The sequence below is a fragment of the Erysipelothrix aquatica genome (assembly GCF_009828825.1).
GTDB lineage: Bacteria > Bacillota_I > Bacilli_A > Erysipelotrichales > Erysipelotrichaceae > Erysipelothrix > Erysipelothrix aquatica_A.
In genome coordinates this window covers 230,686-346,028 of record NZ_WTTA01000003.1, presented here as the reverse complement: position 1 = coordinate 346,028, position 115,343 = coordinate 230,686, and the positions used below count along the sequence as shown (strand labels likewise).

Sequence of the window (115,343 nt, the reverse complement as noted above, 5' to 3'; positions counted from 1 at the left end):
ATCCACAATATCGTGGTCTTCACGTCCTAGTTCAATGGCTCGAACTGAACGGGCAACTTCTCCAGCTTCCTCAAACAAAAAAGTAACGCGAATAAAAATATCTAAATCCGACCACCCACGTTTCTTATAGTAAGTATCGACCCATTGTTGAAATAATTCGACGTTCATATATATCCTCCCATTCTTTTTGGAAATTATAAATTAATTTTCGTATGAATAAAATAGTTAGGAGGTATTTTCACAAGAAACGGATGTCTTCGGTGTTGTTACGGGTCTAAGTTTGATACAATATAAACATAACTTAGCAAAAGTCTAAGCATATAGGAGGTATTATGGATTTAAGAAAAAAAATTGACGACATCTTTGCAGACTATCAAAGAGATTTAGGGCGTCTGGTTTCAATCCCGAGTGTCCTAGAAGAGGGCGGCGATGCACCGTTTGGCGCAAATATCCAACGTGCATTAGAAGAAGTATTAAAAATTGCTGAAGAACTCGGATTTAGAACATTCATAGATCCCAATGGATACTATGGCTATGCTGAAATTGGTGACGGTCCGGAAATGTTTGGTGTTCTTGGACACATGGATGTTGTGCCAGCTGGTGATGTCAAAGCTTGGGATTCGAATCCATTTGAGTTAGTTGAAAAAGATGGCTTCTTAGTTGGACGTGGTTCGTCTGATGATAAAGGACCAACACTTGCAGCGATGTATGCGCTTAAGACTTTATTAAATGAAGGAAAAGAACTCAACCAACGTGTTCGTTTTATTTTTGGAACGGATGAAGAATCACTATGGCGTTGTATGAACGCATATGTTGAGAAAGAGGAACTCCCAACTAAAGGATTCACACCAGATTCGGGATTCCCACTTATCTATGCAGAAAAAGGCTTAATTGAATTTATGTTGTATTCGCATCAAATGTCTGATGTTCGACTCGAAGGTGGTGGAGCCCTTAATGCTGTACCGTCACAAGCAACAACCGACTACGATGCCGATGTTGCGGCCGCATTGGATGAATTAGGATATACCTATACAGTTGATGGCAATGATTTAACGGTTGAAGGTATGGCAATTCACGCTAAGGATGCAGACAAAGGTAAAAATGCAATTGTCTATTTAGCTGAAGGACTGCACAAAGCAGGTAAAACAAATGACATGATTCGCTTCATTGTAGAAAAAATGTCCAATCCCAATGGAACCCTCGTCTTTGGGGAAGTCGAAGATGAAGTTTCTGGAAAACTCATGTTAAATGTTGGGAAAGTAAGTTTCCGCGAAAACGTTCAACAAATTGGAATTGACATTCGTTTCCCAGTAACTTATCCAGTGGAAAATGTTAAAGAACTCTTAACGAAAGATGCACACAAGTATGAAATTGTCGTTGAATTGTACGACTACTTGAAATCAATCTATGTTGAGAAAGAATCAGATTACATTCAATCACTGATGAAAGCATACCAAGATGTGACCGGTGATACGGTATCACAACCAATTACAAGTGGTGGTGCAACGTATGCCCGCGCGATGGATAATGTCGTTGCGTATGGTGCGTTACTACCAACAGGGTTAAAAACAGAACACCAAGTCAATGAACGTATTAGTATTGAGGATATGAAAATAGCAATGCATGTCTATGCACAAGCATTCCTAAACATCGTTATCAAATAACACTGAACGGGAGAAATATTGATGGAGAAGAAAAAGAAATTTTCAATGCCGAGTTCCTATACAATTGTTTTTATTGCATTGGTAATCACGGCAGCATTAAGTTATTTTATTCCACAATCAGTATTCGATAAGCAATCAGGAGACATTATCTTTGATGCCATTCGAGGACCACAAGGTGAAATTCTTCAAGGACAAGGAATGCAACCTTTTGGACTGTGGGATGTCTTAATGGCACCAATTAAAGGATTCCAATCCGCAAGTGATGTCGCGATTGGAATTCTATCAGCAGGAGGGTTCTTAGCTGTCTTGAATCATGTCGGCGCACTTGAAGCTGGAATTGGTAGCTTATTATCAAAATTTAAGGGAAATGTATTGATTGCAATCATGATGTTTGTGTTTGCGGTTCTGGGTACATCTTTTGGATTTTGGGAAGAAATTACTGCCTTCGCAGTCGTCATTATTCCAATGTTCGTCCTGGCAGGCTATGACGTTATGACAGGATTGGCAGTTCTCTTTATTGGGGCATCCATTGGGAATATGGCAAGTTTGGTTAACCCATTTTCCACCGGTGCTGCGGTAGCGGCAATCGGAAACCCAGATCTGTCAATTGGATCGGGAATTGTCTTACGATCAATTATCTTTGCAGCATTGTATGTTGTGGGAACAATCATGGTAATTGGATATGCATCTAAAGTAAAAAATGATCCAAGTAAGTCAATAACAGCGGACTTGGAAAACGTCAATACACTTGTTGATGCGAAAGAAACATTACCTGAATTTACGACACGTCGAAAGTGGTCGGCATTCGTCTTGATCATGGTTGTAATTATTGTTATTTTGGGATATTTCCCTTGGGCCGATCTTTTAGGGCAAGGTGTCTCGGATACGATTAACGCACCATTTACGATGCTTGCGAAAGTACCAGTTCTAGGCAATATTTTAGGAGCTGGAAACATTACACCCTTAGGAACCTGGGGATTTGATGAATTCGCCTTCCTCTTCTTAATGGGGGCATTCTTACTCAAATTAATCAATGGTTTGGGTGAAATGGAATTTATCAACAAATTTATTGAAGGAATGAAAGATCTCTTTGGAGTTGTTGTGGTTCTTGCGATTGCCCGAGGCATTGCAATCATCATGGGTAGCTCAACAGAGGGGATGTCGATTACCTTTATCTACTGGATATCCAACGCACTTTCAAGTGTCCCATTATGGGTATTTGGAATCTTTGCAATTGCTGCATACGTCTTAATTGGAATCTTCTTGCAATCCACAAGTGGTGTTGCGGGAATCTCAATGCCCATCTTGGGAGCTGTTGCAGCTGCACTCTTTACATCAAATGTCATCGGTGCTGAAGGTGGTCAAATTATTCTGATTTCTGCCTTTGTTGCAGGGGTTAACTTTATGTCCGGTGTCTATCCTGGAGCAACCTTGATGGGAACCCTGGAACTTGTTAATATCCCATATGATAAATATTTGAAGTTTACATTGAAAATACTAGGAACATTATTATTCGTCGCTGCCATAATTATTGCAGTCGCACCATATATAGGAATCGTACGATAACATGAACATTACATATAAAAAATTTACACAAGAAGATATACCGTTTTATTATACATGGCGCAATGATCCAGAGGTCGCGCAATATGACCAAAGTGGATTCTTACGTCCAATGTCATTTGAAGAAGTCGAAGAGTGGAGTCAAATCCTTGTTAATGGTATGACTTACACTGTTCTGGCAGATGAAAAACCAATTGGAACAGTAGCATTCATGAATCTTGATCAAAGAAACCGTCATGCCGAGCTTGCTATTGTGATTGGTGATAAAAACTATTGGGGTCAAGGACTTGGCCCACAGTTGATGAAACAACAACTCGAATGGGGATTTAATGGTTTAAACTTAAACCGCCTCTATCTTCATGTCTTTTCATTCAACGAGCGTGCTCAAAAGTTGTATCAGAAAATGGGATTCCAACACGAAGGAACGAAACGTGAAATGCTCTTCCGTGATGGAAAATACCAAGACGTTGAAGTTTATGGACTCTTACGCCGAGAGTGGGAAGCTCAACGCTAAAATCTGAAAAATCTCTTCTAAATTAGAAGGGATTTTTTTGTCTTAAAGGCTTGTATGACGGAAAATTGTTTGGAAAATCACATTGTTTAATAAAATGTCATATGGGTCATAAAATCTTCATTTTGGAACATCATGAACAAAATATGAAGATTAACTTGATAGTCTAAACTTATACCCACATGACCAGTGGAAGAGAGGACATAGATATGAGGAAAGTAGTGAAAAATACGCTGACAGCACTTCTTGTTATGGGAGTCGCTGCCGGATCACTTCGTGTTTATGCTGATGATAGAGGAACAACCCAACCCGTAACATCGGTAACGAAGACACAACAAGAGCAAACAGAAATACTGAATGATCCTGAATTTGAGGATATTGTGGAGGTCCCTGAGCAAAAAATAGATGCTTCAAAAGCTGAAGTTCTGGACGAGACACAACAAAATAATGACACTGTGAAGCCTGTGTCGCATCAAGCACGTGTTCAAGTGCTTGCAGATAGTCAGACGTTAGAAGTTGGTAAAACAGCAACGTATCGCATTGTAGTTGGTGTTGACGGTGCTAATGAGGTTATCCCGAACCTTGATCTTATGATCCAACTGCCAAACGTGGTAGATGGTACAGCGGTTCAGTTTAATCAGAGCTTAGAAACCCTTGCATTACGCGGCGTCGTACCAAGTTTTGACGCTAATACGAATCAGTTGCGTTATCGCCTTACAAATCTTTCGGGTGGTTTTGATACAACCCTGATGCTTAAACTTGAAACAGAAAACGGAAGTGCCTTAAATGGCCAACAGTTATTGGTTCAAGCAACAATTAGCGGCGATACTATTGCGGAAATAAGCAGCGACGCATCCATTGAATTAGTTGCAAATCAAAATGCTTCGATTAGTAATAAGCTGCGTGGAATTATGGTAAACGATATTCCTGTAGACCGTTCAAGCATTCGCTATTTAGACGAAGCAATTTTTGATGTGGGATTTTCAATCAATAAATTCGAAACAGGTACTGTTGCTCCAGATACAACAGACATGATTCGTTTTAGTTATACTTTACCTGAGGGCGTTGATTACGTTCGTGATTCAAGTGGTAAAACACCCACAATTAATGGTAAAACAATCACATGGGAATTCGATGCTACGACGAATGAAGATGCAGAGTATTACTTCAATGTGAACTTTAACATTATTACCAAAGTATCTGGGAATCTAACTTTATTTAGTACCGTTGATACCATTGCAGCATCGGACGTTAAGTTTATCGATGGTAGTTCGAAAAATTTCCAAACGAAAGCAAGCGTCATGATTTCACCGAACTTTGAGTATGTCCCAGATGCCCTCTTTGGTGGTGGCCCATTAACATCTGTATTTAGTGGCCCTGCTGATGGTTTTGGTGGTGTTGGATGGATTAATAATGATGATCCAAGTGTGACAGATGGTGCGATCTTAGGCTGGCGTCTATACTTAAGCTCATTGGATGCGACCAGTCCAATTCACGGACTCAATAGTTATGATGCATTCTTTATGCCAGATCAAGCATTGAACGTGACACAAATTTATACGGGGACATTCTACCAACGTCCATCAAGTGCTTTCCCTGCGGGAATTCCAGCTGAAGAAGATGTCTTCTTTTCCTTAAGCTTCCGTTACGCTGGCGAGACGGAATGGCAACGTTCGATTGCAGAACTAAAACAAGAACGTTACTACTATGCCGATGAAATGGGAATTGACCCAGATAAAAAAGTATCCGAGATGTGGTTCCATTTCCATGATGGCGAAAATAATATCTTTGCAGATAGTGTCGATTTTGTGAAAGAGACAATATTCAAGATTCCAACAGGATTGACAAACATGAACTTAACGGTTTTCACAACCATTGATGAAGGTTATGTTGGACCAGTCCAATCGAATGCTGGAATTGCATACTCAGGCTGGTACCCACAAAAAGAAGACCTAACAAACTCATACCGTACAGATCAGCAATCAAAATATGTACCTGCAGATCTGAAAGACAAGTATTATAGGGATATTAACAGTCAATATGAATCACGCTTAGCACCAAAAACGGCGCAAGTTGTAACTGCACCAGAAGGAATTACCCGTTTTATTAAGTCTAATATTACGTTTAATGAGAAACAATCCAACCTCGTTAATCAAGGGGATAATTTTATTCGCCTTGAAATCAACAATGATGCAGCATCTACACAAACGATGACCGGACCATTCACAACATATGCGTTAGTCGATCATGGGGTTGAAATCCTTGACTTGGATACGATTCCCAATGCAACGGTTACTGTCGCAGATGCGAACTATCAAAACTCAAACCGAACATTGTTGAAAATTGATTTAAATGTTGAGCGTTTAGAGATTAATCGCCGCGCAATTGTAAGGATTCCGGTTCGTATCAGTGAAAATGCTCCCAATACGATCAATGTTCAAATGTTCGGTTACTTAAATGAAGCGTTCTCCGTATCGGATGTTTCGAATACAGATGGTTCGTTCACAATTCGTACAACGGATAGCCATGATTTCGATGGTGATGGTGATTTCGATGAATATGTCTATTCAACGAAAAATACATTTACCTACCGTAATGCTTATGACTTTGTAGCAACAGCAACCGCCAATGATAATCTTTCAGTAACGATGCATCCAAATACCATGCAGCGCTTTGATCTAACAGTCTTTAATGAAAAAGATACACCATTCTCAAGTTTAGAGTTGATTGGGGTCTTGCCACGCGTTAATGATACATTTGTGACAAATGATGAACGTCGAAATTCAGTCTTTGACGTTTACTTGACGGGACCGATTCGTTTACCAGAAGGGTATGAGTCATTGTTTGATGTTTCTTATTCGACATCACAAGAGCCGTTGATTGAAGGTGTACTCGATATCAACACAGATCCAGAATTAATGCCGAAGACGTATCCAACACAGGTGGATGATCAACCATGGTTATCAGAATCTGAAGTCAATGATTTTGAAGCCATCAAATCATTCAAAATCAGTATGAAAAAAGATGGCGGGTCAATTCATGAAGCATCACTACAATTTAAAGTGGATGCACATATCAATGCGCCAAACCTTACAGGTGATGAAGCACTTGCTGACCGTATCGCATTCTTCAGCTTTGGCGTTGCGGCAAACCAATCAAACGTTTTTGAAACACAATCGCTGTCGGTGATTTATGAGAAAACACCTGTATATACGATTGTCGGTCGTGATGTAGAAATGTACTTAAGTGATGTAAATCAACTAATTGCTGATCAAACCTTTAATGAAAAACTTCTTGAATCCATCAATCCAATCGTCACAAAAAATGACGAAATCGTGGTAGATCCAATGGTGATTGCAACAGTTCTCGATGAACCTGTAAATTACGTACCAGGAACTTACACCGTGAACTTGAGCTACTACGATACACTCCGTAGCTCACTTGCTGAGACAACTGTTGTCTTGACAATCTTGGATGATCCGTTAAAACCAACAGAACCAACAGAACCAACAGAACCTACAGAACCTACAGAACCAACAGGTCCTACAGAACCTACAGGTCCTACAGAACCAGTCGATAAAGAAGAAACACTACCAGGTACAGGTGTTTCAGATAACCGTATCGGTTATGCATTGGCTGTAATGGGTCTTGGAATGAGTATTATAGCTGGTTTAAGACGAAAACGTGAAACACACGCGTCACATTAGATAATTTGTAGTAGCACATCACCCTGAAGCGATCGAGTCTTGTATCAGACCGTTGCTTTAGGGTGATTGTATGAAAGAGGAGACAATATGAAGAAAAAAGTAGGGTGGATACTTACCCTAATGGTGTTCGTGCTTGTTGGATGTACTTCAAAAAATGTTGGGTACGCCATCGCGGAAAGTATGAATACAGATGACTTACGTACAATTCTTATCGATAGTTCGATAACACCCAATGTTGGAATTCTTGATACAGAATCACTCAAAGATGTATACGAAGAACTGGCATTTGAAATCGACAGTTTCAACCATGAATTACAACTGTTGGAAAGTGATGATCTCGATGAATTTGAGGGTGAATTATTTCAAGAGGTATTTGCTGCGCTTGCAATATATACACAAACGATTGTTGATTTGATGGATCAAGATACGGCATTCAATGCGTATTATCTTGGCGATGATCGGGATATGGAATCGATTTACGGGATTTCGGTACTCGTCTTCTCTAAGCCCATCAATCTCGATTCGGAATTAGTTGAGTTTATGAATGAACTTGCCAAAGAGGAGATTGGCGAAGCAGTATATGTCAATGACAAGATTTTAGTGATCGCAGAGTCTGACTATATTTCGGACATCGATCAATTCTTAATACTGGCCGAGCAAGCCGTCACCAAACATGTGAAAGCATCATAAATCGCGCTCGTGTCTTACAATATTCTAAAAAAGATGCGATAGCGCGTCTTTTTTTTTGTCGGTCCTTCAAGAAAAATCACTAATGATGTGCTTGCTGTTATGCTATACTTAACCTATCGCTCAAGGCGTGCTGAAGTGTACAGATTAATGGGGAACGAAACAATGGGATTTTTAGTGAGTATTGGGATATTAGTCCTATTTATGATTGTGATAAGCACGTTATTTAACGGTGTAGTATTTGGATTGCATTCCTTAATCCTAAACAAAGAATTGGTGGAAGACTTGACGCATAAATCGAATCGTTTTGTGAGCTCTCACAAACATCTTATCAGCTTTAGTCTTTTGGTGTTGTCAGGATTTGGGGTACGCCAAGTGACCATTTACTATCTTTTTTCAGGCGCATATTTTTGGTTTGTGATCTTTACTTTTGGGATCCTTTTGCTACTCTATTTTGCGCCTATTAGTGCAATGTTCCTCCCTTATGTTAAAAAAGAGTATGAATGTTGGAGTTGGTTTTCCAAGTTCTATTGGAACTTCATTGGTTCAAGTTCGTTACTGTGGGGTTTACTGATGCTAATCGACACGAGTACCAAGATTTATGCGGACGAAAGTGGTGGAACATTCCACTACGGCAATCACAATTTAAAAATACTTGGTGGGTTGTGTCTTATCATAGTGTCAATTTATGTTGCAACGTCACTGGCGGCGCGTAAACGGACTGTATCTCAGCATTAAAAAAAGTAGACAGGATATTTATGTCTACTTTTTTAATGCTAATTTAGGCTACTCAGCTTTGGTGAAGATAGCTTCAATCAAGGTCATGAGAAGGGCAACGACGGGAAACATAATCCATCCTATTGCAAAGAAATCGTGATTCATGAGTCCAATCCCGACATAGACCATAGCTGTTAGGCCCATGAGTGCACCTGTAATTTTACCGAATTTCTTTTCTTGGGCGGTTGTGTGCATGGCATCGCCATGATTTTCAGGATTTAAGAATCGGCTTGGCATTTCAGCTTTAATGGGCACTGAGATAAGGAAGAAAACGCCAATCGCAACAAACATCAACATTCCTACACCTGATAAGTTGTCATTGATACCAAGTTCTTCCATCACAATTGTGCTAAGAACTCCCAGTAAAATCATTGCGATGCCACTTGGTATTGCCACAATCATTTGCTTTTTATAGGGTTTTTTAAAGGCGTTCACGCGTTCTCTGTCGTGGGGTGTAAGTTCTGAGCCTGTGATTTCAATATTGCCTAAACGAAGCCCGTAAACGATAAATAACGAGACACCAATAATCACTGCAGTCAAGAAGACAACATACCCGATAATTTCAAGATTCAAATACTCGAAGAGTGGAAAGAGTGCCGTTCCGACGATAATAGTTGAGACACCACCAGCAATTGCAGTTGCAAATTTAGGAATGAACTTTAAATACGTATCTACAGTTGTTGAATCAAACGCCTCAACTGATGGTTCTTCCAAATTCAGTGCTTCTTTTAGATCATCAATCGAACCAAACTCCCCAATTACTCTGCCGATTGCGGTTGCTTCCTCCATCCCTTCCTGGCGGTACTGCTCATATTTCGTTTCCATAGAATCTAGAATGTTAGCTTTTATACCGAGGACTTCTTGTGTTTGAGGTAATGATTTAAACATTACGTCCACATAATCTCTAATTTGTTGCATAATCCTTCTCCTTTGTGTTTGTAAAGATATCAATGACTTCTTTTACCAGTTCCCATTCCGCTTGCTTTTCTTTAAAGTATTGCTGACCGGCATCGGTAATTCGATAATATGTACGAATGCGTCCCTTTGTTTCATCGCCTTCGTACGAGGCAATATAGTCGTTTTTTTCCAATCGCGTAAATGTTGAGTAAAGTGTTGTTTCTTTGATGACGTACTTCCCTTGACTCATGGTTGCGATATTTTGTCCAATTTCATACCCGTAGGAATCCCCCTTAAGTAAGATATAGAGAACAATCGTATCATTGTAACCACGAATAACATCACTACTAATCATGTTGGCCTCCTTTACTTCATCTGTCGTAGTAATCGTAGCACAAAGTACTACGACAGGTAAAGTACTTTGTGGAAATTAGTGATAAAAGGTGCAAAAAGAGACTGTTTACGATAGAATATAAATGGGAAAAGGGGAAGAATATGAAAAAATCGATTATAAGTGTCCTACTTGTGACACTCCTATTATTTGTAAGTGGTTGTACTCAAACCGGCGATAGTTATAAGATTGCACGAACAATGAATACGGATGCATATACAACAATTGTCACGGATAAAGTGAAACAAAATGTGGGAATCCTTGATGGTCAATCTGTCATTGATGCCTATAAAGAAGCATCATCAAACCTTGATGACATCTACATGGAGTTGGATGATGAAATGATTGAAGAAGGTTTGGATTATGTTTTCGCTGCAATGGGCTACTATTATGAAACAGTCTATCAACTACTCAGTCAAGATTCTAAATTTGAAGCCGTGTATTTGGGTGACGATTCAAACCAAAATTCAATTGACGGGGTTACGGTGCTTAAATTTACCGAAGCGCCAGAAATTGAACCAGAGCTTATCGAAATCATGAATGATATCGCACGTGAAGAAATTGGTGAAGCTGTGTATGTCCAAGGGAACTATATGGTAGTTGTGAATGCAGAATACATTAATGATGTTGATGCATTTTTAGCACTTGCAAAAACTGGTGTTGCATCAGTAATCAAAAAATAACCTCACAGAGGTTATTTTTTCAATCAAGATTGGGATAATTGAGAATGCGGATGGAGAGTTCGACGACAAAATCATCGACACTCGAAACGGTAATTTCGCTAAGGAGTAAATCTTCGTAAAAATATGCATCCAATTCGAGATGGTGTGCTTGTGCATACTTTAAAATGGCGTCATAGCCACGGTATAGCGTTTCAAAATCACCATGATGGTAGTAAGTAATATAGTGGCCCTCAGGCTTGCGTGTGAGATTTGGTGTTGTGTCGGGATCTAGTGCAATAAAGTAAAAATATGAATGATTGCGATAATTACCGTCCTTAATATCTTCCAAGCTCGTTATTGTTCCAATCGAGTTTGCAAATGTCATGTTTTGTTCTTGCGCAAACTGGGTGTATTCTGAAACGAAACTGTGACGACTTCGAGTCGGAGAGGGACTGCTTTGAACTAACCATTCCTCTGGTAAATAGGAAATGGATGGCGTATTTGCTCGTGATTTATCTGCTGTATCAAGATTCGCTAAGGTACGATCGATGTACCGTTGGCTGAGTTCAAGGCGATGGATATGTTCTTGAAGTGATTGTCTGCGTTGAGCCAGTAAGTCCGTTAAATGCTGCGGAGAACGATGATCAAGATAGTCTTGAATTTCACTCAACGACATTCCCATTTCTTTAAAAAAAGAAATAACAGAAAAGGCATAATACTGATGATATGCATAGTATCGATAGCCATTTTCAGCAATGACTTCGGGCTTGAAAATTCCGATTTCATCATAGTAGAATAAAACATGTTTCGGGACACCAGCTAACTTGGCAAATTGTCCTGTTGTTAATTTATCATTAATTCTATTCATAATGTATTAATCTCCTTGACTATAAGGTTACCTTATACTTTATTATAATGCAGTTATGAGTTTTCGTACAGGAGGAAAAATATGAAATTAATCATCAAATATTTAAAAAAGTATAAACTACTATTTATCCTCAATTTAATTGCGATTATTGCTTTCTCTATTACAGAGTTAGGGATGCCAACAATCATGGGTAACATGATTGATGAAGGTGTCGGAAGCGGTAATCTTGATATCATCAGAAATCAAGGTTTGATGCTACTGGGCGTCGCACTTATTGGGGGATTGGGTAATATCTTACTCGGGTTTACGTCCAGTCGTATTGCAACATGGATGACACGCGATATTCGCAATGACTTATTTAAAAAAGTCCAACAATTATCCCACTCGGAATATAATGAAATCGGTGTATCATCATTAATTACACGGATTTCAAATGACGTGTATCAACTCCAATTGTTTGTTCAAATGTTTTTAAGAATGGGTTTAAATAGCCCAATTATGATCGCTGCTTCGGCATGGATGATTTACGATACAAACCAAGCACTTGCATTAATTGTAGCGGCAAGTATCCCGTTTATTCTTATTGTTGTTACCTATACAGGAATAAAATCCGGTCCGATTAGTCGCGCGCAACAAAAACTGATGGATGTCTTAAACCGGATCACGCGTGAAAATATTACGGGTGTACGTGTTATCCGTGCATTTAGAAAAGATAAACACGAAACAGAGCGATTCGAAGAAAAAAATAGTGACTATACACGCACCTCGAAGAAGTTATTCTTCATGATGTCGCGTGTTGAACCTATATTCTTCTTCATCTTAAATATTGCAGTCTTGTTTACCATTTTTGTTGCTGCGCAAATGATTGATATTGGAGCACTTGAAGTTGGTAGTTTGGTTGCATTCTTGGAATACCAATTCCATGCATTGTTCTCATTACTTCTTTTCTCGATTGTGTTTGTAATGTATCCTCGTGCAGCTGTAAGTGCACGTCGTATTCAAGAGGTACTCGACAAAGAACCACTCATTATGAATCCTGAAAATGGTGTTACTGATGGAACGGAAGATACAAGTATCGTCTTCGAGAACGTTGATTTTGCCTATCCAGATGGTGAAGCGAATGTCTTAACCGATATCTCCTTTACAGCGAAAAAAGGTGAAACCATTGCCTTTATTGGCTCAACAGGTTCTGGTAAGTCGACCTTAATAAATCTTATTGTGCGTTTCTATGATGTAACGCGTGGACGTGTACTCGTAAATGGCGTAGATGTGCGTGAATACGATATGTATGCACTTCGCGATAAAATTGGATTTATTCGTCAAAAAGCATTGCTCTTTAGCGGAAGTATTAATGAAAATATTCGTTATGGAAAACGTGATGCCGATTCACGCGAAATTGAAGCAAGTACTGAAATGGCTGCGGCCCGCGACTTTATTGAAAAGAAACCAGATCAATATGAAGAATGGTTAAGTGAAGGCGGAAGTAACGTTTCTGGTGGTCAGAAACAACGTCTATCCATTGCCCGAGCATTAGTTCGTAAGCCAGAAATCTATATTTTTGATGATAGTTTCTCTGCACTTGATTATAAAACCGATGCACTTATTCGTAAAAATCTACGAGAAGAAGTAAAAGATTCTGTAATGTTGGTTGTTGCACAACGGGTTAGTTCAATCGTTGATGCAGACCAAATCATTGTTCTCAATGAAGGAAAAATTGTAGGAAAAGGAACTCACCTTGAGCTTATGAAATCTTCCCCAATCTATGTTCAGATTGCAGAATCTCAACTCAGTGAAAAGGAGATGGCAAAATATGAGCAGCTTGCGTAAAATGTGGCGTTTTCTAAAGCCTTATAAAATAAAATTAATCTTTGCAATCACATTCATCTTCATCGCTGCAGTGTTAACAGCAGCAGCGCCTGCGATAGAAGGGTTCGCTACAACACAACTTGCGAAAGATGTTGCGGCGATTCATGCTGGTGTTGCTGGAGCACACATCCAGTACGATATTATTTGGAAAATTATCTTTATCTTACTTGCAATCTATATTGCAAATGCGGGCTCTCGTATGTTGTACCAATACCTTATTACAGAGTCCATTCAATCATCCGTGTATGATTTACGAATGGCTGTTAAAGAAAAAATGGTCCGCTTGCCGATTCGTTATTTCGATGAACATGCAGCTGGAGATCTAATGGCTCGTATGACAACAGACATCGAAGCACTCTCAGCAGCCCTCCAACAAGCCTTTGCACAAATTGTTATGGCGATTCTAAGTCTCACAATGGCGGTTATCATGATGTTTGTGATTGATTGGCAAATGGCGCTTGTAGGATCTTTAATTATTCCAATTAGTTATGTCTTTGCACGCTATATTATTAAACATTCGCAATCATTGTTTGATATCCAACAAAAAACATTGGGTGATATGTTTGCGGTTGTTCAAGAGAAACTCACTGGATTCAACGAAATTAAACTCTATAACTATCAAGAAAATGCAATTGAAGAGTTCAAAGAAACTAACAGTAATCTTGCTGAAGCGGGATTTAAAGCAAACTTTATCTCAGGGCTTATGAGTCCAGGAGTTACCTTGGTAACATATATTGTCATTGCGATCTCCGTTTTTATGGGAGCTATGAAAGTTGCTCAAGGTGCTATGGCTGTTGGGGCGTTGCAGTCGTTTGTTCGTTATATTTGGCAAGTAAATCAACCGCTTGCACAAATTACACAACTTGCGCCAACGATTCAATCAAGTATCGCTGCTATGGACCGTGTCTTTGAATATCTTGAAGAAAATGATGATATTGAAGATATTGCCAATCCAGTTGTGATTGATACCTATGAAGGTGCTGTATCGTTTGATCACATTAACTTCGGCTATGGCGAACGTCCGATCATCCAAGACGTGAGTGTGGATATTAAGCCAGGTGAGATGGTTGCGATCGTTGGTCCAACAGGTGCAGGTAAAACAACCATTATAAACTTGTTAATGCGTTTCTATGATGTTGATTCGGGATCAATTCGTATTGATGGGGTCGACATTCGAGATATGAAACGTGATGATTTGCGTTCCTTGTTTGGAATGGTTCTTCAAGATACATGGTTATTCAGTGGCAAAATTAAAGAAAATATTGCGTATGGAAAACCAAATGCAAGTGATGAAGAAATCATTGATGCAGCAAAACGTACCAACGTTCACCACTTTATTACAACGCTACCAAATGGTTATGACATGGAACTCAACGAAGAGTCATCAAACATTTCCAATGGCGAGAAACAATTGATCACAATTGCGCGTGCTCTACTTAGTGATCCGCGTATCCTGATTCTCGATGAAGCAACCAGTTCGGTAGATACCCGTTTGGATGCAATGATTCAAGAAGCGATGGCTGAACTTATGAAAGGTCGTACATCATTTGTAATTGCACACCGTTTATCAACAATTCGGAATGCTGACAAGATACTTGTCATGCGTGATGGTAATATTATTGAGACAGGTAACCATGATGAACTTATGGAACAAGATGGCTTTTACGCTGATCTATACAACAGTCAATTTGCAGAAAACTAAACCAGCTTCGGCTGGTTTTTTTGTTTGGTAAGGAACATAAGTGCGCAAAAAGAGCCTGATCAAAGTCAGGCTCTAAATATTGATGTCACGTTTCTGGAAATGATACAGCCCGAAGCAGAAAGTACCGATTGCGAGAAGACTCCACAATCCAATGGAAACCATATCTACAGTACCCGCGTAAATTTGATCGGGCATGCTCGTATGGAGAATTGAGATGAATTTTAAAGGTTCGAGTGCTTCTACCATCTGTGCCATCATTCCCAAGACATACGGAATAAACACAACCGCCATAGCAACACCCATTGTGGATAAGGATGTCGGAAGCAATAACGATAAGCCAGTACCTAAAACTAAAAATATTTCGGCAAGCATCCAAAAAGAAGCAAAGACGGGGAGTGATTGCATCACTAAATCATTCAGAAAAATACCGGTTGGAAGAAAAATTGCAAAGGTAAGACAACTTACCAAAATCATGACGGTGGTAACAATTGTTAGAACGAGTGTGTTGGCTGCCAGTTTTTGGAGTACAAGTTCCGTGCGTGTGATTGGTTGAGCATACAGAAATTCAATCGTGCCATCACGAACTTCCTTACTAAATGTATTCAACCCCAAAACAATGGCATAGACTGCAATTCCCATCATAATGTACTGCATAATATAACCGTAAAAAACCTCTATCTTACTAAAATCAGGGAAATGATCAAAACCAAGCACTTGTAACATTGAATCCGGGACGCCTTGGATGAGTGCTTGCATCGAAGTATCGGCCATAGTTGGATAAAAAGCCATAAATCCAACAATCATCGCGGATAAGGTAACGATCCAAACAACCATACTTTTCATGTTGAGCTTAAAGTGAAGTTTCATGAGTGTTCTCCTTATAGTATTCAATAAACTGATGTTCGATGGACACATCCTCAATGATTAGGTCTTGGATGTCTCGGTTGGATAATGTTGTCATTAAGTCATTAAGTGGTAATGTGAAAATTGCAGCAATACTCGTCTTGTCTTGAGATAAAACCTGGGATGCCAGTGCTTCCAAACCTCGAATATCTCCCTTAAGCTTGACAAATTTTCCTGATAAAGGAAGTGACTTCAAATCAATTGTTTGAATAATTTTTCCTGACTTAATAAAGATTGCGCGGTCACAGTGTTCCTGAATTTCCCGAAGATTATGACTTGAGATGAGGATTGCCGTATTTTTAGATGCAGCATGTTTTACGTGTTGAAATAACATTTTTTGAATGAGTGGATCAAGTCCGTTGGTTGGTTCATCCATGATTAGGACTTGTGGCTCAATTACTAAAGCACACACAATCGCAACTTTCTTCTTGTTTCCTAAAGAGAGTTCCTTCATACGCTTGTGCGTATCAACTTGGAAGTCGTCACACAAAGTATCACGTAATGTAACGTTGGTACAGTTGTGGGTACGCATGGTGTGGTTAATGACCTCCAATGCTGTTAGTTCGGGATAGAAATTCACTTCGCTGGGGACATATCCAAGAACCTGCTTAATATCCTTCGATTTAGTGATACAAGACATATTTAGAATTGAGGCATCACCGTGATCAGCAAAAATGTAGTTTAGTAATACTTTTATGGTTGTTGATTTACCCGCACCATTCGGACCAATAAATCCAACAATTTCTCCAGGTTGGACGTCAAAGGATACATTATCGATGGCTTTTGTTGTGTGGTAGGATTTGCTAATGTTGTGAATTGAAATCATACGAGAACCTCCTGATAGTTTTATTATAGTCCGATGAACTCATAATACAATTGATTTCGCGTTATTAAGAATAGATATTTAAGTTGGCGATTATAAAGAAAACGGATACAAAGATAATGTTTGTGTAAGGAATTGCAATTAGCTAAAAATATCGTGATATTTGTGTGAAATTAGATGTGAATTACTGTGAATTGGAATAGTTAGGGTTTATGATAAACATATACATAAGGGGGAAAACAAAATGGAATATACAAATGAAAAAGATAACAAATTAAAGAGTGTTATTGTCGGTATTTTATATGTCATCTTTGGAATCATCGTTGTGATGAATCCAATGACAACACTTTTATCAATTTCACTAATTATTGGGTGGGGAATGCTTGCTGTTGGAGCAGTCCTAGTATTAAACGGAATTCGCTTACGTGCGTTCCCACAGATTTCAACTATGAATACAATTGAAGGAATCTTGTTATTGCTCTTAGGGGTTATGTTCTTATTTACAGACTTCATTAAGAGTACGCAAATTCTTGCATATCTCATGATGTTCTGGATTATTACAGATGCAGCATTACAATTACAGTTCGCATCAATGATCCGTACTGCATGGGCACGTTATGTTGTTATTATTGTGGATATCATTGTGATTGTTTATGCTGTTTCAATGTTATTCAATCCATCAGCAGTTGAGAGCTTCATGGTTCTCATGCTTGGATTTGGATTTATTGTTCAAGGTGTGAACCGCGCATTATCATCACTTTAGTCGATAAAGATTAAAGGAAGTACGAGAGTACTTCCTTTTTTTTGTTTGTTCATTTAAAGATTTTTTCAAATTTCAATTGTTTCTTATGCGATACATAGTCATTGTGTTGATAAAAACCATGTGCGTTGACACGGCTTTCTGACGATAGCAAACGAATGCCAAATGTCTGCTGTTCGCGGGCCCATAATTCCGCCGCATTGAGCAGTATCTTTCCAATACCTTGTCCCTGATAATTATGATTAACGGCAATTGCCATGATATTAGTCATTGCAGGACCAAGTAATGAGTCGTAACGATTCACATGAAGAAACCCGACTACTACATTTTCAAGCATTGCAACCTGTACCTTATGATTTGGATCCGTTTGTAGCATTTGGAAGGTAGACTTAAGGGTATCAAAATCATGGTCGTATCCAAGTTCAATTCGTGAGAGATTGTGAATGGCTGCAAGGTCTTCCGTGCATGCAGGCCGTACGAGTACTGTATTTTTCATTGATAATCCTCCATATTCTGTATTAAAATTGTAACTCAATTTGCAGCAAATAGCACTCCTAACAAAACTGTATCTTTTTGAAATCATTTCACGCAATACACACATAAAGCGGTTACAATTGAACTTGCAGAACAAACTTGCTAAAATGTATAAGCATTAAATACACAGTTTAATAGAGAAGCGATTTACACAGAACTCAAGTAGTTCTTTTTCAGTCATAAAAGGAGAAAAATATGATTAGACAAGCAACGAAGCAAGATGCAGAAGCCATTAAGCTTATTGTCATGCTCGGATGGGAGCAAGCGTACAGTGACCTCATTCCCCAAGATGTGCAAGAAAAATTTATGGAACGATTCTATACAATCGAAGCCATCAAAGAGCGCATTGAAACACAAGAATTTGTAGTGGCAACGCAAGATAACTATGTTGTCGGATTCGCAAACTATGATATCCGTGAGCAAGACACCCGTCTATTATCCCTTTATGTGTTACCGACCCACCAAAAAGATGGTATTGGAACACAACTTATGGATTATGTTGAAAGTGATCCGCGCGTTCAACATCGAATCCTTGTGGTAGAACTCGAAAATGGTAATTTTATTGGTGAGACGTTCTATAAACGTAAAGGCTTTGAAGAACTTGAATATTTAGCAGATGATGTCTTTGGATATCCAGTTAAAACAATCATTTTAAAGAAAACAATCAAATAACGAGAAACTAGAGGAAGTTATGAACAAATTAGTTCGGTATGGATGGCTCTGTTTAGGGGCATTTTTGTCTGGGTGTGGTATTGCGATTGCAATGAATACAGGATTGGGTGCGGATCCAATTACGGTATTCTTTGATGGTTTGTCCAAAACGTTTGGGATAACAGTTGGCATGGCTAGTAATTTTACAATGATGGGCATGGCACTGATTGCCCTTGTCCTTGATCGTAAACAAGTAGGGCTTGGGACCCTTATAACACCATTTTTTGTCCAAGCGGGTATTGATCTTACCATGCCTCATTTTCCTCAAATTCAAATGTTGCCATGGAATTATGTCATGATGTTTACGGGGTTGGCGGTATGTGCGTTTGGGATTGCGATGGCAATCTATGCAAATGTTGGACAACAAGGGACTGATGCGATGATCTTGTCGTTGAGTTATCGTCTAAATCAACCGTATCATCGGATTCGCTGGGGAACAGATTCCAGTCTCCTCGTAATTGGTGTGCTGCTCGGTGGTCAATTTAATCTTGCCACCGTGTTAGCGACTCTAAGTCTTGGAAAAATGATTAGCTTCATTTATTCTAAAGTCTTTGATCGAAACCATACAATCTAAAACGACCTTAGTGGGGTCGTTTTTTTGTGTGTGACCATGTTTAACGTTAACACGGAATTATCAATGTTTTTTCTTTGTATTCTTTGACTATACAAGGTTCATTTGATAGAATTATAGACATAAAGGGAGTAGAAGCCTGTCATACAGGTCGCGTTGTCGTCAATACGACTGATAAGTCCGGGAGCGCGTTCAATTCGAGACTTTATCCATGTATTAAGGGCGCGGATAGAGTTTTTTTTATTGCTATCCAAGTTGAAAGAAGGAGGTTGCCCATGGAAGATAAAAAACTATATACGAAATCCTTAGACGAATTGTCTAAAGAGATGGATCTCGTAAACGGTTTGACTGAACAACAAGTCATTGAATCCCGTGAAAAAAACGGTGAGAACAAACTTGTTGAGCCAAAACGTCGTTCACTTGCAATGCGTTTTATAGATCAGTTTAAAGATGTAATGATTATCATCTTACTTGTTGCTGCTGTAATCAGTGGTATTGCAGGTGAAGGTGCTGATGCAATCATTATTATCGCAATTGTTGTGCTGAATGCAATTATTGGTTTGGTACAAGAGGATAAAGCAGAAAAATCATTGAAGGCACTACAAGATATGTCGACACCCCATGCGAAAGTCATTCGCGGTGGACATGAACAAACAATTAGTTCACCAGAATTAGTGGTTGGAGACATACTCGTTCTTGATGCTGGGGACTTAGTTGCAGCTGATGTCCGGGTTATTGAGTCGAACTCACTCCAAGTGCAAGAAGCATCCCTGACTGGAGAAAGTGTTCCAGTTGAAAAAGAAGAAGATATCGTGTTGCCCGAAGATGCGGTCTTAGGAGATCGTAGAAATATGGCGTACTCCTCAGGAACTGTAACTTATGGTCGTGGTCGTGGCGTTGTGTCGGCAGTTGGGATGAATACCGAAGTTGGTAAAATTGCAACACTTCTAAATGAAACCAAAAATGATCCAACACCACTCCAACTTCAACTGAACCAATTAGGTAAAGTACTTGGTATTGGTGCAGTAATTGCATGTAGTGTTATTTTAGTGGTTGGGGTGATGAATAATCATGACCTTCTCGAAATGTTCCTTACCGCTGTTTCTTTAGCTGTTGCGGTTGTTCCTGAAAGTTTACCAGCTGTTGCGACCGTTGTCTTAGCTTTAGGTGTTAACCGATTGGTTGAACGTAATGCAATAGTTCGTAACTTGCCGTCTGTTGAAACACTAGGATCCGCAACGGTCATCTGTAGTGATAAAACAGGAACGTTGACACAAAATGTCATGACAGTGCAAGAATTCTGGACTGAAAACAGTCAAGAAGAACTTTCACGAGGATTGCTCCTTTGCAATGACTCACGTAAAATTGATGGCGACTGGGTTGGAGATCCAACTGAAACAGCACTTTCTGTTTGGGCAGAAGTTGTTGGCTTAAATGCTACGGAGTTACTTGCAAAACACACACGTTTAAACGAAGTTCCGTTTGATTCAGGACGTAAACGTATGAGTACCATTAACGATATTGACGGTGTCAAAACAGTCTTCGTTAAAGGTGGGGTTGATGAAATTTTAAGTGTTGTGAAGTACATGGAAGTTAATGGAGAAATTCTTCCAATTTCTGATGACTACATTGCACGTATTCAAGAAAATAATAAAGCAATGGGTAGCAAAGCACTCCGTGTCCTTGCACTCGCTAAAAAAGTTGTGAATGAAACAGAACTGGAAGCATCCGAAATCGAGTCTGATCTCGTATTTGTAGGGATTGTAGGGATGATTGATCCACCACGTCCAGAAGTTACAGAAGCGATTGCATTAAGTAAAAAAGCTGGAATTCGTGTTGTTATGATTACCGGAGACCATGCTACAACTGCAGAAGCAATTGGTCGCGATATTGGCTTATTAGAAGATGGTCAAATGGTTGTGACAGGTAAAGAAGTTGATGAAATGTCAGATGATGACTTATTCAATCAAGTCCAACACATTGGTGTTTATGCACGTGTTTCACCAGAACATAAGATGCGTATTATCTCAGCATGGAAACGCCATGGCGATATTGTTGCGATGACTGGAGATGGTGTTAACGATGCACCGGCATTGAAACGTGCTGACATTGGTGCTGCGATGGGTGTTGTTGGAACTGAAGTTGCGAAAAGTGCAGCGGATATGGTCTTAACTGATGATAACTTTGCGACAGTCGTTGTTGCGGTTGAAGAAGGTCGTCGTATTAAAGATAACATTATCAAATCAATTGCATACCTCCTATCCTGTAACATGGGTGAATTAATCTTACTCATGGTTGCAATCTTAATGAACTGGGATTCACCATTATTACCAATTCACTTACTATGGATTAACTTAGTCACAGATAGTCTTCCAGCATTGGCACTTGGTGTTGATGAAGCGGAAGATGATATCATGGATCGTGAACCAGACCGCAGTAACTCAATCATGTCAAATGAATTGATGTGGCGTGTTGCTTACCAAGGAATTGTCGTTGGTGGCGCTGCATTGTTTGCTTACATGTATGGTGCTGGTTTACTTTGGGAAGCTGGAAATACAGAAATGGGTCGTACTATGGCATTTATCACATTGGGATTCTCTCAATTAATTCATGCATTTAGTGTTCACTCCAAATCTAAATCAGTCTTTACATCATTTTGGAAAAATAAATACCTCATTGGGGCTGTTATCTTGAATGCAGCAATGATGTTGGGTGTTCTCTTCATACCAGCAGTTAATGATGTATTCTCATTAGGTTACTTAGATGCACACCACTGGCAAGTCGTGTTAACAATTATGTTCGCACCTCTAGCTATTGTAGAAATCATGAAATTGTTAAAATTGAACGGAAATAAATAAGTTAAAGAGCAAAGTGTCATAATTGAGACACTTTGCTCTTTTATTTAATAATTGGAGTGTTATATTCATCTTGAGTTCATATATCATAAGTTAATCATGATCCAATGGAATAACGTTACCTGGGGGGGTTATGATATGAAAAAAATAATAAGAAGTGTATTTTCGTTAATGCTTGTAATATTAATCGCAATATCGTCAATAAGCGGTGTTGCAGCTGACAATGCAATCCAAGAACAAGAGACAGTTAATGTTCGTTTCACAATACCTACAAGTATTGCGAAAAAAAAGACGAATTATACATTCTCAATTCGAGAAAAAGGTGTGCAAGATTGGATGTTCTATGGCTTGTATGAGGCAAGTGATGGTCTACAAGTAAACTTCAACGTGTCTGCGAACACAGACTATGAATATGTGCTTAACTATTTTGATAACAGAGCTTACTATAAAGTCATTGGCGATACGTTGTCTGTTGATGGTGAAACTGCTATCACGAACACGACCCGCGAAAATGGATTAGTGTCATCAGAGTATGTTGAGAACCCAAATGAATCTTACTGGAACTTGAAACTAGAAAGCCATCCAGTCATGAATAAATTTGATGCAAATAGCATGGTGATGCTTTAGGTGGACCCAGAAAATGCGACACCGTACTTAAGTGTCTATGATTACGATGGATCGTTAATGCCTATTGAACGCGGTTACCGTTATACCTTCTACAAACCATCATATAAGAATATGCCTGATGGGGTTGATTTCCGATAGGAAATAAATGCACCCGGTTACGAAGTTGCGACTGGTGCGATTCATTACAATCGAGGAAATGATGGAACCGGTACGTTTATTGACACTGTAGGCCATGAAGCTGTATTTTCTGGTCCATTCGCAACATTTAGCTTAAAACGAAGCAATGTAAGTGTTGATGTAATTGTCCCAAATTTGTTGAATGACACAGAGGTTGCAACTGCTTCGCTCAAAGATACGACAACAGTAAAATTTGAGCAAGACCGCTTCAACATTGATCTAGGTGGTCAAACAGTAGATACAGTTACAATGACGTTTGTTCTTGAGAACTATGTTCCTGTGACAATGGTCGTGAATGTCAAATCAGATGGTACCGTTACGGTTATCAACGAAAATGAGTTGTCCACTGATGTTAAGAATCTCAGCATAGTTGACAATACAATCTCATTCAATCAACTTCGACAAGGGCCAATTACAGAAAAACCTGACGGGTCCGGTGTTGTTGCTTTTGGCAACCTAAAAGAGTATTTTGGAAGTACAGGCAGTGTAATTCCTGGACAGGTTAACTCACACCAATTCCGAATTACAAATCCAAGCAATAACCGTTACCGTATCATCGGTGCAGAACTCTTTGCTAATAACGATGCAGAATTTGCAAATGGTATGTATCGGACAGAATCAAAAATCATCAAATCGTACTATGAGCACTTTAATCCAACTTACGAGATTAAAGAGGGCAGTGCAGTCGCTTCGGGTATGGCAAGCAGTTTACAATTTAACGAATATCTTGAAGGTACACCTGAAAATCGAGAAATGACCCAAGCAATCTTTAAAAACATTGGCGTCATTGAAAGTGGGTCCTATGTTGATTTTGACAATTTCGGATATGTATTGGATGGAAACATGGTTCCTAACGCGTATAAGCCAACCTTCAATTCTTTTGAGTTTGGCTTTAACCTTCAGTTAGGAATCGTAGGAATCGATGGGTATGCCTTCTATGATTCGGATCGCGATGGTTATCAAGATGAGAATGAAACGGTAATGGCAGGCGTTGAGCTTGAGTTACTCTCAAATGGCGTAGTTGTTGCATCGTCGCAAACCTTGGACAGTGGCTATTATGCATTCCCGAATGTGGATCCTGGGAGCTATCAAATTCGGGTGAAGATTCCTGAAAATTTGAATATCACAAGTAAAGTGAATGCGTTGTTAGGAAACCGTTTTAATCCTTCAGGATTGTCGGATACGGTTACTGTTGTCGATAACGAAAACTATCACTACCGGGTTGGTTTTGTTTCACCACTACCTGTCTTGAATGGAACAGTCGAAGCCAAACATGTTCTTGTAGACGAAACCGGGACAATTGTTGAAATTTTAGATGTCGAAACAATAACTGGAAAACTACGAAGTGCTTATTTATTAAGTCCAAAAACATATGATGCATATGAGTTTGTCGGTCATGAGGGAGCACCGGCAAATGGATCATTTACCGTCGACAGTCAGAGTATGACATTTATTTACCGTAAAAAGGTTGCAACACTGATTGTTACTTATGTTGATGTGAATGGTAGAACAATTGCCCCAACAACATTGGTTCACAAAATTAAGGATACTTACACGGTCTCGATTTTTGATATCAATGGCTACACCTTTAATTCGATTCAAGAGGGGTCAGCGCCTTTAAGTGGAAAATTAGGTGCTGGGAATACGGTAGTAACCTTAGTTTACGCACAAAATATAGATCCGGTTATTCCCGATGCTGTTGTTCTTGAAGTGAACTATCGTGATGAAAAAGGACATGTTATTGCGCCGCAAGTACAAACAACACATGACTTAAACAGGCCGTACGCTGTAACACCGATTGCTATTAAGGGGTATACATTTAAAGGCATTGATGTGACATCAGAACCGTTGGAAGGAACACTCATAAAACCGAAAACAGTTGTAACACTGATTTACGAAAAGAATGAAAGTGATAAAGAACTTCCGAATACAGGAGTGTCTCAATCTCATCTTGGATTTATCTTACGGATATTTTAGACTTTTGATTTACGATATTACCGACATAAATTATTTACATACTTCATATATAAAGCCTTTATAAATTAGGAAATTTTGTTCAAATCATAATTTGTAGTCTTACTGGAATTCGCATATAGTTTATATATAAAGGAATTGGTGAAAGTATGAACATGCAAAGAAGCAAACATGCCCGTCAATCTGGTTTATTAACAATTGTCTTGGTTTGGGTTGTTCTTCTGACCTATCATTACTCATCGGTATCAGCGAAAACTCCCGATCCGTATAATCAAACCTTAAACTCAGTTGAAAGAAATCAGAAGGTGGATGATGATCCCATTGAATTGGAACGTATCCTGACAATTGCAGGAATTGGTATTGCAATGGTTGGTGTTGGTCAATATCTGATATCGCATGGCAAGTATCGTATTCGTTAAAAAAACATAGCAACGCTATGTTTTTTTATAGAGATGGATAAAAGCTGTCAGCGGTTCAACAATATCTTTAAAAGCTGTGGTATCAATCTCGTGGATGCGTTGCGTGCTGTGATGGAGTTCGGCATGTGGTGCATGATCAACGATGTATTTGGATTCACGGAAGGGGACATCAGGATCGAAGATGCTGTGCCAAAGAAATGTCGGAGGCAAGTATGTTGGGTCAATCGATGGTGGTGTGGTTTGGAGTTGCTGTAACCATGTTCCTGTTTGTCGCGCGTTTACATATAGTGCATATCGCGATTCAACCGTTGATCGATATGGCGGAATCGTTTGAATCATGCGTGCTAATGATGTGGGATTTAGTGTTGGGTACTGCCTGTAATGCTTGTTGGGCTCGAGAAGCCATTGGCGATCACTAATCGTATAGCCATAGAATGAAATAATAAATTCAGGTGCAAAATAACGGTGTAATTGAAAGGCGAGAAATGCGCCTGCAGACCGTCCGAAGAAACTATAATGTGTCAGCGCGTCGGTATCGATACATAATTGAATTGTGTCCCTCAGTGATTGAATCATATCGTCCAACGTTGCTTCAGGTGCCAAAGGGTAATCAATGGCGATGATATCGTAACCGTGTTGGTGCCAATAGTCGCGAATATTTTGCGGCAAATCGTCGCGATTACCAAACATCAATCCACCACCATGGAAATAGAACAGGGTTGCATGTGCATGCGGCGCACGATAGTATGTTGTGTGATTGTGTGTCATAATCAAAAACCATCCTTATATATGGTATCATAATCCTAATTGAGATGAATGTCCTTAGCCATTTAAGGGAAAAAAATGAAAGATATTGCATGTTATGAGCAATGACAACATGTTTTTTTAGCACTAGTGTATAATTAAGACTAAGGATAGGTGATTGTATGATTTATAGAGTCAAAGATGTGCTTGATATTCCATCACTTCAAACCGCAACATTACTTTCGGGTAAAGAAGGTTTATACAATGAAGTGAGTGATGTGATTGTCATGGAAGCACACGATATTGATAACTGGCTAAAGCCAGGTCAACTTGTGTTGAGTAGTTTGTATTCATTGCAAGAAAGTACACGTCAGGAATATACTGATTTTGTGGCGGGCTTACGTAAGCATGGTGCAAGTGGCATTATCGTGAAGATGGGGCGCTTCATAGATGAAATTCCTGCGGGACTCATTGAAGGATGTTCCGATCAAAATCTTCCGTTAATTCAAATCGATGCAACGGTATCGTATCGTAATATTATCTTGGAAATCATGCAAAACTTGATAAATCAAAAAGCGGATATGCTTGATGTATACCAAAATGTCCACCATGAATTCAAAACGCTCGCAATGAAAGAACCAGAATATATCGATGTTATCAAAGTCTTAAAGAAAATAATTGGTCGTGATGTCTCGATTTATGACGAAAACAATCATTGTCTTGCATCCACAGAACTTCACCCGATTGACTTTGAAATTACCAATGCTCGCGAGCTGTTTCCTGAAAAATATATGCATTACGACTATTCGCGTGAATTGGTGATGGTGTCCGATACGTTACAGTCACGTCTAATTTGTAAAGTCCCAGGTATGGATGGCCACACAATTTTCTTAGCGATTCGTGAAGCACAAACATTTGTGGAAATGATTGACTATATGGCAATCGAAAATGCGGCAAGTACCCTTCAGTTTGAAAGTATCAAACAAGTTGCATTATCGCGGGAAAAAGAAAGTCATATTAATGACGTTGTGGACCACATCTTAAACGGTAAATACAAAAATACGGAAGAATTGAATGAGAATGCCTTAATTCTCAAGTTATCGCTTGATAAAAAATATCGGGTTGTTACGTGGCAACATTTCCAAGGAAAAGTTGCCAGTGGAAAACGTTCATTCCAAGAGCATACCGATTATATGGCATGTACGACGGGATTAATCCATGCAATCAGTTCAATATGGCCAAAGAATGCCTATCGTATCTTCTCGAATCGGATTACGTTGATTGTCGAGGATAACTTTACGACGGATCAGTCGTTCAAAGATTATGTTCAAGAAACACTCAAGCCAATCTACGAAAATCATAACAAAGGGGATTTAGTATTACGTGTCGGGATTAGTGATCAAGGGCAACTGAGTGATATTCCTAAACTTGCAGCACAACCGTTGCGCGTCGTTCAGCTATCAAACATGATTAAGCAAGATGCCTTTGTGATGCTTTATAAAGATCTTGGAATTTATCGTATTCTGTTGGAACTATCAAAAGAAAATGACCTAAACGATTATATTTCCGATAAGATTCGCATGCTTCAAGAATATGACCCTGAGTATTTTGAAACAGTTCGGGTGTTCTTAGATTCAAATCAAAACTATAAACAAACATCAGACATACTCTTTGTTCACCCGAAAACAGTGCGCTATCGGATTGAAAAAATCAAAGAATTAACCAACCTCGATTTTGATAATCCCGATGAAATGTTGCAAGTAATGATTGGGATTCGCATCTCACAACTCTTAGGCAATTACAATAAAGACTGAACTGTTCATGATCGAACAGTTTTTTCACATTATCCATAATGGACAAAAAAGAGATTTTTTTTATCTTAATACGGAAAAGCAATAGACTAGAACCTAGGATAGAATAAAAATACAGAACAAACACTATGTCTCTGTAGCGTTATGAACTCATAACAAAGGAGGAATTTATGAGACTCAAAGGGAGAAAGTTATGGATGTCTTTAACTCTTGTCTTTGCATTAACTTTAATTTCGATGCAAAGTGTGCTCGCACTTGAAATTAGTGAAATCGGTGCACCTACAGGAATTCAAGCATTTCTAGTATTAATACCACTTATTTTGGTATTGGTGCTACTATTTTTAAAAGTTGATATGGTACTTGCAGGTGCAATATCAGCAGGGGTAGCGATGCTAATCGGTGGAATCACAATTGCCCAAGTAAATAAAGAAGTATTGTCAGCTATTCCCACAATGATGACAATTACAGTTCCGATTATTAACTCTGCTGTAGCGATGGCTGTCTTTACCGCTGGAAGTTATACATCATCATTGGAACTTGTAAACCGTGCTACAAAAGGGAAAGTGGAATATGTTTCCGCATTCTTAGTGATTCTAGTTGCTGCTGCAACCTATATGTCAGGTATTGGTGGTGGTAGTGCTATGGTTATTGCGCCACTTGCTTTCGCAGCTGTTGGTGCAGTCCCAGAACTTATTGCTGCTATGTCCATTGCCGCTGCAGTGTCGTTTACGACATCACCGGCATCGCTTGAATCAAGTATTACATCACAATTAGGTGGTTTTGAAGTTTCGACATATGTTAGCACCATGATGCCATACTGGTTACTTTTCTTAGGCTTGGCAATTGTCTTAGCATTCTGGGGTGCGAAACGTCGTAAACTTGGTTTCCGTAAATCAGAAGATGAAACGTATGCAAAAATGACAAACGGTCAACTTTTCAAAAATACGATTCCTGCAATCTATTTACTCTTTGCAGTAATCTTTGGACCGCTTGTTGATAAAGCAACCGGTTTCCCACTATTCTCACCCATAATGTATATGCTCGTAACCGTCATCTTAATCTTTGTATGTACGGATACAGGAATCAATAAAGCATTTAGCTCAATGATTGATGGTTCGAATTATATTCTGACACGTCTTTTCCAAGTTGGTATCTTCTTAGGATTTATTAATGTTATTGCAAGTACAGGTACGTTTGCAGTTATCGCTAACGTTGCATCAGCAGCGCCTGCTGCATTGGTAGTTCCGGTTGCAGTGCTCACAGGTATTCTCATTGGTATTCCGGCCGGAGCGTATGTTGGATCCATTCTAACCTTAGTTCTACCAGTTGGTGTAGCGTTAGGATTCTCCCCACTGGCACTTGGTTTTGTAACGATGGGTGTTGGAATGGGAAGTCAAATGAGTTTTGTTAACATAACGATGCAAGCCTTGTCATCAGGATTCCAAATTCCGATTCTTGATGTCGTTAAAGGAAACGTTAAATGGGTATCAATTGCTGCAGGGATACTCATGGTTATTTCATTTATTGCCGTTTAATTTAGAGGAGGACAAGAAACATGGATTTAATTTTTAAACAAGTTCGTATTGATCAAGATGGTGCATTGAAAGATGTTGCTGTTGAGAGTGGTAAAATTGTTGCAATTGAAGACACCATTGATGCTTCCGCAACACGTGTGATTGATGGTAAAGGGCGCGTGCTCGTTCCAGGATTTGTTGAAAGTCACATTCACTTAGATAAAGCATTGATTGCAAACCGCAAACCCAATCTTTCCGGTACATTAAAAGAAGCAATCGAAGTGACAGCATCCCTCAAACCAACATTTTCTGCAGAGGATATTTATACACGTGCCAAAACTGCGCTTCAAGAGTTAATCATTCCCAATGGTGTAACGTTTATGCGTACGCATGCAGAATTCGACCCATCCCAAGGATTTACAGGATTCGACGTAATCATGAAACTCAAAGAAGAATTTAAAGATTATATTGATATTCAAGTGGTTGCATTCCCACAAGAAGGTATTTTTAAAGCACCAGGAACAGAGGCCATGATGGTTGAAGCAATGGAACGTGGTGCAGATGTTGTCGGTGCAGTTCCTTACAACGATCGTGATGCAAAAGAGCATATCGACTATGTCTTTGAGCTTGCGAAACGATTTGACAAACCACTCGACTTACACCAAGACTTTGCGGATGATGCTGATAAAATTTCAATTGAATACCTTGCAAAGAAAACAATTGAACATGGCTACCAAGGGAAAGTATCTGTGGGTCACTTAACAGCGATCGCGGCTTTACCTCCCGAAGAACTGCAACCAATTCTTGAATTAATGGCTGAAGCAGGGATTAGTGTCATGGCACTTCCAGCAACTGATTTACACTTAGGTGCCCGTAACGATACCTACAATGTCCGTCGTACTGTGACACCAATGCGTAAACTACGCGATGCGGGTGTCAATGTATGTATCGCTACCAACAATATTCGAAACGCCTTTACCCCTTATGGAACTGGCGATATTGTCCAAACAGCAATGTTAGCAATTCCAGTTGCTCACTTAGGTGGGGCTGCAGATTTACCAACCGTCTTACCCATGATCACAACAAACCCTGCGAAAGCATTGGGTCTTGATGGATACGGTATTGCAGTGGGTAATAATGCGGATATGGTCCTACTTGATACAACGTCATATGGCGATGCAATTATTGATTTACCGATTAAATCAGTGGTTGTAAAATCAGGTCGTGTCACCGTTGAAACTGAAAAAACTGTTAAATTTGGTCTTCAATAATATCATACAAAAAGACGTTTTAGATTTCCGAATCTGAACGTCTTTTTGCATCTTAAGATATCCATATTTTCTAAAAAAATCGTCGATTTCGGATAAGAATTGCCTTTTTGTTTATCTAGATTGGATAATGACTCATTTACCTTGACCGATTAAGATTAAAGTACATAAAGCAGGAAAGGACATGTGCTATGTTAAAAACAATTATTAAAAAGAATGCATATAAAGATTCAGTTGTACTTATGTTGTTGACGAATGAAATTGCCGCACTTGAGGGCGTCAATCGTGTATCAATCATGATGGCCACAGCTGCCAATAAAGATATCTTCGACCAAGCTGATCTCTTAACTGAAGATGTTGCGAACGCCGCAGCAGATGATATCGCAATTGTAATGGACGTTAATGAAGCAGAAACTGTGGATGTTGTTATGGAGGCAATTGAAGCATTTCTCAACAAAAGTGATAAAGAAGATGGCGCAACGCAAACGAGGGTTGTTCGTAACTGGGACAATGCACTCCAAGCGTTACCAGATGCAAATCTAGCCGTATTCTCGATTCCAGGGATTTATGCTGCCGACGAAGCGGATACAGCATTAGACAAAGGTCTTAATGTATTTTTGTTTAGTGACAACGTTTCGCTCGAAGATGAAGTGCAATTAAAAGAAAAAGCACACCAATTGGATCTTCTTGTTATGGGTCCCGATTGTGGAACGGGAATTATTGCAGGTGTTCCGATTGCCTTTACAAATAAAGTGCAACAAGGAACTATCGGCGTTGTTGGTGCCTCTGGAACAGGTATTCAAGAAGTAACAACACTTATTGACAAAGCGGGTGAAGGTATTTCAAGTGCTCTTGGAACCGGGGGTCGTGACCTTAATGAAGCCGTTCAGGGTATTACAATGCTCGATAGCATTCACCACCTTCAAGCTCAAGCTGATACAAAGGTAATTATGGTAGTATCCAAACCACCTTCAAAAGTCGTTCAAGAAAAAATTGAAAACTACTTACGCACGTTAGACAAACCGGTTGTAACGCTATTCTTAGGGGCGAAACCAACGCATCATGAAAGCAATATTTATCATGCGTATACCTTGGAAGAAGCTGCGAAAGCAGCAGTCGCTTTGTCTGAGGGAAAAAATCCCCGTGACTTGGATATGAACCGTCCGGCGGTAGCACCGATTGCAAGCTTAGAAGGCTCAGTCATTAAAGGCTACTACTCTGGAGGAACGTTAGCCTCGGAAGCAGCAATGCTAATTGAAGAAGCGCTCGAATTACCGAAAGGTGGTAAAAAACCACACGGGTTTATGTTGAACCATGATGGCTTTGAAGTCATCGACTTAGGGGATGATGAATATACCCAAGGGCGTCCGCATCCAATGATTGACCCAAGCAAACGTATTGAATTAATGAAAGAAGCTGCTAAAGATCTCCGAACAGGTGTTGTGTTGTTTGATGTGGTTCTAGGTTATGGATCTCATGCCGACATGGCGGGTTCTCTCGCACCAACTATTCTTGAATTAATGCAAGAAGCACGTCAAGCGAACCGCGATTTACAGTTTGTTGCAACAATTTGTGGCACGAACCGTGATCCTCAAGACCTTGCTGCCCAAACTCAAATTCTTCAAGATATCGGTGTCTTTGTCGCAGAAAGTAATGCTCATGCAGTCTTGACATCATTACAATATCTAGGTTTTAACGTTCAATACGCACAATTACCAGTCGAAGATAATGCAATTACCGAAAAGATTGAATTGCCTTATTCAGAAGCAATCACCGATCTTATTTCAGCATCACCTAAAATCATTAATGTTGGACTGAAAAGCTTCGCAGATAATCTCGAAGATGCTGGCGCAACAACCATTCAGTTTGATTGGAGACCGTTGGCTGGTGGTAATCCAAAAATGATAAAAGCACTAAAATTCTTAAATTCATATCACTTTAATTAAGGAGGCCTCACATGACATTTAAAACAATTGAAGATGCAAACCAGGCAGTTATCGATCGTATTAAAGCAGGAAGTCCTGTCTTAGTCGATGTTGTACCTGCTAAATCAGTAATTAATGAATTAAACGGAAAAGTACTCTTGCATGCGGGTCCGCCAATTGAGTGGGCAAACATGCCTGACCCAATGCAAGGATCTTGTGTTGGTGCAGTACTCTTTGAGAAATGGGCTGCGACAGAAGCCGAAGCGCGTGAACTTTTATCTACAGGGCGGATTGCTTTTATTCCATGTCACCATGTGAATGCCGTCGGTCCAATGGGGGGGATCACTTCCGCAAATATGCCAGTGCTTGTTGTTGAAGACCGCAAACATGAAACAACAGCATACTGCCAAATGAATGAAGGAATTGGTGCAGTCTTACGTTTTGGAGCCTATTCTGAAGAAGTTATCACACGTCTTGAATGGATGCGTGATGTTCTGGGACCAGTTCTTGGGAAAGCGATTCGTGCGATGGAAGATGGTCTCAGTGTAAACCCAATGGTTGCACGTGCGATTGCAATGGGGGATGAATTCCATCAACGTAATATTGCAGCATCCTTAATTTTCCTAAAAGAAGTGACACCAATTATCGCAACACTCGATATTACGGAAACAGAACGGGCTCAGGTTCTTAAATTCTTAGCTGACACCGATCAATTCTTCTTAAATATTATGATGGCATCCGCGAAAGCTGTTATGGACGGTGCCCGTCAGATTAAAGAAGGCACGATTGTTACCGCAATGTGCCGTAATGGCGAAAACTTTGGGATTCGTATTGCGGGAATGGGTGACGAATGGTTCACTGCTCCTGTAAATACACCCCAAGGTCTTTACTTCACTGGATATTCTGGAGATGATGCAAGTCCCGATATGGGAGATAGTGCCATCACCGAAACATTTGGTGTCGGTGGGATGGCGATGATTGCAGCCCCTGCAGTTACCCGTTTCGTTGGAACTGGTGGCTTTGATGATGCCCTTCGTATTTCCAATGAAATGGATGAGATTGTCATAGATCATAATCCTAACTTTATTATTCCAACTTGGAATTTCAAGGGAACACACTTAGGTATTGATGCTCGTAAAGTCGTTGCCACCGGTATTACACCGGTAATTAATACAGGAATTGCGAACAAGAAAGCAGGCCTTGGCCAAATTGGAGCGGGAACAGTACACCCACCAATCGAATGCTTTGAAAAAGCAATTGCTGCATATGCACAAAAATTAGGAATGGAAGGATAGTTATGATTCGCTTAAAGGCACAGTCAGTATCACAATCCGTGGATACTTGGTTAACACCAATACCACTCAAAATAACGGTACACAGTGTTTTTAAGCATGGTCTTAACCTTCTTGTGAATGAACGCTTAATCTTTATCAGCGAGGCATCCATGCCTCATGGCATCACGCTCATGAAAGGGTCGATGTCAAAACTTGCAACGGTAGATCTTCAAACGGTGGTCCTTTATACCCATAACAGTCTTCACTTTCGAAACATGCTTACACCGATCGTGATTGACTTGCAAGATGTACCAATAGAAACTTACAATCCACAACCGCTTGTACCGGCGCGTGCCACGCTAATACAGCGGTACCATCAAATCGTGCATTACCCATCAATGACCGGATTTGACCAAACAATATACGATACATTACATATACCCAAACTCCAATCGATATCTCCAGAATCTTTTGCTGATGTTATTGCATGGCTCCTTGGTAGAGGGCGTGGTCTAACACCAACTGGAGACGATATTCTCTTAGGTCTATCTATCGTCCTACATACTTTCAATAATCCGTATCGTTACGCTTTTGATGCAGCCTTAACATGCCAATTAAGTCCCTCTGCAACAACTGCGGTCTCGTTTGAATATTTAAGCCATGCGTCAGAAGATATGTTCAGTCATAGTCTCCTTAACTTTTTAACAATCATGAACGATGGTGATGACGCTGCGTTTCAACGCGCCCTTCTTAATCTCGAACATTACGGTCATACATCCGGCATTGATACACTTACAGGCATTGCAATTGGACTTGCAATGCTCTTATTTTAGAAGAGGTATTTATTGTGAAACAAAAAATAGTTATAGCATTAGGGGGGAATGCCCTCGGGGATAACCCTCAAGAACAAAAAAATGCAGTTGCAGTTGCAGCGCAAAGTATTGTTGATTTAATCGCTGGTGGTGATGAAGTCATGGTGGTTCACGGGAATGGACCACAAGTAGGGATGATTCATCTTGCGTTTGATGAAGCCCATCATGCCAATAATGCCGTCCCAGAAATGCCGTTTCCTGAAGCTGCGGCAATGTCACAAGGGTATATCGGATTCCATCTACAAAACGCGATTGCTAATGAATTACGACGTCGAGATATTAAGAAAGATGTTGCTACTGTATTAACACAAGTGGTTGTTGATGCGGATGATCAAGCCTTTACAAATCCAACCAAACCAATCGGGCCATTCTATACAGAAGCCCAAGCAGCGTCACTAGCGGCTGAAAATGGATACACATATGTCGAAGACTCGGGACGGGGTTATCGCCGTGTCGTACCATCACCGCAACCCGTGACAGTTGTTGAGCGTGGTGCTATCAATGCTTTGATGGATGCAGGAACGCTTGTTATTTCGAACGGTGGAGGGGGTATCCCTGTCCTTGATCAAAATCACCAATTTATGGGTGTTGATGCTGTTATTGATAAAGACAACGCTGCGGCTAAGGTTGCAGATGAGATTGATGCAGACGTTCTTGTTATTTTAACAGGGGTTGATCAAGTTGCTATTAATTTCGGGACGCCTGAACAAAAATGGTTAGAAACATTAAGTATAACTGAAGCGAATCAATATATTGGCGAAGGTCATTTTGCTCCCGGCTCAATGTTGCCCAAAGTCGAGGCATCTGTTCGCTTTGCAGCATCAAAACCATCCCGCAAAGCAATTATTACATCTTTAGAAAATGCCCATCTTGCCGTTTCTGAAGGAAAAGGAACCATTATTCAATAGATTTACTACGAAGCAACCACACATCGTGGTTGTTTTTTTTATGGATAGCACACACTTGTTGCAAAAGTTTCGCAACAAGTGTTGACAAATCAATAGAAAATTTGCAATACTGTTGTTGCGAAACTTTTGCAACTATCTAAAGTGTTGATAAGAAAGAGCTCATCTTATCGACCTAAAGGAGTCACTATGAAACGATTACTAGCCCTTCTTGCCACAACATCCCTTATGTTGCTCGCAGGTTGTCAGGCCCAACAAAAACCTGACATCACCGTAACATCATTTATTGGATATGACATTGCCCATGCAATCGTCGGCGATAAAATGGTGGTTGAAAATATCATGCCATGGGGTTCGGAAATGCATAACTTTGAACCGTCAGCACGTAATATTACTGCCATTAAAGATTCAAAACTCTTTATCTTTGTAGGAGAAGATCAAGAGCCATGGGTTAAAACACTTGGGACACAAGACCACGCCCTAGACTTATCCAAGTCCTATGAATTAACAGCCCATAACCACGCGCATTCTGAGAAGCATGAAGACACTGAACATCAACATGATGAAGAAGCACATACGCATGAGGAGGAAACAAAGACCCATGAAACTACAGACCATGACCATTCACACGAAGGAGACCATTCACATGAGGGTCATGACCATGATCATGGAAGTCTCCATTATTGGACCGATCCCACTACATATGTCCAACTTATCGAAAGTGTGAAAAAAGAAATTATTAAAGTTGATCCGACGAATGCGACTTATTATGAAACCCAAGCATCAGCATACAGTACGCGTATTACGACAATGCATACAGATTTTGACCAATACATGCAAAGCCAAGACCATCCGACCGTTTATTTCTCGGGACACAATGCGATGGATGCCTTTGCGGATCGTTACCATTTAAAGATTGTGTCACTGACACAGGATTACCGTCCGAATGCAGACTTAACGGCACAACAAATTCTGACGCTCAAAACATCCTTGAAAGATGCTCAAGCAACGACACTGTTTATTGAGGAATTGGTTGAACCCCGTGTTGCGAAATCAATTCAAGATTCATTACGTCAAGATAACATTGAAATTGAAATAAAAGAATTGCATGGTTACCACAACATTAGCCACGATCAATTTAAAGCAAATGTTACGTATGCGGATTTGATGCACCAAAATATTGAGAATTTAAAACATGCCATCAATCATTGATGTTCAAAACGTGTCGTTTGGCTATGGGAAAACATGGGTCCTTGATGACGTAACTTTTACGATTGAAAAAGGATCTTATGTTTATATTGTCGGTGACAATGGTACAGGAAAATCAACGTTGGTGAAACTGTTTATGGGACTGTTAGACGTTACGCGCGGAAATATTAACCGAAAATCCAGTGCCCTTTCGTATGTTCCCCAACTCAACACAGAAACTAAAATACCACTGAGTGTTCACGATGTCATCGCTTTAGGTTTAAAACCGACATCTTGGTTTCTGAATAAACAGGATAAGCAGCGAATTATTGATGTCGCCAATCAGTTTGGGATAGGTCACTTATTACACCGTAAATTTGGGGATTTGTCAGGCGGACAGAAACAACGTGTTTATCTTTCACGCGCCATGATTTCCAATCCTGAAATTTTGATTCTTGATGAACCCTTGTCTGGATTGGACCAATCGTCACGAGATCAACTCGAAACGATCATTGATGGATTACATCGATCTGGTACAACGATTCTTAACGTGACTCACCACTTGACAGAAAATCCACCGTCACATCGAAAAGTTTTAAGTGTCGGTGAAGGCCAATGTGTCTTTAGAAAGGATACCTATGTTTCATGATCCCTTTTTAGTCAATGCAATGATTGTGGGACTATTATTAGGAATTAGTGCAGCCCTGATGTCCCCATTTCTTGTCTTCAACAATAAATCAATGATTGCGGATGGACTGTCGCATGTTTCCTTTACAGCAATTATTTTGGGTTACCTGTTTTCCAATCAACCCCTGTTATTTTCAATTCCGTGCGTCATGCTTGTCTCATTTCTATTAACGCTTCTTATTGAAAAAACAGAAATTGAAGCCGATGCTTCCATTGCAGCAGTATCAGCCTTAGGGTTGGCGATTGGTTTGATTATTGCGACGGTAATGCCTGGGTTTAACCGCTCGATTGAATCACTTTTGGTGGGGAGTATTCTGACTGCAAGTGCTGACGACCTAATTGTTAGTGGTGTCATTGTGATGGCGACGGTTAGTGTTATTTATACATATTATTGGCCACTGATTGCGACAGTATTCGACGCAACTTATGCAAAATCCCAAGGCATTCATACGTTTCGAATGAATGCCTTGGTGAATGCCATGATGGCGGTATTTATTGTTGTTGGAATTCGAATCGTAGGGACACTGCTTATTTCCTCACTCGTAGTTTTCCCCGCACTCATTGCATCGAGACTTGCACATGACGCTAAACGAACACTTACCGTAAGTGTACTGGTCTCAATCATTGCTATAATTACAGGTATGATTGTATCTTTTAGAATCGGGTGGCCAACAGGTCCCACCATTATTGTTGTCTTCGCACTACTATTCTTAATCGCAATGCTCTACAGTAAATATAAGGATTATAATACAGGAGCTAACCCCCCTTTGATCTAAAATTTAGCCCTTCAAAGAGGCTTAATTTGAGAAGATAAATATGATATAGTTAGAGAAACACATTTTGAGGTGAATTATGAAAAAAACGAAAGTCCCACTTGGGTATCAATCAACATTAGGTATATATGAAACACAAACAGCGATTGGATTTATCAAGCGTTGGTTCGAAGAAGCGTTAACGGGTTCATTAAAATTAAAGCGTGTATCAGCACCCTTATTTGTTGCGAATAATTCTGGGTTGAATGACGATTTGAGTGGCGTTGAACGTGCCGTTCGTTTTGATATTCCAGCAATCTCAGGAACTGAAGGAGAGGTCGTTCACTCGTTAGCGAAATGGAAACGCAAAGCATTGCATGACTATGATTTCCATGAAGGAAATGGCTTGTATACGGATATGAATGCAATTCGTCGTGATGAAGTCCTTGATAATTTACATTCAATTTATGTCGATCAGTGGGACTGGGAACGTGTTATTAACAGCTCCCAACGTACCGAGGCTTATTTGCGAGAAACGGTTCAAGGTTTGGTGAATGCAATCGTCGAAACATCAAGTCGAATTCGAACCAAGTTTCCAGATATTGATGTGATTATTTCACCTGAGGTGACATTCATTACGAGTCAAGAGCTTGAAGACCTTTATCCTGATTTGAGTTCAAAGGAACGTGAAAATGCATTTGTTAAAGACCACCCTACAACCTTCATTATGCAAATTGGCGGTAAATTAAAGAGTGGTCAACCGCATGATATGCGTGCTCCAGATTATGATGATTGGAGTATGAATGGCGACTTGATGTTCTGGCATGAGCCACTCCAAATGGCCATGGAATTATCAAGTATGGGAATCCGAGTTGATCGCGATGCAATGTTGAAACAACTCGAACTTGCCAATGCAATGCATCGTTTAGATTTTGATTTTCATAAAGGTGTTGTGGACGGAACATTACCACTCACAATCGGTGGTGGATTGGGTCAATCAAGAATGTGTATGTTACTTCTTGGGAAAGCTCATATCGGTGAAGTGCAAGTATCTTTATGGGATGATGAAACATACGAAACCTGCAAAGGAAATATCGAATTACTCTAACCACAAAACACGATGGCATTGCGCATCGTGTTTTTCTATATTCTGAAATATGGGAATGTTGTAAATGCGAAAGTTTCTCATTTACATTTCACGTTGGTTTGTTATAAAGATACGGAAGGGAGTCAGACTATGACCAAACGAATCCGTTATCTCGTAATGATGGTATTATTTATTGGGATGTTTTCTACAAGAGGTAATCCCATAGATGTCAAAGCGGAAGGAGCCTACACATCCTACTGCGAAGCAAACAGTGATGATGCAAAATGCCAAGATTTCGCATCCTTAAAAAATACCAAAGCAAGCCTTGCTGATATCACCGCAAAAATTGATGATTATGCGATGTCTCTAAATGAATACCATTTACTCGTTAGGGACCTTAACAAAAATATTGAACAAACGGCTACTGAAATATCAAACTTAGAAGGTAAAATTACATCACTTCAAGCAAATATTGCACAGCAAGAACAAGAAATAGCGAATAAGAAACAAGACATGCAGCACTATATGCGTGCGAGCCATGCAACGATGCGCATCAATGGCTATATTGATTTTATCGTGAATGCCAAGGATTTTTCAGATATATTTCGCCGGGTCGAAGCCGTCAAAGTCATTCGCAAATCAAACGAAAATACGATTAATGAATATCGCGAACTGGTGACGCAATTAAATAACGATAAAACAGAAATTGAGCAAACGGCTGCATCGTTAAAAATAACACAAGACACGTACAACAAAGAACTCAGTGATGCAATCAATGTTCAAGACAATATCAACGCCATTATGAGTGTGCTCCAACAAGAGAAAGCACATCTTATGATTGAAGAAGAAATGGCCATCCAGAAAGTTGCAATTGCAGAGTCAAACTTCTCAGCAATCGCTCCCCCAAGTAATCCAGGAAGCTTAGGCTATCCGTTAGCATCTAATTATTGGGTATCAGCGGGAACCTGGTCCTATCCATGGGGCGGCACACATTTAGGCGTTGATCTAGCACCCACAAATGGAACAGTCGGAATGCCGTTGCTTGCGCCGCAAAATGGAATGGTGGTAGCGTATCAAGGCGGATGTCCGACGTGGGGAGGATATGGCAGTGGTTGTAATGGTGGCTACGGTAATTATATGAATTTAATCGTGACAGATGGGACAACGGTTTATGGCATTCTCTACGCTCATCTTCATCAAAATGGTGCCGTTGCATCAGTGGGGGATGTCGTCACCATGGGACAAACTGTCGCAATCCTTGGGTCGTCTGGAAGTTCGACAGGACCTCATGTACATGCTGAAGTTTACAATCTCGGCACGGGAACGGTTCAGTCTGCGTATCAGCAATGGAACGGTAGTAACACATTTGGAACACAAAGTGCATCAAGTGGTGGTATCAACGCAATTTGTGACGTTAAGGGGCCGCCTTGTCGGGAAAACCCTGCAACAATTTGGGACTACCAGTATGGATATCGCTATTAATAACGAAACACATATTTGCATATCTCAAGCACGAACATTCCCCTGATACTTGTGAGAAACTATTGAACTTATACAAAATTTGCAATTATTCAAACAATGTTAACGCAATGTTAACATTGTTTGTTTGTAATGAAGACGATAGTCTCAAATACCAGAGACATGTTCTATAAAGTATAGTTATACGGGGGAATACAGTATGAAAAAATTATTAGTAGTATTAGCGATGGGGATGCTCTTGATTACAGGATGTACATCCACAGGGAAAGAAACAGTATATGAGTGCAAAGGTGCTGATATGCTTGGACTCCCAGCAAAAGTTACACAAACAATCACGACCAAGGGTGATAAAGTCAGTACACAAAAAATTGTGACTGTTTTAGATATTAAGGCTCTTTCTGATATTGCAGGTTTATCAGCTGAAGAAACAAGCAAATTAATGCTTGATCAAGTTAAAGCTGTTCATAAAGACCTTGAAAAAATTGCAGGGCTTGAAGTAGCTATTGAAACGACAGATACATCCTTAACCGAAATCAATATTATTGACTATGCTAAGACTGATTTAAAAAAACTTCAAGAACTTCAACTCATTGAAGGGCAAGGCGATAAGGAAGCTAAGTTTGTAAGTTGGGAAGCAACCCAAAAGACGCTTGAATCAAACGGCTTTACATGCTCAGAAGGCAAATAAAATAAAGGCTTACGAAAGTAAGCTTTTTTTCTAGGAGGAGACACGAATGAAAAAATGTATTATCTTTGCAACGTTAGCACTCGTATTGTTGAGTGGTTGTACGAAAGAACCAGAAGTAAAACCTCAAGAGGTTGCAACGCAACAGGCTGCGGTACCAGAAGAGAAAATTGAACCCGTCGAAATTACAGAAAACTATGTTTGTAAGATCGAAGTGCCTGTAGATGATATCCAAAGCCAAGTTACAACTGAATATGAAGTTAAGGGCGGTTTTGTAACGAAACAAAAGACCACATTATCAATGGATGTTTCACCATTTCAAGGGGATTCAGACATCCCTGTAGAAGATGTGATTGCTGGAATGAATTTGGAAGAGTTTTATGATGATAATGAGTACCCAGGAATCACAACTACAGCTTTCTTTGAAGGGACGATTTTTACATACGTGATGTCACTTGATTTTGAAATTGCGAGCGTAGATGATTTAGTGAAGATTGGACTGTTTAATGAAGGTGCTACTGATTTCGATCGAAAACAATCTTGGATTGCGACACTCATGTCCGTAAAACAAGAAGGAGCGACTTGTGAAGCGGTTCAGTAAAAATTATAAAATATTCGCAATTGTTAATCTATTTACGATTTTAATATTTTTACTTATCAATGCAATCCTCGAGAATCGTGGTGTAGCTTTACGAAGCACCTATGCGAAACTCCACATAGGATTTATGTTTTTTCCATTAGTGATACTCATCGGATGGACCATTTTCAGTTTGGTTAATACAAGCCAAAAACTTCCCAAAATGATCCGTTTGTTGATTAAGGGAGTGAGTGTATTCGTTGTTATTGGATTTATGAGTGCATTTAGTTTATATTGTCTCTATTCCATTGAGGATCCAGAAACAATTGACGGCGATCTCTATGTTACAGATTATTATTCAATGTATGATCGAACTCGAGTTCCACGCTTTTATACCAAAGTTATCAATACGTATCTTAAAGAAAAGGATTATTCCTATTACTATTGGCCTGAACAACAAGAACCTGTCGAGCGGGGTCAAGAACCTCTGCAATCACGGCAAAGCAAGCACTAAGTTGCACAGAAGGATACCATGAAAACGTTATACGATACAATCAAAGAGAATCTAGAATTGCATGCATCCAAATCTAAAAGCCATTTCGATGAATTGCATGGATATTGGGATACATATCCCCAGTATCGTGTTATTAAGCGGGAGCTTTGCATTAATTACATCGATGAAGCGGGGAAGTATGTCAAGGACGCCATTGTAACTCGACCACACGATTTCCCGGAGAATAGGAACTTTGATAATTTAGTAACACTTGTATGGCTAACGGGACTCAAAGACATACCGAAACAACTTGATGATATTCGCGTTGAACCGCTTATTCATAATATGCCGAATATTGTGAATGAATTATGCAGTAACAAGATTCGTGTACTATCTGGAGAGTTGCGGTTGACGGATGATATGATCGACCAAATGTATATGGAGATTGCATCTGCATTTGATATTGATACGAGCAAGTAACATGGTTTTACATGTTCTCATGCAGTGGAAAGCTTGTAAATGGGAGAGCTTGCTCGCTTGATTTTAAGACCCAATAAAACTTTCTCTAAATAGTTGCAAATTATCATTGAGTTCGTAATTGGGCTATGGTATCATATGAGAGCAAATGGACCATTAGCTCAGTTGGGAGAGCGCATCCTTGACGTGGATGAGGTCAGCGGTTCGAGCCCGTTATGGTCCACCAATGTATCTTAGACAGAACGCCTGGTAGTGGAATATCCACTATTTCAGGCGTTTTTTTCGTTTTCCTGAAAGGTTAGTCGAACTACTAACCAAAGTTCGACTATACAAGTACAAACGTTTAGAGAGGAGCGCTAATGCGAGCATATAACAAAAACCAATATGATGTTTATGAAACTAACATCGCAGAGTTCCTAAACGATCTATGTGAGTATCACAATATTTCATATAGAGCACTCGCAAATGGAAATGATGCGATTAGAAAGCAAATTTCGTTATTTGTTAAAAAGAAGAAGCGAAACATCTTACTCCGAGACTTGACGGAAATTGCAGCATTAATTGAATATGATGTTCTTGATATCTTGGCCTATGACCATGCAAAAGACTATGAGTCAATGGTTAAGGGTTATAAGCATCAGGCAACATGAAATGAAAATAGGGGAAAAGAAAAGAGCCTCTCGGCTCTCTGAACTTCACAAGGTTCAATTTTTACAATCTTATAAGGAATTGGCGTTCCGAATAAGACTCACACCCCAATCGGTGCTTTCTTAGAAATACACCCAAAATAGGTGTTTTAAACACGCACTCTTTAGTCATGCCTGTTACAAACATAGTATACGACAAATTAAACGCCAAATCAAACAGTTTAAACATAAAATGAATGAAATTAATTGAAATTTTCGAAATATAAAAAGAAGACGCGTCCCGTGTTCCCATATTTATACCGAGATAGTACAGAGAACTAAATGGAAGGAATTGAAAGCATCTATGTCAAAATCATTAACTGGAGAACTTACTGTAAGAGTAAACAATGAGAATCTACCAATAGAGGTAGTATATTCTCGACCTGTTCCTACAAGAAATCTAAAGGCACTCATTAAATCTAATTTTGGATCAAAAAGACTTGTTAAGGCGAGCTGGAAGACGAATGCTTGTAAAGCAGATATCGATAAAATGGTAAACGAGTACATTACTTATCAGAATTCTTCAAAGAAACGTGATTATAGTAAAGTTCGTGATAATGGTAAGACATACCAAAGTATCCAGGGTTGGATGTTTAGAGTTATGATTGACCACCATCTTGGAAACACTGGAATTAAGAAATTTGCGGATACATTGATGAAGTCTTTTGCATCAGGTGAAAATCTTGCTTATGTCGTATTTGAATCTTTTGAAGGTGAAAAAGGACGATACTTAGATTTTTGGGTTTCGGACTATGAATATTTCGATACAGTAAAATTAATTGTCAGAAAGCGTACATATACTCAATATCGAAACAAGCTCACTAACGCCTATTGCAAGAAAGATGATGAAAATGCAGTGCTTGCTTTCAAAAAAGGTGATGTGATCAACGATAAAAATGGTAAACCAATAACGGACGAGGTACATTTTTCATCAAGAAAAGTACAGTGCCTGGATAGACAAATCAGTTATGTATATAACGACTTAAGGGAATCAGTCATAACTACCTATAAACAACTAGGAAGTAGTCGTAGACCCATCTGGCAATTTCAAAGATACCGTATATATTGGTTCAACAATGCAAAACTCAACAAAATCTATCAACGAATTAATCGTATTCAGATTGAGATAGAAACAGAATTGAATAAGTATGCCATTCGGGAAATGATTGAGGTTCCATTTGATCCAAATACGATGGTAGGTAACAACTATCGGACACATGAAGAAGTACCTTATCGATTGAGTGCTAAAGGAAAACGTCTGAAGAGTATATTTAAACGATATGAATACGCATTTAAACAACACGAGTTTACAGGGTTGGATGGAACAACGAAAAAAATGATTAAGACAAGTCTTGGAAGAAATACAATTTTGGATAATATCAACGAATTAAAAGAGCGTTTTAATAAAGATATTGAAGCATATATTTAGAAGAGGAGAATTTATGCAGGAAAGTAACGAAATCAAAAAGCAACAGAATACGTTAAATAAAATGAATTGTGATGAATTTCTAAATAAACTAATTGAAAATAGTTGGGAGAAAGAGGATTTACGATGATAGAAAGAACAGCTAAAAATGGACACAAAATTGTTGAAGTAAGCCATCTTGAAGCACACATTTTAAGATGGGGCAATATATGTGATAAATGTAACGCACCACTAATCGCAGAGCGTTTTTACATTCCAGTGCTTAACTATGGAGTATGTGGTGAATGTAGTTCTATCTGGGGGAATACTGCTTCATTCTTTAAAGAAGATATTCCATTCGAACAATCAGCGATTAATGTACTTAAAACAATTGGTCTTAATTATGAGGTTGAGGGTAGAGATAATTATGAATCGATTTAAATGGATTGTGCCACCAAATACAGATAGTACTAATACTGGTATTACGCATGGAAATACTAAAGCGCACATATTCGAAACAGATAGCGGAAACTCATTATGTAAAAGATATTCTATACACACTTTGAGTCTAAGCAAACATGATGAAATTGATAACTTCGATTGGGATTATGTTTGTAAAAGATGTTTGAAAAAAGCATCACCTGAAGGAGAAATGTTTTGTAGACGTTGTGGTTGTGACTGGCTACATGCATGTGATGGTGGATGTATGTGGGTTGAAGAAGGATTATGCAGTGCATGTATAAGTGAAAAGGACATAAGGAGATTGAAAAATGACAAATCAATTATCTAAAGTAATTACGGGTATATCGTATGGAGAACCAGTTATAAATGAAAACCCATTATGGCAAAAAATTATCGTTGGAGGACTACTATTAGTTGGTGTTTCAGTAGTGATAGTTTTAGTTATCACTGGCATCGAAAAGGTAGTGGAATATTTTAAAGAGCAAAGTAGAGCGAATGAGAAAATCACTCGACTAAATATTGAGGTAATCAATAGATTCTTTATGAACCATCAGTATAAAGTTTCTGAACCAGTTAGTGTGTATAGTGATACCTATAATAGTGATGATCACAACATAACGTTTAGCAAGTATGGTATCCATCTTGAAGACAAGGTAAATACGGATTGGAATGTATTTATGCCACTTGATTTTATTGCATTTATTATGCGTGAGTCAGTGGTGGTTAATATCGAGTTATGTAATGATGAAAAAATTTCAATGATTTATAACAGTCCAGAAGAAAGCAAACAGAAAATGAATGAAATAATGCAAGCACTATATTCAATTAGTACGGAGGAACAATCATGAGTCAAAAGATTCAAAAAGAACTAAGTGGCGTTAGAATTGATACAACATCGAATCAACTTAAAGCACCACGAATGAAAATACCATTTATGCTAACACGAGATGATAAAAATATTAGTCTCTCGTTGGGTGATCCAAAAACTGGATTATTACTTTCAGTTGATATTAAGTCTATTGCAAAAGAACTTTTAGAAATACTAAGTCAGGAGACGAACTAACATGACAAACATTACTAATCAAATGAAACCACTTGGAAAAATCATTGCTGTTGCCAATCAAAAAGGTGGAGTTGGTAAAACAACAACAAGTATCAACCTATCAACGGGATTAGCTAATTTGGGATATAAAGTGCTATTGAAAGATGCGGATACTACAGGGTCTGCTACACTGTGGTTTGATAATATTTATTCATCTTTACTAGATGGTGAATCAGTTCCTTTTGATTTTGAAATTGCAAATAAAACATCATTATCACGAAATCGTGAAAAATATGATTTTGTAATTATTGATACGCCACCACAAGAAACTATGATTATGGATGCATCCATAAAGGTAGCGGATTATGTTGTAATTCCTACCGCGCCAACATCTCTTGATATTGATCGTGTTATTGAAATCTTGAGATTGATTGAGGACAAGCCTTGTAAAGTACTTTTAACACAAATTAAGGTCAATACGATAACCTATCGTGCAGCACGTGAAATGTTTGAAGACCAGGATATAGATTTCTTCAATACAGGAATTGCACACCGTGAAGCGGTTATCCATAGCATTGGACAATTACCAAACGATGATGCAATGCGTGACTATCGAATGATAGTGAATGAGCTGTTAGTAGATTTAGATTGTGAGGTAAATTCATGAGTAAATCAAATATTGAGAAATCAGGGTTAGGAATTATTAAGTTTGATAGAAAAGAACCGATTAGATCAACGCGAGACATAATGAATGATAATGGGGATAGTGAATATCTTGATTTACATGTTGATGATATTGTGCCTAATATTAATAATCCATATCCAGTTAATGAACTAGAAGAACTTATCGAATCTATTAAATTATATGGGCTTCAACAAAATCTCGTTGTTAAACCAAATGATGATGGAAACTATGATATCTTTGCAGGACACAAACGATATACTGCAATACGAAAAATTCTTGATGAAGATACCAAACATGAATATGTACATTTAGAAACAGTTAAGTGTCTTGTACTTAGTAAAAGTGAGAATGACATCATATCCCATATCAGGAAACATGAAACCAATACCCTTGCACGCTCACTGCTTAAAATGAGCGATGAAGAAAAGTTGGAAGTTGTGGAAGATTTCATGTACTGGCTTGATAAAGCACGGTCTGAAAACCTAGAAATTAATGGAAAACCTATAAAGGGGAAAACTCGTGATATCGTTGCAGAGCGCTTTGGTATCAGCACAGGTAAAGCAGGTGAAATCATATCTCTAGTTAAAAATAAAGAGATGGGTGCCAAATCTGGCACCCCCCCTGAAATCAGTGATGAAGCAAAAGCCTATCGCTCGGGAGTTAAAATCACAAAACAATTAAATAAAATATACGATGAACTTGTTGAAATTACCGAAACCGATAATTCTCTACTCGAAAGTCATCGAAATGAAATCAAAAGATGGTTTACAACTATAGAAGAATTATTGTAATTGAAGTAAGGGGACAAAATTGTCCCCCCCTACAAAAATAACTAGGTGTTGATATTATCTGAGACAATCATTCATACTCTTCTCGCTAGTCATGTATTGAGACTAGATTGAGTTAAGAGGAGACATAATTAAACATTGGGGCATTAACGTATGACACGTTCTCATATCGCGCCAATATACAAGTTGAAGGAGAACTTTATGTTTAAAGTAAATCGAAAAAGTGATATCAAACTAAGCAAAACTATGTTAGAAGTAATTACAGAACGTGAATCAGTGAGTATTCCATTACGGATTATTCATTATTTACAGTTTACAAAGCGTTCATTTGGAAGCAAAGACGGGACAGATGTTATCAGGCTTTTCAATGAAAACCATGTTGAGTTATATGCTATCCAATTTGCTCATGTTAGTATTGCAGAACAAACAAATGAAGCATTAAAAATGATAATTCAAAATCGAGAGGAGAAAAATTTGTTATGAGAAACGTATCATTAACTGGAACAATTTTTAAAGACATGAAATATTATGAAGGTGTTGGAAACAAAAAATCAATGATGCAGATTACGGTTTCTACTCGTAATAACTTCAAAGGACAAGATGGAAAATTTGGATATACTTATGTAAGTTGTCGCACTTGGGGTCATCAAGCAGACTTTATAAATAAATATTTTAAAGAGGGTACTGCCGTTGAAATTCAAGGAACATTAGAGCAGTCATCATGGTCTAAAGAGTCCGGCGAAAAAATGTATGACTGGTATGTCAAAATCGACTCTATCGGTTTTGGCGTGAAGGACTTCGTTAAAGGAAATATTCAACCTGAATACAATAATTCTCATGAAGTAGGTGTTATATCAAAAGAACAGGAATCATCTATTACAGATGACCTTGATGAGTACATGAAACGTCAAGGCAACACACGATGAAATTGATTACAGTCTTTATAACATCTATAATATAGATACAATGTAAATAGAATATTGAAATGAGTATGGATATAGAAAAAGGGATTCATTATAAATAAACCCACGGGAGGGGCAAATGAAAAATATTAAACAATGGTTTTCTACCAAAAACGGAAAAATAATTACTGGTGTAGCAGTTGTTGCTGTAATTTTAAGTGGAATTACAATTGCAGCACTCTTACAAAATAAATCAGTGGACTATCAATTGGAGTACGCGGGTAAAGATAACGCAAATATTGTTGTAGAATATGGATCATCAATTAAGAATGAAGATATTACATCGAAATTTGTTCTTAAAGGAAATGGTGAACTCGTTGATACAAACATATTTACAATCTCGGTAGATTCAATTAAATCGGATACAGTCTCGTACAAAATGACGGATAAACAACGATTAACAATGGCAACTGCAGACATTATTGATTTATATGAGTTTCATCTTGCTAATATGAACGAAAATGGTGATGGTCAACCAACTAAATATGAAGTCAAGGCATTTGATGGGGCTAAGGAAATCGCGTCAACATCCTTTGATGTTATTGTAGTGGATACTGTAGCACCAACGATTGATCCAATCGAAGACATTGAAACTGAAATCGGCACACCAATTGAATTTACAAACAAATTCAAAGCTAAAGACCCTGTAGACGGAGACATCGAAGTTAAAGTCGAAGGTGACGTTGATTATTCAGTTGCTGGTACAACAGAACTTAAAGCAGTTGCAATCGATAAGCATGGAAATAAAACCGAGCTTGCATTCAATGTGATCGTCAAAGATAAAGAAGCAGAAGAATCACTTCCAGAAACCGGTAATGATGGAAACACTTCATCAAATAATGGTGGTACATCAAATGGCGGTGGATCAAGCAATGGTGGTGGATCAACAAGTAATGGAAACTCATCAAACGGCGGTGGCTCAAGCAATGGTGGCGGTTCGAACGCTGGTGGAGGAAATACAACTCAACCAGAAAAACCAAAACCAGTTGAACCAACTAAACCTACATATCAACCCGGTGACTCCTTAGGAGATGGTCTTTACTTTTATCACGATTATGGAACTTATGAAGGTTGTAATGCAGTAATGCATGATGTGAAAGAAGAACACTTTAGAGAGTGGAAAAGTAATATTTGCTTTTCAGATGGAATAATGGGTTATAGAAAACGATAAGAGCGAGAAATCGCTCTTTTTTATTGGGAAGGGGTAAAGTCATGTATGTGTGTCGAAAGGGTAGAAGCCCTTAATGTAGTAAATCAATAAACTTGGATGCCGAAAGGCATCTTTTCTTTTATCAACTAGGAGGAAAATATGAAAAAGAAACTAAGTAAATTGAGTTTATCATTATTGATGATATTTAGTAGTTTTGCAGTATTTGCACAACCACTAAGTGCTGATAACACGGAGGTCTATTCAAATGAAGACCATAGTGTAATTGTTGAAACGACAAGAACACAGTCAAAAGATGGGGTTGGTCTTGAATTCGCAACGAATACTGATGAAAAAATTGTCGTTGATGACATTCAACACAATCAAGAAAGCATAAAGAGTGGTGACTATAAATACTCTTATGTTGTTGGAAAGAATGGTGACTATAAATTCACTGTGAAATATTCACAAACATTATTACTTGAAGAAGCTAATAAAGAACCCAAAGAAGTGTTACGTGAGTCGCAGTTTGAATTTACTGTTCAAGTGACCGATGTAAAAGACACTGCATCTGAAGAAACAATTGAGCAAAATGTATCTGAAGAAGTCCAAGGAACGGAAACACCTGAAGCTGTTATTGTTCCGATTAATGAAGAAAAAGTAACTCCTTCGGATTGGGGACTTCCAAACATTGAAAATGCCCCATACGTACAAGAGGGTCATACGATTAAAGAAGTTTCTAATCAACCATTAGGGCGTGACTATATTGAAACGTTACCAGATAACTACCGAGTTCATTACATTAGCGAAACAGGGCAATGGGTTGTCTATGAAGATGCACATTATTCATATTCTATAGCTCAATCAACACGTGCTAAACGGTCACTTGGTAACCAAGTAACAACAGGAGCTAGTTTATCAAAAGGTACTTCATTCTATTGGGTTGCAGATCCATCATTCTATTTCACAGATATTGAGTTTAAAGAAATATATGTGAATGGTGAATTGGGTCAATGTTTGGAACCAAGTGTCTTGAATGTTTCTACAGGAAACGCTCAAACGTTTGATTTGGAAAACGCAGGTGCTATCAGAGTAATGGATGGACGTTTGACATTCACATTGTCGAGTGCGGCTCAAGAACGTATTGTGTTAATTTCAAACTATGGAACTGATGCATGGACTAAACAAGCGATGGTGTATGAAGCCATTGGATGGGTGTTCAGTAGTTATGGTACAGGTGGAAGACCAGATATTGAGGGAACTAACTATCGAATTGCAAACCATACAACAGTACCATCATGGGACGGTCAGACGCGCCAAGTTAAAATAGGGGAAATTATTGACCTAAGCGATCCAGTACTAAGTGATTTTGAATTAGTAAAATGGGATGGAATGGATTTACTTGAAAATTCAGGGACAACACTGAAACTAAGAGTTCGCGAAAAGAATGGATTAATCAGACTTGTAAAGAAATCTAGTATCGGAGAGGGAACCCCATTCGTAGCAACAGACGGTTCAAGTCAAAAAGTAGCCGTGGGTAGATTGAATGACCCGGTAGATACATTTATCGAGTTTGAAGCACCACTTGTCGATATCTTAGTTACTAAAAAGGACACAAATGGTAATCCAGTAGCTGGCGGTGTCATTGAATATTCATACTCATCAGACTTTAGCGGTCAAGTATGGAGTAAGACAACAGATGCAAATGGACAGTTCACAACATCGGGTTGGGAACCAGGACTCAAAATGTACTTCCGTGAAAAATCAATGCCTGCACCAATCATTATTGATACGACTATTAAGTCACATCTAATCAAAGATGAAGGCAACACCATTGATATCGTTAATAGCATTGCTAAAGGACGTATTGAAGCCACTAAGGTGGACCAACATGGTAAAGCTGTAGCAGGTGCTAAGTTCAATCTTGTAAAGTCAAATGGAACTACAGTTGCTAATGCAGTGTCAAATGCACAAGGGAAAATGATTTTTGATAATCTTGACCTTGGAACATATTACTTGGAAGAAACAGAAGTACCTAATGGTCTTGTACTCGACAAGACACGACATGAAATTAAGATTGAATACGCTAACCAAACAACACCTATTGTTGTCATTGGTAAGACAATCGAAAACAAATACCAACTTACTGATGTAACATTCACTAAAGAAGAAGATACACTGGATAGTTTCTTCCCTGAAAATCATGGTAAAAAACTTGAAGGCGTTGAACTTGGAATTTACGCACGAAGTGACGTGTATCAAGGTGAAACACTTGTTTGGAATGCAGGAGACCTTGTTGGCAAACGTGTTACAAACAGTGCAGGACAAGTCACATGGCACAATGTAGCGCAAGGCGAATACCTCGTACAAGAATTAAAGACAATTGAAGGATATCAATTATTCGATGGCCACTGGGATGTTGATGTACTTTATGATGGAAACAACCCAACTGTAGCAGTAACTAAAGTAGGACAAACAATTACGAACTCCGCAATCTATGGAAGTGTTGAACTTGTTAAATCAAATGGAACAGGAACTGCACGACTAGAAGGCGCAGAATTCGGACTCTACCGAAGCAGTGATGACAAGTTACTTGGAACATATACTTCAGATGAAGATGGACGTATTAATGTTGATAATCTTCGTTATTCAACAAACAACGGGTACTACTTTAAAGAACTAAAAGCGCCTTATGGATACTGGATCAATGAAAGCAAAATTTACTTTGATATCACAAGCCAAGGTCAAACTAAGTATCTTATCGCACCTAACGCACTGATTGAAGTTCATATTGAAGCACATAAAGTCAATGAAGACGGATTACCACTTGAAGGTGTTGGTTTCAAAATTAGAAATACACAATCAGGTGAGTTTGTAACGCTTCGCTATGCAGAGAGTAAAGAAATCATCCATGAAGACATTTGGTATACCGATGTAAATGGTGGTCTCTTCACGCGCGGTTTATTAACTGCAGGTGAATATGAACTTGTTGAAGTTGCACCATTACCAGGATATCAACCAATCGCACCGATTAAATTTACAGTTGACGATCAACAAACGTATATCGACCTAGGTGATTTGGTTGGTCTATCATTAGATACTGGTGAAATCGTCAATGAATGGAATCGCGGAAATATTGAAATTCTAAAACTTGACAAGGATACGAAAGCACCACTTCAAGGATGGGGCTTCAATCTCTACGATGCAAACAACATTCTTCTTGGATACTATGAAACAGGTGAAGATGGAAAAATAGTCGTCGAGAACGCTCGATACGGACTTTACACTGTTGAAGAAATTAAAGTAAATGGTGATTATGGAATCGACCCTGAAAACAACAAACAACAAATATTCGTTGAAGAACATGGTAAGACCTATACAGTCACATTTGAAAACAAACATGCAGATATTAAAACAAAGGCATCATTTGTGGAACGTGATAAAGAAACACCTAATATGGTCACCATTGTTGATAGAGTTTCATACTCCGATTTATGGGTAGGTAAAGAATACTCACAAGAAGGGTTCTTAATGATTAAAGAAACAAACTCACCATTGTTGATTAATGGAGAGCGTGTCACAGCAACAACAAAGTTCACTCCAACGACTAAAGATGGATTTGTTGACCTATACTTTACATTCGACCAAAATGCCCTTAACGGCCAGACAATCGTTGTATTTGAAACACTTAAACGTGATGGTATCGATGTTGTTGTTCATCATGATATTAATGACATCGATCAAACACTAAATCTTATTACAGTGCGAATTAATAAGGTTGATGAAAAAACATTAGAGCCTTTGGCAAATGCAGAGTTTACACAGTCCGATTTAGACGGAAATATTATTGCCGTCAAACAAAGTGGGCTAGATGGAATTGTTGATTTTGAAATATTCGAAGGTGAAACATTGGATCACTTTGAATCTGCAGCACCTGCAGGTTACAAACTAAGTGATGAAGTCGTACGGGTTACTGGTGAAAAAGGACTGGATGGTAACTTATATTCCATTGTATATACCAATGAACACCTTCCTGCAGGACTTGTAGCAACAGGACTTGATAACAATATTTTCAACTTCGGTATTGTACTACTAATACTTGGTGCAGTGGTGATGTTATTCGCACAACGAAATGGCATCTTACAATTTTCACAGCACGTATTTAGTGAACACGGATCAAGTCGAGCAAATTGGAAAACGGCTAACAAACATGCTGATGATAATGGTATCCGTCTTGATAAGAAATATGAAGATATTGAAAAGACACACAAATCAAAACATGATGAAATACCATCAAAACGAAAACCGATTGATGAAAATCATTCATAGAAGAGAGGAGGACGAGCGCGTAACAATGCGCGCTCACATTTTTATGGAGTTAAAAAAAATAGGTTATCCATTATTACTTATGTTAGTCATATTAAGTGGATGTTCAACCCGTGACCGCAAAGGGGATAACGTCATATTTATTGATGATGAAACGATTGAGTTTAGCGAAGACTTTCTACCATGCTCGTTAGTGAAAGAAGTAGAGAATGTCGCCATTACACCCAGTATGATTAGTACAGAAAAACCAATCATTGATATGGGAACTAAGAAAAATGTTACATGTAATACAAAACACGTAACAAAAAAATTAGGAACCATTGACTATACATACACGTATGACCGCAATGAATATGTTAAAAGTATTGTATTTGTTGATACAACGCCACCAACTATCACTGCGAACGATACCTACAAAGTCAAGGTAGGTAACGAGTATTTTGATTTAAGAAAGGTGATTGAAGTCACTGATAATGATACGGAAACGCCGAAAGTGGCTTATTCAGGAACAGTTGATGTAAATACAGTAGGAACTTATGTCGTTGTTGTAAAAGCAATTGATAGATCAAACAATACGACTTCAAAAACTATTACGGTTGAAGTTGTTGCGGAAGATATACCAGATATCTATAAAGAACCGGAAACACCCAATACGTCGTCTTCCGATAGTTCAAATAATGTTACGCCTTCAGTACCTATTCCACCTACAGGTGGTGCAAGCACTACGAACCCGCCTGCATCGACATTTAAGCCGTCACAACGCGACTTTATGTTTAAACAGGGTGAAGATGCAAGTGTTCAGTTTAATGCTTGTATGGGCTATTTAAATGAACAAGCGCAAGCAGGATATCACGGTGTTGGAAACTGCATTTTAATTACTGATTCTAATACCAAACTGAATACAGGTTACCGTGCTGTATTCGATTAACAAGGAGAAAAATATGAATAAAATAGAAAAACGAATTAAGCGTATCGCTACGACAGTAAGCGTATTTACTGTCACATTTTTGACATCAACCCAAGTAGTTTCCGCGATTGATGTAACAGTATCTGGTGGCGAAGAACTACCAGAGTTCATAAAAAATATCACCAACATTGCCTTACCAGTGACATTTGGTATCACAGCACTTGCACTTCTTGTTTCATGGATATCATGGAATGGAAAAGACGAAGAAGAAAAAGCAGCAAGACCATTTACCAAAACACTCCGTATGTATGTGATTGGTTTGGTCTCGCTTGCAATTGGTTTTATCATCTTAAAAATGTTCAATATTGGATAAAGGAAGGAGTGATTCATTATGGAAGATTGGATGAGAGAGTTCTTTTTTGCATTGATTAAGCTTCCACTTATCTTGTGTGACTGGATATATGACATCATGATCACCTTATTCGGCTTGAAGTTGGAAGATACACAAGTATTCAAAGATTATCAAAAAGTTCTTTTCGTATATATTACATTATTCGTAATTATTCGACTTTTAATCCTATATGGTCAGCATCTTTTGAATGAAGAGGAGCTTGATATTGCCGAATTTATGAAACGAATATTCTTGGTGTTTATGGCAGTCGTAGGGCTTCCATTCATGCTATCAGTCTTATTTGTTGGTTCACGTAGCTTTAATGACATTAGTCAATCAATAGTTGGAAATGATGTTTCTATGAAGCCAAGTGCATTGATTGTTAATTCGATAGCTGGTGCAGAACTAAAAAGTGATGTTAATCAAATGACTAACAATGGAAATGAAGTCACGTCGGTTAATGATGTAGATATTAACTTAGTCGGAGCAGATGGAGAGTATGTTTATTTTAAAGGGTGGGATGGAATGTTCTTCGGAATCATCATATCTGTTATCATCCTTGTACTCTTTGGAAATATTGGTGTAAGTTTTTTGATGAAGTTTAGTTTAGTTCTCATGAATATTATCATTGCAGGATATCCAATAGCTTCACTTATTGATAAAAAAAGTACATCCTTTGCTATTTGGATAAAGGGAGTTGCTGCAGACTTAATGACATGTGCAGGTATCATCTTCTTATTAAAGTTTGTTTTCGAATTACTTGGAATCAAAGAAATCACAAACCTAAATGGTATTTATCAGATAGCAATGCTTGGGGGCTTACTATTGGCAATCACTGGTATTGAGTCGATACTGACTAAGATGTTTGGGGGGACAGATACATCAGGACGTGCAATGCAAAAACTAGCGAACTTTAGACAAGCTACTCGAGGATTAGGAACACTTATCGCAGGAGCAGGAGCAGTAGTGGGGGCTTCTGCAATGGGTGGACTAAGTGCAATGTCTCAAAAAGTAGGACAAGCACTCGGTGGGGCATCAATGAGCAATATGTCACAGATGGGTTTACTGGCTTCAGGTGCTAGCTCTGGAGTTGGTGGAGCTAGTGGTTCTGGTGTTTTAAATACTGGATTTCAAGGTGGTTCTAACGCATCAAGTGAAGCTCCTACCAATACATTAGATACTGGTTGGAATGGAAGTACTCAACGATCGAGTGGTAGTCCACAAAATGAAGCTTCATTCACGACAGGTAATGATGGTCGTGTGCGAGGTAGTTTAGAAGGTGACAATGGCTTCATGTCAATGAACTCCAACCAAGCAGACCGTACGTCAGATACACTTGAATCTCTCGGATCACAATACACAAACAAACATGAAGATAGGTCAAGTGGGAGTAGTGAAAATGATGGAAGAATGAGTCGCGATGGGTCTTTTGCAAGAAAATTTGCGGACAAAGTTAACACACTTGAAGGTGGTAGTCGTATGCTTGGAAATGTTGCAGTGAATACAAGTAGAAGTCTATATAAAATGAGTGCATCACGTTATGACCAAACAGCATTTAGAAAAGTTTCGCGTGGTGTACAAAATTTAGCGAAAGACACTCAACCATCACGAAACAATGAAAATAATAGGGAACGATTATGAGTAAGCGAGTTGTAACAAGTAGATACCCAATTCCAAAGAACTTCAAGCGCGGGAGTTTGATAGGTGGGAAATATCGAAAGTCTGATATGACTGCAATCATACTTTCTGCCGTATGGGTGTTTGCACTCATTCTCGTATATTCATTCATTTTTGTATGGGATATTTGGTCTCTCGTACTTATGATTATACCGCCTGTTGTGGTTTATATTCTAACAATGCCAGATGCTTACCATCACAACTTTTTAGAATATCAAAAAACACGACTACGTTATGGTATTCGACATAAACGATTCTTTAATGTCGTCGATAGTAGAAAGGATAATGATTATGAAAAAAAATAAAAAAATTAAAACACTCAATGATTTTCTTGAAATTGAGACAATCGCACAAGATCATGTTGTTTTGAAAGATAGCACAATTTTGGCTGGACTAAAAATCGAACCAAAAGATTTGCTTGTTGCTAGTGATGATGAAGCAAGACTTGTATTATCTCGATTAAAAAATGCGGGAGATGCCATGAACTTTGAAGTTGATTGGGGCTTTGTATTTGTTCCAAACAACTACAGCTTTATCGAAAACCCGTTGAGAGAGCAATATTATGACCCTGAAACGAGTTTAGAACAACAACTTATTATTGAAGCAGACCTACAGAAGTTAGCTGCGCAATCAAGAAATCAATACAAACTAGAGTTTCATGTAACAATCCAAGGCAGTGAAGACCTTGTTATGCGAAATTTAGAAAAAATGATGGACGAATTAAAACGTGCATTACCCTGCAGTGTGTTAAAAGAACAGGATTATTTAAATGCGATTAATTACTACTTTGACGTGGATAATTACCAATTAACATTCTCAGCATACAAAGGAGAACAACTATCATGAATGGATCAACTTATATAGATGGAGTAAAAAACATATTCCATCGAAATACGATGCAATACTTCGAAGAAGGTCGTGACTACTACGCAATTAATGATACCTATTATTCTTTGCTTGTGGTCACTCAATTTCCGGATGAATCTTATTTCGGGATGTTTAATGATTGGGGTAATAAGCAATACATAAAATGCTTCATCAAAACGAAGCCCTCTGAATTAGATTTACGCACGCATTTAACGCGTGAAGTTAAGGCGATCGAGCAGAAACACAGAAATGCAAATTATGCACGTGAGAAAGCGCTAGAAGAGGAGTACCGTAAACAATTGGAATCAATTAATGAGTTTATTGCCTCTTTAAGTCATTCGCGCGATAAAACCCTGGATGTTTCAGTCGCATTTATTGTTAGTCATTCAGAAAAAAAAGAAATGGAAATCATGCGTAAGGAGCTTGGTTCATCTTTGCTTAATGACGGATGTCGAACTTATGTACCTAAATATACACAGGTATCTTTCCTAAAATACTTTATCCCTTTCTTCTCTTCGAGAAAAGCATTAACAACAATGCAAGAGTTCAACATTGGAAACCCAATTGGTAGTAGTGCTTTTGCAATAGGATATCCGTTTGTATTTGTTGAAAAGAAAGACATCAACGGTTTTTTATACGCACATGAAATTAATACCAAAGGTTCAATTCTATGGAATCCGTCACTTTACTTTGAAGACGAGGACATCGCTGTTGAACAAAATATCCTGGATGGAAATATTGTATTGATTGGGAGTCGAGGTAGCGGAAAGACTACAGATATGTTCTTAATCATTAGAAAAGCTATAAGAAACAAGCATTTCATTATGTGGATTGATCCAGAAAATACCAATAAGAAATACACATTAAACAATGGCGGTAGCTACTTTGAGTTCGGAAGTGACACATTTATGTTTAATCCCTTTCACTTGATCCGTGTATCAAATGATAACGAGGATGAAGAAATCAAGTACGAAGCTATGTGGAACACGGAAATGGCAATAAACCAAGCAATCGACCATTTAAAGAGTATTCTACGATTGTATCAGAAAGAAATTACAGATAATGCATTAAGTAAGGTCGGGGAAATTGCGCGTCTTACTTATGAAGCAAAGGGTATTACAGATAGTGAACTTTTCGATAAGTTTGATGCAACAGACTTTCCGACATTATCTGATTTTGCGGAAATCTTAGATAATGCGATTAAAGAAATATCAAGTGATCGAGAAAGCCTCAACTATACTGCTCTTGAAGAACTTAGACTGAAAATTACACCGATGATGGAAGAACACAAGCATTATTTTGATGGCCATACAACTGTAGACATTGAGTTGAGACCAGGGAATATGATTGGAATTGGTACAAAGAATTTGTATATGAAAGAACAGCTTCAAGATGCATTGTACTTTATCATTTATAATCATGCGTTTAACTACTGCTTGGATAAAGATGTAACTTCAACATTTATTTATGATGAAGCACACACCAATCTAAATCGCCCAATGACCCGTGATTTACTGGATACCTTTACTAGACGATCCCGAAAATACTTAAATCATTGTGTCATTGGAAGTCAAGAAGTCTTAGATTACGAAGATGAAAATGGTAATGCAGGTATTATTAATAACTCGTCTTATATCGTCATTAAGCATTTACAGAATGAAAACTCATTCACCGCATTAAAACGCATTATTGGAGCTAGTGATGATGAGATTGCCATTATGCGCTCGTTTACACGTGGGGATAGTCTTTTTATCGCTGGTAATCAAAAATACTTCACCCATACATTGCTAAGTGATCGCGAAAAATTTGAAAAAGGAAATAACTATTAAATGTTGGATGATACCTCTTCTTAGAAAGGAAATCGTATGAAACATAAAAAGGGAATTTCAATCGTAGTGATTGGAATAATTTTATTGTTGGCATCATTTTACCTAAACATTTTTTCAAATGTTGATTTATTATCATTTATTCTCATGTGGATCGCTATTTATATAATCTTCATGGGGCTTATTTTACGAGAATGACTTAATGAGAAAAATGAAACTTAGAAAGACGATTGAAGGTAAGAAAAACACTAAAGTGTGAGTTGAACTTATCACTTAAAGAGGGGGGAGTAAAGAATGAGGAAAAAAACTTATGCCATTGTAATCGGTATACTTTTACTAATTTTTTCTATGATTGTGTATTCCGTGGGGTTTGGTGATGTTGCTGCATCTATACCTATATTTATTGGTATTATACTTATTTGCTTTATCTTTTATAATGAATGATTTCAACTAATGACTTATTACGACTGTAATTAGTTACCGCGGTATAGGTTATCGTGTTAGAAAGGACTTTTAATGTACAAATATAATCTAGCATATTCGCAAATTGAATTGAATGAAGATTACAAACCGAATAGAAAAGATGTGATGGCGCTATTCTTGAAAAAGACAGCCCGCATTCTAATAAGTTTCTCATTATTAACAATACTCTTTACTACTAGGGACTATTTCTGGATTCAACCCAGAGAAATCGTTGTATTAGAATTTAATCCTTATAAAGTATTTAACACACTATCAATCTTGCTATTAACTAATAGCATTGTAGCTTGCGTAATGGCAATTATTATTGATCATTTAATCGGAATAAAAATGACAAGGTTGCATGTGTTTGAAGTGTTTTTAGTATTGATTGGGGCCATATTTTTTGCTTTTTGGATTCCTTACCTAGATTTAGCAAGTATTCTCCTAATGTACAGTATGATACTAGGAAAACCTTGCTACGTCTTATTGAGAGATGGATGGGTAGTTATGAAACTAATTCAGAGAAATTGGGCTTTTACTGATGAAGAAAAAGAAGTTATAAGACTTAATAATTGGTTATCAAACAGGATGTATCCAAATCTTAGACTTTCTAAAATTGTCAGTGAGTATCGTAGTGAAGATGGAAGCTAAGCATCTAAAAATGAAAAGGAGGGTTTGAAATGAGTTTACTAATTAGTGTCTTGGGAATGATATCAATCTGCGGTATCTCATTAGTTGTGAGTCATCAAGTGTTAAAATCAAACGAGAATATTAGAGTGAATGATATCTTTAAACAAAGGCAATTTATATTAGTCTTTATTCAAGTTGTCGCTTTGTACATACTTTTTACCTTTTTCTATTCGGTTTCTCCAGTAGAAAGTTCAGTCATTACATTGGGCTTAATAAGTCTATTAATTTCAAATACTTTATTAATGATGAGCAGTCGACAACATCCTTATGAACCATATGGAATGTCAATGTTAATGAAGGTGGCTTTATGTTTATGGGTACTTAATATGATTCGTATCGTAATTGAGCAATTGGTTGGAGGTCTTGGACTATGAAAAAAATTGGAATGATTGCAGCGATTGCATTGTTAATGATTGTCCCAATTTTTGGTGTAGTACAATCTTTCCTTGAACCGATAGAAGCTGTAGGAAATGTACTTCAGAGTGTGGGTGATTTCTTCACCGGAGAAAATGAGATAACTCGGCTTATTGATAGTCAAATTAAGAATAACGGTGAAAAAACATATGAGCTTCTAAAACGAGTGGGTGAAAAGACAAGTGGAACAGGTATTAAAAACAATGAAATTGTAATTCCACTTTGGCTAAGTGGCGTTGTCATACCCAATGATGAGTTACTAGATACGATGATAGCAAAAAGAATGAATTCGGAAACCAAAGAGCTTGTACCGGTTTATGACTATGTAGATTCGTTGAGGAGCATCGAAACTTTTAAATCGATGTTTAATGTGTTGAGTACATCAACAATCGTAGAGTATATCGAATACTATGAACATCGATTAGATCGAAGTGGTATTGATGTAAATGGTGTAAAGGGGTGGATACTTCCACTTCGCGAACAAATAGTTCTTGGTGATGGAGTTGGATGGTATGCACCGTTTGGAAAGCTTGTTGAGCATAACGGACTGGATATGATTTACAATCACAAAAATATTTGTGAAGAACCTATTTATGCAGCACAAGAGGGAACTGTAGTTTCTGCAGGGAATGTATGGGGAAATAGTTATGATGGTGGCCGAGGATACCATTTAGAAGTGCAAACACCAGAAGGTCTTATTGTTCGATACTTTCACTTTGCGTTTCCAACCCCATATAGTGTGGGTGATCGAGTTGAAAAGGGTTCGATGATTGGAAACGTTGGGTCAACAGGATTGAGTACAGGTTGCCATCTTCATCTCGAAGTAAGAGACCAGAACTGGAACGTGTTGGATCCACTCGATATATTGCCATTCAATTAGAAGTACGTTAAAAAGGAGTGATTTTATGGAAATATCAATGAACAAAGAAGTAGTTAATTTACTTATGTACTATGGGTTACCACTGTTAATAACACCAGTGTTGGTGTTGTTGATTTATAAGGTTGTCCATCTATTTTTAAAATCAAAAGTGAGAGCGTGGATATTTTATGCAAGTGCAGCGGGCTTGCTATTCGGATATTTATTGTGGAATGTACAGTCCATTGATATTTTTAGCGAATTCTCACTCGATATGAATGTTGCGGAAATTCTGGGTAATCAACAAAACATATTTAGCATGTTTTTCGCATTTATTAAAGATGCGTTTATTCTTAGTCCAATTCGTGCAGTCTTTTTGTTGGTCGAAATGTGTGGCTTTGCAATAGTATTATCGAGTCCACGTTGGAATATGGAAAAAGGAAATGCGAATGCAAATAAGCTTATAAAACCATCATTCGATGCACGATTTAATATTTTTATCGTCGGAACAACAGGCGGTGGAAAAACTGCTTTGATACTTAACTATGTTTATGAGGCATTCGTCAAAGGTAAATTTATCTTCGTTGTTGATGGGAAGGGCGCGCAGGTTAAATATTCTTTATATGATGTCATCACGAAACTTGCAAAGGTATTTAATCGAAAGGTTCATATAATCAATTTGAATGATGAATTCAATACATCAAGTATCGATCTCTTTAGTGGGAAAACACCCCAGGAAATTCTCGATACATTGATCAATATCGGAAAATGGGAAAATGAATACTATCAAAATACCTTGTCTTCGTATTGGTTAACATTATTTGAATTTATGTTAGATATGAAAGATATACCAATGACAATGCAAAATATTATTAGATTTACAAACCCAATTTATTTGAAAGAGTATATAGAAATTCACGAACAGGAAATCGGTGAATACTGGAGTGATGAACTAACCTTGTTGATCAAAACATACGGAGAAGATGTGCAATCATCTTATTCATCGATTGAGGTACTTTATAAAGGAGCGGGAAAATACTTCTTCGATGCAAAGAACGTTTTTAGAATGGAAGATGCCTATCGTAATAAAGATATCGTCTTGGTTTTATTGAATGAATTTAAGTATCGTGATTTTAGTTATGGTATGGGTAATGCTGTGATTCAAGCTTATGGACGATGCATAGGTGAGGTGCTTGGTGGAAATGAAGAAGTGATTGATAGCTTGGGTATTTATGATGAAATGGCCACTTATTTTAAGAATACATTAATCACGATTGCAAACAAATCGAGAGATGCGCATGTTACATCAATATATGGAACACAGTCAATTTCTGACTTAGATATCGTGAGTGAACATGTTCGAAGACAGTTAGTCGATAACTGTCAAATGTTCTATGCGCTTAAAATGAATGACACAAAAAGTGCAGAAGAAATGTCAAAAATATTTGGAACTTATGAACGTATTATTCATACACGTCAAGTCGATTATGCGACCGGCTACTCTGAAAAAGGAAGCATGCGTTCAGGTCGTGAATTTCGGGTATCTCCGGATATGATTAAAGACCTCCATAAGGAACAATCAAAAGACGGAAAACCTCAAATTTATGGTTATTGGATCAACAAAGAAAATGGCGATTATGCTAAATTTATAGTGCCATTTGTGAATGTGAAAGATAGTAAGAAAAAAACAAAACACTCGGATATTGAACAGAATAAAGAACGATTATTTCGCCATCTAACAGGCGAGTCAAATCAGGAAAATTACAGTGAAATAAATCTTGTACAAACAGATGATGTAACATTGAATTTGAGTAATGAGTATGCAGATGATTTTGAAAATGTACAACATGATGTAGCTGCAGTTGAAAATGAAACTGAGTTAATAACTTCTGAAGAACAGAAATCACATGATGTATATAGGAAAAAATATACCGATATAAAAATGGAAAACATGAAATTAATTGAGCAACTGAAGAAGATGGAAAAACAGTTATCTGCTCAAAATAACGGTGATGCTAAAAATGAAAATGCAATATCTGATAGTAGTGATTACGAGGTATAAAAGGTAATTTAACTAGGATAAACAACTAGGATAACGTGTTTATCCTAGTTACAACATTTAATAACAACGAAATATCCACTCGCCACGCTGTTTTGTGTGTGTGGGGTTTTCTCCTAACAGAGAAAACCCCACACACACAACGTACCTAATTGTACCAATTTGGAAACTAAACAAGCGTGGCGAGTGGATAGAGTAATAAAAGTATAAGTAGAGAGTACGGGGTGTGTCCCAAAAGTAAAAAAACAAAGAAAAAAACAAAAGCAAAAGACAAAGATAAAACAAAAGATAAACCATCAAATCATGACATAGGTAGAAGAAATTTAATGAGGTCATGATTTGACTAGGGCAAACAATTCAAACTATGAATTGTTTGATGGTAACTTTTTATTCAAAGGACTTTTGGGTTTTGAAAGCGAATTACGCAGAGAGGAATTTATTATGAGTACTAAGAGATTTCAAGAAAGTTGGTTAGAAGAATTTAAGAATGAATGTGAGTTTAGAAATGCACTTGATAACCTGGAACACTCTAACTTAATAAGGGTACTTATGGAAGACAAAAATAGTAATCTTTTACTAATAAAAGATTGTGGGAATAATGACGTGATTATACTTTCGACAACCACAAACGAAGAAGGTAAATTTATCACTCAAGTCGATGAGTGGATACATAAAAATACTAAATATTGAGGAGTTGATAAAATGGGAATTTTAAAAATATTGAACCATCCCGATAACCCTAATAAACGGCTAGAGTTGAAGTTGTACGATCTTCAAATTTTGACTCTATTGGATAAATTTAAGTCGATGAGTGTGGATTCAATTTATTTATATGTGAGTGAATATTTTACAAGCTCAACCAATTTAACAAGACGATTGAATAGGTACATTGATTACGGTTTGGTTGAAAAGTATCGTGCTGGAAGTTTTCATAAATTTGATTATTTTCTTACTCAAAAGGGATGTAATTTTATTAATGAAGTTTGGCATAAAATATCTCATGAACGAAAACGTGCCACCTATGTTGGCCAGCAGAGTTATCATAATAATTTGATTGCAAGGGTTGCCTTCAAGGTTATGAAAGATAATAACTTTAAGTACAAACTACGTGATGTACAAACGGATCGCGATATTAAACTTGAGCATTACCTGAATGTAAAAAAACAAGCATTCAACCAAAAAATGTTTATGAGAGAATTAAGTCGTCAAAGAAAAAATATGGCCATTCCTGATTTTAAAATTGATGACTATGCATTTGAAATCGAATTGCATTCGAAGGGAAATAAGCGTACAGTCGAAAAAATAAAACGTTTGCATCAAAAGAAGTACATTACTTTTTGGATTATACCTTCAAACTTGGTGCAGCTTAGGGAAGTCATTGAAACAAATACACATGTTGATAGTAACGGAAATAAAGACAATATCATTGTTTATGTAGATGAGTTTGAATCCTTTAATTTCGATCTAACATTGCATAACTATCATCGAGATAAACAATTAAGTCTAAACGTTTAGCGTGAACAGTTTTGAAATTTATTGGTAAAATCATGAAAGATTTGCTTGAACGAAGTAAACAACCAGAGCGTATTATTTTGTGGCCATAAAAACATATGGCACAAAAATAATCTTCCTCTTAGACCAGGACACAAAAGTGTCCTGGTCTTTGTTGACATCATTCATTTTTCATTAGGACTTGTCTTAACGCCAAGTCGAACGAAAAAGTTAATTGCTTTCAGCAATAACGTTTTCATACGTCTTGTCTAACAATTCTACATGAAAAATCGCTAAGCACACTTGCATGTTGCAAGTGCGCATCTCATTTATTAATTGAGACCGTTTCGTCCTTAGTTCTATCATGTTTGTGATCTTATACAAGGACTTCGCAAGTTGCTTCGCAATCCTTGTACTCGATCAACTTCAAACATGATACAAGACGTCCGTAAACGATCTTTTACAATTAAACAAATGAGAAAAGCTTCAAAGCAAGAAGCCAGTCTCACAAAAAAAGTTAATTGGAAAGAACGTAAAGAAAGGCAAGCGGTGGCTTGAAAGGGTATTAATATGAATATAATTTTCTTTGGTCTTATGGGAAGTATGCTATATATCTGTTATTTAGGAGTAAATGATAAACATGAATAATGAAATTCACTTTAAATCGGAGTGGTTTCTTATCTATCACGATATAGCAACGAAAACATTAAATGTTGAGTGCAATATTAGTCATGAAACACTCTATACGTCACATTGGTCACTCTCTGATAATCCAAGATTGATTGAGACAATACTTCGATTAAGTCCAACAATCGACTTTATATCTGATGAACTACAACAGTTCATTAATGTAATGCCAAATAGAAATATAAACAGATTAGAAAATATAAAAGGAGCAAAATTATGATTACAAATATCCAATTAGAAAAATTACAAGGACATCCAAAGAACCCACGATTAATCGTTGGTGATGTTACGGAATTAGCAGATAGTATTAAAGAACGTGGTATCTTACAGAACCTTACAGTTGTACCTGATGATAACGGAATGTATACCGTTATCATCGGACACAGAAGACTTGAAGCAAGTAAACTTGCAGGACTTAAAGAAGTGCCATGTGTGATTACTGAAATGGACGATAAAACACAAGTAGCAACAATGCTGGTCGAGAATATGCAACGTTCGGACTTAACTCCTTATGAACAAGCACAAGGTATTCAACAGTGTTTAGACCTTGGAATGAGCGATAAGGATATTCTTAAGAAAACAGGCTTCAGTAAGTCGACATTACGAAATCGCAAGCAAATGCTTAAACTTGATACAGAAAAGGTACAATCCGCACAGAACGTCTCAATTGATGATTTTATCAATCTTGAACGAATTGATGATATTGAGAAACGAAATGAACTGCTCAAACATGCAGGTACTGATAATTTCAATATGGAAGTTGAAGAAGCCTACCAAGACCAAGAACAAGAAAAACGTGACAACAAGGTGCTAGAAGTCTTGAACGAAGTGGAACTATACATGATTGAAGACAACGATTACAACATACACCGTCATGACCGTACCTTGTCAACAGATGATGAAGAAGAACTTACAGAATTGCTTGAATATTTAAGAACAGGACTTGACAGTGAAAAAACGTATGTATATCAAAAAAATAATTGGCGATTTTATTTATATTACTTAGTTTCAAAATCTAACACATCAAGTAATGAAGAAGCCGAAGAAGCAGAGCGTGAACGTAATCGTGAAGTACGTCGAACTCGAAAAGAACTGAAACCACTATTCGTATCTGCTTATAACTTACGATATGAGTTCATGAAAGAACTTGTAAAAGGTAAGATTACAGAGCCTATGGTAAAACATCTTACAAAAACACTCACAGAGAATATGCTCAATGTCGGTCGAACATTTGTACCTGATAAAGATAAACTTGAAGCATTACTCAACTATGAATTATATGATAAAGAAGACAGGGGATATTTTATAAGTAAAACATTGAATAAACGTGCTACTCGTGAAATTGGAAATGCACGTGCTAATAACATTATGATTGCTTCAGTTTACTTATCAATTGATAAAGAAGATATTAACTGTTATGGACATCAAGGGGAATACTCAAAATACAATGCAGAGTTTCTACAGTACGTTTATGACTTTATCATCGGATTGGGTTACAAACCTAGTGATTTAGAAAAACAATTACTAGACGGAACATATCCAAGTTATGATAACAATAAAAATAAAGAAGAGAGCGAGAGTGGCGAAAACCACTCTCACATCGAGGAACTTGTAAATGAAGAAAAATTATAAAGTAACGTGCTATGTAGAAGAAACGTTGATACGTGAGGTTACCTATAATATACCTGCAACTACAAAAACTGAAGCCGAAAGTATTGCCCTGGATAAAGTAGAAGATGATTATAAATCATCTTCCATTATCCTTAGCGCAGAAGATTTTGAAAACAGAGAATTTGGTCACGTGCGAACTGAAAATGCAGACCGCGAATATTGATGTATTCTTATAGATAATTAAAAGATATGAAAAGGGGTGCTGCATAGCATCCCTTTTCACTTGCCCACATTGATCGCGCGCAATCAATGTCCCCAAGCCCCACCTTAAAAGAGTTTTTTAACGGCTTTGGAGAGCCGATGCTTAACTGAAGTAAATAACCAGAGCGTATTATATTTGTGGCCATAAAAATGGCGCAAATATAATCTTCCTCTTACTGCAGGGGAAACTACCGCCCTGCAGTTTATTGACATCAGTTATTTTTCATTAGGACTTGTCTTAACGCCAAGTCGAACGAAAAAGTTAATTGCTTTCAGCAATAACGTTTTCATACGTCTTGTCTAACAATTCTACATGAAAAACCGCTAACAGCTTTGCAGTTGCAAATCTGTTTCCTATCTCTTTAATTTGAACGTTTGCCCTTAATTATATCTTAGTTTGGATCCACTACAAGGACTTTGCAAGTTGCTTCGCAATCCTTTCCGTAAATCTAAACAAAGATATAAGACGTCTATAAACGTTCTTACCAATTAAAGAGATAGGCAAACCTAAAGCAAGTAGCCAGTCTCACAAAAAAAGTTAATTGGATTGAACCGAACCGAAAGGTTACGAAAGGAAATAAAAATGAAAGTTAGAACAGAAACAATTAGTGAAACACTCACAGCGTATGATTTTGATTATCGTAGCGGATTCTCACACAGACAAGGAAGAATATGGATTGATACGAAAACTGATAAAGTTGGTGGCGATATTGTACAACATGGCGGATGGTATGACTTAGGTATTAATGATATTAAACACATCGCTTATATGATGCAAATAGCAGGCTATGAAGAAATATCAAAAATTATTATGAATCAAGCGCTTAAACAAAATTAAAGAGCCGAAAGGCTAGGGAGCAAATATATGAGTTACGAATTAGATAGAGCAGTAAATAAAAGGAATCGCCTACAAAATGAAGTAGAACAGTATACAAATGAAGCACGTGATGAACGTAGAAAAATTCCATTAGGTCAACCCAATATAATTGGGCGACCTGACATATACAAACGAAGCAAGCAATTACAACAGAAAGCATTTAACAAAATGGATGAGCTTGATAAACAGAATGACAGGATTGAAATGCTTGAACATGTTGAGCAATTCAAAGATGATAATGAACTGATTAAGGATGTTCATGTAGTCGGTAAAACAGGATATGCCACAATTGGAGCAAAAACAAGTGTAAATAATATTGAATACTTTAAAGATAAACTCTACAAATTAGAGCAAGCGAATGAGGAAGCGAAAACCTATAACAAAACTCGTGATAAAAATAATGATAGACCTAAAAAAACATACGGAGCAGATATCACGAAATTAAAGAACAAAATTGCTTACTTAGAATCATTAGAACAAAAATCAGAAAATGATAAAAAGTCTATGAGTGCTAAAACTGTAGAACTTATCGAGAATGGTTTAGTTAAACAATGGGCTAAGAAACCAATCTATTTCTTTGTAAGTGGATTAAAAAAAGTTGCATTAGAAATAAACGAAAGTGGTAATTTTGAAATATCAAATCGCTATCCGGCATACAGTGACGAAGATAGAGAATATATTTATAAGCTATTGAAATAGTCAAGAAAAAAGCGGGGTTTACCCCGCTTACATATAAAAGTCTAATAGTTATTTGGGGTATAGAAATAGAAAAGGGAGTGTAATTATGAAAAAAATTAATATTGATGATGTAATTGAGTGGATTGTACAAGGTGACAATTTATCAGATACACTAATTCGAGTGTTTGAGTACAACAATGCTTTACATGATCTTAGTTATCTAAAGGCATCATATGGCCTATATGGATATAATGATGAGGTCTTGGCTAAAGCATATGAAATAATAAAAACAAAAGGGATTTGTATAAGAAATAGCGATGAAGTGGAACAGTTTTTGCAAAGTAGTGAATTTATAAAATTAAGTCATAGAGATTCCGAATGTAATGGAGATTATAACGAAAAGGAATAATCCATTATTTTTGTTATCTTTTAATTTATGGTATTATGAGAAATGAAAAGAGTAAATCTTGGGAGGGAATATGACAATTTTAGACTGGTTAAGCACAACAACAATTGAAGAGTTGGAAAAAATGGCGGGTGGTTCATCAGAAGGATTACGCCAGGTATTCGAGTTTTTCGTAGGACAATTTATGTTAATTCTTGTGGGATTCATCATCGTAGTAGGTTTTTTGATAATATTGAGTGTGCGATACTATATTAACAATAAGAGAATTAGCAAGCAGCTAGATGAACTATTATGGGAAGTTAGAAATAGCAAACAGTAAACTTTTTGAGGAATATCTGTAGGTTAGCAATATAATAATATAAAACAAAGAAGAGCATGAATTTGCTCTTTTTCATTTTAGGAATAAGACTAATCAATTTCAAACAATAGAGATAACTTGTTTATTTACTTCATTGATATGTGGCCTAAAAAAAATATACTTGTTTTAAACAATTTTCAAATATATGATAAATAAGCATGCAAAAACTTAGAGCGCTCTTCTATAGGAGAAAAATATGATTTTTAAAACTTTAATAGAACGTCTTCAGGAACACCCAAACATTCGTCCCTGTATTTATGCAAGGGTATCAACTCGACAACAACTTTCAAAGGGTTTTAGTTTAGAGAGTCAAATAGAAAGAAGTGAGCAAGCTATGGAATGGTATGACATCAAACCAACTTGTGACATTATTATCTATTCTGATGGTGGCAAGACTGGATCGAATACTGATAGAAATGACTTGCAACAGATGAAACGAGACATTAAATCAGGTGTCACTAATCTTGTCCTAGTAACTGCAACGGATAGGGTAGGTAGAGAGATTATTGACAACATGGAATTCAGAAAATTTGTAATTGAAAATGAAGCAGAAATGTTGTTTATCAATAACCCTTCGTTAGATATCTATACATTAGAAGGTGGGTTTCAATATGGTTTAGACTCTTTAATTGGGTGGAGGGAACTTAAAGCAACTCGTCAAAGAGCAGTAACAGGAATAATAAAATCATTTGAAAGTGGAAATTATGCAAACCCAGGATGCCCTTATGGATACGATAAATTTAAAAACAAGAACTCTAAAGGATATAAACTCAGAATTAATGAGGAACACGCTGAGATTGTAAGACTAATTCATGAACTTTATCTACGTGATGGATATAATGTAGAAAAAGTAGCAAGTTTTATAAGATTAAATAGGATAGCAGAAGAACGAACATGGAATCATGACATCATAAGAAAGATTCTGAGAAGTACAGTATACTGTGATATCATCGTAAGAGATGATTTAAATAGAACCTTTGCCGGGCTTGGAATCGCGCCGGTCATTGTGAGTATCGACATAAAAAAACAAGTGCATTCTTTGCTTAAACAGCGAGCAAGAAGTCATAAAAGTCAAAACAAGCATATTTTTTATACACAAGTATTATGCTCAAGTTGTAAAAATATTTGTACTAATGATACCGTTAAGAACCGTCAGTACCGATATTATCATTGCAGACAATGCAATTCCAGGTACGCAGAAAATCAACTTGAAGAAGAAGTCGCAGAGCAATTAACAATGAGATTGATTTTAGAAAGTGACAATGAAATGCATGAAAAAATGAAAAGGCAACTTAAGAGATTCGATGCGCAACTAAAATCTGCTACAGACCTTTATAATGACGGCGAAATTATCAGAAGGTATTATAATCAGGAAAAGAAGCGAATTAAAGATGAACGACGTGATTATCTCAAAGGATTATGGGAATCTGCATCAAATGATTTTTACTGGTTTTCTCAAAGCATTAAGCAAAAACAAAAAGTTGCTCAAAGGCGAATAAAGCTGATTGATGTCGATATGGTAAATAAAAATTTGAACAATGTGTTATGGAAAAATTGAATTGGATAAAGCCGGAGCTTACTCTTCGGCTTTTTATCATTTAAAGAGGAGTGTTAAAAAGTGAGAAAATGATTTATACAGATTATAGTATAGAGTGGATCGTGACTGCAGAAATAGAATATTATGTTTTAGCATTGTTAATAGTGCAATTTGTCTGAGTAAAAAAAGAAAATTATGGTCTCGTTAAACGAGTAATAATAGATTTAAATATAAAATAGACTAACGTCGGTGGTATTAGCCATCAATTCTCGAGTATTTATTTAATTAATATTTTACACGTATTGCACACAATCATTAAATCAATTTATGTTGATTAATGGCTTTACTTCACTTACAATATATTTAGGAGGAACCAATAATGAAATATACTGGAAGTAAGAGAACTATTGGATTAGTATTAGTCTTATCGATTTTCTTGATGACTGCACTGACAAGTACAGCTTTTGCAGCGTTTTATTATAATTGGGGTGGTTCTGTAGCATATCAATATATGCCAGTTTCAAAGAAACTTTACAAAGAAACTGATTCGCAAACTGGTATTCGCTGGCAAGCTCAAGATAGCGACTCAGGGACGTACAGGCTTTATTTCGGTGTTTGGAATCACAATGCTGATATGTGGGGGCGAAAAACAATAATCTTCGAACCTCACGAAAAAAACCGTGATTTTGATATTGAAAGAACAGGAACAAGACGAGGTGGATACTATACACTCTATGCTGGTAGAGAAAACTGGATTGATCCATATACTTATGTTGGTGGTAACTGGCGACCTTAGTCAAGATTCAATTTATTTATAAACAATTTCAAAAAAGGGGAGTACCCTTTTTTGCTATCTAAGGAGAATAGCTATATGAAAAGCAACAAATATATTTTTTTTGCGATAATGCTCGTTACTTTCCTTTTGATGATTTTCGGCAATGAGCTGTCGTCGTTTTTGGGGTATGGAACTGTATTCACGTTGATTCGACTGCTAATTTCAGGAAAATTTAACAGAGTAATTGACGAATCTGTATATGGTGAGATGACATTTGGTGATGCGTATTATAATGGTGTGGGCGAGTTCGAAACCTACATCTTAGATGGTACAAGAATGTTTCAAATTGTGATAATTGCATTTGCTATCGTAGCAATACTTATGTTTTTTACAAATCAAAAATATTTGAGAAAGTTTGAATATTCTAGAGAATGTAACATTAGAAAATTTGAATTACGCAAATTATTAAAATATGCAACTTTTGTTAGCGCAGCAGTTTATTTAGGTTATGTACTCTATTTAGTATTAGGTGTAGCAATTACAAATATTGAACCGATACATCCTAGCCCTCTCAAAACAATTTTTTTGGACTATTTAGGTGAATCGTTTTACTGGAATCATCGAATTTTATATTACTTGATTGAAGGATTTTTGAGATTTTTTATTGTTCCATTTATCTACAGTATATTGGGGTGTGCACTTATATTAATAAGCAACAAAGTATCCTATTCGATTACAGTACTAGTCGTATTCTATTTTGGATTATCGGTATTTAATTTTGTACTGCCGCCAATGGGGGTAAGCTACATGGCATCTACACTATACTTCCTACTGTCACCATCTGCAGTGATGTCAAATAGTGCGTACATTGCACCCACAATAGTGATGTTATTGCCTCTTTGTTTACCAATAATCATATCTAGTATTCTTGTTTTATATAGGATTTTCAACTATGAAGTATAAAATTAAAGAAGTATTGATTTATTCTCTCTTTTACTTTTTCTTAATACTTTTTTCATATGATGAAAAGTTAATGATTGATTACACTGCACTAAAAAGTAATATATACCTGTTTGTGATTTTTTGTATTTTAGCTTCTCAGAATAGCACTAGAGTTGATAATCAAATGAAAGTAATTAGATTTTCAAGGATAGAAAGTTCTAGAGTTTTCTCAATTTTGGAAGACAGTCTTTCAAATGTAATTTTTAGTGTATCGATAATGGCTGTGTGGTTTGCGATAGATTCGTTGTTCAATATTAGACAACCAGCAATATCTTATATGCTAAATGCTATTAATAATGTTGTACTTCTAACGCTACTTAACGCTATTTTTATTAACCTAAAAGTAAAATTTAACATTAGTAAATTATTCATATATGTACTAGGAAGTATTTTTTATGGAATACTTAAAACTGGACGTTTCTCATTAATAGGAACGACAATAATATTTATGTCTTCAATGAGTTACATTCAGTACTTTATTGCACTAGCTATTCATGTTGCGTTAATCTTAATCCTATGGGTTATTTATCTGAAAGGAAATAATTCGTATGAAATTCAATAAAATCTATTTTTTAGGTTCATTTATTATACTTATTGTATGGGCGATATTATTTAGCAATTCTGTTGTTGACCCCATAGTACACCTAAAGGCAATTCACTTAGATGAACCATCATTATTTCTAGCAGGATTATCTTGGTACAATCCAGTTGTTTTTGGACTATACTTTATTAATTTGTTTTGCCTATATAAGTCAACAATTGTAGATTCTGTGGGAATTTCTGAATATAAAGTTATGGAACTTCCGAGATATCAATCCGTAACGAAATACAAACGAGTTAAATTAATTCAAACGACAAGAATAATGTGCGAGTTTATTACACTTTATTTACTAATTTTGGCAATTTTAGTATTTGCTGTCTATAGAAAAATTAATATCGAAGATATAATATATTTAATAACAATCGGAACAAAACTATTGTCGCTAGGGGTGCTATTTACTTGTGTGTTCATTGCCTTGGATGATTTTTACACCTTGGATTTGACATCGATCCTGACCAGTATGCTGTTACTACTTCTCGCAATTGATATTTTTGGGCACGCAACGTTGATTGTAGGCTCGAGCAATGTTTCCAATCTAATTTTTGGGACAGTTTACTTGGTCATTTCGATAATTATAGTTTGTATAGATTACTTAAAAAATCAGAAAGTGAGGGAATTACATTGATTTCAATTGAAAATGTGAGCAAATCGTTCAAAAGTAATATGATATTTAGTGACATTAATATTCAATTTACAGAAGGCAATATTTATAGAATTGTTGGGGATAACGGCACAGGGAAAAGTGTTCTGTTAAAGCTAATTTCTGGATTATCTAGGGCAGATAGTGGGAAAATAATCGTTGATGAACGAGAAGTAGGTAAAAACGGAAATATAATTATTAATGCAGGAATAAGCATTAATCAACCTGAATTTTATCCATTCTACAGCGGTAAACAAAACTTGGAGTATTTATTGAAAATAAACAATACTTATGATGTTGACTATCTTAATTTGCTGATTCAAGAATTAGATCTGACTGATTCGTTGAAGAAGTTATATAAAACTTATTCACTTGGAATGAGACAAAAGTTACGTTTTATACAGGCAATAGTGGAAAAACCGAAATACCTATTGCTAGATGAACCCTTTAATGCTGTTGATTCAAAGGGAAAAAAATCCATGTGTGACTTTCTGGTTGAGTTTATGCGAGAAGATCCTCAAAGAGTAATAATATACACATCACATAATAACGAAGAAATTCAGGGAATTGACGAGACGGTTATCGAGGTTAGTGAACTAAATCTAAAGTCAGTTGCTTGATTGTGTTTATACAGATGATGATAGAATAATTGTGAAATTCGGCTAAAATTGCTTAGCAGAAAAGGATAGGTTGGAGTCCGAATAATCCAACTATAACACGATACAAATAAGGAGAAAAATATAATGAATAACTATGAGTACAAAGTTGTTAATATGGGAAATATGATTGTCTTGGATAAGAAGAGTAACATTACTGCAGGAGAACATTTCCAGGATGTGATCAACAGAGAAGCAAGTCTAGGGTGGAAATTTCATTCAGTTGAAACAATCACTCAAGCGAATAAAGCCGGGTGTCTTGGAAATATCGATGATAAATCAAGAGTCACATACTACATGATAGTTTTTGAACGTGAAAGACAGTCATAATGAAGCTCTAACAAGGGCAATTATTGAGGCTTTTCCAGAACTAAACCATGAAGACCCGAGAAGTGTAAATTATAAAAGAATAAACACTCATAATAGATACTTATGTTTGACAATTTTAGCCTTCTTTTCGATTAGTATGTTCGCACATCTAGTATTAACTAACGTTTTGGGGCTTCCTTCGATACTTTCAATATTAATAATAATTCTGACAAGTCTTAAGAGGGGAGTTATCTTATCTATCAAAATTTATCAAAATATTGCTCCCAAGAACGTTCGAAATAGATGTAGATTTGAACCGAGCTGTTCAGATTATATGCTTCAATCGATCAAGTTCAATGGATTATGCAGGGGAGTATTATATGGGATTAGTAGAATTAAAAGATGTAGCGATGGAGTATCAGGTGGATTTGATTATCCAAAGAAGAAGTAAGTTATTATTTATACAAATGGAAAATTGAATTGCATAAAGCCGAAGCTTACTTTTCGGCTTTTAACATTTATGGGGAGTATAAATAAGAAAATGCTTTATATTGTTCATATGGTGATAGAGAGCTTACCTAAAGGAATAGAAATCACGTATTGGACACGTTGAAAAAGGCTGAATCTGTTTGATTGAAAAACAGGTAAAAAACTACAAAAAAGCTTGGCTATCTTTACGCCAATATGGTATAATAAATATAGGATAAATTCACGAAGGAGATATCTAAGATTTGCATTAGGCTGCGCCACGGTTTGAACGTTTAGTTCGACAACCAACAGATAGGTGCCACCATTAATATGATACACAAACGCCTTGAAGTGGAATACTCACTATTCAAAGCGTTTTTTTTTATTGTTGTTGTCTCGATGTATTCGTAGAACCCTCAACCAAAGTTCGGCTACACAAGTACAAATCAAGAGCTTTCAAAGAAGTTTAGTATAGATATTCAAATAAAAAGAAGTAGGAAAGCCAAGGAATGGTATGACATTCGACCATCTTGTGACACCATTTTCAATTTTTACGCTGCTAAAACTGGATCGAACATTGATAGAAATGACTTACAGCAGACAAAGTCGGTAGAAAAATTATCGACAAAATAGAATTCAGATAATCTGCAATCGAAAATAAAGCAGAACGAGAGTTTGCTACTAATCCATCATTAGGCATTTACACACTAGAAGGTGAATCTTAGTATGGTTTAGATCCTTTAATTGGATGGAGGGAACTGGATCAACTCGACAAAGAGCTGTAACAGGAATGATAAAGTCATTCGAAAATGGAAATTATGCAAACCATGGATGCCTTTATGGATATGATCAATATAAGAGTAAAAATGCTAAGGGATACAAATTGAAGATTAATGAAGAACTTGCAAAAGTTGTTTGACTTATCCATGAACTGTATCTGCGTAACGGATATAATATAGAAAAAGTTGCAAGTTACCTAAGAATAAATATGGATGGTCTACACTTTAGATGACACTTTCTTGATAGACACACTATAATATTAGAAAGCGAGGAGCATAGTGTGACTAGAAAAAGATATAGTGAGGATTTCAAGAAGCAAATCGTTGAGCTTTATAACAGCGGCAAGACTGCGCTTGATATTGAGCGAGAATATGACCTTCATGCATTTGTGATTTATGGATGGATTAAATGTTACAAAAAGAGTGGTTCATTCAAGGCATCTGACTATAGAACTTCTGAAGAAATCGCCTTATCACGCAGACCTATTACACGAATTATGAGCAATAATGACTTAGTGTCAGTCTATACAAACAAGAAATAACGTCCATACAAGTCAATCGTTAACGAGAGTATTACTACTAATGTAGTCAATCGGGAATCTGATGATCGTAAGCAGCCTGAATTAGTAGTCAGTGATTTAACGTATGTAAGAGTTGGGCACACTTGGAATTACATATGCACCATCATTGATTTACACAATCGTGAAATCGCCGAATATAGTTGTGGGCAAAAGAAAAACGTCGAACTGGTTCATAAGGCGTTTGCAAAGATACATTCAAATTTAGGTAACATTAAGTACTTTCACTCAGATAGAGAAGTGGATTTAACAACTATTTAATTGATGATGTCTTACCAACATTTGGAATTGAACGGTCACTAAGTCGTAAGGGTAATCCTTATAACAATGCCGTTGCCGAGACACTATTCAAGACAATCAAAACAGAGTTTGTCAGAATTCATATTTTCTCAACACTTGAGGAATTGAATTATGAGTTTGGTAGATATGTTGAGTGGTTTAACTCCAAACGTCTCCACGCAGCATTGGAGTATAAAACACCATTAGAATACGAGCAACATTCTATTGTTAATTTGTCTTTATAGGTGTTGCCATTCCAGTACTATGTAAACATAAAGAGAGAGAAATATGGGAAATTCCTGGAGGCAGACATGAGCACGGGGAAACAATTAGCGAAATGGCAAATAGGGAACTATTTGAAGAAACCGGAGCAATAAAGTACACTATAAAACGTTCATTTATTTTTAAAGCAAACGGAAGTTATGCGATGGTGTATTATGCAGAAATTGACCAATTTGAAGAGCTTCCTAATAGTGAAATAGCCTGTATTGGACTATTTGAAAAATTTGAGTTTAGTTGCACCTACCCTAAAATTCAACCTTATGTCATGAAGCATTTTATTGATTTCGCTAATTCTCATATCTGACGATTAAAGCCTTTAAATAATTTTTAGCATCAAACTTTGTTTGGTGCTTTTTCTTTTCAAAATCGACCAATCAACATTTGAGTCCTTCAGTGATTTGATGTCGTTATCATTCATGACCGAAAGACCTTGCATGTATAGGTTTTTAGATTGTATCCGTTTAAATGATTCATTCTGTGATTAACATATATCTCTAGATTATCTTGAGCGTATACTTTTGAGTTACGTGTGAAGTTAGATGCAAGTGTGTGCGATATGGATGACTCCATACTACACCTTACATTGTGCTTATATGCCTGTCTAATACCTCGTTGTTGATTCTTAAGATATTTCACCTGTTGATTAATGGAATCCAGTCTCTCGGGGTTATTACTTCGTATAACGTCAATGAGTCTATCAAAGGATTCATCTTGACCTTCTAAAATGTTTTCCTGAAGTGTTGCCTGAATATGCTTGTCTTTTGTAATCCGGTTCAGGGCTCGTTTAAAGTGAAATTTATCAAGCAAGAATTTACTTCTCGTATTCTCTAAAGACATGAACTTCTTTGACTTTCTAATCCAAGGCGTTCCATCACCTATGAAATAAATCTTTTTGATTTTCTGTACATCATAACACTCATGAAGGGTGTCTGAGACTGTTTCCCAAAACATTTCGCGCATACCCATTATGTGATGTTTATTCGTCATCTATACCCTTCAATGCCTTCGAATACAACTGTAGACTTGACCATTTTATTCTTTCCAGTATTTAAGTGAACATACTTCTCGCCCGCCATAATATATAGTCGCAGGTGTTTCCTGTTTCGGTACGGTCACATCAAACATTTTTGCACTACGAATGTAGTTGATAGCTGTTTGTCTAGAAATAGTGAATGAATCATCATTACTGAACGTATATGCATTACCAATCCTATCGCCGACAATCTTCCCAACTTTTATCATTGAGTTGTGATTAGCATAAAGTGAAACAAGCATGGACTTTACACAGGGATCGTAACGGTCGTACTTTGGAAACCCTAGTTTTTTGTCAACATAGCAGTAGGTCTTTCCGGTTATTCGATCGAGGTAAATTGTCCTTTTTATATTTATTTATCCGAAAGATGTGATGCGTGTTCTTGTGCGCTTGCACTTAACATAGAATTGATGAACACGATGTTGACAGTATCTGAACCTGTGATCCATTTCTTGGATAGTCTCTTCGAGAAGAATACGGGCAGCTTCGTAGGTAACTTTACTTATGCTTTCAATCAAATTTACATAATCAAAAATACCATTCGCATAACCTTGCAGAAATATAAGCTCACTAAGATTATTGGACACCTTAGTGATAATTGAATTGAATAACTCGGACATTTTGTTTGTGTTAGAATAGACATGTGGATTCCTTTCTTGATAATTTGATGAAGATTGCAACTAAATCATCTCAGTTTTGGATTCCACACTTATTTTACACAATCTAATCACTGAAAGGGGTTTCTATTTATGGCGGGGGATATGATATAATAAGATTAATAAATACATAAAGGAGTAAAAATAAAGAAGAAATTGTATATTTTGTTTATAGTTATATTTTCATTCTTAGTAATTATTCCAGGAAATGCTGTCAAAGCAGCAGATTTCAATGGACATGGGAATCAATTTACATACAGGATTTCTAACGGAAATAATATAGCAATGTGGTACGGGGGTTCCACAAAAGGGACAGACTATATGGCAGCTATGAATTCTGCGCTTTTGGGTTGGTAAAAACCACGAGTTGATGGGAAGTACCAAGACCAAGGATCTCCACTTTGTACAGGGTCACAAAACAATATGTATTATCATGAAGTGAGTAATTATCAAGAAGCTAGTGTTGAGTTTTATGCAGAGTTTTTAACAGGCCATAACTATGGCGCATCAGGAGTTACAATCTTTAAAAATTTGGTTCTGAGAATAGAATGAATGAGTATCATCCTGATTATACTCCGTACGATTATACGGTTGTAAAATTAAACAAAAGATATATGGACAGCCAAAATCTCTGGTATGGCGTGAATTCAAAGAGAACTGTGGCAGCACATGAATTAGGGCATGTTATGGGGTTGGCACATCCTGATAACAGTTGGCCAAAATATACTATAATGGCTCAAGGACAACAAGGTAGAAATGTAATTGGTCCTACTTGTCTAGATCATCAATCATTAAAAGTAAGGTGGTAAATATGAAAAAAACAGTAATCATAATTCTAATGTCATTTATGTTGGTTGCGTGTGGAAACAAAGAGCAATCAACAAAAATAGAAAAGCAAACTTTATTCACATCTGACATTGACATTGACGGTACTGAACTATTTGCTGTGATAGCGGATTTTGAAGTTGATATCACAGACCCAGATGAATTTATAGATTTGTCCCCTTATATAGTTAGCGGCACAATCAAAAACGTAGAGTCTGTAGATGTAGATATAGATGGAGTTATTGTGACTAAATTTGTAGTTTCTGTTGACGAAGTATACAAAGGGGATATACAAGAAAAGGAAATAATAATCCAAGTGCCTGGAGGAGTAATGACTAGAGGTGAGTATATTCAAAAGGTAGAAGATAATGGATTCTATGAAAGGGTGTTTCGGGAAAAGAGCGAAGAACTAATGAAAGCGTCAGGATATACAGAAGATGAGATAATCAAAATGAAGAAGGACCCTAAAGAACTAGATCAAAATGAGTTATTTATTCATAATTTTGGAACCAACCCTACAAGTAGGACATTCCTTGAAAATAACGACCCTGAAAATTTTGTATTCTTTGTCGCCAAAGAAGAGGGTGATGATTTTTACGCAACAATAGCATATGAAAGTGGTTTAAAATATCAAAAAAATGAGACCATTTATAGTGTAATTGATACAGAAAACACATCTGAACCATTTGCAATAACAAAATTAAACGAGGCAGGTAATTAGGGATAAACCGATAGGTTTAGCCAAGGGGAAATAATTTTGACAAGATAGAATGTCATATCTTGTCAAAATTGACACGCTAAATCGTGATATAGTAGTAAAGTAGAATAGTAACTCTACTTCTAACCTTTAAGACACTTCGGTGTCTTTTTAAATATATTGAAATAAATGCATAGAATTAGTTGATTCATCTATAACCCTAGGTTATGGTATTTATAAGATAAGAAAGTTACAAGATGGTGGCACCACAAATCCACAATGGAAAGGTGGTGATGCTCATGAAATTCATTATGTGAAAATCATATGCACTGCCTAATCCTAGAAAGGAAAGGCCAGCAAGTGTTAGTTTACGAAGCACTAACATCAATGATAGCATTCACTACATTGGTGTTACTAATTCAAAACAACACAAAAAAATAACCATCTTTACACTTTAGCCAGTTGCTGAGATAGTTATTCAGTAATATATATTACCGTCTTAAACGGTCTTGCTTTATAACTTTATTATGGTCAGGATCGGTTAAAATGTCAAATGATGAACAATTCAAATCAAGTGAAGCACAACGTCGTGCAAGCCGTGAATGGATGAAACGAAACAAAGATAAGGCAGATTATTCACGAGGGTTATCAACAGGTAGAACATTCACTGATAACCGAGAGACAATCAACGATTTAAATGAACTAAAAGAAAAAATAGAAAAAAGAATAAAAGAATTAGAAGAGCAGAATTAATGCTTTTTTTGTTGGGGGGAATAAATGGGAAGAAATACTGCACTTAGCAAAACATATTCTGATGATGAATACTACACATCACAGGAAATAATCGAGAAATTTATTGATAAAGTGGTTAAACTAAGTCAAATATTGAAACACAAAACAATTGCAATGCCTTTTACGAAAAGGGACTCACCATTAGGAATTGAAATGTCAAAGTACCACCAAAACGTTCTATATTTCGAAGGAGATAAGACCCTGTGGGAGAGTGTAGAAGAATATGAAGATGTGTCGGTTATTGATAATTCGCCATTTAGTTTATCTTCGAAAATCGAAAAATACTACATAGAAAAAAGCACTCCGTTTATTCTATTCAGAAGCACAGTTTCATTCCTAAATTTATTTTTGGAGAAGAGAAAGCAGGTGTTATCTACGTATCGGGATGGAATAGCTGTTACCCTCTACAAGAGTCTAAAAGGAAAGGGATTGATAAGCTAATAGGAGCTTGCATTAATGACGGAAAATTATATATTGGAGAGTCTGCTGGGTCGATTATTCTGGCTCCAAATATTGAATATATTAGACGAATGGATGATGCATCAGTTGCAGAATCTCTCGAAAACTATGAAGCTATTTCTGCAATAAATTTTTATCTTGTTCCGCATTATAATAGTATTCCTTTTAAGGGTGCTGTAAACAAGATAATTAAAGAATATAATGATAATATTCCTCTTGTTGCGATATCAAATAATCAAGCGGTTATTATCGAAAATGATGGTAAGAGAACTATTACTAAAGGCGTAAAATTTCTATTTATATCTCAATATTAGTGCTACCAAGTATCCTTTAACATCAAACCTAGTTTGTTGCTTTTTCTTTTCAAAGATTGACTATTCTATCTTTGAAGTCTTGAAAGTTTTAATGCCATCTTTGACATCTATAGATAGTCCTTGAAAGTATAAGTGTTTAAGGTTGTATCCGTTTAGGTAATTCATACGATGATTGACATAGATTTCCAAATAATCTTGTGAATATGATTTAGGGTTTCGAGTGAAGTTAGAGTCAAGTGTATGGGATATTGAAGACTCCATACTACGACTAATATTGTGCCTATAGGATTGTCTGATACTGCTTTGATGGTTGATAATATACCTTGCTTGCTGGCTAATTGAATCAACTCTCTCAGGATTGTTTGATACGATGATTTTTATAAGGTCATTAATGATCTTATCTTGGTTCGTCAGTATTGATTCTTTTAATATAGACTGAAACTCTTTATCCTTAGTAATACGATTAAGAGCTTGTTTAAAGTGAAATTTATCGAGTAATAACTTGTTTGTAGCGTTATCTAAATTAATGTATTTGGTAGATTCTTTAATCCAACCAGCACCATCACCAATAAAGAAGAGTCGCTTGATTTTATCGACATCATACCTTTCATGTAGCACATCAGCAACACTATCCCAAAACAGTTCTCTCATGCCCATTACATGGTATTTATTGACAAGAGTCCTTCGTTTAGCACCTTGAATACTTTCAAAGATAACAGGTGACTTCACCATCTTATTCTTACCTGTATTGAGATGTACATATTTCTTGTCAGCCATTATATATAGGGTATCAGAGTATCTTTAGAGCTAAGTGTGACATTGAACATTTTTGTGTTACGTATTGAATTAAATACTGTTTGCCTTGAGATAATAAATGCTTCATTATCATTTAGTGAATAGGCGTTACCAATTCTCTCGACGATTATCTTACCTACTTTAATCATTGAGTTATAGTCTGCATAAAGGGCAACTAACATTGATTTGATACATGGATTACATATGTCATATTTAGGGAGTCAAAGCATTGAATCAACATGACAGCAAGTCTTTTCAGTCACTCTATCACGGTAAATCGTGTGATTGACATTGACTCTTCCAAATGGAGTAATGAGAGTCCTAGAACGTTTGCACTTAACGTAGAATTGATGAACTCGATGTTGACTGTGTCTAAATTGTTTATCCATCTCTTCGACAGTTTCTTCGAAGAGTGTACGCGCAGTTTCAAAGATTAGTTCACTGATGTTTTGGACTAGCTGAACATAATCAAAGATACCCTTGTGTTCAGATTGAGGGTTAGTGATGTTTCTTAAGGAGTCTAAAGTTTTATCAATGATAGAATTCATAAACGAAGACAGATTATTTTGTATTAGAATAGACATGTGGAGTTTCCTTTCTTGATAATATGATGAAGTTGTCTAACCAAATCATATCAAGTTGAGATTCCACACTTATTTTACACAATCAAGATATTGAAAATATTGGCTTTATGAGTGCCATAGTGATATAATAGAAATAAGATAAATCTACACAGGAATAATCTGGAAATTACATTGGGTTACGTCACGGTTCGTTCACATAGTTCGACTACCAATGGCTAATTGCCACCATTAATTGAATAACTATCAAAAATCAGTGATAAACGCACTGATTTTTTTTTATTTGTACTCTTAGTTCTTGCAATCAACAATTAAACGAAAGTCGATAAAAAACGATAAATGTGGTATAAATTGTGTATAACAGGAGACAACAATGGCCGTGGAACTAAACTCAGGATTCTCTATTTATGCTGTAATCTATTTGATCGTGTATTTTAAATTACTAAGGACAAAGAAATTCAAAGAAATATTCTGGCTGTCCTCTTTTCTAATATACTTATTTATAGTTGTAGATGTTACGCTATTACCACTTCCACTATCTTTGCAAAGTATAAATAATAATTTCTATATTAGAAGTGGAAATCCAATTTGGAATTCAGTTAATCTCATACCGACCTTATCATTAGAAAATATTTTGTCGCGAAATTTCTATTTAAACATGCTGATGTTTGCCCCTTTTGGCTTCCTAATCAATGTGCTTTTTATAAAGGAAAATCGATACTTCAAAACACTGTACTATTCATTTGTATTTACTGTTTTAATCGAAACGTTACAATTTTTGCTTATCTATTTTACAGGGGCTTTCCGAATAGTCGATGTAGACGATATCATTGCAAATACAATTGGTGGGATGATTGGTTTGTTAGTGTATCTGTTAGCCACATTTTGTGTTAAGAAAATCTCTAAAACACAAAGCTAAATTTTGACTGTGACATTTGGTTCTACTCGTTTGAAACGTTTGAACTTTTTTATGTCTTGTACTTAAATACACTAATTTATTATTTGCCAATAGCATAACATTGAGTTTGGTCATAATTCTCCTGATGCAGTAACTTTGATTCTCCATGGGCGTGGAGTTCATTAAAGAATAAAGTGAATGCGATTCATTACTAAAATGATGTAAAAAAATAATCAAGTGAAAAAAAAGAGTGATTAAGAAATGAAAAAAGCAATCTTTCATTTTTGGTAAGTATTCTTGGATTGACAACTGGTTATAACCAGTATATACTGAAAGTGGTTATAACCAGAAGAGGTATGTTATGAAAAGTGAAAGTAAAGTGCCACTGTACTATCAACTTGTTGAGATATTTGAAGAAAAAATTGCTGATGGTACTTGGGCGAAGGGGACTAAAATTCCTTCGGAACGAGTATTGAGTGAGCAATATGGTGTTAGTAGAATTACGGTTCGCGGTGCGATTGAGGAACTATCACGGTCAGGGATGGTTGATAAGATCCAAGGCAAGGGAACATTTGTGATTAGCAAGCAAATTGTTCAAGACCTGGGCGGTATCTATGGTTTCTCGGATGAAATGCGTAAGCAGGGCCGAATTAGTTATACAAAGGTGGTTACTAAAGAAGTAATTACAGCTAGTAAGAAAACTGCAGAAACATTAAACATCAATATCGATGATAAGGTCATCTTCTTAGAACGATTACGTTTTAATGAGAATGATGAACCAATCATGCTAGAAAAAACATATTTCCCTTATGATAAATATCAGTTCATGCTTGAAGAAAATCTTAATGAGTATTCCTTATATGAATTGTTAGAACAAAAGTATAATGTTGTTTATGATTCAGCAGTAGAACGATTTAAAGCATGTCGGTTAAATGCATCTGAAGCACTTTTGCTCAAGGCAGAAAGAGAGAACCAAAAGTTTGGCCTATTAATTAGACGTGTTTCGTATATTGATGGAAAAGTTGAAAACTTTTCTAGTATTGTTACAAAAGGTGATATATTTGAGTTTACCGTTCGCTTAGGCGCTCGGTAATTTCCACATATAAAGTGGTTATGATGTTATAACAAGGAGGTTCTATGATAGAACGAGATTTAGTACTATGTGATGTAAGCGCTCAGAGCTGGCAAGAGGTTGTAAAACTAGGCGGGAGTCTCTTAGAAAAAAATGATTATATTGACACCCAATTTACGCAGTCTATGATTGATACAGTCATGCGACTCGGTCCTTATATGATTCTTTTACCACAAATTGCGTTCTTTCATGGAGAACCTTCTGAACACGTTAAGAAGGTTGGTATGTCATTAGTAGTTCTAAATGAAAGTGTTTACTTTGAAGAATTTGATAATCAAGAAATTAAGTGTGCGTTTTCATTTTGTGCGGTCGATAGTGATTCTCATTTAGAGATGTTGCAAAAATTTGCTGAATTGCTCGCTAATGATAAGCTAATTGATCTCTTGCGTAATAACGGTCGTAAAGAAGATATCTTAAAACTAATCAAAGAAAGTGAGAACGAAAATGTTATATAAAGACTATTATCAATCGATTACAGGGCAATTAGAGTTACAAGTTAATCAAGAAGGTAAGAATATTGAAGCGGCTGCTAAAGTCTGTTCAGAGTCGGTTAAAAATAACCGTGTTATTCATGTCTTCGGTTGCGGTCACTCACAAATGTTTGCTATGGAAGTATTCTATCGTGCTGGGGGTATTGTCCCAATTAATGCCTTGTTGATACCTCATTTAGCATTATTTCCTAAAGCAAAGCTAAGTACACTTCAAGAACGGGTCGAAGGTTTCTCTGATCAGTATCTACAACTTGAAAATACTGACGCTAAGGACACAATGATTATCGTTTCAATGTCAGGACGAAATGCTGGTGTTATAGATATGGCGTTAGAAGCGAAGAAGATAGGAATGAAGGTCATTGCCCTTACATCATTAGACTTTTCTAAATCAGTCACTTCACGCCACACCAATGGTAAACGATTGTTTGAAGTTGCTGATATAGTGATTGATATTAAGTGTGAGAGCGGAGATGCAGTTTTATCGATGGCTGGTGTTGATGACAAATTCTGTGGTACTTCAACGGTCTTGGGTATGAGTGTTATGCAGATGATTATGGCACAAACTGTTGAAAATTGTGTAAATGATGGATTTAAACCTCCGATTTATGTGAGCTCTAACTTAGACCGTGGGGATGAAATTAATGCTGAGCATATTGCGAATTATAGTAACTTAATTACCAATTTATAGGAGGAAGATTATGCATATAGTTACTGTTTGTGGATTGGGCGTCGGCTCAAGTCTCATTATGAAAATGACTGTTGAGAATGTGGTAAAAGATCTAGGACTAAAAGCTACAGTTGAACATTGGGATATGGGAACAATAAAAAGTAAGTCATGTGACTTAATTGTCACTACCGAGGGCTTTAGAAAGAATTTTCAAGATCGGGATGATGTCATCTTTGTTACAAACATTGTTGATAAAGTTGAAATGAAGCAGAAGTTTGAAGAGTATTTAGGAAAATAGGAGGAATTATGTTAGATTTCTTACTTGATATATTAAAAACGCCAGCGATTATTTTAGCCTTAGTTGCTTTAATAGGTTTAGCACTCCAAAAGAAGAAAATTAGTGAAATCTTTTCTGGTTCACTCAAGACAGCTTTAGGCATGTTGATATTATCGGCAGGTTCGAGCTTGATCGTTACCGAAATACTACCTTTTGTTGATTTATTCGGAACTGTATTTAATTTGAATGGTTTCGCAACATCATCGGAAGCCGTTGTTGGAGCAATTCAAAGTACGGTTGTCATTGTTGCCTCAACGAGTGCACTAATTATGGCCTTTGGATTCTTAGTTAATATTGTCTTGGCTCGTTTTACACCCTTAAAATACATATTTTTAACGGGTCATATGCTTTGGATTTCTTCAGTAGCAATTGCATACAGTCTCTATGCTGCAGGATATAGTGAGACAACAATCATAGCCTTAGGTTGTGTTATCCAAGGCGCGATGTCGACAATTCTCCCTGCCTTATCGCAACCTTTTGTGAGAAAGTTAACGGGATCGAATGATTTTGCAATTGCCCACTTAACAACACTTGGAACCGTCAGTTCAGCATACATTGGTCAATTATTGGGTGATAAACGTAAATCAGCTGAAGATATTAAACTTCCTGAGTATTTAGACTTCTTTAAAGATACATCTGTCTCAGTTTCGATTGTGATGGGATTATTCTATCTTTTAGTGGTTATTATTGCCGGCCCTGAACGTGTTGCGCCATTTGCAGGTGAACAAAACTATATCGTTTTTGGCTTAATGAAAGCATTGGGATTTACCGCTGGTATTTTAATCCTTCTTCAAGGGGTACGAATGTTCTTAGGAGAGCTAGTTCCGGCATTTAAGGGGATCTCAGATAAACTAGTACCTGGAGCGATTCCCGCTCTTGATGTACCTGCTTTGTTTGGTTTTGCGCCTAATTCCTTAATGATTGGTTTTGTGACTTCGATCATGGGTATGCTTGTTGCTATGGTAGTAAGCTCACTTGTCTTTGGATCGACTCCATTAGTATCCATCATTGGAGCTTTCTTTACTGGTGGTGTTGCAGGTATTTTTGGTAATGCTACTGGAGGGCGTCGTGGTGCGATAATCTCAGGATTCGTATACGGTTTCCTACTCATCTTTCTGTCAGGGGCTTTATACCACTTTGTTGACATGAGTGCTGTTGGTGTAGTCGGAGTTGGTCATGACTGCATCGATGTAATTATCTTAACTTTACTGTTTATGAATCCAGTTATTGGAATCTCAGTTGTGGTGTTAGCTTATGGATTACTAAGTTGGCAAGAAGTAAAATATCAAAAAAACTATCAAAACTAGGGATAATGTCTTTAGGTATTATAGAAAATATGGATAATAGGGATTAGATAATTCTACCAATCTTCGGTTTTCAAAAATGTAAGTCGCTATGCTTCTTCATGTTTCAAATACTGATAATTGGTCAAACTAAGTGCATCACTACTTGAGTAACGTTTCTAGTGGTTCATAGTATCCAAAAGATTACATTTTTACCTTTATTACGATTTCTTTCGAGATATGCTCGATGGACTTCTCTTTAAATAAGATCCAATTTTCTAAACTGAAATTTCTTCACTCGTAAGTTTTTATCTAAACTCGTTCTTCAATGATAATTTGTGAATAGCTCATAGTAATTTCTCTTGGTTGTAACTGAAAATACATTACCCACGTGATTACTTTGAGCTTTTTTATATGTTCCGCACTAAAGGCCTAGTTAATCTATTTAAAGATTGTTCTAAAGTTAAGTTATTCCGATAGTATGTATTTCTGAGTGAAGTTTTACTAGGCTACATTCATCTATAATTTATTGAGATCTAAAGAATTAGATTAACTATTACGAGATTGAAAGAAATATGATTGGAAGTTTGGATGATAATATACCCTTCCCAAGCGAGGTGATTGCATAAATTCTAAGATTTTTAAATGGATTTATGACCGACGGTTACGTCATAATCACAACAGTCGACAATTGATCTGTATTGTTCTGAGTTGTCCATTGTATTTAGGGTGAATCAAGATTGCTTTTAGTCGTTGTTTGAAGAGCGTGAACATAATGATTACTGACTGAAGATAACGATCGATTCTTTGAGAAATACAACGTTGTCTAGAAGGTCTATTTTTTTCTATTAACTGACTGAATTTACTATATGGTCTCAGTTGAATTCAGATTTGTAAATTAGCTGATCAAGTTTATTTTTTCCTTGAGAAAATGACTGATAGAAGAGTGATTAAATCAATGACAAAGATTCCGTTGAAATTAAAATGGCTCAATGGGATTAGATGGACTAACAAACAGATAGTGCATTTAAATATTAGCAACCTGAAATACAGTTGCTTTGGGCCTGAATTAAACAATCTAAACAGAATATTTCTTTTGAATGAGTATTTATGTTGAAAAATAATTAAAGTCGCACACAAGCGATTTGTGCTGTGATATATGCGGAATTAGTTGATGGTATGAGATGTTGGAATGACGAAAAGAAAAGAACGCGCAACAGTTAAGCGACTTGGAATGTATAAGCTAGATATTGGTTATAAGTTTTAATCCATGGAAGAAGCCAATAAAGTAGTAGAGAATCTCGTGAGATTTATGAACTATCAATGCAAAGAACGAAAGTACTTCTGTCAAGCAGTGTTTGGATTTCGGAACTAAATCTAAAATAGTTTGAATGCCGATGAAAATATTGAAGAAATGGTTTCAATAGATCAAGATGCCCTTGAATAGAACGAGCAGGAGTGCAACATGTGCATTCATACTCACAGTTATAAATGTATGAGCCTATTTAATGTTCAAATTTGTAAAGGCTTCATTGACGATTCGTTATGCTAACATCTTTGTGTATTTTGTAGCTATCTATAACACAGGGTGTGTTATAATACTAGTGCAACGCTACACCGGTGATAGGATGGGAGGAAAAAATGGATCAAATTTCGAATTATCTTATTTGGTTACTTATTTCGATTGCATTTTTTGGTGGAATAAAAGGGGTAAAGTCGTATTATTCAAAAGACAAGAAGTAGAAGTTAGTAACCATCTTCAAGGAGTCAAATTATTTTGAATAATAGTGAATATGAGAAGAGATGCGATAAGGTATCTCTTTTTTGCTGTTTGCACTGAAACTACTTCAAAATGTCAAGAAAATGGTGTCATGCAAGCAAAACTAACGGAATATGCTGAAATTGATGTTGGATAATGTTGTTTAGTACAGATTACCTTTCATCTGTAACAGTAATGATGGAAAACGAACACAGCTCCAATACAATAAATACGTATCGTCTAAATAATGCGTATAAGTTTAAACATAATTGGTGGATTGTCGAATAGCAAACTATTTTCTTAGAGTGTGTAGTAGCGTTGCATCGATTATTTACCTTGGGGGTTTTGCTGGGTGGTTTTCTGAAATTAGATGTCAATTGTTATGTCTTTAAGGTCTGAAGTGCTCACAGTTTCGAATCTAATGGTGGTTTAGAAAAGAATAGAGGGAAAGAAAAGGGGATAAAAATGAAGAAGAAAATTTTAAGTGTTTTCACGGTGATTATGGTTTTAGTTGCAACTCAATTTGTTGCCGTAACGAACGCTGAGGTATTGTGGACAGGGACACCTGGGTTGGATGCTCCAATGGATTTACAAATTTTTGGGATAGGTGGAGTACGTCCAGATCAAACTACTGGAAAGGCAACTTTTCGAGCACTGATAGGTCGTGGTGTGACTCAAGATGAACGCTATGAAAAAACACCTATTAAAGATGCAACGATTACAGTTTATGATTCGATTGGGAGCAAAGTGATCGCAGATTACGAAAATGAAACACCCATTGCAGTTTTTAACACAACTGAGCCTTACCAGTTTAATGAAAATGGGAGTCCAGAGTACCAACAATACCGTAATGCGGAAGTTGAAATTGAGGGCTTTGTTGGTAGGGATAGAGATTTATTCTTTGTTTCAAGCAAAGAAGGATATGAATCTCGCGCATCCGAAGGTTTTATTTTTCCTGTCAATACATACACAGTAACTTTTGAATCAAATGGTGGAACGCCCGTTGATTCACAGTATAATTTATTAATTGATAGTTATGCAGATGAACCTATGGTGCCTCAAAAAGAAGGGTATGAGTTTGACGGTTGGTATCGTGATGACTCTTTCGAGGAAACATCGCGGTGGGATTTTGAACTTGATACGATACAGGGGAATACAACACTTTATGGGAAATGGCGCGTCGTTGAGGTGCCGATTCAAATGTATACCGTAACGTACCAAGATGGTAGCGACAATGAGTCGTACTTTGTGAATCAAATTTATGATGTTTCGGAAGGTGCAACGACACCGTCCTATGTGGGAACACCAGAACGGGAGGGTTATACCTTTGTGGGGTGGTCACCAGAAGTTGCGGATGTTGTAACTCAAAACGTTGACTATCGAGCACAGTGGGTCAGTAAGTCAGTGCCGATTCAAATGTATACCGTAACGTACCAAGATGGTAGCGACAATGAGTCGTACTTTGTGAATCAAATTTATGATGTTTCGGAAGGTGCAACGACACCGTCCTACGTGGGAACACCAGAACGGGAGGGTTATACCTTTGTGGGGTGGTCACCAGAAGTTGCGGATGTTGTAACTCAAAACGTTGACTATCGAGCACAGTGGGTCAGTAAGTCAGTGCCGATTCAAACGTTCACGGTTACGTATCTAGATGGTAGCAACAACGAATCATTCTTTGTAAATCAGATGTATGACGTTGCGGAAGGTACAAAGACACCGTCCTACGCGGGAACACCAAAGCGAGAAGGCTATAGCTTCGTGGGATGGTCACCAGAAGTTGCGGATGTTGTAACTCAGGATGTTGAATACATTGCGCAATGGCAAAAAGAGCCGGTGAAGCCAGTAGAAGAAAATCGTGAAGAATCATCTGTGGAATCCTTACCGTTGACAGGAGCACCTCACAAGAGCGCAGGTGTCTTGATGATGTCATCAGGGGCTGTACTATATTTAATTAGTGTTCTTAAGCGCAAACGTAATGATGTGATCTGATCGTAGCATGAGCATTTCGTTTCAGTTTTAAAATTATGTCTGAGAAAAAAAGAGATTGGTAGCCGTATTAATGGCAAGCCAATCTCTTTTGGTCTAGATTTAGACCAGTGGTTTATTGATTATGAATGGTTTCGTAAGAAGCAATAGCGATAGCGACATCGAGAACGCATGATCCTACACTCTCATAAAGTGTGATTTCATGATCGTTTTCGCGTGCGATGATGTTTCCAGCAAGGACATCACCAACAGATCCGACTACTTTGTCTTTACTTACAAGCCCTTTTTCAACGGGGATGATTACATCTCCAGCTGCAGCCCATAGTCCATCAACATGTTCAGTGATTATGCGACTTGCTTTAACAACAACCTCATCTTCAATTTCTTGCATATAAGGTGTAAACGATCCGATTGCATTGACGTGCGCCCCTTCACGTAGTGCGTTTGCACTGAATACTGGTGTATGTGATGTTGTACATGTACAGATGATATCTGATGCTGCGACGCAAGCATCGGCACTTTCTGCAGCGATAATTTGGTAGGGTCTGTTTTGAACAGTACGAATGCGCTCGATGAAGGCATTGATATATTCTTCCTTAATATCATAAACATAGACTGCTTCAAGTTCACGAACTTCTTGGATAGCAAGGACTTGCGTAAATGCTTGTAAACCAGAGCCAATAATTCCCAATGTTCGTGCATCTTTACGCGCCATAACATCAGTTGCGACACCAGCACTGCCTCCCGTTTTAATGGCTGTAAGATAGTTTGCTTCCAACAACGCTTCCAATTCACCCGTTTGATTCGAGTAAAGACTGATTGTAGAAATAACGCTGGGTAACCCCTTCTTCAAATTCTTTGGAAAGACTGAAGAAAACTTAGAACCAAAGTAAGGTTTTGTTTTGCTAATTGCGGTGAGCCATTGTGCGCTGTTTTCAACATCGATGATTGGCATAACAATACGATCACCTGTATAGATAAGCCCTTGGACATTCTCAAGATATGCTTGGCGGAAAATATCCAATGCCATTGGCATGGTTACAACTTCTTTGATTTGTGCTTCTGTAATATACTTCATACTAATGCTCCTTTGTATCGTTTTCTAATGCATCTATTTGTGCATTACGTTCCATATATTCGTCCCATTTCTTACCATCATGCTTAAAGAATGCGATGAAGATGATGACGATAATAACCATGGTTAATATTCCGGTGGATAAACTAATGGTTTGGATTGGTCCTAAACCACCAATAAAAATTAGAACGAGTCCCAAAGCACCAAGGGCAATAGCCCAGAAAATGCGGTTGGTCCGACCAGGTTCTTCATTTGCAGGAAGATCGTTTGTTGATACGATTGCGAGTGTATAGGCAGCACTGTTGATAACTGTGACGGTCGATACAGCCATAACTGCAAGCATTACGACAAGGACAACGGTTGCGAGTGGCATCGTCTTAATAATTGCTATAATAGCATCAGTGATACCTTGTGTTTGGAATATTTCAATCACATTCACGAGTCCAGTTTCATAGGCATTCATACCATAGTAACCAAGAATAATGAAATGTAACCAGCAACCGACACACGATGCACCTGTAGCTCCAAGAACGAGTTGTTTAATGGTTCGTCCGCGGGAAATACGTGCTAGGAAAATACCTGTATTTAAAGCATATGCTGACCACCATGCAAAGAAGAAAATGGTCCATGATTGCGGAAATGTCCCTGCAGAGTGGGGTTCAGTTGTCATCATCATTCTAAAATAGTCACTGACAAAGGTTCCCATGCTGTCTGTGAAGTTATTAAGCATGTATGACTTTGGTCCAATTAAAAATACAAAAGCGAGTAATCCAATGACCATCGCAAGTTTAATGTTACTAATCAGTTTCATTGATTTTTGTAAACCACCATAAACTCCGAAGACAAAGAATATCGTAAAGAAAACGAGTATGCCAGCATCAATCCATAAGGTATATTGAATGTTGAAAAGATCAACGATAATGGCGCTAATTAATGGTGTTGATAAACCAATTGCGGCCGAGACTGCCCCGATAATTCCCATCATGTAGACAATATCAATAATTTTTCCAACCAGTCCTTTTGCATTTTTCTCCCCGATAACTGATGCACAAGCAGTACTTGGGCGGTTTGTATTCTCACGTTTTACGAAGAAGAAAAATCCGAAAACGACAGCAACTGTTGCGTATAATCCGTATGCAGAAGGTCCCCAGTGGAAGAAGCTATAGGTTGATGCATACGTCATTGCTTCGCGGGAAAGGGGGACAATGTCAAAAGGAGGCGCGGTGGCATATTGGAACCACTCGCTAAATCCCCAATAGATAGCGACGCCTGATGTTCCAGCAGCAAAGAGCATTCCTAGCCAAACAGGGGTACTGAATTCTGGTTTTTCGTTACCGAGCTTCTTGTTACCATAGTGGCTAAAGGCAAGGTAAACCATAATAAATGTGTTGGCTAAAAAGAACCATTGGAGTGCCCATCCAAAGTTTCCAGTAATGACGCCAAAAATTCCGTTAAAAGCATTCTCCGATGCTTTTGGGAATAGTGCAACTAATGCACAAAATATGATGACAATGGATAAGGGTATGAAAAACAGACCTTTATCGATACTTGCCTTTTTCTTGGATTGTGTATCCATATTTTCCTCCTTGATAGTTTTCTCTCAAACTAATCACATGACCATTATATAATCAAGTGATTAGAAAATACGCAAACATTCGAAAAATAGTGAAATATATCACATGTTTTGACAAAAACAAGCGTATTTTGACGTCGTTTGTTCGGAATCCATTAAATTTCACACTGTTTTTGTGTTTGTCTTGATGCAACTGCTATAATAAAACAAAGAAAGAGGCTGGCCTATGAATCCGAGAATTAAAGTGAGCAAACAAAAATACCGCACAATGCGATACTTCATTGATGCCACAAAAGAAATTGCTGAGGTTGAAGGTATTGATAAATTAACCATCCGCAATATTGCAGACCGTGCAGGGTATAATAGTGCAACAATCTATAACTATTTTGAAAACCTTGATAGTTTGGTCGCGCTCGCAATGATTGATAGTGTGACTGATTATCTCTATGGATTTGATCGAATCCTTAACAGTGACTATGATCCGATAATGGCGTTATTACTATCATGGCGTGTTTATGCTGAATGTTCATTCCCCAATCCAGAAGTTTACGAGTATGTATTTGCTTCGAAGCATTCGGATTACGTCTTATCCAAACTTGAACTTTATTTTGATACGTTTCCCATTGATACACGTCACGTCAACACAATCGTGACCAATCACGATATGCTGACCCGTAATCGATTGTTGTATGCACCTTGCTTTGAGTTAGGATATTTTGATGCTAAAAAAGAGGATTACATAATTGACTTTTGCTACATCCTACACGGCGGCTTTTCAAAACGTATCTTTACTAAAAATCAAAGCACTGAGGAAGCAGTTGTGCTCTTACTGCAATATTTAATCGAGTTTTTGACGCATCATATTGAACGTGATGATATCCAGTGTCCAACCCTTGAAGCGGTATTAGCAATCGAATACTAATGGTTCTTATTCATTGCAAGCCAATACAAAGGTCGGCCAAACATGATTTTAGACATTACGAATAAGCCAAAGACTGTTGAGAAATTTCGACAGTCTTTTCTTTTTTCAAGGCAAAGGTTCTCATTTAAGCAAATCACAGCAAGGGTTGGATAAGTACGATTCGAAGTTATTGCTTTAACAAAATAAGGAAATATTAATTTTTGGTACAATTATTCATTCTTCTGTAACGGTGAGGAGCGTCTTTTAGATCCCAAATTCTATAATTGAATTAGATACATAAAAGAAAATGGAAAGGGGATTTTATGAAGAACAAGAATAGAAATATATTAGTAACACTGTTCGTATCACTATTTCTTATATTTGGGTTGATTCCTATTTATGCAAGTGAAACGGAAGTGATTACGACGGTCGATCGTTTAACACAGGCGATTGCAGATGCTGAAGATGGTGCAGTCTTAATTTTAGACAAAGCGTTTGTGTCAAACGATATTCATATTGATGTTGCTGGGAAGCATTTAACGATTGAAGGAAATGACGTTGTTTGGTCAACCGGAGGCATGACGTTTAGTGGAAGTGGTACAATTACGGTCCAAAATTTGGAAATAGACGGAACGGCAATTGAAAGTCGACTTATTACAAATAAAATGGAAAACGGGACGTTAACGCTTAAAGGCGTAACCTTACACAACGCAATGTATGGTGCTCTTGATGTTGATACGAAGCGTGATGCTCAAACAGAAATTATCGATACCACAATATCCAATAATACGGCTGGGAGTGGTGCTGCAATGTATTTGGGAACACAATCCAATGTCTTAATTCAGTTTTCGACAATCGAAAACAATAAAGGCACAGCCGGTGGGTATGAAGCAGGAGCTATTGCATCCAAAGGATACAATGCAAATCTTGATATTCAGAATACTGTTTTCCGTAATAATATCAATAGAGCACCCTTTACGGGGATCTTTGGTGGCGGTGGTGGTGCCATGTCAATGCATTATCTCACGGGAAATGTTTCGATAGATCAATCCTACTTTGTGGGCAATGAGACTAACGGAAAGGATATTGCACCGCAAAAGACATTTGATGGCGGTGCTATTTATGTTTTTGATGGTCGCGATGGGGCGTCATTTACAATTAGCAATTCTACCTTTGCAAATAATATTGCGTATGATGATGGCGGTGCAATCATGTTTCAAGGGACAGGAAATCCGGGGCTTACAACATCGATTTCCAACAGTACTTTTTATGAAAATAAGGCCTATGGACAAGATGGTGCTGGATACAGTGGGGGTGCCATTCAATATTTTAAAAATGGTGGATCGTCGCGAATGATCAATGACATTCAAGGGTCGACGTTTATCGGGAATCAAAGCGGTAATGAAGATTCGACGATGGAACAACGCGGTGGCGCAATCGGATTGAGTGGTGCCGGTTTATTCGCGACTGCATCCGTATCGCGAAACAATAGTTTATTTTTGGGGAATCGTGTTTATGATGGCAACGGAACCTTGAATCATTTGAGTAATTATAAAGATATTTCAAACTCACACATAACGCAAGAAGGAACTGAGAATATTATTAATGTTGATAAAGGTGTCGAACCAACCGCTGTCTTTGAAGCGATTCTAGGTATTGGTGGTGGAAACTTAGTATCCAATCATACGAATATAACCGCAGGTGTTGAACGGATGGCAGTTCCTACCGTACCTTATAAACCAGAAGGTTTGGCAGACAATACCTACGAGGGTTCAAGAGCCTTATTACAATTGGATCAGCGTCAATTTGAACGCAATCGATCACAGGGTGCTGTACAAGCGTCATGGATTCGATACGATGCGAACGGGGGATACTATGATCTCTCTTCTCGTGATACATATGATGGAAATAGTTATTACGAAGTGGGACCAGATTCCAAAATCGAGACGTACTACAGCTTAGGATTTATCCAGGAACTTGGAACAGTACTGAGTGGTACGTCCATAAATCTGACACGAGAAGGGTACGCGTTTACTGGATGGTCAACTGATGCGAATGCCACGGAATCCGATCCGCGCTATGCGCAACTTGAAGCCGTTACCTACCCATCAGATAACCTCGTGCTTTATGCGGTTTGGGATGAGATTATCCCTATTCAAATGCATACAATCACATATACTGATGGGGTTAGTGATGCTGTGATTTTTGAAGATGAGCATCACACAGTGGATGCGGGGACCGAAACACCAGCTTTTATGGGTTCATTGGATCGTGAAGGCTATACCTTTGTTGGGTGGTCACCGGCACCAAGCGAAACGGTAACTAAGGATCAAATTTATACCGCACAGTGGGAAAAAAACACCTATACGATAACGTATGAGTCAAATGGTGGAACTGTGATAAGTTCTGAGACCGTACCTTATTTGGAACGCTTCACACAACCAGTAGATCCTCAATTGGAAGGCTATACCTTTGTTGGGTGGTTCCGCGATAAGGAACTCACGCAAAATTATGACTTTAATGAACTTGTGGTTGCGGACGTTCACGTGTATGCAAAATGGCTTGTTAATGAAAAACCAATTACGATGTACACGATACGGTACGAAGATGGCACTGATAATGAGGCAGTATTCAATACGCAATCATACACCGTAGCATCTGGTAGTTCGACGCCATTATTTGTCGGAACACCGACACGTGAAGGTTATTCATTTATGGGATGGAACCCCGAGCTTCAAACAACTGTGAGTCGCAATATGACGTATCAGGCACAATGGCAAAAAAATGATAGTACCCCCAATCCTATAGATCCAACCACACCAATAGAACCTCCTAAACCAGAGGATTCCAACAATTCAAAGGATGAACTACCCACAACGGGTGTAGCAACCAATTTGAGTGGTGTCCTTCTTCTAAGTGCAGGAATTGTTGTTATTGGAATCTATAGCTACATACGATTTAGACATGAGCACACTGAATAAGGATAAATCAGATACATAGATACTTAAACGTTACAATGCACACGACGTGCTCTCTTTTATCTCTTAAGTTTATAATAAATAAAAGGAGGGCTCTTATGTCAACAATGGTATTTGTTAATTTTCCTGTAACTCAATTGGACCGTGCGATTCAATTCTACACAGCAATTGGATTCAAACAGAATCTTGAATTTTCAAATGATCAGTCTGCAGCAATGATGTGGGATGATAATTTCTGGATTATGCTTCTTACGCATGAATTCTACAAGACCTTTATTGGAAAGCGAACGATTGCTGATACCCTTACCCAAAGTGGTGCACTCATTGCCTTTAGCCTAGAAAGTGCGGATGCGGTCAAGCAATTTGGTGCCCGTGCAGAAGCACATGGTGGTACAGTCTATCACGTGGATATGGATATTCCTGAATCAGTCATGTTTGGATTAGAAGTTCAAGATCCAGATGGCAATATGTTGGAACCATCATGGATGGCAATGGAGGGGTAGCATCCTTCGCTCAATCTTTGTAAAAACACACCTCACTTTGGAACGGACCGTTCTCTTTGCAGGTGTGTTTTTATTTGGGAAGCATCCACAAATTATAGGTCTTCTCTACATTTCATAGTACTTGGTCTGAAAACGTTTACAGTGTTTGGAACTGGGTGTACCATAACTATAAACAATAGGAGGTAGTTATGAAAAAACTAACTAAGAAGTTTTCATTGATTATGTTTATTGTACTGATGGGAATGGGAAGCTTAATTCCGATTCACGCACAAACCCGTGGGGTGGGTCCGGAAATGAACTACGAAGAACCAATTATGATGGCTTATTATCGTACGTGGCGTGATGCTGCAATGCCTCATGATTCCAATTCCAATTTACCGGATGCTAATGTCATTAAAATGACGGACCTTCCGAAAGAGATTGATATTGTATCGGTCTTCCACTATGTTAATCCAGGAACCAACCAGGACCTATTTTGGGAAACATTAAAGAATGACTATGTGCCAACACTACACGAGCGGGGACAACGTGTTGTGCGTACACTTGATTATAAAGAATTACTCAAAATCAAGACCAACACGGGCAAAGACAGTACGACGTTAACCGACGACGAGTATCATGCATTTGCTCAGACGTTAATTGATACCTATATGACACCATGGAATCTTGACGGATTGGATGTTGATATGGAGACAAACCTAAACAGTGAAGAAGTGGCTGTCATATCCAATGTCTTTATCCAACTTTCAAATATACTTCAAATCAAAGAAGGTAGTGATAAACTCTTAATTTATGATACAAACAAGGATAACCACGATCTATTTCGGGAAATAGCACCACATATTTCGTACTTATTTATTCAAGCGTATGGTCGTGATCCACAAAGTCTTGATCGAACATGGGAAACTTACCAGTCTGACATTAGCTCGACACGTGTTCTATTTGGAATTTCGTTCTATGAAGAACAAGACAATACAAACTGGAATGATGCTTTAGGTCAGTTCAGTGAGGAAAAATATCTTGCAAGTCGCGCGTATCAGTACGCAAAATGGCAACCTAAAAATGGTGAAAAAGGCGGCATGTTTGTCTACGCAGTTGATCGTGATGGCAAAGACTACAAAGAAAATACAATCAGCGAAACAGATTTCGCATGGACAAAACGGATGATGCAAACACTCGAAGAAAGCCGTCTTGAAAAGATAGAAGACATTACAATCGAGTTTAAAAATTCTCGCAATGAACTGCTTAAGTCAAAGTCCCTAAAAGCGGCATATAATTCAGAAATATCTATCGAGATTCCAAATCTTGAAGGGTATGTCTATAATGGGGATTTGTCAGCCTTGAAATACACTGTGAAACAAGGACCCCAAACGGTTGTTGTGACGTTATCACAAATGCTAGATGTAACCTTTGAAGTAAATGGTGGAACCGCAATTTCAAAACAAACAATTGTTGAAGATGGGCTCGTAGCACGACCAACTGATCCAGCGCGCACCGGCTACACATTTGATGGCTGGTATGTTGATGAAGCATTCACAACACGATTTGATTTCAATACAACGATAAATAAAAATATGACGCTATACGCCAAGTGGCATAAACAGGATGTATCTTACACCTTGTCATTTGAAACTGGAGACGGTTCCAAAGTTTCGCCACAAACGGTCTTGGAAAATACAACTGCAACGATCCCATCAGCACCAACCCGTGATGGCTATACATTTGATGGCTGGTATACAACTGATCAATTCACAACTAAGTTCGACTTTACCTTGCCACTAACTACCAATACGACAGTTTATGCCAAATGGCAAAAAGTAAGCCCTACTAAACCAACAGAAGTGTTGCCTGCAACAGGGACTGCAAATACATTGATGAACGTTGCGCTCGCGATGAGTGTGTTGGGAGGATCCTTCATAGCACTTAACGCCTATGTGAAACGTAAATCAAATATAAACTAAAAAATCAAAAAGTGATACCTGGGGGATGTATCACTTTTTGATGTAAGGGTTATGGGTGATAATACTTACGATAAGATTATAATATCTCGTGGCTCATGAAATATTTTGGTAGTGTAGATATGGGGTACATTTCAGTGAAATTGAGGTTTTCAGATTTACAGGGGTGATCATCTGGTGCGTTAATAAGCTGAGTATTGAAACAGTGTGTAAGCAAAGTTCCAACTTTAAGTGTGCCCCTTATTGAGATATTATTAAAAATTATAAGTGTCGAAGCAAGCGAATACATGAAATGTTTGGGGCATCTAAATGTAATGAAAACGAATTGCTTGCTTCAACAAAACTATCATAGCCGTTTGATGAATTTCCGTGGCTGATTTGTCATGAACCCAACGCAATTTGTCATGAAATAAAGATGTTATTAATATATAAAGTATATATGTGATTAATTTAAGATTTATGAATGAGATCTTCATAATAGAACCTTGAATGGTGGCTTTACGGGTTGCGTACTGTTAACGAAATGTGAAAGCGTCGTAAAAATGTTGTGTTATCGATGGTGAGTTTATGCAAGGGGCATAAAAAAATGATAAGATTAAAGAACAAGGAGGGTAATCATGAAAAAATTAGGATTTGTCGTTTTGGGTGCTGTTGCCGGTGTCGCAATTTATGAGACACTACGTCAGGCAGGATACCTCGATGAAATAACAGGTGCGGTGAAACGAACTGCAGGTGAATATCTTGATGATCCAATGATGCAAGTAGATGGTTGGGTCGATACTGGAAAAGGAAATATAAAAAATGCAGTCCATAAAGCAGATGATACCATCTCAAACTTTGTAGAGGATGTAAAAGATAAAGCACAAACAGTTCAGGAAACTGTCGAAGATGCTATCGAACAACCTTAGGACCTATCTGAATAAAAAAAGTGTTAATTGCGCTATTGTGGCAATTAACACTTTTTTTTGAAGACATATGTGCTAGAAAATACAGGATAATCTTGAACATTTGAAAAGTTTAGAAAATCTTAAGGATTGCACCAACGGTTTCCTAAGAATTCTTTGACATAATAGCAGTCGAAAGGGGAATGGTATGGATACACTATTTTTAGTTCTATGTTTAGCACTGACGGTGTTTGGTGCAATTGTACATTCTGATCAATAAAAACTATAATAATTATAATGGAGGCAGCAGTAATGACACATACAATATTGGTGGTTGAGGATGATTTGGGAATTCGCGAAGCAATCGCGATTAATTTAGAAAAACAAGGATATACAGTCCTTCAAGCATGTAATGGAAAAGAAGCACTCGACATCGTCAATAACAACACGATTCATCTCGCGATCGTTGATATTATGATGCCGGAAATGGATGGTAGTACCTTTACAATGCATGTAAGAATGAAATACAATTTTCCAATCATGTTCTTAAGTGCAAAGTCGGAAGAGGTTGATAAAGTTCAAGGGCTAAACTTGGGTGCCGACGACTACATGACAAAACCATTCAGTAGTATTGAATTACTTGCGAGAGTACGGTCTCATTTGCGTCGCTATGAACAGACGTTGGACTTGCATGCACAATTGAGTCAGAAAACGAATCCGAAGTTTCATCAAGTGGGGGGATTAGTGCTCATGCCTGAATTGAAACATGTTGAGGTGGATGGCGAGTCGGTTCACTTAACGCCGAAAGAATATCAAATTCTAGAGCACTTAATAAAACATCCGGGTCATGTTTTTTCAAGTGATGCTTTGTATGAAGCGGTCTGGCAGGAAACGGCAATTTCAAGTGAAACCATTATGGTCCATATTCGTAAAATCCGCGAAAAATTGAAATTGATCCCAAGAACCCACGTTACCTCAAGGTGGTTTGGGGCGTAGGCTATAAAATAGAAAAAGATACCGAGTAAATATATGAAAAAGAAACTATTATTCACGATACTACTATTACTTTTAATTGGTGCATTGAGCTATGGCTCCAATGCACTCATGCAACCGAATGCGATTATTCGTCCGGTTAGCTCACAGGAAATGATGAGTCATTATCCGCATTCGATGACCATCGTTGCAGCGAATTATTCGCACAACAATGATAAGCAAACTGTGGTTCTTGAGAATCTTGAGAGTGATGTCAGAGACCCAAACTATAAACGCTTGGTTTATAAGAATATGGAGGAAATCTCCAAACAGTTTGTGAATGACCCTGCAATCCGTTTTTGGCTAGTTGACAAGAGTACGCAAGAAGTCGTCGCAGGATCAACCCCGGAAGATTATCTCGAAAAAGACAATACTGAGCGGTTTCAATGGTCACAGACTATCAATGTGCCTGAAGATTTTCAATCCTTTATGGATACGAACCGATTTCCTTACGAACGTCTGGGAATCGGATATTCAGACAACCCTGAGTTTAAGGGTACGTATTCACTAAGTGATAAATACGACTATGTATTCGCACTTTCAGCAAACCAGAAAGAACTTCGAGATTCTGAAGTCATTAATACAATCACATCCGACTACTATACACGTCAAAATACAACCGCCACACTACTCATGTTTGGTACAATTATTCTGGCAGTTTTCATCGTAATCTATCCGATCAAAATTTCGGCAGAGGTTCCACCATTTAAAAATATTTGGAACTTAAAAGGTGAACTTGCCGTTATTTTATTAGCACTTCTGGTTTCATATGGCACGAGGCTAACCTTCACATTGGCGTCAGTTTACACGTATCAAATCGATGCTGTTATGATGACGCTCTCGGTAGGGCAATCGATCACCTACGGTTTCGTTGCATCTCACATGTATCTATGGTGGGCGATGATCTTCGGTGTCTATGCACTCGCACTTTTCTACGTGAAACGGGTTCTAACATTTGGTATTTTTAAAACGTTCAAGGAAAAAACCTATATAGGACGCTTTATGGCACGGATAAAACGGGATTCCGCGAACTTCTTGACATCACCCTTAACGACAAAGTTTAAGAATCGTATCATCGTGTTAATTGCCATCAATACATTTATCATCATTGTTTTGATTAGTTTAGGCACATTTGGAGTTATACTTGCACTGGTCTATGGTGTTGTGTTGAGCTACTTCAGCATCCGCTTGTTGACAGGCGTTAAGACGGATTATCTGGCGTTACAAGCACAAGCGGCTCATATTGCTCAAGGTGATTTTGATACCGTTGAGCCGATGAAAACTACCCTATTTAAACCAATACTTGATGAGCTTTCAACGATCAATAAAGGCTTTGATCATGCCGTTAAAGAAGCCATGCAATCACAACTTACAAAGACAGAGCTAATTACAAATGTGTCCCATGATCTCAAAACGCCGCTTACGGGAATTCGAAATTATAGTGAGTTATTGCAAGATCAGACATTGGATGCTGCGACACGCTTAGAATATACGGTTCGCTTAAATAGTTATACTGAGCGACTTACAAAACTAATTGAAGATCTTTTTGATATCAGTAAGGCGAGCTCTGGAGAAATTAGCCTTGATGCACAAGAACTTGATATTGTGTCGTTAGTGGAGCAAGCGTTGATTGAACACCAAGATGCGCTGGAAAACCGCGATATTCAAGTTGTGACCGAGATCGCAGAACAACCATTGATGGTTAATCTTGATGCAGATAAAACGTTTCGAATCTTTGACAATATTATTCAAAATGTTGTTAAGTATGGGATGGAACATACGCGATTCTATGTCGATGTATCCGTGCAGGATTCAAATGTTCGTGTATCGATGAAGAATATATCGGCATCACCACTTAACTTAAAGCCAGATGAAGTTGTAGCGCGGTTTGTCCGTGGTGATAAATCACGAACCGAAACGGGAAGTGGACTTGGACTTGCGATAGCACAAAGCTTTACTCAAATTCAAGCAGGGCAATTTACCATTGAGATTGATGGTGACTTATTTAAAGTTATCATCGAGTTTCCCTGCGTTCATTAAAAACCACCGAAAGGTGGTTTTCTTTTGTTATCTTGACGAGCTGGGTGTTTGTGACTAAACTGAAAGTAATTGGAGGAAGTACTCATGATTGAAAAAAAATACTTTGGATTGGATCAAGTTGCTGATGAAATACGCTATTTGGAAGCTAAAGAAGGGTATATCCTCAAAACGTTTGATGGTGAGCGTTATACGTTTGAACCGACTGATGAAGGTCCTTTTACTTATGCAGTTCACTTCTCCGTGGAACCTGCATCGCTACAAAAGTTTACCGATGTTGGCTTCACAGTGTGTTGTGAATACTTGGGGAGTCAAGGGGGTTACTACTATTTCTTGACACGCCCTCAAACAATAACCCAACCGGTTCCCCACAATTATGATGACCGCAAAGATGCCATTCAACTCAAAGTAAATCGTGTTGACCGATTTGTAGGTGTTGTGTTGATTGCAGTAATCTTTTTGTATGCCTATTTCTTTATGAAAAATATGAATGGCTTATACCTAATTGTCCTGATTCCGACACTGGGATTAGCGGCATATGTCTATGCTGTACGTCAACGGTATCTTCGATTCATAAAAAACAACTAGATATTTTACTAAAAATTTACTATAGTGGTATCAGGAGGCATGATTTATGGCTACATTAAAAGATATCGCAAAGTTAGCGAAGGTAAGTACATCAACCGTTTCACGTATTTTGAATGATGATCCAACGCTAAATGTAAAGGAAGAAACCCGAGAGGCAGTTTTACTGGCTGCACAATCTCTAGAATATAATACAAAGTCAAACATGATTAATAATTCGATTGCTATTATTCAATGGATATCAAGTGAAGAGGAAGAAGAAGATCCGTACTATTATGCATTGCGTAAGAGTGTGGAAAGCTTTTGGATAAAAGAACGATATCGGGTACATCGGTTTTATAAAGATAATATGGAAGATGTTTATACCCAACAATTTGATGGCTTAATCTGTCTTGGAAAGTTTTCGATGGAACAGGTCGAGTCACTATCTCAAGCGAATTCAAACCTCATCTTTGTGGATTCAAATCCCGATGAAGCGCGCTTCACATCTGTAGTTCAAGATCTAGAAATGGCGTCACAACTGGCTTTGGAACACTTGTGGTCTCTTGGTCACACAGCAATTGGATATATCGGCGGTAAAGAATTTATGGGTCCAGAACAAGCGCCGTATCAAGATAAACGAGAAAAACATTATATCGAAATGATGGATCTAAAAGGCCCATCCAATTATAAAGAACACATTCATTTTGGAACATTTAGTGCACGTACAGGGTATGATGCAATTATTGATGCAGCTAAAGCCAATCGGTTAGCGACTGCATATTTTTGTGCATCCGATACGATTGCGATGGGTGCTATTCGTGCATTGGGAGAACTCAAGAAATTAGACGCTGTGTCTATAGTGGGATGTAACGATATCGCAACATCACGCTATTTGAATCCACCACTTACCACCGTTCGACTAAATACAAAATTGATGGGAGACATTGCATCATCACTGCTTCTAATCCAAATAAACACTGGGCATAATACACCCAGTAAAACCCAAATTGTTCCGAAACTCATCAAACGTGAATCTGCGAAATCGGTAAACGTTTAGTAAACTTCGTTGACAAAAGCGCTTACATTTCATATTATGAACGTACACAAGCAATATACTTTTGTCAAAGGGAGGACAATAGAATGAAGCAATTGAAAAAAGTACTCGTCATATTATTTGCGTCTGTACTGCTCGTAGCATGTGGTGCAAACAATGCCAAGACCGATGGGTCTTCTGGTTCTGGAAAAACATATAATGTTGGTGTTGCGATTTATCGATTTGATGACAACTTCATGACACTCTACCGTCAAGAGCTTGAAAAATACTTTGGTGAACTGGGTGCTAAAGATGGTAATACCTATAAGTTAGACATCCAAGATGGTAAACAAGACCAATCTACACAAACAGAGCAAATCAATAATTTTATTGCTCAAGGAAAAGATGTCATTATTGCTAACTTAGTTGATCCTACGGCTGCTGCATCTGTTATTAATTCAGCGAAAGCTAAGGAAATACCTGTTGTATTAATTAACCGTGAACCTACCCCTCAAGATTTAGAAATCTGGCCAGGTAAAACAACCTATGTTGGGGCTGATGCAACCCAATCAGGAACCATCCAAGGTGAAATGATTGCAGGTCTTCCAAACAAGGGAGATATCAATGGTGATGGCAAGATCTCATATATTACATTAATGGGTGACCCTGCAAACGTTGATGCCCAACAACGGACTGAATATTCAATCAAAGGTTATGAAGCTAAGGGCGGCACAGTCAACTTACTGGCCCAACCTTACCAAGCAAACTGGGACTCAGCTAAGGGACAAGAATTCACAGCGAGTGCGTTGGAGCAATTTGGTAAAGATCTTGAAGTTATCTTTGCAAACAACGATGGGATGGCAGTGGGTGCGGTGACCGCAATTAATGCTGCTGGACGTAAAGTTGGTGAAGACATCTATATTGTCGGTGTTGATGCAATTCCTGATGCACTTGAACTTCTCAAAAATGCACAATTGACAGGAACAGTACTCAATGACCACTTTAACCAATCACATACAGCTGCAGATGTTGCGGTTGAATTGATGCAAGGAAAAGATGTGGAAGCATACTACTGGCATGATTATGTTGGTGTAACGAAACCTGAAGATGCAGAATTGAAACGTGTAGATGCACGAAAAGAAACAATCGCAGAAATTAAAGTACGTTACGCGGAGCGCGGATAGAAACATTAAAGTGTGCTTCGGCACACTTTTTTAATAGGTAGGTAAATTATGGAAACAAACATACTTGAAATATCAAACTTAACAAAAGAATTTCCGGGTGTTAAGGCATTAGATAATGTTCAACTGGCACTCAAACCCGGAACCGTTCATGCTCTGATGGGAGAAAACGGCGCGGGTAAGTCAACGCTGATGAAATGTCTCTTTGGTATTTACCATCGCGATGCCGGGACAGTTATTTATAATGGACAAGCTGTTGACTTCAAAAATGCAAAAGAGGCTATGGATGCAGGTTTAGCAATGATCCATCAAGAACTTCAACCCATTCGGAAAATGACGATCGCGGAAAATATATTTCTTGGGAAATATCCATTGAATCGCTTTGGTTTAGTCGACCATAAGAAAATTAATGCATGGACTAAAGATTTACTCGAAGAGGTTGGTTTAGACAAAAAACCAACAGCACTTTTGGAAACGTTAACGGTCTCGCAAATGCAATCGGTTGAGATTGCGAAAGCAATATCGCACAATGCCAAAATTGTCATTATGGATGAGCCCACATCGTCATTAACAACGTCCGAAGTTGAAATGCTCTTTAGTATTATTGACCGCCTCAAGGAAAAAAATATCGCAGTCATCTATATTTCTCATAAGATGGACGAAATCTTACGAATTTCAGATGAGATTACCATCATGCGAGATGGTCAATACGTAAATACATGGCCCAGTTCAGAAATGAGTGTTCAATCCATCATCAAAAATATGGTTGGTCGTGAGCTAACAAGCATGTTCCCGGAAAAAACTAACGTCCCACATGAGGATGTTATTCTTCGCGTTGAAAACCTCACATCTACTGACCCTCTATCATTTAAAGAATGCTTCTTTGAGCTCCAACAGGGGGAAGTTCTCGGAGTCGGAGGTTTGGTTGGAGCACAACGGACTGAGTTAATGGAAGCGATTTTTGGAATCCGCCCCATCGAACAAGGGTTAATAAAAATCAATGGGACACAAACGATTATCAAACATCCCAATGATGCCATCGCCAATAAAATTGCGTTGGTAACCGAAGATCGTCGTAGTACTGGGATCTTCGGTGTCTTATCTGTTGAAGATAACATCGCGATTACATCTATTAATGACCATATTAAATATGGACTGATTAATGATAAAAGTGTGGATACGATGGTTAAGGACTCAATAGAAAAACTCCGAATCAAAACCGCATCGAAACGCACAAAAATAGAAAACCTTTCCGGTGGAAATCAACAGAAAGTTATTCTCGCGCGATGGTTAGCAAATAATCCAGATATCTTAATTCTTGATGAACCAACACGAGGGATTGATGTTGGCGCTAAATTTGAAATCTATCAAATTATCAACGATCTCGCTAACCAAGGTAAAAGCATCATTATGATTACATCTGAAATGGCGGAGTTACTCAATGTATCCGATCGAATTATGGTTATGTGCGAAGGGCGTATATCCGGATTCCTTGATAGCAAAGATGCTACACAAGAATCGGTGATGACACTCGCCACCAAATTTATGCAGGGAGAATAGTATGACAACTAAATTATTTAAGAAAGATAAAAAAATAGATATACAAAAAATACTAACAGATTACTCAATGTTCATCGTGGTAGCTGTAATGATTATTTTTACAGGTACTACTCAAAGCAACTTCTTTACCATTGGAAATGCATCAAACATTCTCGCCAACACATCAGTACGTTTTATTATTGCGCTTGGAATCTCAGGAACATTGATTATTCGTGGAACTGATTTATCGGCAGGGCGGATTGTAGGTTTCTCCGCAATTTTAGCCGGAACGTTAGTACAACAACCTGATTTTGTTGGGAAGTTCTTTCCCAATCTACCGGATTTACCAATCTTTGTACCACTGTTAATCGTTATTGCAGCATGTGCACTGTTAGGATTAATGAATGGTATCATCATTGCTTACTTCCATGTTCCACCATTCTTGGCAACATTGGGAACTCAAATTATGATTTATGGATTCAATATGCTCTATAGTGGAAACCAACCTATTGGAACATTTAAAGAATCGTACATCCAAGTTGGTCAAGGCAAGCTCTTTGGAATCATTCCATACTTGGTAATTATTGCGGCTATAGTTGGGGTCGTTATGTGGGTTCTTTATAATAAAACCCGTTACGGAAAAAATATGTACGCAATAGGTGGAAACGAACAAGCAGCTGAAGTTTCAGGCGTTAACGTACCACGCACTAAAATTAAAATTTTTGTACTTGCAGGAGCCCTTTACGGACTTGCAGGGTACTTGCTATCTGCAAAAACAGGATCCGTAGGACCTTCATCAGGTACAAGTTATGAACTAGAGGCAATTGCTTCAGCGACCATTGGTGGTGTTTCAACAACAGGGGGTCAAGGTACGGTTCCTGGAATCTTACTCGGGGTCTTTGTCTTTGAGCTATTGAAAGTTTGTCTTGCATATTTAGGTGTTAAACCTGATATGACAAACGTCATCCAAGGGATTGTGATTGTGATTGCTGTAGCGTTAGATATTCGTAAATCAATGCGTAAAAAATAGGTATATAGAGTCTTTTTAGGAGGGGCATTATGGAATTATTAGAAAATAAATTTGAGTCGGTTTTTGGGAAAGCGTATGATTACGCATTTTTTGCTCCAGGTCGGATTAACTTGATTGGCGAACATATTGATTACAGTGGTGGTAATGTGTTTCCATGTGCGATTACTAACGGTACTTACGCCTTGGTACGTGTTCGAGATGATCGTATATTTCGATTTGCTTCACTCAATGTTTCGGATACAGAGATTCTTGAGATCGACGCCTCAGACTTAGCATTTAACGACAATCACGGATGGGTAAACTATGCCAAAGGAATCATTGCGACCATTGCACAAAGAGGACTGCCGGTCGATACTGGATTTGAAGTGCTTTACTTTGGTGATATTCCCAACGGTGCAGGATTGTCCAGTAGTGCATCGCTTGGTATTGTGACTGCAGAGGTTATTCGCAAGATTAACCATCTGACATTAAGTGACCTTGATCTTGTAGTTGTGACCAAAGATTCTGAGAATCAGTATATTGGCGTTAATACGGGAATTATGGATCAATTCACGGTTATGTTTGGTCAAAAGGATACGGCGTTGCGCCTGAATACAGAAACCTTAGACTATGAACGTGTCCCGGTGCAATTAGAGGGGCACAAAATTGTAATCATGAATACCAATAAACAGCGGGCGCTTGCCGATTCAAAATATAATGAACGTTTGGAAGAGTGTGCACGCGCCTTATCAATCATTCAGAATCACTACAACGTCAGTGAACTATGCCAACTCAATCGTGAACAGTTAGAAGCGATCGTAGATTTTTTTAAGGATGATATGGTGGCGTATCGTCGTGCACGTCATGCTATCAGTGAAAATGATCGTGTAAGCCGTGCCGTACGAAAGCTGCGTCATGGTGAACTTCTGGCATTCGGTAAGCTTTTAAACGCAAGTCACAAAAGTCTTAAAGATGATTACGAAGTGACCGGAAAAGAACTTGATGCCATTGTGGAAGCAGCATGGGATGAAGCATCATGCATTGGAGCTCGTGTAACGGGAGCTGGGTTTGGTGGTTGTGCGATAGCAATTGTCGCAACCGATGCTATTCCAGCCTTCATTAAAAACGTCGGAAGCAAATACAAAAAAGCGATTGGTTATGAAGCAAACTTTTATGTCGCAGAAATCGGTGACGGTTCTCATGAAATTGAACGTTGAAGTATCGCATGAACCGTTTACCGATGTAATTTCATTATCCAACGGTATGCTTGATGTTCGTGTGTTATCGTATGGTGCAACGTTAATTCATTTTGGATTTGTGAATGAGCCAAACTGTGTTGTGCGATACCAAGATCTTGGATTGTATGAATCCAATCCGGTATACCTCGGAAGCGTTGTCGGGCCAACGGCTGGACGGATCAAAGACGGTCACTTATGTGTAAATAAGAAAGAATATGGACTTTCAATCAATAATACACCAAACCATCTTCATGGTGGTTTTCAATCCCATGCTTTTAAAACATTCTCATACACAATAATAGAGGATGGCATTCGGCTTGAGTTAGCGGATACTCCACATGATGGTTATACATTAACCGTTAAGACAACCGTAACCTATCAACTTAAGGATGCACAGCTAATTGTAACGATATCTGCCTACCCGAGCGATCCGTTTCCAATCAACATTACGACACACAATTATTTTAACTTAGATGGAAGCAATTCCCTTGTCAACCATTCTCTAAAAGTTGAAGCCAATGAGATTTATACGGTTGATGCGAGTTTAGCGAACAATGGTAAGACGCTACCTGTTGCACACACCGCCTTTGATTTTAGAGCTTGGAAATCAATCGAACAAGCATTGACACAGAAGCATCCAGAATTTAAAAAAACACGCTTCATTGATCATGATTATCGTCTCGATGGAAAGCTTTATCTAAAAACGCAAACGCGTATGTTGGTGTGTGAAACATCACTACCAGTATTACGTCTTTATTTTGCGAATTATTTTGATGAAACCTTTAAACAGGAACATGGTAAGGATGCACGCAATTACAGTGCCCTTGCAATCGAGCCGCAGTTCCCTGCGAATGCGATCAACTTTGGCCAAGGCGACATTTTCTCCACGGACACTCCTTATACCTCACGGTCGTCTTATACGTTGTATCGCCTTTAAAAGTCACTCTGTGACTTTTTTTATTTGGTAAATAAAAGAGACCGTGCTATAATATCGATAGATGATATCGTTGGTCGATATTGGAGGTGTACATGACAGAAACAATGATCTATGTTCTTATGGCCCTGCAGCATCGAGATATGTTTGGGAAAGAAATTGTAGACTGGGTAGCAGAGAAAACGAACCGTCGTGTTGTCTTGGGGCCCGGAACGCTGTATACAATCCTTGCGAAGTTTGAGAGTGATGGCTATATTTTTGAAACGAATCGCGAAGGACGTGCTCGTACTTATACCATGTCAAACAAGGGTACTGTTGCTCTCCATAATGCGATTGATAATTATAAGCAAATAATACTTGATGCTCAAGAGGTGCTCAAAGAAAACTAGAAAGGAGGGTTGAAATGCTTGAATTTCGAAATGTAAGTGCATCGGCATACTTAGCGTATGAGGCATACTTGAATGAGATGGTTACGAAAGGATATCATCTCAAAAGTTCCAATCCATTTTATCAACGATTTGAAAAAAATAAGGACGTTAATGTTCGATATGAAATCATTCCCAAAGCCTACCGAAGGTATAAGGGATTTCTAGAAAATAATCGTGAGTTTAAAGCATTCATTGAATCATTCGATCGAAAATTTATCGCTTGGTTTGGTCCTTTTGCTATTTTTGAAACATCAATGTCAAATATTTCAACGGTGGACATTTCGTCGGATGTAGATCTTGAACCACTACAAAGACATATTCGCCAAATGAAACGAAGTGGAAGACTACAGATAGGGGTCGTTATACTTTTTTTGCTCCAGATTGCTATCGCTGCAGATCTTAATGTTCTGACCAGCTCATTAAAAGTCGGTTCGTTACTTTTGCTTTCCTA

General features: G+C 37.6%; 113 protein-coding genes, 1 tRNA gene and 3 pseudogenes (2 of these 117 only partly in view). 104 read left to right on the top strand and 13 right to left on the bottom strand.

Annotation, left to right across the window (positions count from 1 at the left end; all coding sequences use genetic code 11):
* Window positions 1-168, bottom strand: the 5' end (the start) of a protein-coding gene (locus GVV22_RS07610) for a MazG nucleotide pyrophosphohydrolase domain-containing protein (protein WP_159649529.1). It extends 180 nt beyond the left edge of the window; the window shows 168 of its 348 coding nt (coding positions 1-168); it begins with the start codon at window positions 166-168; its stop codon lies beyond the left edge, outside the window.
* 164 nt (window positions 169-332) lie between these two features.
* Between GVV22_RS07610 and GVV22_RS07605 the strand changes: the two genes are divergently transcribed.
* From GVV22_RS07605 to GVV22_RS07580, 6 genes are all read left to right on the top strand, one after another.
* A complete protein-coding gene (locus tag GVV22_RS07605) occupies window positions 333-1,664 on the top strand; it encodes a Sapep family Mn(2+)-dependent dipeptidase (RefSeq protein ID WP_159649528.1) in 1,332 nt (443 codons plus the stop codon).
* 21 nt (window positions 1,665-1,685) lie between these two features.
* Window positions 1,686-3,230 (top strand): YfcC family protein, encoded by a 1,545-nt coding sequence (locus GVV22_RS07600; RefSeq protein WP_236261938.1) that lies wholly within the window; start codon window positions 1,686-1,688, stop codon window positions 3,228-3,230.
* 1 nt (window position 3,231) lies between these two features.
* Complete coding sequence (locus tag GVV22_RS07595; RefSeq protein WP_159649526.1) at window positions 3,232-3,741, top strand: GNAT family N-acetyltransferase; 510 nt, start codon at window positions 3,232-3,234, stop codon at window positions 3,739-3,741.
* A gap of 206 nt (window positions 3,742-3,947) precedes the next feature.
* Entirely contained in the window at window positions 3,948-7,445 is a 3,498-nt protein-coding gene (locus tag GVV22_RS10980) for a hypothetical protein (protein ID WP_201290696.1), read from the top strand.
* 87 nt (window positions 7,446-7,532) lie between these two features.
* Window positions 7,533-8,135, top strand: coding sequence for a hypothetical protein (locus tag GVV22_RS07585; protein ID WP_159649525.1), 603 nt, complete (start codon window positions 7,533-7,535; stop codon window positions 8,133-8,135).
* Between the two features lie 162 nt (window positions 8,136-8,297).
* On the top strand, window positions 8,298-8,870 hold the full coding sequence (locus tag GVV22_RS07580; RefSeq protein ID WP_159649524.1) for a hypothetical protein: 573 nt from the start codon (window positions 8,298-8,300) through the stop codon (window positions 8,868-8,870).
* Between the two features lie 48 nt (window positions 8,871-8,918).
* On the opposite strand, the gene GVV22_RS07575 is transcribed toward GVV22_RS07580, so the two are convergent.
* Together GVV22_RS07575 and GVV22_RS07570 are read right to left on the bottom strand one after the other, a co-directional pair.
* Window positions 8,919-9,827, bottom strand: a complete 909-nt coding sequence (locus GVV22_RS07575) for a permease prefix domain 1-containing protein (protein ID WP_159649523.1) — start codon at window positions 9,825-9,827, stop codon at window positions 8,919-8,921.
* Window positions 9,814-10,161 (bottom strand): PadR family transcriptional regulator, encoded by a 348-nt coding sequence (locus GVV22_RS07570; protein ID WP_159649522.1) that lies wholly within the window; start codon window positions 10,159-10,161, stop codon window positions 9,814-9,816. Before GVV22_RS07570 ends, GVV22_RS07575 begins: the two co-directional genes overlap by 14 nt.
* A 140-nt stretch (window positions 10,162-10,301) precedes the next feature.
* On the opposite strand from GVV22_RS07570, the gene GVV22_RS07565 reads away from it, so the two are divergent.
* Window positions 10,302-10,880: a hypothetical protein gene (locus GVV22_RS07565; RefSeq protein WP_159649521.1), complete on the top strand. Its 579-nt coding sequence runs from the start codon at window positions 10,302-10,304 to the stop codon at window positions 10,878-10,880.
* Window positions 10,881-10,899: 19 nt separating this feature from the next.
* On the opposite strand, the gene GVV22_RS07560 is transcribed toward GVV22_RS07565, so the two are convergent.
* Entirely contained in the window at window positions 10,900-11,727 is an 828-nt protein-coding gene (locus tag GVV22_RS07560) for a MerR family transcriptional regulator (protein ID WP_159649520.1), read from the bottom strand.
* An 81-nt stretch (window positions 11,728-11,808) separates the two neighbouring features.
* Here GVV22_RS07560 and GVV22_RS07555 point away from each other — a divergent pair, with 81 nt between their 5' ends.
* Together GVV22_RS07555 and GVV22_RS07550 are read left to right on the top strand one after the other, a co-directional pair.
* Entirely contained in the window at window positions 11,809-13,554 is a 1,746-nt protein-coding gene (locus tag GVV22_RS07555; RefSeq protein WP_159649519.1) for an ABC transporter ATP-binding protein, read from the top strand.
* On the top strand, window positions 13,538-15,295 hold the full coding sequence (locus GVV22_RS07550; RefSeq protein ID WP_159649518.1) for an ABC transporter ATP-binding protein: 1,758 nt from the start codon (window positions 13,538-13,540) through the stop codon (window positions 15,293-15,295). Before GVV22_RS07555 ends, GVV22_RS07550 begins: the two co-directional genes overlap by 17 nt.
* A 72-nt stretch (window positions 15,296-15,367) precedes the next feature.
* Here the strand turns inward: GVV22_RS07550 and GVV22_RS07545 are convergent, their stop codons facing one another.
* Window positions 15,368-16,162 carry an ABC transporter permease subunit gene (locus GVV22_RS07545; RefSeq protein ID WP_159649517.1) on the bottom strand — a complete coding sequence of 265 codons (795 nt, stop codon included), beginning with the start codon at window positions 16,160-16,162 and terminating at the stop codon, window positions 15,368-15,370.
* Entirely contained in the window at window positions 16,146-17,024 is an 879-nt protein-coding gene (locus tag GVV22_RS07540) for an ABC transporter ATP-binding protein (RefSeq protein ID WP_159649516.1), read from the bottom strand. Before GVV22_RS07540 ends, GVV22_RS07545 begins: the two co-directional genes overlap by 17 nt.
* A gap of 241 nt (window positions 17,025-17,265) precedes the next feature.
* Between GVV22_RS07540 and GVV22_RS07535 the strand changes: the two genes are divergently transcribed.
* Window positions 17,266-17,784: a DUF308 domain-containing protein gene (locus GVV22_RS07535; protein WP_159633857.1), complete on the top strand. Its 519-nt coding sequence runs from the start codon at window positions 17,266-17,268 to the stop codon at window positions 17,782-17,784.
* 49 nt (window positions 17,785-17,833) lie between these two features.
* Here the strand turns inward: GVV22_RS07535 and GVV22_RS07530 are convergent, their stop codons facing one another.
* Window positions 17,834-18,277: a GNAT family N-acetyltransferase gene (locus GVV22_RS07530; RefSeq protein WP_159649515.1), complete on the bottom strand. Its 444-nt coding sequence runs from the start codon at window positions 18,275-18,277 to the stop codon at window positions 17,834-17,836.
* A gap of 233 nt (window positions 18,278-18,510) precedes the next feature.
* Between GVV22_RS07530 and GVV22_RS07525 the strand changes: the two genes are divergently transcribed.
* The 7 genes from GVV22_RS07525 to GVV22_RS07495 all read left to right on the top strand — a co-directional run bounded on the left by GVV22_RS07525 (window position 18,511) and on the right by GVV22_RS07495 (window position 25,649).
* Window positions 18,511-18,987 carry a GNAT family N-acetyltransferase gene (locus tag GVV22_RS07525; protein ID WP_159649514.1) on the top strand — a complete coding sequence of 159 codons (477 nt, stop codon included), beginning with the start codon at window positions 18,511-18,513 and terminating at the stop codon, window positions 18,985-18,987.
* 19 nt (window positions 18,988-19,006) lie between these two features.
* Window positions 19,007-19,600 (top strand): YczE/YyaS/YitT family protein, encoded by a 594-nt coding sequence (locus tag GVV22_RS07520; protein ID WP_159649513.1) that lies wholly within the window; start codon window positions 19,007-19,009, stop codon window positions 19,598-19,600.
* Between the two features lie 272 nt (window positions 19,601-19,872).
* Window positions 19,873-22,455 carry a calcium-translocating P-type ATPase, PMCA-type gene (locus GVV22_RS07515; protein ID WP_159649512.1) on the top strand — a complete coding sequence of 861 codons (2,583 nt, stop codon included), beginning with the start codon at window positions 19,873-19,875 and terminating at the stop codon, window positions 22,453-22,455.
* 135 nt (window positions 22,456-22,590) lie between these two features.
* Window positions 22,591-23,079, top strand: a complete 489-nt coding sequence (locus GVV22_RS07510; RefSeq protein ID WP_159649511.1) for a hypothetical protein — start codon at window positions 22,591-22,593, stop codon at window positions 23,077-23,079.
* Entirely contained in the window at window positions 23,080-23,217 is a 138-nt protein-coding gene (locus GVV22_RS07505) for a hypothetical protein (RefSeq protein ID WP_159649510.1), read from the top strand.
* 174 nt (window positions 23,218-23,391) lie between these two features.
* Window positions 23,392-25,233 carry a MucBP domain-containing protein gene (locus GVV22_RS07500; RefSeq protein ID WP_159649509.1) on the top strand — a complete coding sequence of 614 codons (1,842 nt, stop codon included), beginning with the start codon at window positions 23,392-23,394 and terminating at the stop codon, window positions 25,231-25,233.
* A 146-nt stretch (window positions 25,234-25,379) separates the two neighbouring features.
* A complete protein-coding gene (locus GVV22_RS07495) occupies window positions 25,380-25,649 on the top strand; it encodes a hypothetical protein (protein WP_159649508.1) in 270 nt (89 codons plus the stop codon).
* A gap of 15 nt (window positions 25,650-25,664) precedes the next feature.
* Here the strand turns inward: GVV22_RS07495 and GVV22_RS07490 are convergent, their stop codons facing one another.
* Window positions 25,665-26,417, bottom strand: a complete 753-nt coding sequence (locus GVV22_RS07490; RefSeq protein ID WP_159649507.1) for an alpha/beta hydrolase — start codon at window positions 26,415-26,417, stop codon at window positions 25,665-25,667.
* Between the two features lie 158 nt (window positions 26,418-26,575).
* Between GVV22_RS07490 and GVV22_RS07485 the strand changes: the two genes are divergently transcribed.
* The 58 genes and pseudogenes from GVV22_RS07485 to GVV22_RS07200 all read left to right on the top strand — a co-directional run bounded on the left by GVV22_RS07485 (window position 26,576) and on the right by GVV22_RS07200 (window position 79,618).
* A complete protein-coding gene (locus tag GVV22_RS07485; protein ID WP_159649506.1) occupies window positions 26,576-28,207 on the top strand; it encodes a PucR family transcriptional regulator in 1,632 nt (543 codons plus the stop codon).
* 167 nt (window positions 28,208-28,374) lie between these two features.
* Complete coding sequence (locus GVV22_RS07480) at window positions 28,375-29,739, top strand: citrate transporter (protein ID WP_159649505.1); 1,365 nt, start codon at window positions 28,375-28,377, stop codon at window positions 29,737-29,739.
* A 20-nt stretch (window positions 29,740-29,759) separates the two neighbouring features.
* On the top strand, window positions 29,760-30,989 hold the full coding sequence (locus GVV22_RS07475) for an amidohydrolase family protein (RefSeq protein WP_159649504.1): 1,230 nt from the start codon (window positions 29,760-29,762) through the stop codon (window positions 30,987-30,989).
* A 188-nt stretch (window positions 30,990-31,177) separates the two neighbouring features.
* Window positions 31,178-32,932, top strand: a complete 1,755-nt coding sequence (gene fdrA, locus GVV22_RS07470) for an acyl-CoA synthetase FdrA (protein WP_159649503.1) — start codon at window positions 31,178-31,180, stop codon at window positions 32,930-32,932.
* An 11-nt stretch (window positions 32,933-32,943) separates the two neighbouring features.
* On the top strand, window positions 32,944-34,206 hold the full coding sequence (locus tag GVV22_RS07465) for a DUF1116 domain-containing protein (RefSeq protein ID WP_159649502.1): 1,263 nt from the start codon (window positions 32,944-32,946) through the stop codon (window positions 34,204-34,206).
* A 2-nt stretch (window positions 34,207-34,208) separates the two neighbouring features.
* On the top strand, window positions 34,209-35,018 hold the full coding sequence (locus GVV22_RS07460; RefSeq protein ID WP_159649501.1) for a DUF2877 domain-containing protein: 810 nt from the start codon (window positions 34,209-34,211) through the stop codon (window positions 35,016-35,018).
* Between the two features lie 14 nt (window positions 35,019-35,032).
* Window positions 35,033-35,965, top strand: a complete 933-nt coding sequence (arcC, locus tag GVV22_RS07455) for a carbamate kinase (protein ID WP_159649500.1) — start codon at window positions 35,033-35,035, stop codon at window positions 35,963-35,965.
* A gap of 186 nt (window positions 35,966-36,151) precedes the next feature.
* Window positions 36,152-37,174: a metal ABC transporter solute-binding protein, Zn/Mn family gene (locus tag GVV22_RS07450; protein ID WP_159649499.1), complete on the top strand. Its 1,023-nt coding sequence runs from the start codon at window positions 36,152-36,154 to the stop codon at window positions 37,172-37,174.
* Window positions 37,158-37,799: a metal ABC transporter ATP-binding protein gene (locus tag GVV22_RS07445; protein ID WP_159649498.1), complete on the top strand. Its 642-nt coding sequence runs from the start codon at window positions 37,158-37,160 to the stop codon at window positions 37,797-37,799. The genes GVV22_RS07450 and GVV22_RS07445 overlap by 17 nt, the downstream gene beginning before the upstream one ends.
* The gene (locus tag GVV22_RS07440; protein WP_159649497.1) at window positions 37,789-38,613 is read left to right on the top strand and encodes a metal ABC transporter permease; all 825 of its coding nucleotides are present in this window, start codon (window positions 37,789-37,791) and stop codon (window positions 38,611-38,613) included. Before GVV22_RS07445 ends, GVV22_RS07440 begins: the two co-directional genes overlap by 11 nt.
* A 76-nt stretch (window positions 38,614-38,689) precedes the next feature.
* Entirely contained in the window at window positions 38,690-39,697 is a 1,008-nt protein-coding gene (gene asnA, locus GVV22_RS07435) for an aspartate--ammonia ligase (protein WP_159649496.1), read from the top strand.
* Window positions 39,698-39,826: 129 nt separating this feature from the next.
* Window positions 39,827-41,158, top strand: a complete 1,332-nt coding sequence (locus GVV22_RS07430; protein ID WP_159649495.1) for a murein hydrolase activator EnvC family protein — start codon at window positions 39,827-39,829, stop codon at window positions 41,156-41,158.
* Window positions 41,159-41,354: 196 nt separating this feature from the next.
* A complete protein-coding gene (locus GVV22_RS07425; protein WP_159649494.1) occupies window positions 41,355-41,843 on the top strand; it encodes a DUF1307 domain-containing protein in 489 nt (162 codons plus the stop codon).
* 46 nt (window positions 41,844-41,889) lie between these two features.
* Window positions 41,890-42,441 carry a hypothetical protein gene (locus GVV22_RS07420; protein ID WP_159649493.1) on the top strand — a complete coding sequence of 184 codons (552 nt, stop codon included), beginning with the start codon at window positions 41,890-41,892 and terminating at the stop codon, window positions 42,439-42,441.
* The gene (locus GVV22_RS07415) at window positions 42,425-42,931 is read left to right on the top strand and encodes a hypothetical protein (RefSeq protein WP_159649492.1); all 507 of its coding nucleotides are present in this window, start codon (window positions 42,425-42,427) and stop codon (window positions 42,929-42,931) included. Before GVV22_RS07420 ends, GVV22_RS07415 begins: the two co-directional genes overlap by 17 nt.
* An 18-nt stretch (window positions 42,932-42,949) precedes the next feature.
* On the top strand, window positions 42,950-43,390 hold the full coding sequence (locus GVV22_RS07410; protein ID WP_159649491.1) for a hypothetical protein: 441 nt from the start codon (window positions 42,950-42,952) through the stop codon (window positions 43,388-43,390).
* A 147-nt stretch (window positions 43,391-43,537) separates the two neighbouring features.
* Window positions 43,538-43,613: transfer RNA gene (locus GVV22_RS07405), tRNA-Val, on the top strand.
* Window positions 43,614-43,746: 133 nt separating this feature from the next.
* Window positions 43,747-44,037, top strand: a complete 291-nt coding sequence (locus GVV22_RS07400) for a hypothetical protein (RefSeq protein ID WP_159649490.1) — start codon at window positions 43,747-43,749, stop codon at window positions 44,035-44,037.
* Between the two features lie 340 nt (window positions 44,038-44,377).
* Window positions 44,378-45,502 carry a hypothetical protein gene (locus GVV22_RS07395; protein ID WP_159649489.1) on the top strand — a complete coding sequence of 375 codons (1,125 nt, stop codon included), beginning with the start codon at window positions 44,378-44,380 and terminating at the stop codon, window positions 45,500-45,502.
* A 123-nt stretch (window positions 45,503-45,625) separates the two neighbouring features.
* Complete coding sequence (locus GVV22_RS07390) at window positions 45,626-45,919, top strand: hypothetical protein (protein WP_159649488.1); 294 nt, start codon at window positions 45,626-45,628, stop codon at window positions 45,917-45,919.
* A complete protein-coding gene (locus GVV22_RS07385) occupies window positions 45,906-46,268 on the top strand; it encodes a hypothetical protein (protein ID WP_159649487.1) in 363 nt (120 codons plus the stop codon). The genes GVV22_RS07390 and GVV22_RS07385 overlap by 14 nt, the downstream gene beginning before the upstream one ends.
* Window positions 46,249-46,788 (top strand): hypothetical protein, encoded by a 540-nt coding sequence (locus GVV22_RS07380; protein WP_159649486.1) that lies wholly within the window; start codon window positions 46,249-46,251, stop codon window positions 46,786-46,788. The genes GVV22_RS07385 and GVV22_RS07380 overlap by 20 nt, the downstream gene beginning before the upstream one ends.
* Entirely contained in the window at window positions 46,785-47,003 is a 219-nt protein-coding gene (locus tag GVV22_RS07375; protein ID WP_159649485.1) for a hypothetical protein, read from the top strand. The genes GVV22_RS07380 and GVV22_RS07375 overlap by 4 nt, the downstream gene beginning before the upstream one ends.
* A gap of 1 nt (window position 47,004) precedes the next feature.
* Window positions 47,005-47,649, top strand: a complete 645-nt coding sequence (locus GVV22_RS07370) for a ParA family protein (protein WP_159649484.1) — start codon at window positions 47,005-47,007, stop codon at window positions 47,647-47,649.
* The gene (locus tag GVV22_RS07365) at window positions 47,646-48,458 is read left to right on the top strand and encodes a ParB/RepB/Spo0J family partition protein (RefSeq protein WP_159649483.1); all 813 of its coding nucleotides are present in this window, start codon (window positions 47,646-47,648) and stop codon (window positions 48,456-48,458) included. The genes GVV22_RS07370 and GVV22_RS07365 overlap by 4 nt, the downstream gene beginning before the upstream one ends.
* Before the next feature lie 198 nt (window positions 48,459-48,656).
* Window positions 48,657-48,938 carry a hypothetical protein gene (locus GVV22_RS07360; RefSeq protein WP_159649482.1) on the top strand — a complete coding sequence of 94 codons (282 nt, stop codon included), beginning with the start codon at window positions 48,657-48,659 and terminating at the stop codon, window positions 48,936-48,938.
* Window positions 48,935-49,381, top strand: a complete 447-nt coding sequence (locus tag GVV22_RS07355; protein WP_159649481.1) for a single-stranded DNA-binding protein — start codon at window positions 48,935-48,937, stop codon at window positions 49,379-49,381. The genes GVV22_RS07360 and GVV22_RS07355 overlap by 4 nt, the downstream gene beginning before the upstream one ends.
* A gap of 115 nt (window positions 49,382-49,496) precedes the next feature.
* A complete protein-coding gene (locus GVV22_RS07350) occupies window positions 49,497-50,588 on the top strand; it encodes a hypothetical protein (RefSeq protein WP_159649480.1) in 1,092 nt (363 codons plus the stop codon).
* Window positions 50,589-50,726: 138 nt separating this feature from the next.
* On the top strand, window positions 50,727-54,893 hold the full coding sequence (locus GVV22_RS07345; RefSeq protein ID WP_159649479.1) for a SpaA isopeptide-forming pilin-related protein: 4,167 nt from the start codon (window positions 50,727-50,729) through the stop codon (window positions 54,891-54,893).
* 25 nt (window positions 54,894-54,918) lie between these two features.
* Window positions 54,919-55,818 carry an immunoglobulin-like domain-containing protein gene (locus GVV22_RS07340; RefSeq protein WP_159649478.1) on the top strand — a complete coding sequence of 300 codons (900 nt, stop codon included), beginning with the start codon at window positions 54,919-54,921 and terminating at the stop codon, window positions 55,816-55,818.
* A 13-nt stretch (window positions 55,819-55,831) separates the two neighbouring features.
* Window positions 55,832-56,170, top strand: a complete 339-nt coding sequence (locus GVV22_RS07335) for a hypothetical protein (protein ID WP_159649477.1) — start codon at window positions 55,832-55,834, stop codon at window positions 56,168-56,170.
* A gap of 18 nt (window positions 56,171-56,188) precedes the next feature.
* The gene (locus GVV22_RS07330; protein ID WP_159649476.1) at window positions 56,189-57,829 is read left to right on the top strand and encodes a hypothetical protein; all 1,641 of its coding nucleotides are present in this window, start codon (window positions 56,189-56,191) and stop codon (window positions 57,827-57,829) included.
* Window positions 57,826-58,170 (top strand): hypothetical protein, encoded by a 345-nt coding sequence (locus GVV22_RS07325; RefSeq protein WP_159649475.1) that lies wholly within the window; start codon window positions 57,826-57,828, stop codon window positions 58,168-58,170. Before GVV22_RS07330 ends, GVV22_RS07325 begins: the two co-directional genes overlap by 4 nt.
* Window positions 58,157-58,711: a hypothetical protein gene (locus GVV22_RS07320; RefSeq protein WP_159649474.1), complete on the top strand. Its 555-nt coding sequence runs from the start codon at window positions 58,157-58,159 to the stop codon at window positions 58,709-58,711. The genes GVV22_RS07325 and GVV22_RS07320 overlap by 14 nt, the downstream gene beginning before the upstream one ends.
* Window positions 58,708-60,561 carry a VirB4 family type IV secretion system protein gene (locus GVV22_RS07315; RefSeq protein ID WP_159649473.1) on the top strand — a complete coding sequence of 618 codons (1,854 nt, stop codon included), beginning with the start codon at window positions 58,708-58,710 and terminating at the stop codon, window positions 60,559-60,561. Before GVV22_RS07320 ends, GVV22_RS07315 begins: the two co-directional genes overlap by 4 nt.
* A 36-nt stretch (window positions 60,562-60,597) precedes the next feature.
* The gene (locus tag GVV22_RS07310; protein WP_159649472.1) at window positions 60,598-60,756 is read left to right on the top strand and encodes a hypothetical protein; all 159 of its coding nucleotides are present in this window, start codon (window positions 60,598-60,600) and stop codon (window positions 60,754-60,756) included.
* Window positions 60,757-61,074: 318 nt separating this feature from the next.
* On the top strand, window positions 61,075-61,671 hold the full coding sequence (locus GVV22_RS07305) for a hypothetical protein (RefSeq protein WP_159649471.1): 597 nt from the start codon (window positions 61,075-61,077) through the stop codon (window positions 61,669-61,671).
* Between the two features lie 29 nt (window positions 61,672-61,700).
* A complete protein-coding gene (locus tag GVV22_RS07300) occupies window positions 61,701-62,084 on the top strand; it encodes a hypothetical protein (protein ID WP_159649470.1) in 384 nt (127 codons plus the stop codon).
* The gene (locus tag GVV22_RS07295) at window positions 62,081-63,004 is read left to right on the top strand and encodes a M23 family metallopeptidase (protein ID WP_159649469.1); all 924 of its coding nucleotides are present in this window, start codon (window positions 62,081-62,083) and stop codon (window positions 63,002-63,004) included. Before GVV22_RS07300 ends, GVV22_RS07295 begins: the two co-directional genes overlap by 4 nt.
* A gap of 25 nt (window positions 63,005-63,029) precedes the next feature.
* A complete protein-coding gene (locus GVV22_RS07290; RefSeq protein WP_159649468.1) occupies window positions 63,030-65,042 on the top strand; it encodes a type IV secretory system conjugative DNA transfer family protein in 2,013 nt (670 codons plus the stop codon).
* A 336-nt stretch (window positions 65,043-65,378) separates the two neighbouring features.
* Window positions 65,379-65,729 (top strand): hypothetical protein, encoded by a 351-nt coding sequence (locus tag GVV22_RS07285; protein WP_159649467.1) that lies wholly within the window; start codon window positions 65,379-65,381, stop codon window positions 65,727-65,729.
* 12 nt (window positions 65,730-65,741) lie between these two features.
* Complete coding sequence (locus GVV22_RS07280) at window positions 65,742-66,554, top strand: hypothetical protein (RefSeq protein WP_159649466.1); 813 nt, start codon at window positions 65,742-65,744, stop codon at window positions 66,552-66,554.
* 879 nt (window positions 66,555-67,433) lie between these two features.
* Window positions 67,434-68,849 carry a ParB/RepB/Spo0J family partition protein gene (locus GVV22_RS07275; protein ID WP_159649465.1) on the top strand — a complete coding sequence of 472 codons (1,416 nt, stop codon included), beginning with the start codon at window positions 67,434-67,436 and terminating at the stop codon, window positions 68,847-68,849.
* Window positions 68,833-69,051: a DpnD/PcfM family protein gene (locus GVV22_RS07270; RefSeq protein WP_159649464.1), complete on the top strand. Its 219-nt coding sequence runs from the start codon at window positions 68,833-68,835 to the stop codon at window positions 69,049-69,051. Before GVV22_RS07275 ends, GVV22_RS07270 begins: the two co-directional genes overlap by 17 nt.
* A gap of 621 nt (window positions 69,052-69,672) precedes the next feature.
* Window positions 69,673-69,927 carry a hypothetical protein gene (locus GVV22_RS07265; RefSeq protein ID WP_159649463.1) on the top strand — a complete coding sequence of 85 codons (255 nt, stop codon included), beginning with the start codon at window positions 69,673-69,675 and terminating at the stop codon, window positions 69,925-69,927.
* A gap of 27 nt (window positions 69,928-69,954) precedes the next feature.
* Window positions 69,955-70,665 (top strand): hypothetical protein, encoded by a 711-nt coding sequence (locus GVV22_RS07260; protein ID WP_159649462.1) that lies wholly within the window; start codon window positions 69,955-69,957, stop codon window positions 70,663-70,665.
* Between the two features lie 85 nt (window positions 70,666-70,750).
* Window positions 70,751-71,053, top strand: coding sequence for a hypothetical protein (locus tag GVV22_RS07255; protein WP_159649461.1), 303 nt, complete (start codon window positions 70,751-70,753; stop codon window positions 71,051-71,053).
* A gap of 70 nt (window positions 71,054-71,123) precedes the next feature.
* Window positions 71,124-71,369: a hypothetical protein gene (locus GVV22_RS07250; RefSeq protein ID WP_159649460.1), complete on the top strand. Its 246-nt coding sequence runs from the start codon at window positions 71,124-71,126 to the stop codon at window positions 71,367-71,369.
* Between the two features lie 235 nt (window positions 71,370-71,604).
* Window positions 71,605-72,966: a recombinase family protein gene (locus tag GVV22_RS07245; protein WP_159649459.1), complete on the top strand. Its 1,362-nt coding sequence runs from the start codon at window positions 71,605-71,607 to the stop codon at window positions 72,964-72,966.
* A gap of 358 nt (window positions 72,967-73,324) precedes the next feature.
* The gene (locus tag GVV22_RS07240; protein ID WP_159649458.1) at window positions 73,325-73,741 is read left to right on the top strand and encodes a hypothetical protein; all 417 of its coding nucleotides are present in this window, start codon (window positions 73,325-73,327) and stop codon (window positions 73,739-73,741) included.
* A 75-nt stretch (window positions 73,742-73,816) separates the two neighbouring features.
* Window positions 73,817-74,683 carry a hypothetical protein gene (locus GVV22_RS07235; protein ID WP_159649457.1) on the top strand — a complete coding sequence of 289 codons (867 nt, stop codon included), beginning with the start codon at window positions 73,817-73,819 and terminating at the stop codon, window positions 74,681-74,683.
* Window positions 74,673-75,284, top strand: a complete 612-nt coding sequence (locus GVV22_RS07230) for a hypothetical protein (RefSeq protein WP_159649456.1) — start codon at window positions 74,673-74,675, stop codon at window positions 75,282-75,284. Before GVV22_RS07235 ends, GVV22_RS07230 begins: the two co-directional genes overlap by 11 nt.
* Window positions 75,271-75,948 carry a hypothetical protein gene (locus tag GVV22_RS07225; RefSeq protein ID WP_159649455.1) on the top strand — a complete coding sequence of 226 codons (678 nt, stop codon included), beginning with the start codon at window positions 75,271-75,273 and terminating at the stop codon, window positions 75,946-75,948. The genes GVV22_RS07230 and GVV22_RS07225 overlap by 14 nt, the downstream gene beginning before the upstream one ends.
* Window positions 75,945-76,583: an ABC transporter ATP-binding protein gene (locus tag GVV22_RS07220; RefSeq protein WP_159649454.1), complete on the top strand. Its 639-nt coding sequence runs from the start codon at window positions 75,945-75,947 to the stop codon at window positions 76,581-76,583. The genes GVV22_RS07225 and GVV22_RS07220 overlap by 4 nt, the downstream gene beginning before the upstream one ends.
* Before the next feature lie 123 nt (window positions 76,584-76,706).
* A complete protein-coding gene (locus GVV22_RS07215) occupies window positions 76,707-76,949 on the top strand; it encodes a DUF4177 domain-containing protein (RefSeq protein ID WP_159649453.1) in 243 nt (80 codons plus the stop codon).
* A gap of 136 nt (window positions 76,950-77,085) precedes the next feature.
* Window positions 77,086-77,304, top strand: a pseudogene (yidD, locus tag GVV22_RS11200) (membrane protein insertion efficiency factor YidD); the annotation flags it as partial.
* Window positions 77,305-78,456: 1,152 nt separating this feature from the next.
* Window positions 78,457-79,277 (top strand): annotated as a pseudogene (locus GVV22_RS07205) (IS3 family transposase).
* Window positions 79,274-79,618 carry an NUDIX domain-containing protein gene (locus tag GVV22_RS07200; RefSeq protein WP_159649669.1) on the top strand — a complete coding sequence of 115 codons (345 nt, stop codon included), beginning with the start codon at window positions 79,274-79,276 and terminating at the stop codon, window positions 79,616-79,618. The pseudogene GVV22_RS07205 and the gene GVV22_RS07200 overlap by 4 nt, the downstream one beginning before the upstream one ends.
* Before the next feature lie 110 nt (window positions 79,619-79,728).
* Here GVV22_RS07200 and GVV22_RS11195 read toward each other — a convergent pair whose 3' ends face one another.
* Window positions 79,729-80,301: a UPF0236 family transposase-like protein gene (locus GVV22_RS11195; RefSeq protein ID WP_159649451.1), complete on the bottom strand. Its 573-nt coding sequence runs from the start codon at window positions 80,299-80,301 to the stop codon at window positions 79,729-79,731.
* An 867-nt stretch (window positions 80,302-81,168) separates the two neighbouring features.
* Between GVV22_RS11195 and GVV22_RS07190 the strand changes: the two genes are divergently transcribed.
* The 6 genes from GVV22_RS07190 (at window position 81,169) to GVV22_RS07170 (ending at window position 84,090) form a co-directional block, all read left to right on the top strand.
* On the top strand, window positions 81,169-81,360 hold the full coding sequence (locus tag GVV22_RS07190) for a hypothetical protein (RefSeq protein ID WP_159649450.1): 192 nt from the start codon (window positions 81,169-81,171) through the stop codon (window positions 81,358-81,360).
* Between the two features lie 191 nt (window positions 81,361-81,551).
* Window positions 81,552-81,812 (top strand): hypothetical protein, encoded by a 261-nt coding sequence (locus tag GVV22_RS07185; RefSeq protein ID WP_159649449.1) that lies wholly within the window; start codon window positions 81,552-81,554, stop codon window positions 81,810-81,812.
* Window positions 81,813-81,814: 2 nt separating this feature from the next.
* Window positions 81,815-82,549 carry a hypothetical protein gene (locus GVV22_RS07180; RefSeq protein ID WP_159649448.1) on the top strand — a complete coding sequence of 245 codons (735 nt, stop codon included), beginning with the start codon at window positions 81,815-81,817 and terminating at the stop codon, window positions 82,547-82,549.
* Window positions 82,550-83,071: 522 nt separating this feature from the next.
* Window positions 83,072-83,278, top strand: a complete 207-nt coding sequence (locus GVV22_RS07175) for a hypothetical protein (RefSeq protein WP_159649447.1) — start codon at window positions 83,072-83,074, stop codon at window positions 83,276-83,278.
* 24 nt (window positions 83,279-83,302) lie between these two features.
* A complete protein-coding gene (locus tag GVV22_RS11045; RefSeq protein ID WP_236261936.1) occupies window positions 83,303-83,758 on the top strand; it encodes a hypothetical protein in 456 nt (151 codons plus the stop codon).
* Complete coding sequence (locus GVV22_RS07170; RefSeq protein ID WP_328603017.1) at window positions 83,650-84,090, top strand: Type 1 glutamine amidotransferase-like domain-containing protein; 441 nt, start codon at window positions 83,650-83,652, stop codon at window positions 84,088-84,090. Before GVV22_RS11045 ends, GVV22_RS07170 begins: the two co-directional genes overlap by 109 nt.
* Before the next feature lie 60 nt (window positions 84,091-84,150).
* Here the strand turns inward: GVV22_RS07170 and GVV22_RS07165 are convergent, their stop codons facing one another.
* Together GVV22_RS07165 and GVV22_RS11190 are read right to left on the bottom strand one after the other, a co-directional pair.
* Complete coding sequence (locus GVV22_RS07165; RefSeq protein ID WP_159649446.1) at window positions 84,151-84,867, bottom strand: UPF0236 family transposase-like protein; 717 nt, start codon at window positions 84,865-84,867, stop codon at window positions 84,151-84,153.
* Between the two features lie 239 nt (window positions 84,868-85,106).
* Window positions 85,107-85,433 carry a UPF0236 family transposase-like protein gene (locus GVV22_RS11190; RefSeq protein ID WP_419178509.1) on the bottom strand — a complete coding sequence of 109 codons (327 nt, stop codon included), beginning with the start codon at window positions 85,431-85,433 and terminating at the stop codon, window positions 85,107-85,109.
* A gap of 406 nt (window positions 85,434-85,839) precedes the next feature.
* Between GVV22_RS11190 and GVV22_RS11185 the strand changes: the two genes are divergently transcribed.
* From GVV22_RS11185 to GVV22_RS07125, 7 genes are all read left to right on the top strand, one after another.
* Window positions 85,840-86,385, top strand: a complete 546-nt coding sequence (locus tag GVV22_RS11185; protein ID WP_159649444.1) for a VanZ family protein — start codon at window positions 85,840-85,842, stop codon at window positions 86,383-86,385.
* A 340-nt stretch (window positions 86,386-86,725) separates the two neighbouring features.
* Window positions 86,726-87,457: a GntR family transcriptional regulator gene (locus GVV22_RS07150; RefSeq protein ID WP_159649443.1), complete on the top strand. Its 732-nt coding sequence runs from the start codon at window positions 86,726-86,728 to the stop codon at window positions 87,455-87,457.
* 44 nt (window positions 87,458-87,501) lie between these two features.
* Entirely contained in the window at window positions 87,502-87,951 is a 450-nt protein-coding gene (locus GVV22_RS07145) for a PTS sugar transporter subunit IIA (RefSeq protein ID WP_159649442.1), read from the top strand.
* Window positions 87,941-88,675, top strand: a complete 735-nt coding sequence (locus GVV22_RS07140; RefSeq protein ID WP_159649441.1) for a sugar isomerase domain-containing protein — start codon at window positions 87,941-87,943, stop codon at window positions 88,673-88,675. Before GVV22_RS07145 ends, GVV22_RS07140 begins: the two co-directional genes overlap by 11 nt.
* Before the next feature lie 10 nt (window positions 88,676-88,685).
* On the top strand, window positions 88,686-88,952 hold the full coding sequence (locus GVV22_RS07135) for a PTS sugar transporter subunit IIB (RefSeq protein WP_159649440.1): 267 nt from the start codon (window positions 88,686-88,688) through the stop codon (window positions 88,950-88,952).
* 8 nt (window positions 88,953-88,960) lie between these two features.
* On the top strand, window positions 88,961-90,298 hold the full coding sequence (locus GVV22_RS07130) for a PTS ascorbate transporter subunit IIC (RefSeq protein WP_159649439.1): 1,338 nt from the start codon (window positions 88,961-88,963) through the stop codon (window positions 90,296-90,298).
* 2,200 nt (window positions 90,299-92,498) lie between these two features.
* The gene (locus GVV22_RS07125; RefSeq protein WP_159649438.1) at window positions 92,499-94,025 is read left to right on the top strand and encodes an InlB B-repeat-containing protein; all 1,527 of its coding nucleotides are present in this window, start codon (window positions 92,499-92,501) and stop codon (window positions 94,023-94,025) included.
* A gap of 112 nt (window positions 94,026-94,137) precedes the next feature.
* Here the strand turns inward: GVV22_RS07125 and GVV22_RS07120 are convergent, their stop codons facing one another.
* Together GVV22_RS07120 and GVV22_RS07115 are read right to left on the bottom strand one after the other, a co-directional pair.
* The gene (locus GVV22_RS07120) at window positions 94,138-95,100 is read right to left on the bottom strand and encodes an ornithine cyclodeaminase family protein (protein WP_159649437.1); all 963 of its coding nucleotides are present in this window, start codon (window positions 95,098-95,100) and stop codon (window positions 94,138-94,140) included.
* A 1-nt stretch (window position 95,101) separates the two neighbouring features.
* Window positions 95,102-96,673, bottom strand: coding sequence for a BCCT family transporter (locus tag GVV22_RS07115; protein ID WP_159649436.1), 1,572 nt, complete (start codon window positions 96,671-96,673; stop codon window positions 95,102-95,104).
* A 223-nt stretch (window positions 96,674-96,896) separates the two neighbouring features.
* Between GVV22_RS07115 and GVV22_RS07110 the strand changes: the two genes are divergently transcribed.
* The 16 genes and pseudogenes from GVV22_RS07110 to GVV22_RS07035 all read left to right on the top strand — a co-directional run.
* Window positions 96,897-97,592: a TetR/AcrR family transcriptional regulator gene (locus GVV22_RS07110; RefSeq protein ID WP_159649435.1), complete on the top strand. Its 696-nt coding sequence runs from the start codon at window positions 96,897-96,899 to the stop codon at window positions 97,590-97,592.
* Between the two features lie 302 nt (window positions 97,593-97,894).
* A complete protein-coding gene (locus GVV22_RS07105; protein ID WP_159649434.1) occupies window positions 97,895-100,552 on the top strand; it encodes an InlB B-repeat-containing protein in 2,658 nt (885 codons plus the stop codon).
* A gap of 95 nt (window positions 100,553-100,647) precedes the next feature.
* Complete coding sequence (locus GVV22_RS07100; RefSeq protein ID WP_159649433.1) at window positions 100,648-101,052, top strand: VOC family protein; 405 nt, start codon at window positions 100,648-100,650, stop codon at window positions 101,050-101,052.
* A gap of 188 nt (window positions 101,053-101,240) precedes the next feature.
* Window positions 101,241-103,013 (top strand): InlB B-repeat-containing protein, encoded by a 1,773-nt coding sequence (locus GVV22_RS07095; RefSeq protein ID WP_159649432.1) that lies wholly within the window; start codon window positions 101,241-101,243, stop codon window positions 103,011-103,013.
* Window positions 103,014-103,627: 614 nt separating this feature from the next.
* Window positions 103,628-103,918, top strand: a complete 291-nt coding sequence (locus tag GVV22_RS07090) for a CsbD family protein (RefSeq protein ID WP_159649431.1) — start codon at window positions 103,628-103,630, stop codon at window positions 103,916-103,918.
* A gap of 288 nt (window positions 103,919-104,206) precedes the next feature.
* Window positions 104,207-104,919: pseudogene (locus GVV22_RS07085) on the top strand (response regulator transcription factor).
* 4 nt (window positions 104,920-104,923) lie between these two features.
* Complete coding sequence (locus tag GVV22_RS07080) at window positions 104,924-106,966, top strand: sensor histidine kinase (protein WP_159649430.1); 2,043 nt, start codon at window positions 104,924-104,926, stop codon at window positions 106,964-106,966.
* Between the two features lie 84 nt (window positions 106,967-107,050).
* Complete coding sequence (locus GVV22_RS07075; protein WP_159649429.1) at window positions 107,051-107,551, top strand: DUF2812 domain-containing protein; 501 nt, start codon at window positions 107,051-107,053, stop codon at window positions 107,549-107,551.
* Between the two features lie 46 nt (window positions 107,552-107,597).
* Window positions 107,598-108,587: a LacI family DNA-binding transcriptional regulator gene (locus GVV22_RS07070; RefSeq protein ID WP_159649428.1), complete on the top strand. Its 990-nt coding sequence runs from the start codon at window positions 107,598-107,600 to the stop codon at window positions 108,585-108,587.
* Between the two features lie 83 nt (window positions 108,588-108,670).
* The gene (locus tag GVV22_RS07065; RefSeq protein ID WP_159649427.1) at window positions 108,671-109,747 is read left to right on the top strand and encodes a galactose ABC transporter substrate-binding protein; all 1,077 of its coding nucleotides are present in this window, start codon (window positions 108,671-108,673) and stop codon (window positions 109,745-109,747) included.
* 48 nt (window positions 109,748-109,795) lie between these two features.
* On the top strand, window positions 109,796-111,304 hold the full coding sequence (locus tag GVV22_RS07060; protein ID WP_159649426.1) for a sugar ABC transporter ATP-binding protein: 1,509 nt from the start codon (window positions 109,796-109,798) through the stop codon (window positions 111,302-111,304).
* A gap of 1 nt (window position 111,305) precedes the next feature.
* A complete protein-coding gene (locus GVV22_RS07055) occupies window positions 111,306-112,313 on the top strand; it encodes a galactose/methyl galactoside ABC transporter permease MglC (RefSeq protein ID WP_159649425.1) in 1,008 nt (335 codons plus the stop codon).
* Window positions 112,314-112,342: 29 nt separating this feature from the next.
* On the top strand, window positions 112,343-113,509 hold the full coding sequence (locus GVV22_RS07050; protein ID WP_159649424.1) for a galactokinase: 1,167 nt from the start codon (window positions 112,343-112,345) through the stop codon (window positions 113,507-113,509).
* Window positions 113,466-114,467, top strand: coding sequence for a hypothetical protein (locus GVV22_RS07045; protein WP_159649423.1), 1,002 nt, complete (start codon window positions 113,466-113,468; stop codon window positions 114,465-114,467). Before GVV22_RS07050 ends, GVV22_RS07045 begins: the two co-directional genes overlap by 44 nt.
* A gap of 92 nt (window positions 114,468-114,559) precedes the next feature.
* Window positions 114,560-114,853 (top strand): PadR family transcriptional regulator, encoded by a 294-nt coding sequence (locus GVV22_RS07040; protein ID WP_159649422.1) that lies wholly within the window; start codon window positions 114,560-114,562, stop codon window positions 114,851-114,853.
* A 14-nt stretch (window positions 114,854-114,867) separates the two neighbouring features.
* Window positions 114,868-115,343, top strand: the 5' portion of a protein-coding gene (locus GVV22_RS07035) for a DUF2812 domain-containing protein (RefSeq protein ID WP_159649421.1). Its footprint extends 697 nt past the window's final position; only the first 476 of its 1,173 coding nucleotides appear in the window; it begins with the start codon at window positions 114,868-114,870; the stop codon falls past the right edge of the window.

Excerpts from the sequence above, each read along its gene's own strand:
- GVV22_RS07100 (WP_159649433.1), top strand. The coding sequence starts at position 100,648 with ATGTCAACAATGGTATTTGTTAATTTTCCTGTAACTCAATTGGACCGT.
- GVV22_RS07550 (WP_159649518.1), top strand. The coding sequence starts at position 13,538 with ATGAGCAGCTTGCGTAAAATGTGGCGTTTTCTAAAGCCTTATAAAATA.
- GVV22_RS07125 (WP_159649438.1), top strand. The coding sequence starts at position 92,499 with ATGAAGAAGAAAATTTTAAGTGTTTTCACGGTGATTATGGTTTTAGTT.
- GVV22_RS07040 (WP_159649422.1), top strand. The coding sequence starts at position 114,560 with ATGACAGAAACAATGATCTATGTTCTTATGGCCCTGCAGCATCGAGAT.
- GVV22_RS07540 (WP_159649516.1), bottom strand. The coding sequence starts at position 17,024 with ATGATTTCAATTCACAACATTAGCAAATCCTACCACACAACAAAAGCC.
- GVV22_RS07495 (WP_159649508.1), top strand. The coding sequence starts at position 25,380 with ATGAACATGCAAAGAAGCAAACATGCCCGTCAATCTGGTTTATTAACA.
- GVV22_RS07305 (WP_159649471.1), top strand. The coding sequence starts at position 61,075 with ATGTACAAATATAATCTAGCATATTCGCAAATTGAATTGAATGAAGAT.
- GVV22_RS07230 (WP_159649456.1), top strand. The coding sequence starts at position 74,673 with ATGAAGTATAAAATTAAAGAAGTATTGATTTATTCTCTCTTTTACTTT.
- GVV22_RS07245 (WP_159649459.1), top strand. The coding sequence starts at position 71,605 with ATGATTTTTAAAACTTTAATAGAACGTCTTCAGGAACACCCAAACATT.
- GVV22_RS07440 (WP_159649497.1), top strand. The coding sequence starts at position 37,789 with ATGTTTCATGATCCCTTTTTAGTCAATGCAATGATTGTGGGACTATTA.
- GVV22_RS07375 (WP_159649485.1), top strand. The coding sequence starts at position 46,785 with ATGAGTCAAAAGATTCAAAAAGAACTAAGTGGCGTTAGAATTGATACA.
- GVV22_RS07355 (WP_159649481.1), top strand. The coding sequence starts at position 48,935 with ATGAGAAACGTATCATTAACTGGAACAATTTTTAAAGACATGAAATAT.
- GVV22_RS07265 (WP_159649463.1), top strand. The coding sequence starts at position 69,673 with ATGAAAGTTAGAACAGAAACAATTAGTGAAACACTCACAGCGTATGAT.
- GVV22_RS07270 (WP_159649464.1), top strand. The coding sequence starts at position 68,833 with ATGAAGAAAAATTATAAAGTAACGTGCTATGTAGAAGAAACGTTGATA.
- GVV22_RS07370 (WP_159649484.1), top strand. The coding sequence starts at position 47,005 with ATGACAAACATTACTAATCAAATGAAACCACTTGGAAAAATCATTGCT.
- GVV22_RS07410 (WP_159649491.1), top strand. The coding sequence starts at position 42,950 with ATGAAAACGTTATACGATACAATCAAAGAGAATCTAGAATTGCATGCA.
- GVV22_RS07445 (WP_159649498.1), top strand. The coding sequence starts at position 37,158 with ATGCCATCAATCATTGATGTTCAAAACGTGTCGTTTGGCTATGGGAAA.
- GVV22_RS07135 (WP_159649440.1), top strand. The coding sequence starts at position 88,686 with ATGCATATAGTTACTGTTTGTGGATTGGGCGTCGGCTCAAGTCTCATT.
- GVV22_RS07235 (WP_159649457.1), top strand. The coding sequence starts at position 73,817 with ATGAAAAGCAACAAATATATTTTTTTTGCGATAATGCTCGTTACTTTC.
- GVV22_RS07570 (WP_159649522.1), bottom strand. The coding sequence starts at position 10,161 with ATGATTAGTAGTGATGTTATTCGTGGTTACAATGATACGATTGTTCTC.
- GVV22_RS07480 (WP_159649505.1), top strand. The coding sequence starts at position 28,375 with ATGAGACTCAAAGGGAGAAAGTTATGGATGTCTTTAACTCTTGTCTTT.
- GVV22_RS07420 (WP_159649493.1), top strand. The coding sequence starts at position 41,890 with ATGAAAAAATGTATTATCTTTGCAACGTTAGCACTCGTATTGTTGAGT.
- GVV22_RS07425 (WP_159649494.1), top strand. The coding sequence starts at position 41,355 with ATGAAAAAATTATTAGTAGTATTAGCGATGGGGATGCTCTTGATTACA.
- GVV22_RS11190 (WP_419178509.1), bottom strand. The coding sequence starts at position 85,433 with ATGAATTCTATCATTGATAAAACTTTAGACTCCTTAAGAAACATCACT.
- GVV22_RS07050 (WP_159649424.1), top strand. The coding sequence starts at position 112,343 with ATGGAATTATTAGAAAATAAATTTGAGTCGGTTTTTGGGAAAGCGTAT.
- GVV22_RS07300 (WP_159649470.1), top strand. The coding sequence starts at position 61,701 with ATGAGTTTACTAATTAGTGTCTTGGGAATGATATCAATCTGCGGTATC.
- GVV22_RS07535 (WP_159633857.1), top strand. The coding sequence starts at position 17,266 with ATGGAATATACAAATGAAAAAGATAACAAATTAAAGAGTGTTATTGTC.
- GVV22_RS07145 (WP_159649442.1), top strand. The coding sequence starts at position 87,502 with ATGATAGAACGAGATTTAGTACTATGTGATGTAAGCGCTCAGAGCTGG.
- GVV22_RS07350 (WP_159649480.1), top strand. The coding sequence starts at position 49,497 with ATGAAAAATATTAAACAATGGTTTTCTACCAAAAACGGAAAAATAATT.
- GVV22_RS07450 (WP_159649499.1), top strand. The coding sequence starts at position 36,152 with ATGAAACGATTACTAGCCCTTCTTGCCACAACATCCCTTATGTTGCTC.
- GVV22_RS07330 (WP_159649476.1), top strand. The coding sequence starts at position 56,189 with ATGGAAGATTGGATGAGAGAGTTCTTTTTTGCATTGATTAAGCTTCCA.
- GVV22_RS07110 (WP_159649435.1), top strand. The coding sequence starts at position 96,897 with ATGAATCCGAGAATTAAAGTGAGCAAACAAAAATACCGCACAATGCGA.
- GVV22_RS07390 (WP_159649488.1), top strand. The coding sequence starts at position 45,626 with ATGATAGAAAGAACAGCTAAAAATGGACACAAAATTGTTGAAGTAAGC.
- GVV22_RS07130 (WP_159649439.1), top strand. The coding sequence starts at position 88,961 with ATGTTAGATTTCTTACTTGATATATTAAAAACGCCAGCGATTATTTTA.
- GVV22_RS07045 (WP_159649423.1), top strand. The coding sequence starts at position 113,466 with ATGTCGCAGAAATCGGTGACGGTTCTCATGAAATTGAACGTTGAAGTA.
- GVV22_RS07335 (WP_159649477.1), top strand. The coding sequence starts at position 55,832 with ATGAATAAAATAGAAAAACGAATTAAGCGTATCGCTACGACAGTAAGC.
- GVV22_RS07140 (WP_159649441.1), top strand. The coding sequence starts at position 87,941 with ATGTTATATAAAGACTATTATCAATCGATTACAGGGCAATTAGAGTTA.
- GVV22_RS11185 (WP_159649444.1), top strand. The coding sequence starts at position 85,840 with ATGGCCGTGGAACTAAACTCAGGATTCTCTATTTATGCTGTAATCTAT.
- GVV22_RS07320 (WP_159649474.1), top strand. The coding sequence starts at position 58,157 with ATGAAAAAAAATAAAAAAATTAAAACACTCAATGATTTTCTTGAAATT.
- GVV22_RS07095 (WP_159649432.1), top strand. The coding sequence starts at position 101,241 with ATGAAAAAACTAACTAAGAAGTTTTCATTGATTATGTTTATTGTACTG.
- GVV22_RS07475 (WP_159649504.1), top strand. The coding sequence starts at position 29,760 with ATGGATTTAATTTTTAAACAAGTTCGTATTGATCAAGATGGTGCATTG.
- GVV22_RS07255 (WP_159649461.1), top strand. The coding sequence starts at position 70,751 with ATGAAAAAAATTAATATTGATGATGTAATTGAGTGGATTGTACAAGGT.
- GVV22_RS07315 (WP_159649473.1), top strand. The coding sequence starts at position 58,708 with ATGAATGGATCAACTTATATAGATGGAGTAAAAAACATATTCCATCGA.
- GVV22_RS07395 (WP_159649489.1), top strand. The coding sequence starts at position 44,378 with ATGTCAAAATCATTAACTGGAGAACTTACTGTAAGAGTAAACAATGAG.
- GVV22_RS07340 (WP_159649478.1), top strand. The coding sequence starts at position 54,919 with ATGCGCGCTCACATTTTTATGGAGTTAAAAAAAATAGGTTATCCATTA.
- GVV22_RS07180 (WP_159649448.1), top strand. The coding sequence starts at position 81,815 with ATGAAAAAAACAGTAATCATAATTCTAATGTCATTTATGTTGGTTGCG.
- GVV22_RS07380 (WP_159649486.1), top strand. The coding sequence starts at position 46,249 with ATGACAAATCAATTATCTAAAGTAATTACGGGTATATCGTATGGAGAA.
- GVV22_RS07580 (WP_159649524.1), top strand. The coding sequence starts at position 8,298 with ATGGGATTTTTAGTGAGTATTGGGATATTAGTCCTATTTATGATTGTG.
- GVV22_RS07295 (WP_159649469.1), top strand. The coding sequence starts at position 62,081 with ATGAAAAAAATTGGAATGATTGCAGCGATTGCATTGTTAATGATTGTC.
- GVV22_RS07070 (WP_159649428.1), top strand. The coding sequence starts at position 107,598 with ATGGCTACATTAAAAGATATCGCAAAGTTAGCGAAGGTAAGTACATCA.
- GVV22_RS07250 (WP_159649460.1), top strand. The coding sequence starts at position 71,124 with ATGACAATTTTAGACTGGTTAAGCACAACAACAATTGAAGAGTTGGAA.
- GVV22_RS07520 (WP_159649513.1), top strand. The coding sequence starts at position 19,007 with ATGAACAAATTAGTTCGGTATGGATGGCTCTGTTTAGGGGCATTTTTG.
- GVV22_RS07430 (WP_159649495.1), top strand. The coding sequence starts at position 39,827 with ATGACCAAACGAATCCGTTATCTCGTAATGATGGTATTATTTATTGGG.
- GVV22_RS07165 (WP_159649446.1), bottom strand. The coding sequence starts at position 84,867 with ATGGCTGACAAGAAATATGTACATCTCAATACAGGTAAGAATAAGATG.
- GVV22_RS07175 (WP_159649447.1), top strand. The coding sequence starts at position 83,072 with ATGTCAAATGATGAACAATTCAAATCAAGTGAAGCACAACGTCGTGCA.
- GVV22_RS07545 (WP_159649517.1), bottom strand. The coding sequence starts at position 16,162 with ATGAAACTTCACTTTAAGCTCAACATGAAAAGTATGGTTGTTTGGATC.
- GVV22_RS07485 (WP_159649506.1), top strand. The coding sequence starts at position 26,576 with ATGATTTATAGAGTCAAAGATGTGCTTGATATTCCATCACTTCAAACC.
- GVV22_RS07290 (WP_159649468.1), top strand. The coding sequence starts at position 63,030 with ATGGAAATATCAATGAACAAAGAAGTAGTTAATTTACTTATGTACTAT.
- GVV22_RS07360 (WP_159649482.1), top strand. The coding sequence starts at position 48,657 with ATGTTTAAAGTAAATCGAAAAAGTGATATCAAACTAAGCAAAACTATG.
- GVV22_RS10980 (WP_201290696.1), top strand. The coding sequence starts at position 3,948 with ATGAGGAAAGTAGTGAAAAATACGCTGACAGCACTTCTTGTTATGGGA.
- GVV22_RS07525 (WP_159649514.1), top strand. The coding sequence starts at position 18,511 with ATGATTAGACAAGCAACGAAGCAAGATGCAGAAGCCATTAAGCTTATT.
- GVV22_RS07090 (WP_159649431.1), top strand. The coding sequence starts at position 103,628 with ATGAAAAAATTAGGATTTGTCGTTTTGGGTGCTGTTGCCGGTGTCGCA.
- GVV22_RS07225 (WP_159649455.1), top strand. The coding sequence starts at position 75,271 with ATGAAATTCAATAAAATCTATTTTTTAGGTTCATTTATTATACTTATT.
- GVV22_RS07055 (WP_159649425.1), top strand. The coding sequence starts at position 111,306 with ATGACAACTAAATTATTTAAGAAAGATAAAAAAATAGATATACAAAAA.
- GVV22_RS07510 (WP_159649511.1), top strand. The coding sequence starts at position 22,591 with ATGAAAAAAATAATAAGAAGTGTATTTTCGTTAATGCTTGTAATATTA.
- GVV22_RS07105 (WP_159649434.1), top strand. The coding sequence starts at position 97,895 with ATGAAGAACAAGAATAGAAATATATTAGTAACACTGTTCGTATCACTA.
- GVV22_RS11195 (WP_159649451.1), bottom strand. The coding sequence starts at position 80,301 with ATGACGAATAAACATCACATAATGGGTATGCGCGAAATGTTTTGGGAA.
- GVV22_RS07600 (WP_236261938.1), top strand. The coding sequence starts at position 1,686 with ATGGAGAAGAAAAAGAAATTTTCAATGCCGAGTTCCTATACAATTGTT.
- GVV22_RS07490 (WP_159649507.1), bottom strand. The coding sequence starts at position 26,417 with ATGACACACAATCACACAACATACTATCGTGCGCCGCATGCACATGCA.
- GVV22_RS07595 (WP_159649526.1), top strand. The coding sequence starts at position 3,232 with ATGAACATTACATATAAAAAATTTACACAAGAAGATATACCGTTTTAT.
- GVV22_RS07365 (WP_159649483.1), top strand. The coding sequence starts at position 47,646 with ATGAGTAAATCAAATATTGAGAAATCAGGGTTAGGAATTATTAAGTTT.
- GVV22_RS07260 (WP_159649462.1), top strand. The coding sequence starts at position 69,955 with ATGAGTTACGAATTAGATAGAGCAGTAAATAAAAGGAATCGCCTACAA.
- GVV22_RS07115 (WP_159649436.1), bottom strand. The coding sequence starts at position 96,673 with ATGGATACACAATCCAAGAAAAAGGCAAGTATCGATAAAGGTCTGTTT.
- GVV22_RS07460 (WP_159649501.1), top strand. The coding sequence starts at position 34,209 with ATGATTCGCTTAAAGGCACAGTCAGTATCACAATCCGTGGATACTTGG.
- GVV22_RS07240 (WP_159649458.1), top strand. The coding sequence starts at position 73,325 with ATGAAATATACTGGAAGTAAGAGAACTATTGGATTAGTATTAGTCTTA.
- GVV22_RS07385 (WP_159649487.1), top strand. The coding sequence starts at position 45,906 with ATGAATCGATTTAAATGGATTGTGCCACCAAATACAGATAGTACTAAT.
- fdrA (WP_159649503.1), top strand. The coding sequence starts at position 31,178 with ATGTTAAAAACAATTATTAAAAAGAATGCATATAAAGATTCAGTTGTA.
- GVV22_RS07065 (WP_159649427.1), top strand. The coding sequence starts at position 108,671 with ATGAAGCAATTGAAAAAAGTACTCGTCATATTATTTGCGTCTGTACTG.
- GVV22_RS07185 (WP_159649449.1), top strand. The coding sequence starts at position 81,552 with ATGAATGAGTATCATCCTGATTATACTCCGTACGATTATACGGTTGTA.
- GVV22_RS07605 (WP_159649528.1), top strand. The coding sequence starts at position 333 with ATGGATTTAAGAAAAAAAATTGACGACATCTTTGCAGACTATCAAAGA.
- GVV22_RS07565 (WP_159649521.1), top strand. The coding sequence starts at position 10,302 with ATGAAAAAATCGATTATAAGTGTCCTACTTGTGACACTCCTATTATTT.
- GVV22_RS07120 (WP_159649437.1), bottom strand. The coding sequence starts at position 95,100 with ATGAAGTATATTACAGAAGCACAAATCAAAGAAGTTGTAACCATGCCA.
- GVV22_RS07345 (WP_159649479.1), top strand. The coding sequence starts at position 50,727 with ATGAAAAAGAAACTAAGTAAATTGAGTTTATCATTATTGATGATATTT.
- GVV22_RS07150 (WP_159649443.1), top strand. The coding sequence starts at position 86,726 with ATGAAAAGTGAAAGTAAAGTGCCACTGTACTATCAACTTGTTGAGATA.
- GVV22_RS07075 (WP_159649429.1), top strand. The coding sequence starts at position 107,051 with ATGATTGAAAAAAAATACTTTGGATTGGATCAAGTTGCTGATGAAATA.
- GVV22_RS11045 (WP_236261936.1), top strand. The coding sequence starts at position 83,303 with ATGGGAAGAAATACTGCACTTAGCAAAACATATTCTGATGATGAATAC.
- GVV22_RS07465 (WP_159649502.1), top strand. The coding sequence starts at position 32,944 with ATGACATTTAAAACAATTGAAGATGCAAACCAGGCAGTTATCGATCGT.
- GVV22_RS07530 (WP_159649515.1), bottom strand. The coding sequence starts at position 18,277 with ATGAAAAATACAGTACTCGTACGGCCTGCATGCACGGAAGACCTTGCA.
- GVV22_RS07280 (WP_159649466.1), top strand. The coding sequence starts at position 65,742 with ATGGGAATTTTAAAAATATTGAACCATCCCGATAACCCTAATAAACGG.
- GVV22_RS07275 (WP_159649465.1), top strand. The coding sequence starts at position 67,434 with ATGATTACAAATATCCAATTAGAAAAATTACAAGGACATCCAAAGAAC.
- GVV22_RS07310 (WP_159649472.1), top strand. The coding sequence starts at position 60,598 with ATGAAACATAAAAAGGGAATTTCAATCGTAGTGATTGGAATAATTTTA.
- GVV22_RS07555 (WP_159649519.1), top strand. The coding sequence starts at position 11,809 with ATGAAATTAATCATCAAATATTTAAAAAAGTATAAACTACTATTTATC.
- GVV22_RS07060 (WP_159649426.1), top strand. The coding sequence starts at position 109,796 with ATGGAAACAAACATACTTGAAATATCAAACTTAACAAAAGAATTTCCG.
- GVV22_RS07080 (WP_159649430.1), top strand. The coding sequence starts at position 104,924 with ATGAAAAAGAAACTATTATTCACGATACTACTATTACTTTTAATTGGT.
- GVV22_RS07585 (WP_159649525.1), top strand. The coding sequence starts at position 7,533 with ATGAAGAAAAAAGTAGGGTGGATACTTACCCTAATGGTGTTCGTGCTT.
- GVV22_RS07560 (WP_159649520.1), bottom strand. The coding sequence starts at position 11,727 with ATGAATAGAATTAATGATAAATTAACAACAGGACAATTTGCCAAGTTA.
- GVV22_RS07515 (WP_159649512.1), top strand. The coding sequence starts at position 19,873 with ATGGAAGATAAAAAACTATATACGAAATCCTTAGACGAATTGTCTAAA.
- asnA (WP_159649496.1), top strand. The coding sequence starts at position 38,690 with ATGAAAAAAACGAAAGTCCCACTTGGGTATCAATCAACATTAGGTATA.
- GVV22_RS07215 (WP_159649453.1), top strand. The coding sequence starts at position 76,707 with ATGAATAACTATGAGTACAAAGTTGTTAATATGGGAAATATGATTGTC.
- GVV22_RS07325 (WP_159649475.1), top strand. The coding sequence starts at position 57,826 with ATGAGTAAGCGAGTTGTAACAAGTAGATACCCAATTCCAAAGAACTTC.
- GVV22_RS07400 (WP_159649490.1), top strand. The coding sequence starts at position 43,747 with ATGCGAGCATATAACAAAAACCAATATGATGTTTATGAAACTAACATC.
- GVV22_RS07575 (WP_159649523.1), bottom strand. The coding sequence starts at position 9,827 with ATGCAACAAATTAGAGATTATGTGGACGTAATGTTTAAATCATTACCT.